This is a genomic window from Leptolyngbya sp. NK1-12, assembly GCF_032598965.1.
GTDB lineage: Bacteria > Cyanobacteriota > Cyanobacteriia > Elainellales > Elainellaceae > Elainella.
The window spans coordinates 862,145-977,487 of sequence record NZ_CP053587.1; the positions used below are offsets into that span (position 1 = coordinate 862,145).

The 115,343-nt window shown below is 49.2% G+C and carries 90 protein-coding genes (2 of these 90 running past the window's edge); 38 read left to right on the top strand and 52 right to left on the bottom strand.

Annotated features, from left to right (window positions below):
- The 4 genes from HJG54_RS31835 to HJG54_RS31850 all read left to right on the top strand — a co-directional run.
- On the top strand, positions 1-994 hold the 3' portion of the coding sequence (locus HJG54_RS31835) for a ShlB/FhaC/HecB family hemolysin secretion/activation protein (protein ID WP_316435776.1). Its footprint begins 737 nt before the window's first position; 994 of the gene's 1,731 nt are visible here — the last part of the coding sequence; the start codon falls outside the window, past its left edge; the stop codon is at positions 992-994.
- A gap of 71 nt (positions 995-1,065) precedes the next feature.
- Complete coding sequence (locus HJG54_RS31840; RefSeq protein WP_316435778.1) at positions 1,066-2,046, top strand: calcium-binding protein; 981 nt, start codon at positions 1,066-1,068, stop codon at positions 2,044-2,046.
- 14 nt (positions 2,047-2,060) lie between these two features.
- Positions 2,061-2,972: a calcium-binding protein gene (locus tag HJG54_RS31845; RefSeq protein WP_316435780.1), complete on the top strand. Its 912-nt coding sequence runs from the start codon at positions 2,061-2,063 to the stop codon at positions 2,970-2,972.
- 46 nt (positions 2,973-3,018) lie between these two features.
- Positions 3,019-6,156, top strand: a complete 3,138-nt coding sequence (locus HJG54_RS31850; protein WP_316435782.1) for a filamentous hemagglutinin N-terminal domain-containing protein — start codon at positions 3,019-3,021, stop codon at positions 6,154-6,156.
- A gap of 11 nt (positions 6,157-6,167) precedes the next feature.
- Here the strand turns inward: HJG54_RS31850 and HJG54_RS31855 are convergent, their stop codons facing one another.
- Both HJG54_RS31855 and HJG54_RS31860 read right to left on the bottom strand, forming a co-directional pair.
- Positions 6,168-6,797, bottom strand: coding sequence for a Uma2 family endonuclease (locus HJG54_RS31855; protein ID WP_316435784.1), 630 nt, complete (start codon positions 6,795-6,797; stop codon positions 6,168-6,170).
- Positions 6,798-7,065: 268 nt separating this feature from the next.
- Complete coding sequence (locus tag HJG54_RS31860) at positions 7,066-8,034, bottom strand: glycosyltransferase family 2 protein (RefSeq protein WP_316435786.1); 969 nt, start codon at positions 8,032-8,034, stop codon at positions 7,066-7,068.
- Positions 8,035-9,405: 1,371 nt separating this feature from the next.
- Here HJG54_RS31860 and HJG54_RS31865 point away from each other — a divergent pair.
- On the top strand, positions 9,406-10,617 hold the full coding sequence (locus HJG54_RS31865) for a PAS domain-containing protein (protein ID WP_316435788.1): 1,212 nt from the start codon (positions 9,406-9,408) through the stop codon (positions 10,615-10,617).
- A 187-nt stretch (positions 10,618-10,804) separates the two neighbouring features.
- Here HJG54_RS31865 and HJG54_RS31870 read toward each other — a convergent pair whose 3' ends face one another.
- Positions 10,805-11,635: an SDR family NAD(P)-dependent oxidoreductase gene (locus tag HJG54_RS31870; protein WP_316435790.1), complete on the bottom strand. Its 831-nt coding sequence runs from the start codon at positions 11,633-11,635 to the stop codon at positions 10,805-10,807.
- Between the two features lie 46 nt (positions 11,636-11,681).
- On the bottom strand, positions 11,682-12,401 hold the full coding sequence (locus tag HJG54_RS31875; RefSeq protein ID WP_316435792.1) for an NYN domain-containing protein: 720 nt from the start codon (positions 12,399-12,401) through the stop codon (positions 11,682-11,684).
- 806 nt (positions 12,402-13,207) lie between these two features.
- On the opposite strand from HJG54_RS31875, the gene nuoB reads away from it, so the two are divergent.
- From nuoB to HJG54_RS31890, 3 genes are all read left to right on the top strand, one after another.
- The gene (nuoB, locus tag HJG54_RS31880) at positions 13,208-13,999 is read left to right on the top strand and encodes an NADH-quinone oxidoreductase subunit NuoB (RefSeq protein WP_316435794.1); all 792 of its coding nucleotides are present in this window, start codon (positions 13,208-13,210) and stop codon (positions 13,997-13,999) included.
- A gap of 65 nt (positions 14,000-14,064) precedes the next feature.
- A complete protein-coding gene (locus HJG54_RS31885; protein ID WP_316435796.1) occupies positions 14,065-14,511 on the top strand; it encodes a DUF4383 domain-containing protein in 447 nt (148 codons plus the stop codon).
- Between the two features lie 78 nt (positions 14,512-14,589).
- On the top strand, positions 14,590-14,874 hold the full coding sequence (locus HJG54_RS31890; protein ID WP_420717411.1) for a hypothetical protein: 285 nt from the start codon (positions 14,590-14,592) through the stop codon (positions 14,872-14,874).
- A 123-nt stretch (positions 14,875-14,997) separates the two neighbouring features.
- Here HJG54_RS31890 and HJG54_RS31895 read toward each other — a convergent pair whose 3' ends face one another.
- The 13 genes from HJG54_RS31895 to HJG54_RS31955 form a co-directional block, all read right to left on the bottom strand.
- Positions 14,998-15,399, bottom strand: coding sequence for a response regulator (locus tag HJG54_RS31895; RefSeq protein WP_316435798.1), 402 nt, complete (start codon positions 15,397-15,399; stop codon positions 14,998-15,000).
- 476 nt (positions 15,400-15,875) lie between these two features.
- Complete coding sequence (locus HJG54_RS31900) at positions 15,876-17,813, bottom strand: hybrid sensor histidine kinase/response regulator (protein WP_316435800.1); 1,938 nt, start codon at positions 17,811-17,813, stop codon at positions 15,876-15,878.
- Positions 17,814-18,587: 774 nt separating this feature from the next.
- Entirely contained in the window at positions 18,588-18,914 is a 327-nt protein-coding gene (locus tag HJG54_RS31905; RefSeq protein WP_316435802.1) for a hypothetical protein, read from the bottom strand.
- Positions 18,915-19,102: 188 nt separating this feature from the next.
- Entirely contained in the window at positions 19,103-22,522 is a 3,420-nt protein-coding gene (locus HJG54_RS31910) for a response regulator (RefSeq protein ID WP_316435804.1), read from the bottom strand.
- A 27-nt stretch (positions 22,523-22,549) separates the two neighbouring features.
- Positions 22,550-23,278, bottom strand: coding sequence for a hypothetical protein (locus tag HJG54_RS31915; RefSeq protein ID WP_316435806.1), 729 nt, complete (start codon positions 23,276-23,278; stop codon positions 22,550-22,552).
- Between the two features lie 22 nt (positions 23,279-23,300).
- Positions 23,301-25,907, bottom strand: coding sequence for a methyl-accepting chemotaxis protein (locus HJG54_RS31920; protein WP_316435807.1), 2,607 nt, complete (start codon positions 25,905-25,907; stop codon positions 23,301-23,303).
- A gap of 240 nt (positions 25,908-26,147) precedes the next feature.
- A complete protein-coding gene (locus HJG54_RS31925) occupies positions 26,148-26,708 on the bottom strand; it encodes a chemotaxis protein CheW (RefSeq protein ID WP_316435808.1) in 561 nt (186 codons plus the stop codon).
- Between the two features lie 39 nt (positions 26,709-26,747).
- Positions 26,748-27,113 carry a response regulator transcription factor gene (locus tag HJG54_RS31930; protein WP_036011215.1) on the bottom strand — a complete coding sequence of 122 codons (366 nt, stop codon included), beginning with the start codon at positions 27,111-27,113 and terminating at the stop codon, positions 26,748-26,750.
- A 356-nt stretch (positions 27,114-27,469) separates the two neighbouring features.
- Positions 27,470-28,633, bottom strand: a complete 1,164-nt coding sequence (locus HJG54_RS31935) for a response regulator (RefSeq protein WP_316435810.1) — start codon at positions 28,631-28,633, stop codon at positions 27,470-27,472.
- Between the two features lie 576 nt (positions 28,634-29,209).
- Positions 29,210-29,872, bottom strand: a complete 663-nt coding sequence (locus HJG54_RS31940) for a hypothetical protein (RefSeq protein WP_316435811.1) — start codon at positions 29,870-29,872, stop codon at positions 29,210-29,212.
- Positions 29,873-30,615: 743 nt separating this feature from the next.
- Entirely contained in the window at positions 30,616-31,467 is an 852-nt protein-coding gene (locus HJG54_RS31945) for a GAF domain-containing protein (protein WP_316435812.1), read from the bottom strand.
- Between the two features lie 571 nt (positions 31,468-32,038).
- Positions 32,039-32,254, bottom strand: coding sequence for a hypothetical protein (locus HJG54_RS31950; protein ID WP_316435814.1), 216 nt, complete (start codon positions 32,252-32,254; stop codon positions 32,039-32,041).
- Between the two features lie 467 nt (positions 32,255-32,721).
- Positions 32,722-33,498, bottom strand: a complete 777-nt coding sequence (locus tag HJG54_RS31955; RefSeq protein ID WP_316435816.1) for a peptidylprolyl isomerase — start codon at positions 33,496-33,498, stop codon at positions 32,722-32,724.
- A 453-nt stretch (positions 33,499-33,951) separates the two neighbouring features.
- Between HJG54_RS31955 and HJG54_RS31960 the strand changes: the two genes are divergently transcribed.
- The gene (locus HJG54_RS31960; RefSeq protein ID WP_316435819.1) at positions 33,952-34,743 is read left to right on the top strand and encodes a hypothetical protein; all 792 of its coding nucleotides are present in this window, start codon (positions 33,952-33,954) and stop codon (positions 34,741-34,743) included.
- Positions 34,744-34,825: 82 nt separating this feature from the next.
- Here the strand turns inward: HJG54_RS31960 and HJG54_RS31965 are convergent, their stop codons facing one another.
- The 6 genes from HJG54_RS31965 to HJG54_RS31990 form a co-directional block, all read right to left on the bottom strand.
- Complete coding sequence (locus HJG54_RS31965; RefSeq protein WP_316435821.1) at positions 34,826-35,281, bottom strand: hypothetical protein; 456 nt, start codon at positions 35,279-35,281, stop codon at positions 34,826-34,828.
- A 495-nt stretch (positions 35,282-35,776) separates the two neighbouring features.
- On the bottom strand, positions 35,777-37,273 hold the full coding sequence (locus HJG54_RS31970; RefSeq protein WP_316435823.1) for an FHA domain-containing protein: 1,497 nt from the start codon (positions 37,271-37,273) through the stop codon (positions 35,777-35,779).
- Positions 37,274-37,339: 66 nt separating this feature from the next.
- A complete protein-coding gene (locus HJG54_RS31975; RefSeq protein ID WP_316435826.1) occupies positions 37,340-39,085 on the bottom strand; it encodes a hypothetical protein in 1,746 nt (581 codons plus the stop codon).
- Between the two features lie 237 nt (positions 39,086-39,322).
- A complete protein-coding gene (locus HJG54_RS31980; RefSeq protein ID WP_316435827.1) occupies positions 39,323-40,525 on the bottom strand; it encodes a serine/threonine-protein kinase in 1,203 nt (400 codons plus the stop codon).
- A gap of 324 nt (positions 40,526-40,849) precedes the next feature.
- Positions 40,850-41,434, bottom strand: a complete 585-nt coding sequence (locus HJG54_RS31985) for a DUF2808 domain-containing protein (RefSeq protein ID WP_316435829.1) — start codon at positions 41,432-41,434, stop codon at positions 40,850-40,852.
- Between the two features lie 334 nt (positions 41,435-41,768).
- Positions 41,769-43,157, bottom strand: coding sequence for a CHRD domain-containing protein (locus tag HJG54_RS31990; protein WP_316435831.1), 1,389 nt, complete (start codon positions 43,155-43,157; stop codon positions 41,769-41,771).
- Positions 43,158-44,425: 1,268 nt separating this feature from the next.
- Here HJG54_RS31990 and hetR point away from each other — a divergent pair.
- The 3 genes from hetR to HJG54_RS32005 all read left to right on the top strand — a co-directional run bounded on the left by hetR (position 44,426) and on the right by HJG54_RS32005 (position 47,996).
- Positions 44,426-45,481 (top strand): heterocyst differentiation control protein, encoded by a 1,056-nt coding sequence (gene hetR, locus HJG54_RS31995; RefSeq protein WP_316435833.1) that lies wholly within the window; start codon positions 44,426-44,428, stop codon positions 45,479-45,481.
- A 747-nt stretch (positions 45,482-46,228) separates the two neighbouring features.
- Positions 46,229-46,468: a hypothetical protein gene (locus HJG54_RS32000; RefSeq protein WP_316435835.1), complete on the top strand. Its 240-nt coding sequence runs from the start codon at positions 46,229-46,231 to the stop codon at positions 46,466-46,468.
- 835 nt (positions 46,469-47,303) lie between these two features.
- Complete coding sequence (locus HJG54_RS32005; RefSeq protein WP_316435836.1) at positions 47,304-47,996, top strand: 7-cyano-7-deazaguanine synthase; 693 nt, start codon at positions 47,304-47,306, stop codon at positions 47,994-47,996.
- Positions 47,997-48,115: 119 nt separating this feature from the next.
- Here the strand turns inward: HJG54_RS32005 and HJG54_RS32010 are convergent, their stop codons facing one another.
- The gene (locus tag HJG54_RS32010) at positions 48,116-49,975 is read right to left on the bottom strand and encodes a glycoside hydrolase family 15 protein (RefSeq protein ID WP_316435837.1); all 1,860 of its coding nucleotides are present in this window, start codon (positions 49,973-49,975) and stop codon (positions 48,116-48,118) included.
- A gap of 470 nt (positions 49,976-50,445) precedes the next feature.
- Here HJG54_RS32010 and HJG54_RS32015 point away from each other — a divergent pair, with 470 nt between their 5' ends.
- From HJG54_RS32015 to HJG54_RS32040, 6 genes are all read left to right on the top strand, one after another.
- Positions 50,446-51,174, top strand: a complete 729-nt coding sequence (locus tag HJG54_RS32015) for a calcium-binding protein (protein WP_316435838.1) — start codon at positions 50,446-50,448, stop codon at positions 51,172-51,174.
- 356 nt (positions 51,175-51,530) lie between these two features.
- A complete protein-coding gene (locus HJG54_RS32020) occupies positions 51,531-52,796 on the top strand; it encodes an AAA-like domain-containing protein (protein WP_316435840.1) in 1,266 nt (421 codons plus the stop codon).
- Positions 52,793-56,854 carry an AAA-like domain-containing protein gene (locus HJG54_RS32025; protein WP_316435842.1) on the top strand — a complete coding sequence of 1,354 codons (4,062 nt, stop codon included), beginning with the start codon at positions 52,793-52,795 and terminating at the stop codon, positions 56,852-56,854. Before HJG54_RS32020 ends, HJG54_RS32025 begins: the two co-directional genes overlap by 4 nt.
- A gap of 113 nt (positions 56,855-56,967) precedes the next feature.
- Positions 56,968-57,630: a hypothetical protein gene (locus HJG54_RS32030; RefSeq protein WP_316435843.1), complete on the top strand. Its 663-nt coding sequence runs from the start codon at positions 56,968-56,970 to the stop codon at positions 57,628-57,630.
- A gap of 305 nt (positions 57,631-57,935) precedes the next feature.
- On the top strand, positions 57,936-58,613 hold the full coding sequence (locus tag HJG54_RS32035) for a hypothetical protein (protein ID WP_316435845.1): 678 nt from the start codon (positions 57,936-57,938) through the stop codon (positions 58,611-58,613).
- 343 nt (positions 58,614-58,956) lie between these two features.
- Positions 58,957-59,133 carry a hypothetical protein gene (locus HJG54_RS32040; protein WP_316435846.1) on the top strand — a complete coding sequence of 59 codons (177 nt, stop codon included), beginning with the start codon at positions 58,957-58,959 and terminating at the stop codon, positions 59,131-59,133.
- Positions 59,134-59,193: 60 nt separating this feature from the next.
- Here the strand turns inward: HJG54_RS32040 and HJG54_RS32045 are convergent, their stop codons facing one another.
- The 7 genes from HJG54_RS32045 to HJG54_RS32075 all read right to left on the bottom strand — a co-directional run bounded on the left by HJG54_RS32045 (position 59,194) and on the right by HJG54_RS32075 (position 72,683).
- Complete coding sequence (locus tag HJG54_RS32045; RefSeq protein ID WP_316435847.1) at positions 59,194-59,454, bottom strand: FmdB family zinc ribbon protein; 261 nt, start codon at positions 59,452-59,454, stop codon at positions 59,194-59,196.
- A gap of 91 nt (positions 59,455-59,545) precedes the next feature.
- The gene (gene fmdA, locus HJG54_RS32050; RefSeq protein ID WP_316435849.1) at positions 59,546-60,751 is read right to left on the bottom strand and encodes a formamidase; all 1,206 of its coding nucleotides are present in this window, start codon (positions 60,749-60,751) and stop codon (positions 59,546-59,548) included.
- Between the two features lie 479 nt (positions 60,752-61,230).
- Positions 61,231-65,436 carry an FHA domain-containing protein gene (locus tag HJG54_RS32055; protein ID WP_316435850.1) on the bottom strand — a complete coding sequence of 1,402 codons (4,206 nt, stop codon included), beginning with the start codon at positions 65,434-65,436 and terminating at the stop codon, positions 61,231-61,233.
- Between the two features lie 194 nt (positions 65,437-65,630).
- Positions 65,631-69,110, bottom strand: a complete 3,480-nt coding sequence (locus tag HJG54_RS32060) for a PAS domain S-box protein (protein ID WP_316435852.1) — start codon at positions 69,108-69,110, stop codon at positions 65,631-65,633.
- Positions 69,111-69,477: 367 nt separating this feature from the next.
- Complete coding sequence (locus HJG54_RS32065; RefSeq protein ID WP_316435854.1) at positions 69,478-70,029, bottom strand: L,D-transpeptidase; 552 nt, start codon at positions 70,027-70,029, stop codon at positions 69,478-69,480.
- Positions 70,030-70,315: 286 nt separating this feature from the next.
- Complete coding sequence (locus HJG54_RS32070; RefSeq protein WP_316435855.1) at positions 70,316-70,663, bottom strand: hypothetical protein; 348 nt, start codon at positions 70,661-70,663, stop codon at positions 70,316-70,318.
- A gap of 88 nt (positions 70,664-70,751) precedes the next feature.
- Positions 70,752-72,683, bottom strand: a complete 1,932-nt coding sequence (locus tag HJG54_RS32075) for a protein kinase domain-containing protein (protein ID WP_316435857.1) — start codon at positions 72,681-72,683, stop codon at positions 70,752-70,754.
- A 450-nt stretch (positions 72,684-73,133) separates the two neighbouring features.
- Here HJG54_RS32075 and HJG54_RS32080 point away from each other — a divergent pair, with 450 nt between their 5' ends.
- Positions 73,134-73,487 carry an ATP-binding protein gene (locus HJG54_RS32080; protein ID WP_316437102.1) on the top strand — a complete coding sequence of 118 codons (354 nt, stop codon included), beginning with the start codon at positions 73,134-73,136 and terminating at the stop codon, positions 73,485-73,487.
- 312 nt (positions 73,488-73,799) lie between these two features.
- On the opposite strand, the gene HJG54_RS32085 is transcribed toward HJG54_RS32080, so the two are convergent.
- From HJG54_RS32085 to HJG54_RS32110, 6 genes are all read right to left on the bottom strand, one after another.
- Entirely contained in the window at positions 73,800-74,237 is a 438-nt protein-coding gene (locus tag HJG54_RS32085; RefSeq protein ID WP_316435858.1) for a hypothetical protein, read from the bottom strand.
- 182 nt (positions 74,238-74,419) lie between these two features.
- Positions 74,420-75,181 (bottom strand): DUF928 domain-containing protein, encoded by a 762-nt coding sequence (locus tag HJG54_RS32090; RefSeq protein WP_316435859.1) that lies wholly within the window; start codon positions 75,179-75,181, stop codon positions 74,420-74,422.
- 197 nt (positions 75,182-75,378) lie between these two features.
- Positions 75,379-75,906 (bottom strand): hypothetical protein, encoded by a 528-nt coding sequence (locus HJG54_RS32095; RefSeq protein ID WP_316435862.1) that lies wholly within the window; start codon positions 75,904-75,906, stop codon positions 75,379-75,381.
- Positions 75,907-76,531: 625 nt separating this feature from the next.
- Entirely contained in the window at positions 76,532-77,518 is a 987-nt protein-coding gene (locus tag HJG54_RS32100) for a WD40/YVTN/BNR-like repeat-containing protein (protein WP_316435863.1), read from the bottom strand.
- A 334-nt stretch (positions 77,519-77,852) separates the two neighbouring features.
- Complete coding sequence (locus tag HJG54_RS32105) at positions 77,853-79,385, bottom strand: ATP-binding protein (protein ID WP_316435864.1); 1,533 nt, start codon at positions 79,383-79,385, stop codon at positions 77,853-77,855.
- A gap of 106 nt (positions 79,386-79,491) precedes the next feature.
- Positions 79,492-80,169 (bottom strand): response regulator transcription factor, encoded by a 678-nt coding sequence (locus tag HJG54_RS32110; protein WP_316435865.1) that lies wholly within the window; start codon positions 80,167-80,169, stop codon positions 79,492-79,494.
- Between the two features lie 538 nt (positions 80,170-80,707).
- Between HJG54_RS32110 and HJG54_RS32115 the strand changes: the two genes are divergently transcribed.
- Positions 80,708-82,126, top strand: coding sequence for an efflux RND transporter periplasmic adaptor subunit (locus HJG54_RS32115; protein ID WP_316435866.1), 1,419 nt, complete (start codon positions 80,708-80,710; stop codon positions 82,124-82,126).
- A 105-nt stretch (positions 82,127-82,231) separates the two neighbouring features.
- The gene (locus HJG54_RS32120) at positions 82,232-85,525 is read left to right on the top strand and encodes an efflux RND transporter permease subunit (RefSeq protein ID WP_316435867.1); all 3,294 of its coding nucleotides are present in this window, start codon (positions 82,232-82,234) and stop codon (positions 85,523-85,525) included.
- Positions 85,526-85,552: 27 nt separating this feature from the next.
- Here HJG54_RS32120 and HJG54_RS32125 read toward each other — a convergent pair whose 3' ends face one another.
- Positions 85,553-86,068 carry a hypothetical protein gene (locus HJG54_RS32125; protein WP_316435868.1) on the bottom strand — a complete coding sequence of 172 codons (516 nt, stop codon included), beginning with the start codon at positions 86,066-86,068 and terminating at the stop codon, positions 85,553-85,555.
- 1,231 nt (positions 86,069-87,299) lie between these two features.
- Here HJG54_RS32125 and HJG54_RS32130 point away from each other — a divergent pair.
- A complete protein-coding gene (locus HJG54_RS32130; protein ID WP_316435869.1) occupies positions 87,300-87,932 on the top strand; it encodes a DUF6335 family protein in 633 nt (210 codons plus the stop codon).
- A gap of 24 nt (positions 87,933-87,956) precedes the next feature.
- Here the strand turns inward: HJG54_RS32130 and HJG54_RS32135 are convergent, their stop codons facing one another.
- Together HJG54_RS32135 and HJG54_RS32140 are read right to left on the bottom strand one after the other, a co-directional pair.
- Positions 87,957-88,760: a DUF4058 family protein gene (locus tag HJG54_RS32135; protein ID WP_316435870.1), complete on the bottom strand. Its 804-nt coding sequence runs from the start codon at positions 88,758-88,760 to the stop codon at positions 87,957-87,959.
- A 390-nt stretch (positions 88,761-89,150) separates the two neighbouring features.
- Positions 89,151-89,657, bottom strand: coding sequence for a hypothetical protein (locus HJG54_RS32140; protein WP_316435871.1), 507 nt, complete (start codon positions 89,655-89,657; stop codon positions 89,151-89,153).
- Positions 89,658-89,856: 199 nt separating this feature from the next.
- Here HJG54_RS32140 and HJG54_RS32145 point away from each other — a divergent pair, with 199 nt between their 5' ends.
- Both HJG54_RS32145 and HJG54_RS32150 read left to right on the top strand, forming a co-directional pair.
- Positions 89,857-90,579 (top strand): hypothetical protein, encoded by a 723-nt coding sequence (locus HJG54_RS32145; RefSeq protein WP_316435873.1) that lies wholly within the window; start codon positions 89,857-89,859, stop codon positions 90,577-90,579.
- A 129-nt stretch (positions 90,580-90,708) separates the two neighbouring features.
- The gene (locus tag HJG54_RS32150; RefSeq protein WP_316435874.1) at positions 90,709-90,897 is read left to right on the top strand and encodes a hypothetical protein; all 189 of its coding nucleotides are present in this window, start codon (positions 90,709-90,711) and stop codon (positions 90,895-90,897) included.
- 181 nt (positions 90,898-91,078) lie between these two features.
- On the opposite strand, the gene HJG54_RS32155 is transcribed toward HJG54_RS32150, so the two are convergent.
- The gene (locus tag HJG54_RS32155; RefSeq protein ID WP_316435875.1) at positions 91,079-92,110 is read right to left on the bottom strand and encodes a ParB/RepB/Spo0J family partition protein; all 1,032 of its coding nucleotides are present in this window, start codon (positions 92,108-92,110) and stop codon (positions 91,079-91,081) included.
- On the bottom strand, positions 92,103-92,891 hold the full coding sequence (locus HJG54_RS32160; RefSeq protein WP_316435876.1) for a ParA family protein: 789 nt from the start codon (positions 92,889-92,891) through the stop codon (positions 92,103-92,105). Before HJG54_RS32160 ends, HJG54_RS32155 begins: the two co-directional genes overlap by 8 nt.
- Positions 92,892-93,421: 530 nt before the next feature.
- Between HJG54_RS32160 and HJG54_RS32165 the strand changes: the two genes are divergently transcribed.
- Complete coding sequence (locus tag HJG54_RS32165) at positions 93,422-94,216, top strand: phytochelatin synthase family protein (protein ID WP_316435877.1); 795 nt, start codon at positions 93,422-93,424, stop codon at positions 94,214-94,216.
- A gap of 23 nt (positions 94,217-94,239) precedes the next feature.
- The gene (locus HJG54_RS32170) at positions 94,240-94,644 is read left to right on the top strand and encodes a hypothetical protein (RefSeq protein ID WP_316435879.1); all 405 of its coding nucleotides are present in this window, start codon (positions 94,240-94,242) and stop codon (positions 94,642-94,644) included.
- A 498-nt stretch (positions 94,645-95,142) separates the two neighbouring features.
- On the opposite strand, the gene HJG54_RS32175 is transcribed toward HJG54_RS32170, so the two are convergent.
- Complete coding sequence (locus HJG54_RS32175; RefSeq protein ID WP_316435880.1) at positions 95,143-95,994, bottom strand: ABC transporter permease; 852 nt, start codon at positions 95,992-95,994, stop codon at positions 95,143-95,145.
- The gene (locus tag HJG54_RS32180; RefSeq protein WP_316435882.1) at positions 95,951-96,838 is read right to left on the bottom strand and encodes an ABC transporter ATP-binding protein; all 888 of its coding nucleotides are present in this window, start codon (positions 96,836-96,838) and stop codon (positions 95,951-95,953) included. The genes HJG54_RS32175 and HJG54_RS32180 overlap by 44 nt, the downstream gene beginning before the upstream one ends.
- Positions 96,839-97,233: 395 nt before the next feature.
- Between HJG54_RS32180 and HJG54_RS32185 the strand changes: the two genes are divergently transcribed.
- A complete protein-coding gene (locus HJG54_RS32185; RefSeq protein ID WP_316435884.1) occupies positions 97,234-97,695 on the top strand; it encodes a MarR family winged helix-turn-helix transcriptional regulator in 462 nt (153 codons plus the stop codon).
- A gap of 48 nt (positions 97,696-97,743) precedes the next feature.
- Here the strand turns inward: HJG54_RS32185 and HJG54_RS32190 are convergent, their stop codons facing one another.
- Together HJG54_RS32190 and HJG54_RS32195 are read right to left on the bottom strand one after the other, a co-directional pair.
- Entirely contained in the window at positions 97,744-98,109 is a 366-nt protein-coding gene (locus HJG54_RS32190) for a hypothetical protein (protein WP_316435885.1), read from the bottom strand.
- Between the two features lie 117 nt (positions 98,110-98,226).
- Entirely contained in the window at positions 98,227-98,757 is a 531-nt protein-coding gene (locus HJG54_RS32195) for a hypothetical protein (protein ID WP_316435887.1), read from the bottom strand.
- Between the two features lie 333 nt (positions 98,758-99,090).
- Here HJG54_RS32195 and HJG54_RS32200 point away from each other — a divergent pair, with 333 nt between their 5' ends.
- From HJG54_RS32200 to glgX, 3 genes are all read left to right on the top strand, one after another.
- Positions 99,091-100,359: an ATP-grasp domain-containing protein gene (locus tag HJG54_RS32200; protein ID WP_316435888.1), complete on the top strand. Its 1,269-nt coding sequence runs from the start codon at positions 99,091-99,093 to the stop codon at positions 100,357-100,359.
- 202 nt (positions 100,360-100,561) lie between these two features.
- The gene (locus tag HJG54_RS32205) at positions 100,562-101,386 is read left to right on the top strand and encodes an MBL fold metallo-hydrolase (RefSeq protein WP_316435889.1); all 825 of its coding nucleotides are present in this window, start codon (positions 100,562-100,564) and stop codon (positions 101,384-101,386) included.
- 262 nt (positions 101,387-101,648) lie between these two features.
- Positions 101,649-103,775 (top strand): glycogen debranching protein GlgX, encoded by a 2,127-nt coding sequence (glgX, locus tag HJG54_RS32210; RefSeq protein ID WP_316435890.1) that lies wholly within the window; start codon positions 101,649-101,651, stop codon positions 103,773-103,775.
- Positions 103,776-103,799: 24 nt separating this feature from the next.
- Here the strand turns inward: glgX and HJG54_RS32215 are convergent, their stop codons facing one another.
- From HJG54_RS32215 to HJG54_RS32225, 3 genes are all read right to left on the bottom strand, one after another.
- Positions 103,800-104,228, bottom strand: a complete 429-nt coding sequence (locus HJG54_RS32215) for a response regulator (protein ID WP_316435891.1) — start codon at positions 104,226-104,228, stop codon at positions 103,800-103,802.
- A 641-nt stretch (positions 104,229-104,869) separates the two neighbouring features.
- Positions 104,870-105,106, bottom strand: coding sequence for a hypothetical protein (locus HJG54_RS32220; RefSeq protein WP_316435893.1), 237 nt, complete (start codon positions 105,104-105,106; stop codon positions 104,870-104,872).
- A gap of 120 nt (positions 105,107-105,226) precedes the next feature.
- Positions 105,227-105,583, bottom strand: a complete 357-nt coding sequence (locus tag HJG54_RS32225) for a DUF4345 family protein (protein ID WP_316435894.1) — start codon at positions 105,581-105,583, stop codon at positions 105,227-105,229.
- A 747-nt stretch (positions 105,584-106,330) separates the two neighbouring features.
- Between HJG54_RS32225 and HJG54_RS32230 the strand changes: the two genes are divergently transcribed.
- Positions 106,331-106,534 carry a hypothetical protein gene (locus tag HJG54_RS32230; protein WP_036011314.1) on the top strand — a complete coding sequence of 68 codons (204 nt, stop codon included), beginning with the start codon at positions 106,331-106,333 and terminating at the stop codon, positions 106,532-106,534.
- Positions 106,535-106,692: 158 nt separating this feature from the next.
- A complete protein-coding gene (locus tag HJG54_RS32235) occupies positions 106,693-106,899 on the top strand; it encodes a hypothetical protein (protein WP_036011316.1) in 207 nt (68 codons plus the stop codon).
- 164 nt (positions 106,900-107,063) lie between these two features.
- Here HJG54_RS32235 and HJG54_RS32240 read toward each other — a convergent pair whose 3' ends face one another.
- Positions 107,064-107,459, bottom strand: coding sequence for a DUF1622 domain-containing protein (locus tag HJG54_RS32240; RefSeq protein ID WP_316435897.1), 396 nt, complete (start codon positions 107,457-107,459; stop codon positions 107,064-107,066).
- 417 nt (positions 107,460-107,876) lie between these two features.
- Here HJG54_RS32240 and HJG54_RS32245 point away from each other — a divergent pair, with 417 nt between their 5' ends.
- Together HJG54_RS32245 and HJG54_RS32250 are read left to right on the top strand one after the other, a co-directional pair.
- On the top strand, positions 107,877-108,272 hold the full coding sequence (locus HJG54_RS32245) for a nuclear transport factor 2 family protein (RefSeq protein ID WP_316435898.1): 396 nt from the start codon (positions 107,877-107,879) through the stop codon (positions 108,270-108,272).
- A gap of 33 nt (positions 108,273-108,305) precedes the next feature.
- Positions 108,306-109,880 carry an amidohydrolase family protein gene (locus tag HJG54_RS32250; RefSeq protein ID WP_316435900.1) on the top strand — a complete coding sequence of 525 codons (1,575 nt, stop codon included), beginning with the start codon at positions 108,306-108,308 and terminating at the stop codon, positions 109,878-109,880.
- Position 109,881: 1 nt separating this feature from the next.
- On the opposite strand, the gene codB is transcribed toward HJG54_RS32250, so the two are convergent.
- A complete protein-coding gene (gene codB, locus HJG54_RS32255; protein WP_316435901.1) occupies positions 109,882-111,171 on the bottom strand; it encodes a cytosine permease in 1,290 nt (429 codons plus the stop codon).
- Positions 111,172-111,504: 333 nt separating this feature from the next.
- Between codB and HJG54_RS32260 the strand changes: the two genes are divergently transcribed.
- Positions 111,505-112,506: an aldo/keto reductase gene (locus HJG54_RS32260; protein ID WP_316435902.1), complete on the top strand. Its 1,002-nt coding sequence runs from the start codon at positions 111,505-111,507 to the stop codon at positions 112,504-112,506.
- Between the two features lie 22 nt (positions 112,507-112,528).
- Positions 112,529-113,128 (top strand): TetR/AcrR family transcriptional regulator, encoded by a 600-nt coding sequence (locus HJG54_RS32265; RefSeq protein WP_316435903.1) that lies wholly within the window; start codon positions 112,529-112,531, stop codon positions 113,126-113,128.
- Here the strand turns inward: HJG54_RS32265 and HJG54_RS32270 are convergent.
- Positions 113,118-113,540: a hypothetical protein gene (locus tag HJG54_RS32270; RefSeq protein ID WP_316435904.1), complete on the bottom strand. Its 423-nt coding sequence runs from the start codon at positions 113,538-113,540 to the stop codon at positions 113,118-113,120. The two genes, HJG54_RS32265 and HJG54_RS32270, sit on opposite strands and share 11 nt — an antisense overlap.
- Positions 113,541-113,682: 142 nt before the next feature.
- On the opposite strand from HJG54_RS32270, the gene rppA reads away from it, so the two are divergent.
- Both rppA and HJG54_RS32280 read left to right on the top strand, forming a co-directional pair.
- A complete protein-coding gene (rppA, locus tag HJG54_RS32275; protein ID WP_036011323.1) occupies positions 113,683-114,366 on the top strand; it encodes a two-component system response regulator RppA in 684 nt (227 codons plus the stop codon).
- Positions 114,367-115,343: the 5' portion of a sensor histidine kinase gene (locus HJG54_RS32280; RefSeq protein WP_316435906.1), read on the top strand. It continues 301 nt past the right edge of the window; only the first 977 of its 1,278 coding nucleotides appear in the window; its start codon is at positions 114,367-114,369; its stop codon lies off the right edge, out of view.

Here is a 115,343-nt window from a genome sequence, read left to right on the forward strand (position 1 = left end):
TGGTGGCGACAACTATCAGTCCCCCAGCATTGGTTCCGAGCAGTTCAGCATTCAAGCCAGCTATGCCAATTTGATTGGCCTCGGCGACCAGATTAGCGCGGGCTACGGCATTACCGAAGGGTTGGATAGTTTCGATGTCGGCTTTGCGCTTCCGGTCAACCCGATGGACGGCACGATCAGCGTGGGCTACAGCAACGATGATTCCCGCATCCTGGAAACCGATTTTGAAGAGCTGGATATCCGCAGTGAATCGGAAACCTTTTCCCTTAACTTCCGCCAGCCGATTGTCAGAACCCCCACCGAGGAATTTGCCCTAGGATTGGGAGTCGATTTGCGCCGCAGTACAACGTTTCTAGAAGATCAACCCTTCTCGTTTTCGGTTGGCCCCGAAGACGGTGAATCGAACGTCACCGTGGTACGGCTGTCGCAGGATTGGGTAAAGCGCGATGCCCGTTCGGTGTTGGCGGCCCGCTCTCAGTTCAGCATCGGCATTGATGCCTTTGACGCTACGATCAACGACACCGGCACCGACGGACGCTTTATCGCCTGGATTGGTCAGTTCCAATGGTTACAGCAGTTGTCGCCTCGGTTTGTGCTGGTGTCGCGGCTGAATACCCAACTGACGCCCGATTCGCTGTTGTCGCTGGAGCGCTTTGGCTTTGGTGGGGCCGATACGGTGCGGGGCTATCGCCAAAATCAACTCGTGACTGACAATGGCCTTCTAGCCGCCACCGAACTGCGGTTTTCGCTGTTGCCCAATACCAATCGCCTGCAAATCATTCCCTTTGTCGAAGCAGGCCACGGCTGGAACAATGACACCCCCGACCCCGACCCGGATACGCTGGTCAGTTTAGGTCTGGGTCTGCGCTGGCTGATTACACCTGATTTGTCGGTTCGGGTTGACTATGGTTTTCCTCTAGTCGATGTTGAGGATGAGGGTAGTTCATTGCAAGATAGTGGGCTGTATTTCTCGGTTCGTTACCAACCGTTTTGAGGACAGAAATTGATGCATATCCCACAACTGATAATTTCACATAATACAATTCATTACAGTGGAGTTCCCCTATGAGTAAACGAGCTGGTAAAAATCTTAAGTCTGCGCTCAAGGCGAATATCACTGGTCAATCTCGTCTGTTTCGAGATGCCGTAGGTGGCAAAGAGATGGCTGATTTCTATTCCTTCCAGCTTGGCCACAGCAGCAGTTTCAGCCTGAAGCTCAATCGCTTCAAAGCCGATATTAATGTGGCATTGATGGATGGGCAAGGTCAAATGCTAATGCAATCTGCTCGTGCTAAGCGACGACCAGAGGCAATTGATACAGTTTTGGGTGCAGGAACATACTATGTCAAAGTGTTTCCAGCTCGTCGCAGAGAACAATCTCGCTATCGGCTTCAGCTCTCGGCAACGGAGTTGCCTCGCATCGTAGAAGCTCCGCCTGTGAGCACTAACCCTGTGAGCACTAACCCTGTGACTAATAACAATGATGGTAGCAAGATTGTGACCGTGCCAAACAGTGGCGCTAATCCGTCTATAAGCAAGAGTGATGGTGGCAAGATTGTGGATGTACCAGGCAGTGGCGCATTATCGCCTCCAATTGATAGTGATGGTGGCAAATCATCAGAGGCTGGTAATAGCGGCAGTGCATTACCTGCGACGGGTAGGCTCATCACAGGCACGTTCGGTAACGAAACTTTAGTGGGTGGTGCAGGCGACGATCTAATTGCAGGCATCAACGGCTTTGATCTGCTAATTGGTGGGGGTGGAGCCGATCGCTTTTTGCTAGGAGATACCTCAACTCCCTACTACTTAGGTGTGGGCTATGCAGTAATTACTGACTTCAATGTGGCTCAGGGCGATCAAATTCTATTGACCAACAACGCATTCTTCCCATTAAGCAGCTATAGGCCCGTCTATAGGCGCTCTGTTATACTCGATGCGTTTGGGCAGCCTCGTGACGTGGGTACCGCCGGAATTGATACCGAAATCTATTGGGGCAATGACCTGCTAGCCATTGTCCAAGATGCAATTGTATCGTTTGTAAGATGAATGAGACTTCCTCTATGAGTCAACGAGCTGGTAACAATCTTAAGACTGCTCTTAAGGCTAACATCGTTGGTTCATCTCGTGTGTTTCGAGATGCTGTGAGCGGCAAACCTGATTTCTATTCCTTCCAGCTTGGCCACAGCAGCAGTTTCAGCCTGAAGCTCAATCGCTTCAAAGCCGATATTAATGTGGCATTGATGGATGGGCAAGGTCAAATGCTAATGCAATCTGCTCGTGCTAAGCGACGACCAGAGGCAATTGATACAGTTTTGGGTGCAGGAACATACTATGTCAAAGTGTTTCCAGCTCGTCGCAGAGAACAATCTCGCTATCGGCTTCAGCTCTCGGCAACGGAATTGCCTCGAATTGTGGAACCTCCGCCGGTTATTCCCATCCAAGATCCACCACCAGTTGCCCCCATCCAAGATCCACCGAATGACAACTCCGCACCACCGGAACCGCTTCAGAGCGATAGCGGTAAAAGCAAACAAATTGCCTTAACAGGAGATGTAGCATCCACTGGTCCCGTAAACCTTGTGGGAACAGTCAATAGAAGGGTAATAGGAACAATCGGTAACGAAACTTTAGTGGGTGGTGCAGGCGACGATCTAATTGCAGGCATCAACGGCTTTGATCTGCTAATTGGTGGGGGTGGAGCCGATCGCTTTTTGCTAGGAGATACCTCAACTCCCTACTACTTAGGTGTGGGCTATGCAGTAATTACTGACTTCAATGTGGCTCAGGGCGATCGAATTGAGGTAACCGACAATGCCCTCTTTCGGTTGGGTGATCATCGTTTAGTTTACGATCGCTTTTTCATCCCCAATGCGTTTGGGCAGTATCGCGACGTGGGTACCGCCGGAATCGATACCGCAATTTATTGGGGCAATGACCTGCTAGCCATTGTCCAAGATGCAGTTGTAACCTGAGGGTAGGTAGTTGGAACAGTTTTGTAAACAGAACCCATGAGCCAGCGTGGACAAGCAACATCCATCCAGTAATTTCAGCCGTGATGCCAGCACGAAAGCAGTCTTCGCAGGAAGGCAGGTCTCGGGGCTAATAAGCCTGTTAGTAGTTCACTGCTCTTTGTTATTGCCGCATGATGCTGCAGCTCAACTTGTACCTGACAATACCTTGGGAAACGAGCGATCGGTTGTCGTGCCGACTAATGCCACCGAAGACAGAATTACAGGTGGTGCCCAGCGTGGTCGAAATTTGTTTCATAGCTTTCGAGAATTTAACGTTGGAGAAAGCAGACAGCTCTATTTCGTCAATCCCAGTAATGTGGGCAGAATTTTCACCCGCGTGACAGGCAATAATCCATCCAACTTGCTTGGAACATTAGGCGTACAAGGTGGAGCCGATCTGATGTTGCTTAATCCGAACGGTGTGGTGATTGGCGAAAATGCTCGGTTGGATATCCAGGGTTCGCTTTTAATCACGACTGCCAATGCGATTCAATTGGGTGAGCAGGGGTTCTTTAGTGCCATTAATCCAGAGCTACCCTCGCCACTCCTAACGGTTAATCCTTCTGCGCTCTGGTTTAACCAACTGAACGCCGCTCCAATTGTGCATCGAGCAGACTCGCCCCTAAATATAGCCTCACCGGGGTTCTCAAGTGCTTTTGGTTTACAGATGCCAACAGGTCGCAGTTTGCTTTTGATTGGTGGCGATATCACCCTTGATGGGGGTGGTATTGTAGCTCCTGGAGGGCAAGTCCACCTTGTGGCAGCAGGTGGTCCAGGCGTTGTGGGGCTTTCTCCTGAAGACAGCTCGCTCAGTCTCCCAGAAGGTATGCCGCGAGCAGATATCTCAATTATCAATGGGTCCAGTATCATCAGCACAGGTAATGGCTCTGGTGCTATCACGGTTCAGGGCAGAACCATTAGCCTATTAAATAACAGCACTATCGAAACAGGGATTGCCCGCAATTCAGAAGCGGATAATCAACGAATTGGAGATATTGAACTCAATGCAACGGGTGTAATTGATATCGTCAATTCAAGCTACGTTGAGAACGCTGTCTTTCCAGAAGCTACCGGAATCAGTGGTGACATTAACGTACAAGCTCAGAAGATTACCTTAGTTGGGGATAATACCCGTCTCCGGGTTACAACCTTCGGTAATGGCAGTGCAGGCTCCTTAACCATCGACACCCGTCAACTCACTGTCGCTGGAGGTGCACAGATTTCTTCCAGCACCTTTGGCAACGGTAATGCTGGAACCCTTCATATTCAGGCATCTGATGCTGTTCTTCTCAGTGGAGAAAGTCTTGATCAACAAAGTCCTGGGGGCATATTCTCCCAGGTGGCTCCTTCTGCTTCAGGGCAAGGAGGCAGGATTTTGCTTGAGACCAATCGTTTAACAATTAATGACGGCAGTAGTATTCAAATTACGACGTTTGGCAGTGGGAATGCTGGCACGGTCCGAATCCGAGCCAACGAAATTGACATTTTTCGGGCAAATCAAGAAACCGAGTTTGCCACTGGCATTGTTGCAGGCATTGAGGGAAATATCCCGTCTGATCCTTCAAATCGCCGTTCAGGAGGACGTATTCGAATCAACGCCAATCGGCTTAGCCTCCGCAATGGTGGACAGGTTCGTGCCGAAACGAACGGAACTGGTGATTCAGGTAGTATTGGTATTGCTGCTCGTGCTATTGAATTAACTGGTAATAGTTTGATCATCGGTAGCGTTCGAGAAGGAGCAGTCGGAAATGGTAGCCCAATTCGGATAACAGCTCAATCGCTTTTTGCAGAAGGCGGATCCCAAATTGGCTCTTTTGTCACCCGGCAGTTCCGTAGAGACGGACAACTGATTCCAGGAGGGCGAGGTAACGGAGGCAATATTCGGATCCATGTATCGGACACAATCACTCTTTTTGGTACAAGCCGCGATGGATTTTCGAGCGGGATTTTTACTTCAACCGAGCGTGGCGCACGTGGAGAAGCAGGCAATATCCGGATTCGTGTAGGCAATCTCCAAATCACAGATGGAGCTGCTATTGTTGCTAACACTTCCAACGCTGGAGACGGTGGACAGATTGCAATTGATGCCAGGCAAATCACAGCTCAAAACGGCGGTCAAATTGCCACTGCATCTCGATCAAGGGGCCTAGCCGGCAATATTAGCCTCAGGGTAACAGGCGATATTACCCTGGCAGGACGCGATTTAGACTTTGCCAACCGTCGTGAGCGAGCTAGGGTAGGAATCAAAAATAGAAGCGAGGGTGAACTGCTCAGCGACATTATTGTCACTGAAGGGTCTGCTAGTGGAATTTTTGCAAATACATCTTCTAGCGGTGATGGCGGTAGGGTTAGCTTGAATGCGAGAAGTTTGTCACTGACAGACAGAGCTGCTATTTCTGCGCGTAGTCAAGGAGAAGGCGTTGCAGGTAACATTATCCTCAATGTTGATGAAACGCTAAACGTAATCAACAGCGACATCACGACCTCTGCGGCAAACTCCTCAGGTGGTTCAATCAACTTAACAAGTGAGCGAATTCGTTTGCGAGGTGATGGTGACATCAGAACCGAAGTGGCGAGTGATGTAGGGAATGGTGGTGACATCACTCTTACAGCCGATTCCGTTGTGGCCTTTGACGATAGCGATATTCTAGCCTTTGCGGGCAACCAGGGCGGCGATATTACCTTTAACACACCCGCTGGTTTCTTTGCGGGAGGCCGCCAAGCTGTAGCTGCATCCAGTACAGCTAACCTTGATCAAAATAATCAAGTGAATATAAACGCAGATGGAAGAGTTGCAGGCACCATTGCGCTACCGGACGTCAGTTTCATCGAAAACAGCCTCAGCGCTCTGACTGAAACAGCAATCAACACGGACCAACTCCTCGCCAATAGCTGCATTGCCCGCACCCAGCAGGGTGGTACCTTTCTGATCACCGGCACCGGCGGATTACCAGCAGCTCCAGGTAACGATGCAGCTTCGACTTATCCGACTGGGGAGGTGCGAACTATACCAACCGAAGCTGAAACTGACTCTAATTGGCAACCGGGCGATCCGATTGTAGAACCCCAGGGCGTGTATCGGCTACCGGATGGGCGATGGGTGATGAGCCGAGAGTGTACAAACCGAAGAACACAATCAGAGTAGTAATCCGAAAATTACCTCCAAAACCAATCTAGGTTGAGGATAAATCCGGGCAGGACAGGCTCTCCTGATAGCGTTTTGGGAGATTGCAAGATTTCAATTGATTGTTCAGGACGGTAAATCTCGACTTGTTGATCTTGAGGATTAAGCAGCCATCCTAGGCGCAGACCACTATCCAGGTATTCCTGCATTTTGGCTTGGATGCTACTGAGATTATCGCTAGGTGAGAGCAATTCCAGCACAAAGTCGGGACAGAGCGGTGGAAATCGGCGTTTTTGTTCTGGTGTGAGTGCATTCCGTCGCCCTCCGGGCGGTGCGGAGCACCAGCGAGATTTCTCAACCCAGGCAACATCTGGTGATCGATTGCCTCCGTTGGGCAGCCTAAAGCAAGTGGATGAATCAAAAACAACCCCTAGCCGGGTGCGTCGATTCCAAATCACAAAATCAGCAGCAATTTCGACGTTATCTTTCCCGGTTTCTCCACCCGTGGGCGACATAATCACTAATTCCCCAGTAGGAGTACGTTCAAACTTTATTTCAGGGTTGGCAGCGCAGAGTTGCTCAAACTGGTCATCGGTAAGGGTGGGACGAGCAGAACCACTCTGCTGGAGAATTGGGCTGAGGTCAATCGTGAAGGCGGTCATTGTTGTGCGTCCTCTGCCTATTGAATAGGCAATATTGTACGAGATTATTCGAGAAAGTAACTGTAACGACATCAACTTGATTCATTAACCTAAGTTTGGCGTGCACGAAGCTACCCTTAGGCTATACAGTGGCTATACAGTCACAGATCCTGTCCGAGCGATTGTCGTTATTCGCTAACTGCGGCCATAGCATCGCTACGCAAACGCAAGCTATGGCCGCAACCACTCAACTCCTGTCTCCTAGTTTCTAACTTCTGACTCCCAACATTCATCCCGGCTTCACCAATAGGCTCACCAATTGTTGCCAAGCGGGTGATTGCGTCAACTGCTGCACATCAAATTGCTTGCCATATTCGGCTTCGTATCGCTGAAACAGTTCGATCCACTGCATCAAGGCTTCGGTGCGGGTGCTCGGACGATAGGAGAGGGCTTTTTCCAGGTAGCGGCTCATTTCCGTCGGGTGTCCGGTGTGATAAAGTCGCCAAGCAATCCAGACTAAGGTGTAGTAGCGGCACTCGCGCTCAATTTGGCGAATCGTTGGGGGAATATCCGAGCGGGCAAAAAATTGTTCTTGCACAGTCCAAACCTCTTCGGCCTGCACGAGCGTATTCAGGGAATCATTCTGGTCATGCTGGCGGTATAGAACCGTGATTTCAGGCACCCAAGCCGTTTGGCAACCCAGCATAATCAGCCGCTGCACAATCTCCACATCACAGGCTTGCTTAAATTGTGAATCAAACTCACCGACCCGCTTCAGCCAACTGTGACGAAACATCATGGCGCTCAGCAGCACCGGCATCCGCTTCAGCCATCCCGCCAAATCAAGCTGAGGTGCTTCATGCCAGGGCTCAATATCGGCGAGTCGATTCCCCTCGGCATCAACAAGTCGCCAGCCGCTGTGGACAATGCCAATCTCTGGATGCTGGGCAAAGCACTCAACCTGAAGCGCCAGTTTGTTCGGCAGCAAAACATCGTCTTGATCTAAAAACGCAATCAACTCGCCTTGGGCCAGAGCCATACCCTGATTTCTGGCGGCGGCTACGCCTCGATTCGGCTGTTCCACATAGCGGATCTGATGATGGTAGGGCAGCAAAACGGCGGCGGTTTGATCCGTTGAGCCATCGTTGACCACGATAATTTCGCAGTCTGAATAGGTTTGAGCCAAAATGCTATCCAATGCCTTGGCAATGAAGCGCTCGCCGTTGTAGGCCGGAATAATGATACTGACTTGGGGCATTGGATGTTAGGGAAGGGGATGAACGATAGTAACGACGATAAACTCGTGAGTAGAGCCATTGCGGCCACTGGAATGATTCATATTCTACTGCAATCAAATCGGACTGCCATCTTCAGTCCCGTTTTTCTTTAGCGGCAGGACGCACATCTATACTACAGTGTTTTTCACTCATGTGAGGTATAGGGGGTGTGGGGGCGAAACCCCCACGCAGGGGCCTACCGTTCCATACAAGTCGAAGATCCCTCCTGACCCCCCTTAAATCAAGGGGGAAGAGGCGAAGCCTGTGCGCAGCACCTACCAATCAGGGATTGAAGTCAGGGATTGAAGTCCCCCTTATCAAGGGGGATTGAGGGGGATCCCCCTTGCATTGATTCGCGATTGAGATCTGTGTACACGGTAGCACGCAGGGACACTGCCCCTACACCTCGTTTTTCGTACTTCACTAGCCTGAAAAAGGCTGTATGTTGATGCTTTCGTCGGATTCTCATCGCCATAATTCATCTTTTGATTCGATAATTCCGATCTAAGAGTGCCTTATAACACGATCTAAGAATGCCTTATAACATACGCTGGCGACAGGTAAGGTGGCTGCACCCTGTCTACTTCATTAAGTCGCTTACGAGAGAGAAAAATTAATTTGTGATTCACATAACATTACAGAGTTAGCTTGTTTTATCTTTCCTGAGATAGATAGAAGAGAATCAGAGTTAATATGTAATTTAAGTACAGCCTACTTTTACAAAAGCTGGCTTTTGTAGAGAAAAATGGTTTTGCGTAAAAGTAGAAGGAATGGCTTTTGGTGAATCGATTAAAGCGTTCGCCAGAATTATTTTTCGCCAAGCCTTTAAGGGGGTATTGGGTTATTTAGAATTGAATTAGTTGAGAAATTGCCGAGTTTAGAATCCAATAATCTCGGTGGCTACTTTTGCCTACATTCAGTGTCTAAAAATGTCTAAAACTTAATGAAATGAATGGAGCGCTAACTTCAAATATTTCAGAAATTTGATTTCTGCTGGCGAATCCAAGTTATCTTCCCATAAAGAGGTGAGCATAGCAGTGCTTTGAAAAGGGGTACTTTGGCTGTTGTTAGTTATTCATCATCAATATTTTAGGGGTTACGCATAGATCCCCCAACCCCCTTAAAAAGGGGGCTTTCGGAGTTCCCCCCTTTTCAAGGGGGGTCAGGGGGGATCGAGCTTTCAATCATCAAGTGCGTAAGTCCTATATTCTTTATTTATGATTAGATGATCAATACTAATGACAATCGAGTACATTTTTACTATTGATTTAGAACTGCTATCATAACTCTGCATTAGCCAAACTAGACCATTTGTTCTGTCAACTTGTTCTATCAACAATTGTTGGAAACCAATGCTCAGTACCGACGTATTTAAACGGCAAATTGAATCGATGTACGAACGTCTGGTGAAATTATATACCAGCGTTGAGACTTCTCCGGTAGAACAGCTGATTCCGGATACGTGGAAAGAATTGGGCATTGCTGTGGAGGAATTGCAGGTTGCCAATGAAGAATTGAACCAGCAGAATGTGCAAATTGCCGAGACCCTAGAAGAAGCGACGGCAAAACACTATTACTACCGCGATCTGCTGGACCACATTCCGGAAGCGTATCTGGTCACGACAACCGAGGGAAAAATTTTGGAAGCGAACCTGATGGCGACACGGCTGCTGCGGGTTCCCCAGTCACATTTAGTTGGCAAACTGCTGGTCAATTTTGTACCGGCCACCTATCGTTCTACGTTTCGAACGGCCCTCTCCCATTTGTCAAAGGGTAAGCAGCCCCATGCTTGGTCGATTTGGCTGCAACCCCGAGATAGTGCGCCAGCCCATTTTGCGATTACCACGTCGGCTCGCTACAGTGCAGGCAGTGGGGAAATTTACTTGAACTGGATTTTGCGGGAAATGACTGAAACTTGGACTGCGATTACGCCTAATCCTCAAGAGATCCTGTCGTTTGATCCTACAGCTGTAGAGCCTGTAAGTACAAACTTAGAGAAACTGTTACACCAGCGCCCTCAGCAGACCTACGTCCGAGGCGATTCGATCCCGCTCCATCCTCAGGTGCTGTGGCAAGTTGAGCGAGGTTTGGTCAAATTACATACCTTCACCGAAGAAGGAGAGGAAGTGCTGTTGGGTCTGCTAGGAGCATCGATGGTGTTCGGGTCTGGCTCAGTTTTCCTGCCCGCCTATCAGGTAACCGCCCTGACCGATGTACAGTTAACCCAGTTTTCTCTGGCTGAAGTCAAAGCGTTTCCCGACTTGGCGCAGCAACTCCTGCCTCAACTGAACTGCCGGATTCAGCAAATGGAAGCCCTACTAGCGGTAGCTGGACAACGCCGAGTCAAACATCGGCTCTATCTGCTGCTGCGTTTCTTGCGACAAGAAATTGGCGAGCCTGTACCGGGCGGCATACGGCTGAACTTACGCTTGACCCACGGCGATCTTGCAAGTGCCTGCTGCACCACCCGTGTGACCATTACTCGCTTGATTGGTGAACTGCAACGACGGGGCAAAATCAGAATCGATTCCAAGTCTTACATTATTCTGGATGAAAATTTCTAGATGAAAATTTCTAAGAGAATTTCTAGAGCGTTTAAGTTATGACTTCGGCGGGAATGCCCAAGTCCTCGCTGCCCCCAAACCCTCAATATTGGGGGCTTTGAAGAGCTATTTGAAGAGTTACCAGCGGGTTCCCCCAAAAATTGGGGGCTAGGGGGCATGTTTTCACATTGCCGCAGTAATAAAGGGTTTAGGGCTGGTCATTGTAAGAATCCTGGTTCTTGAACGTTCTTCTGAATAACCACTGCATTAGACCCGGCAGCAAATTGTTGAGCGCAACCGACAAATTGGCTGTCCCTACAATCACTTCGGCTCGTTGCTGGGCTACTGCTTGCCAAATCGCCTGGGCCACATCCTCTGGTTTTTCGACTCCAGGAACCTGGAGGATCTGCTCAACCTGTTGGCGGCGCTGCTGTTGATCGTCTGCATCCTGTCCTACGAAAATGGCTCGTTCCAGGAATTCGCTTTTAATCAGGTTGGGATAGATACCGCAGACGTGAATTCCCTTGGGAGCCAGTTCGGTGTGCAGAGCTTGGGTGAGGCCGGCCACTGCAAATTTGCTGGTTGTGTAGGGGGTGAGATAGGGAATGGCTGCCTTGCCGCCGACAGAGCTGACATTGACAATAGTGCCTTTGCCCTGAGCTAGCAGGTGGGGGAGTAGGGCATGAATCGTATGAATGTATCCCCAGAGGTTGGTATCAATTGCTTGATGCCACTCGTCCAGCGAAAAATGTTCAACCGGACCAGAAATATAAATTCCAGCATTATTGATCAATACTTCGACCGAACCATAATGCTCGATGGCTCGATTAACCAAAGCATTGACATCAGAAAATAGGCGCACATCGGTGGGAACGGCCAAGGCCGAGTGACCAGCCTCGCGAAGTTCCTCAGCCACCGCGTTGAGTCGATCTGCCTGCCGAGCGGCCAGCACAATGTTGTACCCTTTCTGCGCGAACAATAAAGCCGTTGCCTTACCGATTCCTTGGGATGCGCCGGTGATCAATACGGTTGGAGCCATAAATTGGGTGCTTACTGCTGTTTGGGTGGGAGAAGGAAGGGGGCGATTAAAGCATAGGGTTGTCGGTCAAAGGACTGTTGGTAGAGACGGGGTTTGTCTCAAGGCTCAATTTGTCGAATCGCTGAATTGCACCCCTGAGGGCATTTAGATCGACATAGCAGTCGGCGGCATCAATCAAGCTATTGCTGGTCATTGAGCGTAAGCCAACGACTTCAACTCGCACGCCCTGATAGAGCAGATTTTTCACGGCATAGGCAAAATCGCCATCACCGCTGACTAAAACGATCGTGTCGCAGTACTGGGCTAACCGCATCATATCAACGGCAATCTCAACATCCAGGTTCGCTTTTTTGGAACCATCGGCTAATTGGATCATGTCCTTGGTCACGACGCGGTAACCATTGTGCCGCATCCAGCTCAAAAACCCCTGCTGTCTATCGTTACTGGGATCAACGCCTGTATAGAAGAAGGCATGCACCAGCTGATTGTTCAGCGTCAAGCATTGCAGCAGTTTAGCATAATCGATTTCGATGCCAAGCTGAAGCGCTGCATAAAATAAATTGGAACCGTCGATCAAAACAATCAGGCGACCGCGATCAAACCCTTTAGAAATGCAAACCAGATCAGGATCGGATTCACTAGCTGGCTGGGAGCTGGTCAAATCACTGGAAGGGCTAGGGCTAGGGGCGCTAGGCAGGGGATCAACTAAAGCGTGAGGCAAATTGTTTTTTACTGGAGCAATTTTTTTCAGAGGTAGTATATTCATAATCCTTCTCAAAGATGGATAGGAAGAGTGAAACCAAGGTTAGTGTTTTTAAGTTATTTCAGTGATGAAATCCAGTGAAGATGATTCTGTATCTTGTAACTTGTAAAACATATGCTCCACCTCAGTCGGAGGTGAGATCCGATAAATGTTCAAATTTTACTAGGCTAAAAAATCAAAAGAAGCCGCGATGGGGAAAGGAAGGGCTGTAGATCGGTCTGATTGACTGACAAATTGCTTGCCCATAGCAGTTAAAACTGCCGCTATACAAACCAAGTCGGCGACTCGGCTGGGCTTCGTCGAACGCCCTGCGCCGACTATGGGTTGGGCCGAGTAACCCGCGCAGGTGGGTTTTGTCTGTGTAGGCGTGGCTTCGAGCCGCCAGTGACTAGAGTTCTGTCGGTCAGGTAGATCAACATTAAATTAGAACTGGAACACAACAATAATCTTAAGCAATAGTATAGGGTATAACTAGTAAACTCTTCGAGCAATAGCCTGACGCTTTAGTGTTGTGTTTATCTACTAATTTACGGTCATAATTTGGTCATAGTTTATGGTCATATTGAGGTCATATTGATCTACTGGCTTAGTGATTTGGCTTAGTGATTGAACTTAGTGATTTAGCTTAGTGATTGAATTTAATGATTCACTGATGTAGTTTAGCTTTTAGTTTACTAAGGTTTTATTAAACACAAAATCGATGTGTTCTGCTGCACTTAAACTCTTAATATCGAATCTTGCCAGTGACAGACGGATGCTAGAGTGACAATCCCTAGGGTAAAGAAGGAACTGCAATAGGCTTTGTTTCTATGACTAGCCATCTTTCTTCTGCTGCAGGGCAACCGCTGGAACCGGAAAGCCCTATTATCAACAATCCAATTGGCCCACCTCAGATTACGAGGCAGCTTTCAGAGAATGTGATTTTAACCACAGTTGATGACCTCTACAACTGGGCGAAGATGTCTAGTCTGTGGCCGTTGCTTTATGGTACGGCCTGCTGCTTTATCGAGTTTGCGGCTCTAATTGGCTCTCGCTTCGATTTTGATCGATTTGGTTTGCTTCCCCGGGCCAGTCCGCGCCAAGCAGATTTGATCATACTGGCTGGTACATTGAACATGAAAATGGCTCAGCCAACCCTGCGTCTGTACGAGCAAATGCCCGATCCAAAATATGTGATCGCGATGGGTGCTTGTATGATTACAGGCGGTATGTTCAGCATGGATTCGCCCACGGCAATTCGGGGTGCAGACAAAATTCTGCCCATCGATGTGTACATTCCTGGCTGCCCACCGCGCCCGGAAGCTATTATCGATGGCATTACTAAACTGCGCAAAAAGATTGCCAATGAGTCGCTTCAGGAACGAGGCTTTAAGGGGCAAACCCATCGCTACTACACGATTAGTCACAATCTGAAGCCAGTTCCTGCCGTCCATACAGGAGCCTATCTGCGCTCGGCAGACCGATACAAGCCACCTGCGGCTGTCGCTGAGGCCATTGGCATGCCCATTCCTCCAGCGCTGGCAACCGAGCCTCAAAAGGAAATTTCTCTAGTCGATTCCCAAACTGAAGCTCGGCTTGAGAAGGAAGGCACGGTGGAATAGCAACTAGTAAAACTACAAACAAGGTTACAAAGAATCAAACCCATTCGGTTAGGAGGTTAAACGCAATGCAATCATCTGAAGCGATGACAATTCGCTACTGTTCGTTAGGACTTGGTATTCTGTTTTTGCTGCTTGGTATCGCTGGGTTCATCCCCAATCTCACCACTGGCCCCCTCAGTGCTTTTCCTGGTCCCGGATACGGATATGTGCTGGGATTATTCCCGACCAACTATTTCCACAATGCAATTGGCATCCTGGTTGGCTTGTGGGGAATTGCTGGTTTTACCAGTTTGGGTGGAGCAATTGCCTTTAACCAAGCCTTTGCTATCATCTATGCGATTCAGGCTATTTTCGGTTTGTTTCCCTTTACAAAAACCTTGTTTGGCATCATGCCGTTGTTTGGCAATAACATCTGGTTGAGTCTCTTAACGGCTGCCATTGCTTATTACTTTGGCTTTGTCAAACCAGGTCTGTTAACCAAAGAAACTGGATTTTCGGCCAATTTGCGCTAGAGATTCAGAATCCGTAAACTGAAAGTTCAAGACGTTGACCCGCAGTATATCTACGAGAATGTAATTGGAGAGTGAACTATGCAGGCTGATGCAGATAAAACCGCTGAGAACACAGTCGAACAAGTGGAGCAGGCGGCTACAGAAATCAATCAGGAAATTAATCAATCAATTGAGCAGGTCAGTGGAGCACTACCTCTAACACCAGCCTACAACGGAATTGACCGTAACGCTTGGATTTTTGGTTGGAATCCCCAACAGGAACTCTGGAACGGGCGTTTGGCAATGCTGGGTTTTATTGCCTATCTACTTTGGGACTTGGCTGGCTACAGTGTAGTTCGCGATGTGTTGCATCTGATGCGCTAATTGATGCTGATACAGCAATGCTAATACAGCGATGCTAATACAGTGGATGTGACTCATACGCACAAACGCGACGGCTCCCTCTTCCTCTAAGGGGGAGCTTTAATTGTGTATGTTGCATATGCGTCAGTTAGAGTTGCTATGATACTCAACCAAATTACTAATCACAGCTACAAAATCATCGAGGTCGAGCGGTTTAGCGAGACAGCGATCAAATCCAGCTATTAAGGCATCGCGGCTGCCACCTTCTTCCATAACAGCCGTCACAGCAACCGCAGGAATAGATTTTCGCCTCAAGGTTCTTACCTTACCAATCAGCGAGTATCCATCCTCTCCTGGCATGGCAATATCACTAACCAGCACATCTGGCTTAAATTGCTTCATCACTTCAAGGGCATGACGCACCGAAAATGCAGTTTTCACTTCTGCTGCATGGGATTCCAGCACAAGCGACATCAGTTCACAGGAGTCGTGGTCATCGTCTACAACTAATACTCTTAAGCCTTGGAGCCTTGGAGGAGTAACCATGCTTGCGGTTCATAAGTAAGCCTGCAAATGTTGAATTCGGTTCTTGGTTAAGAGAACGGTATGTAAATTAGGGAATCAGAAGATAGGAAGCGGAATCCATTGGCTAATCTGGTCATGAATGACCAGCAACGTCTAAGTCGCCACCCTATACAGCGTTTTCACTCTGTGAGGTATAGGGTGTGTGGGGCGTGTGGGGGCTTCACCCCCGCGCAGGGGCACTACCTCTGTACCCTGTTGTTCGTACTTCACTAGTTTGAGAAAGGCTGTATCTATAGAGATTTGTTGATTAAGGTTGACTTCTATATTGTTCTCAGAATTGGCTTTACAACTCAATCCGTCTTTGGGTAGAGAACTAGAGTTTTAACTTTGAGAACGAACAAGTGCGTTGATAGTTGTGACTTCTGGTGAGAGTTTTTGTAGAAATTTATACGGGTTGTATCTATGAAGGGTGTCGAACGGTAAATTCAAACCGCTTTTTATTTCAGCGGTAGATATACTTTAACTTGGGTTCCTATATCTTCTGCTGATTCGATGAAGAGTTCTCCCTGATGCGCTTCAACAATTCGTTTAACAATCGCTAGCCCCAGACCATTACCGTTAGCCTTAGTGGTAAAAAATGGCTTGGTTAATTTTGGCAACACATCTGCTGGAATCGGTTTACCTGCATTGTGCACCTGCATACAGAGGCGTTGGGGAGCGTTTCTTTCTAGCGTAAGTGTTACAGTTTCGCCTGGATTGGTTGCTTCAAAAGCATTGCTGATTAAATTGATCACAACCTGTTTTAGCTTATCTTTGTCAGCCATGACAATCGCAGGGGATAGGCTAGATTGAAATTGGAGTTGTTTCCCTTGAGCAGATGGCATTTCACGGAGAGCTGTCAGCATTTCGTTGATCATGCAGTTCAGCTCTAACTCGGAGGTTTCCAGAAGTTGTGGCTTAGCATAGAGGAGAATCTGATTCAGCAACCGTTGGAGCCGCTCGCCCTCTTCTAACGCTAGGTGCAGATAGTCTTGAAAGCGTTCGGTCAGGTTTAACCGCTGGAAGGCTTTTAACCCCATCAAAATAGTGGTAAGTGGGTTGCGGACCTCATGGACAATCATGGCTGCTAATTCGCCGATTTCGGCCAGTCGCTCCAAAGCCTGATCGGCCCGTTTTAGCACCGTAATATCGGTAGTAATAGCCAACAAACAGGGTTCGTCCCCCAGATCGACTACTTCTGCCGAAACCAATCCTAAAAATGTTTGACCTGACTTTTTGCGAAACTCAATCTCCAGATTAGAAACTGCTCGTTGAGTTTGCAGCAACTGGCTCATGGTAGCACGATCTTCGGCCTTTACCCAGATGCCTAGCTCTAGAGCGCTTTTGCCAATCAGTTCTGAGCGGTTGTATCCCAGCATGCGTAGGTAACTATCGTTCACTTCAATGTGGCGACCATTGTTCAACGTGCTGATCGAAATTCCGCTGGGTGAAGAGCGAAAGGCGGTAGAGAATTTCTCCTGGGAAATCCGCATTGCCTCCTCGGCTCGCAACCGTTCCATCTCAGCTGCAGCACGAGCCGCAAAAATTTCTAACAAGGCGGTGTTGCGGGGTTCCGTTTCCATTGGCTTGTCATCGAGCACGGCCAAATGGCCCATCAGTTCTCCGGCTGTATCGAGCAAGGCAATACCCGAATAGCTGACGGCTTCCATCATCACGAGATCGGCTTCTTCTGGAAACAGAGACTGCAGCCGGTTTGGATAACACTGACAGCCCCTACTGTTAATTACCTGTTCACAGGGTGTGCCATGCACATCATACTCAAAGCCTTCCCCAAACTCCTTGCCTTGCCAAAAAGCAATTGCCCGTAGATAGCCAGGACAATCCTCGACACATTCTGTAATGAATGCATAACGAGCTTCTAAAGCTTCGGCTAGAGAGCGAACCAATGAATGAAAAAAATCCTTGCCTGTGACTGAAGCGGTACCTTCCACAATCAAGCGCAAGGTTTGTTCGGAGCGCTGCCGTTCTTGCACCTCTGCCTGGAGTTGTTTGAGAATTTTGCCTCGCTCAATTGCATATCGTAATGCGCGTGACAGCAGTTCTGGAGTGAGCTGACCTTTGACTAGATAATCTTGTGCTCCCTGGGCCAAGGCTTGGAGCGCCAACTGTTTGTTGTCGGTTTCGGTTAAGACTACAATCGGCAGTGCTGGAACCAATCTGCGCAGACGAACCAACGCCGTCAACTCCTGGGCATCCTCCAGTGGCAGCGTCAGAAGTGCAACATCAAACTGAGTGCAGCTCAAATAGTCCATACCGGCTTCTAAACAGTTGACATGAGTAATCTGCCAGGACTGGCCATCTGCGCCCTCTAGCATTTTTACTAGCAGATTGGCATCCGCCAAACTCTCTTCCAAAATCAGCAGCGGTATGGACATATCCAGTACGCTAGGTTTTTTAAGGCTCCTACAGAATGCACGATAAATATATCACTAATGGATGTGTTCAACGGGCGAATTGACAAAATTTCATGTGTCTATGGTCAATTATTCCTGGGATTGGATGAAACCGAGCTTTTCTTTACTCTTTTTCAAGATTGTCTGCGATCAATTAGCTTTCTCAAATTCTAATACCCATTTCAATTGACTTAAATGAATCAAAAAATACAGAAGTAACACAATGTATGACTTTAATTATCTGGCAGTTGAAACCGCGACTACACAAACGATGTCTGCCAGCGCAGACTCCAGCCCACCCACTGGCATTGAACCTGCGCAGGTTTGGTCTGTGTAACTGCGCTTACCCTATGGAACGCTGCGCTAATGTCGCCAATTATCTTGCCTGGATTTAATGTTTATTGGTCTGTTTACATTATTATTTTATTTATTGTGATGAATATCAACTAAGTGTTACTCGTCTGATTTACGTGTGTTGTGCATTAGAAGATAAAATCTATGCTTCTGGTTTGGTAAATGTGTATTTTGAAAAATAGATATAAATGTCGCGGTTAAATAATAAACCTGTTCAGCTTTTTATTTGCTTGTGGTCGCAAAAACCTACCCGGAAACTGTTGAAGTTTTTGAATTCCAAATCTCCGAGGTTTCCAGATAGGTGATGAAGAATAAGGATGTAGGATGAGACTGTAAATCGGTAATGGTGCGTGTGCCTAACACCAATGTCCTACTTGTCACAAGATGCCTACATCCGGAAGATTATCGATTCAACCGCTGCTCACGAGCTTCTCGAAACCGTTCGTTTAGGATCCTAACCATCTCATCGTGCATTCGATCCATGCGCTCGTTAATTTCCGCCATCATTGCCTGGCGCTCTTGCTCGAACATCTGATTGAGTTCATTGAGTAGTTGCTGATAGCCCTGCTCATCGGTTGGGTCAACCTGTTTGTTGATTATGGCTTGGGCTTTTTGCTCCAGAGATTGTGCCAAGGGTTGCTCAATCGCGGCAGATGGTAGGGCAAAGGCCGAAGATAGAGCGAGAACCGATAAGCCAGCAAGCATAGCCTGTTTCACTGTACGTTTCACGATTGTGACTCCTTATTGAGGCAAATTGAGATGAACTGAGAGCATGAGTGATTGACTTCACTTGAACTCTTCACTTGGACTAATGTTCATCATCTGCTTCAATACTGAGTTGCCGCTAATTGCTATATAAAAATTCTCTGGAGATTTAATGAGAGGACGATTAATCTATTCGAGCGAATCAGGTTAGATCAGCTCATTTTGAGCAGGGTTTTGAGGGTGGACAGTAAATCTTGCTCTAAGTAAGGTTTGGTGAAGTAGGCCGTAGCACCCAACTGCATGGCTAGCCAGCGGTGCTTCTCGTTGCTGCGGGAAGTCAGGATGACAGTGGGGATATCTGTTAAATCAGGGGATTGACGGCGATGGTTGAGGAATTCAAAGCCGTTCATATTTGGCATTTCAATATCGCAGAGAATTAACTGTACAGATGGGTTTTGCTGCAGCTGACTCAGGGCTTCTTGTCCATCCTGGGCCTGCACCACTCGGAATCCTTCTCGTTCTAGGAATAGGGCTAGCGTTCGTCGCAGGGTCACTGCGTCATCGACTACCAGAATCGTAGGTGCTTGTATGGTTGGTAGCAGGCTGGGAGACTGATCATACGAGGCTTGACGAACTTCCAGTAAGGCATGCGTCGCGGCGGTGGGCAGGGAATCTGACGTTTGAAATGTGACTAGAGTTGCTACATCGATTACAGGAATGGGGCTACCGTCACCCAGGATTGTGCAGCCATAGACATAACTGGGAGGCGCGATCGCAGAACCAAACGGTTTGATGATTAGCTCCTGCTCGGTGAGAATCCGGTCAACGGCTAGGGCAACGACCTGCGGTCCTTGGCGGAGAACAATGATGGGTGAAGTCCAGTCTTTGGGAGCCGGAAACGCCGAGAGCACACGATTGGTGAAGGCAGTTGAAAGTGGGCAATTGTAGTGAATCAGTTCGGTCAGGGAGTATAGCGGCAGGGATTGCTCGCGCCAGGTTAGACAATGACCTGCCTCGACTTGCTGAATTTGCGTTGGTTGCGGAACTAGAATATCAACAATACCGTCAGCTGGTAAGGCAAGAGGAATGGAACCAGCCAAACAAATGATCAGCTGAGTGATAGTTAGCGTTAACGGTAATGACAATGTAAAGGTTGTGCCTTTGCTGGGGATCGAGCTGACACTGACTGTCCCTCGAATTGCTTGTAGCTGAGAGCGAACCACATCTAAGCCAAACCCACGGCCCGATAATTCACTCACCTGAGTAGCCGTTGAAAAACCAGGCTGAAAAATTAGCTCCAATAGTTGCGCCTCTGTCATGATCGCTAACTGTTCGGCTGATAGCCACTTTAGCTCTAAGACTCGCTGGCGAATCCGGTCCAAATTGAGTCCTTGTCCATCATCCTCGACTTCAATTACGGTTTGGTTCCCTTTATGAAAAGCGCGGATCTCAATCTGGCCCTGCTTTGGTTTTCCGTATTGTTGCCGCCGGTTCGTGGATTCAATCCCGTGATCGAAAGCGTTGCGGAGTAGATGCAGTAATGGGTCATAGAGCTTTTCTAAAATGGCCCGGTCAATTAGCACTTCTGCTCCCGTCAGTTTGAGGTTGACCGGCTTTTGGTAGGTAACCGAGAGATCGCGCAACACTCGAGGAAAGCGATTCAAAATTTCGCTCAGCGGCAACATGCGTGCCCAAACTAGCTCATCTCGCAGTTGAGTCAGCATGGTTTGCTGCTGATCTAAGGTCTGATTGGACTGACGAGCAAACAGGGCAATGTCATCAACTGATTCTTCGAGCTGTACTAAATCTTCCAAAATGGCTTGCAGCTCAGCATATCCGGTCCCATAGCGATCCATCTCCAGCGAATCAAACTCAATTGCTGCTGCATCTGAGATCATTGCTGAAGACAGCAACCGATCACCTGAGCTAAAGCGCTCTTGAGACCCAATCCGACGAGATCGTTCTGGAGCGATCAGCAACTGATCCGATACACCTTGCAGCCGACTGACTAGAGACTGGAAGCGAGCAAACCGACTGCGTAACTCCCGTAAAACTCGCTGCAACTGATCGTTTTGCAGCGCCAGACTGCTGCGGTTAATTCCCAACTCGCCCACCAGATTGTTCATGCGCTCTAGCCGTTCTGAATCAACCCGCACTGTGAGAGCGGAAGCGGATCGGGCCGATTGGATCGGGGTTAAGCGCCAGTTGGTGTTGGGTTGGGTTGCCTGATATGCCGAACGAGTGATAGATAACGTTGCCTCTTGCTGCTCAGTCAAGGTTGGCTGTGTCCAGTCAGGCGGACTGAATTCTAAATCAAACAAATTAGTATCGTATGCTGTATCAACGACTTCGGATGCTAATAGTTTTTCCTCTTCCAGTGCCGCTTCGATGAGCGTATTTGCCTCGATCAAAGTATCTTCTAGACTCTCTTCGACTGAGATCGGGATCTGAGCCTCTTCAGCTTCTTCTATAATTGACTCTAAAGCGGTTGAATCCTCTTCTCCAATGTTTGTATCAGCCTCTACTGCCTCGTCAGTAACATCTAAATCTACTTGAGAGCCTTCTTGTTCCTCAAAGTCAAACAGCGATACGCCAAAAATATTTTCTAGTAACGGCAATGCTGTTTTGATAGTTTCTTCTATTATTTCTTCTTCTGTATCATCGTCTATTTCTTCTTCCGTGTAATTATCTATTTCTTGATAAATTTCCTGATCAATCCCTCGCTCTATTTCTTGATCAGCCTCTTGCCCATAGACTGCTGGATCGAGTAATTCCGTTTCCTGTGGAGATGGGCTTAGAGAGGCCAGGAATGAGGGAGGAGCCGCAAACGGAGGATTGGCATCAGGGCTGGCTGTAAATTCGGTTAAGGCGGCAGAAGGACCTATTCCTCCCATCCGATCGCCTGCGAGTACTGCCTGTCGGCTAGCTTCCAATTCACTCAGAGCGAGCTGGGCAATTTCGAGGGCATGGTCAGGATAGTGGGCGAGGGCTTGCTGAATGGCTTGGGCAACTGCGCCAAAATTGGGCAAATTCAATAGCTCAGCAAATCCGGCAAACACTTCTACCTGGACCTGAAGTTCACTGGCCAGATCATACTCCTCAGGATGGTTAACGATTTGAGCTAGCTGTTCCAACCCTTGGGCTACATCTACCTCAAAAATGGAAAATACCAGATCCACACCCATCTCGCTAGAACTGGGAATATAGCTGTCAGCTTGGGTGAGTGCATCGCCACAGTAGGATTCAATTTGACTGAAGACGGGTTCTGCGGCGGCTAGTGCTTGCCCGTGATCAAAAGAGCCAGTTGTGATCTGAGCAATCAACGGCAACCGTAAGCAGTCATACGCCTGGAGCAGCCAGTTTTCCAACTCCTGGTTGGCAGCTAATGTTTCGTTATAGAGTGCCTTAAAAATGTTTTCTAAACGATGGGCTAAGGTAGCAATTGTGTCTAACCCAACGCTGGCAGCACCTCCCTTCAGGGAGTGGGCGGCTCGCATCAGGCTGTGAATTTTGGTGGTGCTATGGTCCTGGTGTAGGGTCAGTAACCCTGACTCAATCGCCTGTAATAGTTCAGGGGCCTCTTCAATAAAAAACTGATAGGCTTGATCACGAATGTCAGGGTTAATTGCCATAGCAGGTGATGAAGAACAATATACGACTTAGGCGAATACAGCACGTTTATCTAACGATGCAACGGAAATTCTGGCGTAAGCAGATATCCACTTAAATAATTCGGCTGCTTCGGGAGAAACCTTTGCTTTAGTAAATAGGATAATTGCAAACAGATTGCCTGTTGGTAACATGCCGCCGAATCCCAGTACGGATTTGATTTGATAGGGTAAGACAAACTCTGTTTGGGCAGGGATATGGCTACTTCCAGCAGCTTCCGGCACATAGAAGACATTGAACGTGGTTTTTTCTAGATCCATCAAGATTTCTGGATCGGGTTCTAGCAGCATGTTCACGTCCAGGCCAAACTGGTGAATCAGCTGAGATATCATCGGGGCGCGGCTAATAAAGTCTCGGTCGATCAGCGGGATGGCCTTATGCCCTGTAGAGGTTTGGCGAGAGTTCCATTGCGGTTCATCGCCAGCCGTTGCCATCAGCGTCAAGCATTTAGTTGTAGACATGACGCTGCGACCACCAACAATTTCCCGTGCGGCTGCTCGCAGTTCGTCGTTCAGCTCCATAAAGGGGCAGGTCATGAAAAAGCGTACTAAGGCACAAGCGCGCTGTCCGGTTTGCCGATCTACTAGATTGTCATACAGATAGCGCACCATGCGGCTGGCTACATCTTCTATGTTTTGAGCACCCTTATCCATGTTGCGCAGTGCTAGCGCGCATTCATACATTTCATCATCGCTAAATTTCGATAAGTCATAGACCATCCGATTATCTCCTTATACAGGCTTAGCTAATCTTGAATCGGCGTACACTGGCTTGCAGGGACTGAGCAACTTCTTGCAGATGGTCAAAGGAGGATGCGACCTGAGCCGCTTCTGCCGAAGTTTTATTAGCCGCCTCTGCCACATTTTTTACAGTTTGAGTTACGGTGTCGGTCGCTTCGGTTTGCACCACGGTGGCTTGAGCAATCGCTTCAACTAACTCGCTAATTTTGCGACTGGTGGCGGTGATTTGGTTCAAGCTTTGGCGCGTTTCGTCTACAAGCTTTGTACCAATGACCACCTGTTCGGTGCCCGATTCCATCGCCACAACCACTTCATTTGTCTCAGACTGAATCGCTGCTACCAACTGGCGAATTTCTTCGGTTGCCTCTGCCGAGCGTTGGGCTAGTGCCCGCACTTCACTTGCAACGACCGCAAAGCCTCGCCCTGCTTCTCCAGCTCGCGATGCCTCAATCGATGCGTTGAGAGCTAGCATGTTGGTCTGAGAGGCGAAGGCGCTGATCAGCTCCACAACCGCAGAAATCTTTTGAGACGATTCTCCCAGATGTTTGACCTTCTTGGCTGTCTCTGCTACTGTAGCCCGAATTGTTTGAATACCATCTACAGTTCGGTTCATTGCTGCATCTCCAGCCTGTACGGTTTCGGCAGCCTGTTGCACCATTGCCTCGGCTTGCTCTGCATTCACGCCAACGGTCCGCACTACTTCAGCCATATCTTCAATGCGGTGTAGAGCCGCTGCCATTTCCACTGCTTGTCGTGAAGCTTCTACCGATAGTGCTTGAATGTAGGCAGCACTGCCAGTTGTAGTTTCTGTTACCTGAGCTGCTGCATCCTGTACCTGAGTGACAATTTTGCGCAAGCTGGCAACGGTGGCGTTGTAGGAGTCGGCCAGGGTACCAATTTCATCGGGCGTAACCTTGGCGCGAATCGTCAGATCGCCTTTACTGATTGGGTCTACTTCCCGCAAAAGTTCTAGCGCGCGTCTTTGCAGCGTTTGCTTATCTTTCTCGGTGGCTGCCTGGGCCTGTTTCAATTCGAGTGTCCGTTCCTCAACCCGTTGTTCCAGTTCCTTGTTGGTTTCTTCGAGTGCCTTGAACGAATCATCGAGTCGAGTTGTGACCTGCTGGAATGACTTTGTCACAATTTCCAATTCATCAGCATTCTGGATCTCCATTTGCTCAAAGCCGATAGCCTCGTTCTCCAATCCCAGCCGTTTTAGCCGTTGAGCGTCAGTTTCAGCCAAGCGGTCGCACTGATCAAGCAGAGGCTGCAAGCGTTGATTGAGCCGACGAATAAACAGCAGCACCACCACTGCCAAAATGCCCCCTGCTCCTAAAGCACTCGCAAAGGTACTGGCGAGCACTGGATTGGTCACTACCGAGGTCGGAACTGCGGCCAGCATCACCCAGTTAGTGCCGTCAACTCGCTGAAAGGCCCAATAGTTGCCGCCCATTTGCACAAAGCCTGTTTTTTCTGCACCAATTTTCTGCCAAATGGCATCGAGTTGCGGTATGTCTTTGTGGTTGACTAACTCGTTGGCTTTCTGCGGGTCTGGTGGATAGGCTAGGACGTTTCCTTGCTCGCTCAGGATGGCATAATACCCCTTATCATTCAGAACCGGATCTTGTACCTGTTCTCGAATCGCAGTGACGTTCACGTCTAACGTCGCTAACCCCAGCAGATTGTTGCGGTCGTCTACAATTGGATGAGCATAAGTGGTAATTTTGATGCCGTACCACTTATAAGGCTCATACCACTGTGGTTGTTTCGTTTCGACTAACTGTTTGTAGTAATCCTGCTCTGGGTACCTGTCCTCCTGCCATAGTTCCGCATACCGAATATTCTGGTAAGGAGAAGGCAACAATTGCCCGATTTGCCCTTCCACTTTCTGATCCAGATAGAAATAGGGGTAGTACCATTGGCGGCTGGTGACAATTCGGTTAGGAGTTTGGCCGAGACCCAATCCCATTGTTAGCTCAGGCCGTTGCTTAAAGAAATCAAACGCCAGATCGCGATAGGCTTCTGGGTCGTCGATTTCCTGCCGCTGTAACGTTTGGACTGCCGACGCTAAACTGGCTACCGATTGTTCTGCTTTTGCCAATTGGGTTTGAATCGCCTCTACTTTGGTGCTCAGCTTGTCCTGAATTTTAGTCTCGGCTTGGTTTTCCAACGTTTGATAGAAAAAGTAAGACATGCCGCCCAGTCCCACTAAGGCTCCACCCAGCACGTAGAAGAATAGCTTGGAGCCAATCGAGTTTCTCAACCGCACCCGCAGTTTTCGCGACTGGGGGACGACTACATTCGGCAAAGATCCGGATAGCCATCCGTTGGGCACTTCTGTGGCTAGCGGTGCTGCCTGCGAATTAGCCTGCAAATTGGCCTGCGAATTAGCCTGCGAATTAGCCTGCGAATTGGCCTGTAAATCTGACGCCTGCCTATCTGCTGTCATCGGTTTTTGGGACGTAACTCGTTCAGATTCGGCCGCATCTACCCATCGCATGGCTTCATTTTCGGCAACAACGGCGGGTGTTGATTGGGGCGGTTCCAGATTTTTGGGCGAGGAATGATTATTAGTGTTGGTGGAAGTTGGTTCGGAAGGAAGCTGAGACATGACGTAAACCTTATCTTCGACAGAAGTGGATTTGAGCATTCACTGATTGAGGCACAATTCGTAATTTATATCCGGTAATTCGTAATTGTGGAGTCTATGGATTGTGCTGATTTGTGGGATTTAATCTGTATTTATTTCTGAGAAAGTTGGTATAGCTGCACGATTCACTGATTTGGATGAGGGGTTGACTTGCCAATATCGATCACGTTTACTGTGAGGAAATCACTCTAATCGCTTTGTTTATTGAGGCATCTGGTCCAAAATGGCTTTACCGTCTAGGATGACAAAGCTGTCATTTTCAGTTCGCTGCCAGTATCCTGCTGCCAATTGCGCTAACTCAGGTGAAATTGGCGTTTGTGATAAAGCTTGAATCGCGTCCAGTTGGCACCATTCAATATCTTCTACTTGGCTAACCACAAGGCCAAGGATGTTGCTTCTAGCAGGAGCAGTGGTTGAATGCTCAGTGATGTTCAAAACAACTGCCGAGTGCATTGACCGGCTAACCGATTGCTGATACCAAGGAGCTAGTCCGCACAGATGCCCTAGATCAATCATCCACAAAATTTCCCCTCTCCAGTTGTAAACGCCCATGACCCAAGCAGGCATGTGAGGAATGGGAATGATTTGCCCTTCAGAGACGGTCAGCACTTCTATTAGCTGCTGAATTGGCAGAAGAACCCTGGTAGTTGCGGCTAGCCGCAACTGTAAGAACTGTTCGGCGCTATGGCCGGTTGGTGAATCAACCGTAGATCCTCGTGAGTCAGATCGATGTGGGCTGGAAAGGGGCGAAAACTCAGACATGGGCTTAATTAATTTCCATCAATTTCCATCAATGTTTGATCAATGTTTGATCAATTGTTTTACTGTGCGCACAAATTCTTCTTGGTCAATAGGCTTAGCTAGATAGGCATCAGCCCCCTGCTTCATGCCCCAGTATTTATCCATATCACCCCCTTTGGTTGAACACATCACAATTGGAATATCGCTGGTCGCCTCGTTTGCCTTCAACTCTCGGCAGACTTCAAATCCGCTACAGCCTGGTAAAACAATGTCGAGAATAATTACGTCAGGTTTCTGTTTGGCAACCGCATCCATTGCTTCTTCTCCGGACTGAGCCATTGAAACGGTGATGCCACTCTGCTGTAAACAGCTCATGAGAATATGCATATCTGTGGTTGAATCTTCTACAACAAGTGCGGTACCCATAGTTATTCCCTCGTATCTAAGCAGCAGGTTAGAAAATGAACTTGAAAATCGCTACTGTCGTTGATTATTAGGCCATTAACTCGATCAACACATCAATTTGCAGATCCGTAGTGTCAGCGTCTGCTTGGTGCGGGCATCTCGCCCCTACTGCATCTACCGTTTAATCAGATTGACCTACTTAGCCATTGGTCGTTAGCAGTAAATTGGTTGTTCACCTGATTACAAATGGCAAATGACTAGTAGTTCAATGACGCATGACGAATGTTCGCCAAAGTAGTATTCTCCCACTTGATAAATTTTTCATGTATTTCATAGTAACCCTTGCTCCCTACCTCATCCACCCATCCACCCAATTTCTACAACTGCACCGAAGAAAGATCAGAAGCAGGTTGTAGGTGTTTATGAATAACCCCCAGCACCGCCTCAGCGTTGAGTGGTTTGCTAAGAAAGTCGGAGGCCCCCACAAAGTTTGATCGCAGCCGATTGGCGTAACCATCGCTTCCAGTCAAAATCACAATTGGCGTTTTACGGAAACAGGAAATCTTGCGTAACTTCTCACAGATTTCATATCCATTCACGTTTGGCATTATCAAATCTAAAAAAATCAAATCTGGTTTACGAGCCAGCAAAATTCCAATTGCCCGCAGCGGATCTTCTACCCCCAAAAACTGATACCCCGATGTAATCAGCAATTGCTCCATCATGTTGCGCACCGTTGAGCTATCGTCTACGCAGGCAATCAATGCTGAGGTCGGTGTGACCATAATCTGTGAGGCTCTGGGCGGCTCCCGCTGAAATACGAGACCGGGCAAGTCAGCAATACTTGTGAATTCTACGAGACCCATCTGATTAAAGTGCTGCAAGGCTGATGTGATCTCTACTACATCTCGTCGCATTTCTACAGCCACATCTCTTAAAGTCCGCTGGCCATCGAGCAAATGGATTAGGGTTTGATATAGTTGGGCTGATCCTAACTGCCGTAGTTGATCGGGCTGCTTGATGATCGGAGCTTGATTTGGGGAATAGCCTTCTAAACCGGCTTGGTGCCATCGTTGTTGCCACAAGTCAGCCTTGCCAACGGCCATGTCTACTTCAATTGGCTGGAATAGGGGTGAGAACGTTTTACTATACTGAATTTTTTCTGTTACCTCTGTAGCCTGCATCACATCAAATATGACTTCGGTGATAGCCGCATCAATGAACTTTTCGGCCTGTTCTAGCTTGATTCGCTGCTGCGTCACCCACAGGTTTAATAGGGCATACTCCCAGCTAAATTCATGTTTAGTCGGATCAACTTTAGCTAGGTCAGCTTGCCAAGCTAGCCGATAGGTTGGAATCCGAGGGCAAAACGTCAGCAAGTTTCGTCGCCATCGTCGCACAGGATGTGGGCCGCCTGTTGCGTATAGAAGACGACCTTGACAGAAATAGAAATTCCAACGCTGTCCTGCGGCATCAGTCTGCACCAACTGGCCGGTGAACCGAAGCTGCTCAAGATTTTTCAAGAATTCGATATGTCTCAAAGCGGTCACTCTTCTCGCCTCAAAACTAGCAGGCAATAGACTTTGATTTGATGCTGAATTTAGGCTAGAACTCCTCACATGGTGATCTAGCGATGGTGGATACGAAGGGGTTGCTCTACGAATAACTGTAGATCTCCGTAGGGTGAATCCTGGTTATTTTCGGCGTGCGCAGGTGCACTAGATAGGAATAGCCGCAGGTTTTACCCCAACGATAGTTGGTACAGGATTTGAGACTCGAACCCTAGAGCGGCAGATAATTGCAAACCCTGTTTGAAGCGGTAGATACTCAGAACTTAATCTGCACCCTACTTAAATCCTGCATGGGAATCCTGACTTCGATCTTTATGGAGTCCCTTCTTCGAGACAGCTGAGATGGAAACGTAGTCATAACAGCAAAACACTCAATCCATAATCTTGTGTTCGATTCAGATCTGGCAATGGTTGATGGCAAGATTAACTGAATCTTCAAATATCCTAGATAGAAACTGGATTGCCTGACGGTGAACTCGGCTGTCATGCAGCCTGATTCTTTATAATAGAGGCTTTGATTCAGCGCTTGATTCCGGGTGAAGTTGGTTATAAAGTTTCGTCGGCTGTTGGGCGAGCGGTATGACTAGACGGTAGAATTAGCGGTGAAACATTCCAGCGATAGCGATCGAGCGGACCGCCTCCATACATACAGAATGGGAAGGGATAAATCTCTTCTGATAGCAATTGATAGGATTCGGGATCAAGATACTCCAATCGCAGTTGAATCGCTGGAGTGTCATCCTGTTGTTTGGTGAAGGTATAGTCTGGCGGCGGTGGTTCTAAACAAACTAGTCTCACAGCCTGATGCAGCGAAGGATTTGTCACATCTGTGAGCACAAACAGATTATGGGGTGCGGTGAACACAATTCGCCCGTCGGCATCTGGGTAATAGGAAAGAGCTGCGCCTTGATCGATGTAAAACAAAGTACCAATGTACCGATCGAGTTTGGGCTTGCGCCGTCTCAGGTAAACGTAGTACTGCGTGGGTTGGTTTAACCCTCGTTTTTGATAGCTGTAATCTTTTTTGAGCAATAGGGTAGTTTGGCGAACCGCAGGTGTTGGAGAATGTTCTTGACGGGCAGCAAGCTCCTGTTGGCTGAATTCTAAAAGCGTCTGAATTTGAGATGTTTCAAGCTTAGCGATTAGCTGACAAATGAAAGAAATTTGCTCATTGACTGGTAGTTTGCTAGCTTCATCAAGCAATCCCATACATTGGATTGAGCAATGGTTCAAATTCAACTTATCTAGTGTCATAGAATATTATCAGCAGCACCCTTAACTAGATGACATTTTCATTGATGGGTAATTTAATACACACTGATATTAGATATAAATAAAAGGCTCTAGTGGCGGTTAGCTAGTAAGTAATCTAGTTCAATAAATATCAGATAGAGTGTGAGCAAGAGGCTCATTGTCAGTGAGACATTTGCAGACATCATAGAAGTTGAGAAAGGCTTGATTTAAGCTACCTAACTATAGATAGTTGACGACTGTTGTCGGTTTGAAAGAGCAGATTTCCAACTCAATGTCCTCTTTTCTACCAGAAGCTGTTTGAACAGGATCTTGTCGTCTGGAACCACCCCCTTTTCTGATGCCCGCAGGGCTATAATCCCCCAGCAGTAGGGAACTTTGAACAGCGACAGTTTAGGAAAGTCCTCCAGAATGGAGGATATAGGAAGCTTTTCAAACAGCTTCTCAGAGCAGTCAATTTGCTTCGTATTTCATTCATCTGTGATTCACATAGCTGGTTTTAATCATCATAATTACAAAATCTACAATTGAAGTATTAAATAGCACCTGCCTGTGTTCGTGCTCTATACTAATAATCATCTGAAGCAATCAAAGGATCTTGAAATATTATAAGCTGATCTGCTCTTATTTCCTACTGAGGTAGCAGCATCAGCATCAATTGTAATGAACTGAAGTGCAAGATGAACTGATGCTTAGCAGGACTAAGATTGGGCCGCGATTGCCAGAGAGATATAATCCCCCAAAATGATCGCTTGATTAAATTCTTGCTCGGTCCATAATGTGGCAGTATCACAGCGAATAATTAGGAGGCTGCCCCAAAAGTGATTGTTGATTTGAATTGGCAAAACCATCCATAATCCAAAAAATTGAGCGATAAACTCCGGTTCTGGATCAGTGCCCTGAAAGTCTTGACTGTTGAATTGGAGAGGCTGAGCTTGGCGGAGGGCATTAGAAATACAATTGTTCTGATTTGCAAACTCTACTCCAATGGCAGATGGCAGATCCGGACGCTGACGGTAATCGTAGATATTGCGCCAAATCTGTTGAGTGACTTCATATTGATAAATATGAACGCAGTCAGCTTGCAAAATACAGGTCAAAAATTCTGACACCGTTGTGTAAATAAAGGCCAACGGATAGCGGTAAACTAATGCACTAGTGATAGTAGAGATGGCTGCTCGCAGTGAAATCAAATCGGGGACTTCGTCTCCTTTTGGCTTGGGTTGAAAATTCGACAAGTTGAAAACAATTTCAATCAAATGAGTTAATTGCCCTTCTATTAGGCATGGGTTAAAGCAAGATCGTAGCTGCTGCTCTTGGAGGGGCATGATCCGATACTCAACCTGACCAGGTGTTGAAGTGCGTTTAACCTGCTCAATGAGTTTGTAAAGCTCAAGTCGATCGTGAGGATGAATCTGCGCTAAAAAATCCTCATAGAGGAAAGGCTTGGATTCTTTGTACCCGCACCATGCGCCCAAGCTGCCAGAGAAATAGACAATTTGATTCTGTAAATCCCAGTAGGCAATCCCGACACCAGCTTGCTCTATTGCCAAGAGAATAGAGCTTATGGGGCAAGAACTTAAGTCACTAACAACAAACTGGGAGATGTCGGAGTTAGAAGACATGAAACACTAGGAATCAGTGGATCAATAATCTGCTCGCCCGTTTTCGCTTCATAGCACTGAACTTGCACCACGCAGCTCCATGAATTCCATTCCAGCCTGCCCATCCACGGGAACAATGGCGATAGGCAATGGTACAGCTATAGCTAATGACAGACGTGACAATAGATACGGTAGCCCACGTGATAGTTGCTGATCGAAGCTGAACTGACGCTATAAGCCTTTCAAATATCTCACTTTGGGGTTTTGCTGTCTTCGGTTAAATCCCGTAAAACAGAATGATTACTAATACATCGTTGCCTATGCCCTCCGAAGTAGCGAGCTAGTTGACAGTTTGAGTAAAAGTACTGAGCTTGCCACTAGAGCAACGAAACGGTGAAGCGCTTTGATAAACTCCCCATCTGCAGTAGGGGCAGATTCAGCAGAACTGTGATTTGCTTGCAGCCGATATTACGACAAAATCTACCCCTACAGCTGGCAGAATAGGCGATTGGAACAACAGCTAACTAAATTGATAGCAGGCTGTTATTCTACCGCTGCCGCGTTCATCATCTTCGTCGCCACCCGCCGCGCAGCAAGCTGCAATTGCTAGAACCAATAGGTTGAGCAATCGAGAAGGCATAATGATGGCAAAAATCGAACAATTTGAACTATCCAACATGCGATGATAGGCTCCTTTCTCTTTTTCTAAATCGTCCGAATCTAGAGATGGATGCACCGCGCAATTCCTTATCTCAATCGTCACCCGATTCAGTAAAGGAATTTGAACTAGGAATATAGATTGGAACATTCTTTTAATGAATGATCACTGTAATCCTACTAGGAGAATGAAGTAAGTGGAGCTAGCTTTACTAAATCTTGTTGCTGATTCCATCTCAGCTTCATCTACTGTTTTGTCTGCTGCGTAAACTCGGCGCGTTCCTCTCAATATACTGGTAACATTTTTTACAGCTAGAGCTGGCGGCGGGTGGAGATAGAGTTACTGAAGTCAGGTATATGAACCTGGGTAAACATTGAGTAAATCTGAGAGTCTATTTTTGTATAATTGCTAACTATTCTTAATGAATGTAGCGAATGATGTTCTTGGAATGAGTATCCCATAGTGAGGTATTGATTCTAGCCGGATCGGCGTTAATGGTTCTAAGTCTCTGTTTGCTCTATTGATCTGCTGCCTGTGTGATTACCTCATTCCAGAATTGATACAACTGCATGAAAGTCTTCAAGTGCGATTGCTCCCGGTTGGGCAATTAGCTCCTTAACATGGGATTGCAGCCATCGATGGTACAAGCGTTCGATGAGCCGTTGACGAGTTGTTTCAGTTAGACGGGCCGGAGTGATTCGCTCCAGTCGGACTACCCAAAACAAACCATCGACGGGAATTGGACCATACACGGCTCCAATCTGACCAACTTTAAAGAAGTTTGCTACCTTAAACGGCAGATCGGCCAAGGATACCGGTCCGGCCCAACCTTCTGTATAGCGTTCATTGCCTAGAGAATACTCACGGGCAAGTTGGGCAAACTCCCTTCCGTCATCTCGAATTTGAAAATATAGCTCTTGAGCCAGAAAAAAATCGCTGACCTGAATGCGGGAATATTCAACTTGATCAAGCTCCAGCTTGGTCTGAAGAAATTCTGTCTCGACTCGCCGGTCGAAATAGAGGTACTTAAACTTTTCGACTCGTAAATCTCGAATAATCACTCTATCTAAATAGTCCCAAGTTACATGGTTTTGTTCACACCACTGAACTAAAAATTCTGCAAAATCCTCTGGTATAGGCACGTCGTTTTCGCCGACTAGGGCAGTGTAAACCTCTTGCTCTGTTAGAGAAACCTCATCGAGAAATTGATCGAGAATTACCTGACCGATCAACAGATCAAACAGCTTGTATTCAACTAAAGCTGCAATAATTTGATCACCACAGAGCAATTGTTCACCAATTCTTAAGCAACTATTATCCATTGTGAGTCTCCCTGATACGGCTGAATGACTGGCAATACATTTACAACTCAAAAACAGCTAATTTTTCTAACAATTCGCATCTGTAAATTTAGACGACATATACATTGAGGCGTTGCTGAATCAGGAATGATTGTTTAAGAGTTTCGTTTCCTCCCGGCTCCCTCTATTCCCCACCGGTGGGGAACTTGAAACAGCGACGGTTCGAGAAAGCCTCTCAGGATGGGGGATGTAGGGACTTTTCAAACAGCTTCTGATTACTCTCGCTAGTTAGACAGGATGTAAATCGGTATAAAAAAGTGAGCAAATCAAAAAAATCTCTGAAGTTTCCATGATGTTGAAATCTTTCCGCTTCCTATAGTCTGATAAGGGCAAATCTCGACTTTTTCAGTTCAAAACGATGGATCTGGAGAAGTCATCGTCTTAGGTCGTCATCCGTAAGGAGTTGATTCTCTAATGCAAACAGTAGAAAATGTTTCTGGTGCTACGCTGACCACGATCAAAGGTGAACCAGCCGTTCCTTTGCAACAGATGCCGGAGAGTTGGCAGCGTATCGCCACAGGAACTTGGATGAGTGAACCCCAGGTTTACACAGCAATGGCGCAAGTGTTTTTGGCAAAAAATTTGCATGGGCATATCCTGTTTCTAGAACGTTCTAATACTCGCCATCTGGCAAAGGCTTATCGGGAAGGAAATGGGCAGCTAGCATGGGAAGCTGTTCAGCATTACGGAGAGGCATTTCTGCCGGAAAGCTATCCAGATCTTGCGATGATTCGCAGCCAGGTTGAATCGCACCACCAGCATTCTGAGCGAACGGCACTCGTTGACATAGTTAGTGATTTGTTCGAGCAGTTAGGCTATGATGTGCCTGCTACATTCTATTGGACATTTCTGCATCCTTTACAGCGAGAAGATCTGTTCGAAGTGCGTTCGTTCCGGTTTAGCGAACAGGATTTAGCGGTAGCCAGACAGTTTGATGCAATTTTGCACGGCGGCTACGTTTCGATGCTGCGTCGATTGATTGATAGCGTGTCTAGTCGTCATGGATATTTTATTGAACATGGCTGTGGTTGCGAAAATCATTTAGCAAAGCTGAAACCCTGTGATTCTTCGTTTAACTACAGTATTCCAGAGGAGGCGAGGCGGAAAACCTTACGGGCATTTTTCTGGAGCGTGATGGAAGAGTATCTGCTGTTTGAACAGCGTTCGGCCACTCGGTTAGTCTATGCCAGTGATAGTGAAGTTTAGCCATTAGGATTTCTCCAAACATTGTTGGCTGAAACAGAATTGAGGGGTGGGGGATTTCTCCCCCATCTGAGGGTGCAGCCCCCTACACCCCCATTTTTGTAAAAGTTCTTATAGATGAATAGATAGGTGATTCGACAGGTAACTCTTTGTTAGCTCCGTCTGTGGGACAAATATCGCCTTGATTTTTGTAAGTCATCCAAGGAGTACTATTCCGATAGGCTAAGGAACCTTGATCAGTAACGCAAATTGCAACAGACGCATTTTCATCGGGTCCTCGAAACAGAGTTGCCATATCTTCATGGTTGCCTCCTAGATCATATTGATCGCATGTAATTGTTTCTTCAACGACTATGAATACCTTTCCTACCTGCTGACAGCGACGCTGTAGAGCTGAAAGCTCTGCTTTGATCAGATTGAAACACGCTTCAGGAGGTAGCTCTTTTGCAGATTGTAGTGCAGCCTGGATTCTTTGCCGTAGTTCTTGTTTAATTTGTTTTTGAGGATTCTGCTTTGGGGAGTTTTGTGAGTTGGTGTACATTGCTTTTGCACCATGAATAAACTTTAGCTCGATCGTCTGACATATTCTCAGGTGAATAGTATGAGTCTGGGGGTTCCTAGCTAAGCTCTCGCAACAAGATGATATTGGAAACATAGTCAAGATTGTCTAGAGCGCGCGAGAAAGTCGGTAGAAAGACTGTTGTTGTATCTTTGTGCAGCGTATTTCTAAAGTTCTCTCAGCTTTTACCGGTTCCATCTCTATTGCATAGCTCTATCTTACTACATAATCCAAATAATTGGAACCATTTTGAAAGAATTTTGGTTCTAATTAATTTTCGATTGGGGTGATTGCGGAAGAAGAGTGGCATTACCGCCCTCACCCCAGCCCTCTTCCCAAATGAACTACGGTGTACACACAACCCCTGACTGAAGTATCGCAACCCCAGGAAAGGGAACTGGGAAAACTTGTGTATACACAGCAGCCCAAAAGGAGCGGGAACGGATCTCCTGTTCCCCTCTCCCTCTGCTGAATTGCTTATGCTTCAACGGTCAAACCTTCTACGGGGCAAGCAATACACGCCAAAGCATAACCCGCTTCTTGATCCGCTTGGGAAAGGGCTGTAGGCTGTAAGTCATATCGAACCCCGCCTTTGCAGGTGAACACTTTGCAAACGCCACAGGCTCCCATCCGACAATGGTGGCGAATATCAACTCCGACTTGTTCTGCTAGTTCCAGAATTGAAGTATGACCGTCTATTGCCACCTTTTTGTTTGACTGTGAGAAATGTACAGTGGAATTATCAACTGCTTGAGGAGGCATCATGGTGAACTTCTCTAGCGCTTTATCTTTGGAGCCACCTGTGCTAACTTTACTGGCCTCTGGGCTTAACAATCCACCACCGAAGCTTTCTTCCCGATAGTTTTTCATAGGGAAGTTGATAGATTCTAGAATCCTTTTGATATTTTGGGTGAATGGTTCTGAGCCGCAAACATAGACAAATCGCTCTAGCAGATCAGGCACAACCAAATGCAGCATTGCTTTTGAGATTCGTCCTGTTAAGCCCATCCAGGGATTGCGGTTATTAGGACGAGTGATGGTGACTGCCAGATGAAAATTCGGCATTTGGGCCGCCATTGTCTCTAGTTCTGCCCGAAACGGAATGTTTTCTGGGGTCTGGGCGCTGTACAGAAACACAACGTCGCAGTCTACCATTGCATCATGAATCCATCTCGCCATCGACATCATAGGAGCAATGCCGCTGCCACCCGAAATCAACAGCAGTTTAGGGTGTAGTTCTGGAAAGCAGGTGAATTGACCGGTTGCTCCACCAATTAGCTTGAGCGAATCCCCCACCCCAAAGGAGTCATGGAGCCAATTAGAAACAAACCCAACTGGTAAATCAGGTCGTTCGGTTGGATGGGAAACTCGCTTGACTGTTAGTCCTAAGTAATAGGGCCGAGTTGGGGAAGTGGAAATGGAGTAAGAACGAATGACGGCCTTGCCGTTGATTTTGGCTTCTAAATTGACAAATTGCCCAGGCTTGTAATCAAACAGAATTGGTGGGTCTGCCAGAAAGTAGAAAGATTTAATATCTGGCGTTTCATCAACAATCCGGCAGCAGCGCACAGTCAGATCTTCACTGGTCCAATAGTGTTCCTGTGGCAGCACAATAATTTGAGGCACTGGCTCTAGCTCAGCAGGTGCGAGAAACGGAGGCGATAACTCTTCGATATGGAGAAATACATCTCCAATCTGTAACAGATCACCTAGCTTCAGCGGATACTTCTCATCTACAGCAACTTTCTCACCATTGAGTATAGAACCGCATGTGCTACCCATATCTGCGAAGTAATAGATATCGTCCTGGTAGGATATCCTGCCGTGTAAACGGCTGACTTCAGGGTTAACCAAAACCAGATCAGATGTGATATTACGTCCAATAATCCATTCTACTTGTCCAAGATAGCACTGGTCTAAAGTGTGGATCTGGAAGTCCTTCTGTTCAAAGTTGACTGAGCGGATTTTCAGCATGGTGGTTTGCTCCTCCAATGAAAGCATCTTGTGGGATATACCGTCGGCTCTTTGTTCAGTTGTGGTTTAATTGCGCCGTTTCCGCGAGTTTGGCGATGGCTTGGAATGGGCTGTGGTCGGGTGAGAAACTTGGGCATCGACCTGTTTGGCTGCTGTAATGGCTAGCGTCTTGGCATTATGAACTTGAGCGGGTGATTGCCGGGCATAGGCCGAAATTAAAACTTCTGGATGAGATGCTGCAATTGCTTCAATGGCTGTGAAGTGGTCAGCTTCCTTGACCTGTAACTCCTGGCGCAGTTTTCTACAGAAGTCGAGGCTACCTGAAACATCGGTCAGATTTTGTTCCAATATGTCCTGCACAATGCCCGCATAGACTTCTAGCCGCACTTTTTGGCTAAATTCTGGCAACACTTTAACTAGAGTGTAAACTTCATCAGCCGATAACTCTTCTAAGGAACGCCCATCTAGCAATGCGGAGTCAATGTTCAGTTTTTGCAACTGTTTGCGCAGACTGACTGCCATACTTTCACGATTGTACTGAGCGTGGGTCCGCCCAAACGTTCTGAACATCCACATTGCACCTACGGCAATAATCACGGCATTAACGCTAAGAACAAAGGCAGGTGGCATGCGATTAATCCAGGGTCGGGCACCGTAGGCAAAGAATGTCCAAAATGAGGTAATGGTAAATAGAGTAAAGATTACATGCTGCGCCTGCTGTGCTGAAGTCACATACCCGCGCCATATTCTGTGACGTCGATAGAGCTTTTCTAGCATTATGCCCAGGCTGAAAGTAATAGTAACTAGAACAGCAAAGGTGATGAATACAGCAATTAACTTGGGAATAGGGATAGCATGGCCGTAGATGAAGAAGCCGATGTCGAGAATGTTGGCTACTTGCTCAGCTTCGTGCGTCCATAGTCCTGTAAAGTAGTAATCCCAATTGCCAGCATAAAGAAAGTAGTAGAGGTAGAACGCAATCACCATGCCAAGGTAACCGTATTGGACAAGTCTGCGACCCGGTTTATTGAATTCTGCCCAGTAGGTTTTTTCGGCATCAATGTCGATGCAAGGCATTTTGCAACTGACACAGGCGCTTTGCTCTAAACCCGTAGCCGCATCTACAGTACGGCACATCGATTGGGTAATGGCTGGTTTTGGTGCTAGATGAGCTTGGCTCCCGAATAGTGCCCTCGGCCCCGTATAAACAGACTGAACAGGAGCCATCGGACAAAAGTAATTGCACCAGCTTTTGCCAGCATAGAGATAGCCAACTAGCACGGCACAAAAAATGCTGAAGACTAGAAAAATGAATAGGGCTACGCGATCCGAATTGATCAATAAAATGCGCACCCCCAGACCAATTATAAACAGAACCGCCTGAACATAGAGGTGATTCCTTCCTAACCAGGATCGTTCGCCAATTGTGACGAGTTCAGAGCGCACTTCCCCTGTCACAGGATCACTCACATAACGGCGGCGTTGAATACCAAGAGCACGAGGAATTTGAGATAAAAAAGATAGTGGGCAAATTCGCCGCCAAAATTCATGGCCGAACACTAATAGGATAAAGATTCCGGCTGGAACGATCATCGCCCACCAAATCAGGGCACCCATTGCATAGGGGTCTTGTATAATACAGGCTTCCCGGATCTTGACACACTGTTCTGGATCAAAATTAAGTTCTGGCTTCAGCCGAAATGGACTAGCTAGATTGCTGGGATCGGTGAAGTAGGGAGTAATCGGGTCGTAAAGCAAAGAGAAAATTAGCAGAAACCATCCGAGTACTAAGGTCCACCGAATCCAATGCATTGTTCTTTCTGAGACTTTGTGTAACATAGAGATACCCATTCTAATCAGGTCGATTTCGTATGGTCGCTTTGCGTTTTAGCGACGTTATTACTTGTGTTTATTCCTTTACACCACAAAAATATGCTGACTGCGCTATCGCTGTCATTTAGCTCTGTTCTTTTGTGTACATATGTACATCACTTTTAGCCGGAACTATATAGATATGAGTTATAAAAACTTTGCCACTGCAACCCTCTTTTATGGCCCTGTGATCGGCTCAGATGCCGTTTTCTCCACCAGTCGAGTCAATTCTATCCAGAGCTGATCATCATAAGCAGGTTGTGCTTCAACTATTGCTTGATTGCTGGATGGAATTTGCGCTTGATCAACCCTTTCTGTTGCTGATAAATCAGACAGTGACTGTAGTAATGCCTTGAGCTGCGAATTAGCAAGCCCGATTTGCAGCAGCAGTTCCGTATGCTCCCTTTGGGAGAGACAATAGCCTCCACCGATTGCGGTAGCTGATAGCAAGACTAGTGCAGGCTTCCAGATTTTCTGCCAAATATTTTTCGGCATTGCCTTTTGTGGTTTAGCATGCGTCTCGCTTGATCGCAATGAATATTTTTCTATCCAGGGCAACGACTCCAATGCGGCTGCTACCTCCGATGCTCTTTGATAACGTAATCGGTAATCCCTCCGCACCATCTGATTGAGGATTGCAACTAGTCCTGGATCGATTGACCGATGCCTCAGGTAAATTTGCCAGTCCAACTCCCCAGTGGCTGGATCAGTTTGGAACTGCTGCGGACGAACTCCAGTCAAGAGCTGGATGACTGAGACACCGAGGGCGTAAAGATCGCTATTGAACTGCGAATACCCAATTTGCTGTTCCTCAGGCATATATCCAGGTGTGCCAATTGCAATTATTTGAGTGACTTGAGGATCGCAACTCTCGTATATCTCAGCTAGATCACAGGCCGCTCCAAAATCGATTAAAGTAATGGCACCATCTTCCTGGCGAATTAGATTGCTGGGTTTGATATCCTGATGAATCACATCATGTCCGTGGATGTGGTCTAGAATTGGTAATGCCTTTCTCAACAGATCAATGGCTGCGTCTGGTGATAAACAGTGACCTTGGGTAAACCAACTGTCTAGATTTTCACCCCTAATGTATTCTTCCACTTGGTAAACTTGGTCTTGCTCATGGCAGTAAGCAAACAGGGTGGGAATCTGTGAATACTGTCGTCCTAGGCGATTCAATACCCGCGCTTCGGTTTCAAACAATTGCCGTGCTTTTTCAGGTGAAATGGTGCTACCTGCTGACATGCTCAGACGTTTAACGACGCATGTGGGTTGGTCTAACAGATATTTGTCAACTGCCAGATAGGTTTCGCTAAATCCACCTGCGCCTAGTTGCTTAAGAATCAGGTATCGTCCAGTTAATAATTGCCCAATCATGGTTAACCCCCTGGAGATTTGAGTGCAAGGTCGTGTGGGTGCAGCTTCTTCAGAGGAAGTAGCACCAGCACAACACTAAAGTTCGACGTTGCTGAATTGATCAATGCCAAAGTTCTACATTGAGAACGTTGAGAGCATTCAGTCGGATTTGAAGTTAGTAACTATTAGGGCTTGATTGTTTGAGGAACACGTTGTGTCAATTATGTTTGCGGAGTGGAATCACACGCTTGCCGAACAGAATTTGTTGTTCACCTAATGCAGTGCCACTTACCGTATTTTCATAGCACCCATTCACTATTGATCCATCCATCTATCTATTTAGTTCTAATCTGCTTCCTGTGGTGCTAGAAACTGGCAGAAGTTGTTGTTCGAGTTGATTTTCAAGGTTGTTTCGCCTAGAAATTGGGCAACCGGCTTGTCTGTGTCTAGATAAGCAGTAACGGCAAAGTCATAACGTTCCTCAGTGGACGGGCTAAGTTCTGGTTGGAGGCCGAGTGTAACGGTTGTTCCCGGAGCCAAGGAGGGATCAAATTCGACCCAGAGGGTGAGTGCCTCATCTAGCAAAGCATTGACACCAACTGGATGAACTGTCTCGTTTGGCGTACCCACGAAGGCGGTAGTTTTGGTTAGATCAAACGGTAGTGGAATTCGGTCTGCTTCTGGAAATTGCTGGGTGAACGATAGGCTTGCTAGGTGTTCATCAGCGTCGGAGGGAAATGGAACTGTTAGATAACAAGTTTTTTCTGCTTCCGTCAACGGCTGTTTTCCAGCAGAGCCGCTAGAAATAACAGTGCCGTCTATTCTCAACCAATCATTCTGTGACTGGATTAGATTTGAAATGGTGTTCGGGGTTGAAGCAAGTAAAACACCCATACCTGCTATGGTTAATCCTAGGCTGACCCATTGCATCGCTATACTCCTAGGTAATGTAGAGATTGAACTGTAGAAAAATCTATTCCGATCTTAGCAGTTGCAGTTAATTAGAACCTAAATTTTATATTTAGTTCTAATTTTTTGCTTGAAGATGACCTACACACTAATTCTCTAAGAACTAACCGCACATCAAATCTCGTCAAATTTTGCAACAACTCAGTTCCAATAAGTTCCAGAATGACGAATGATGACTCGAATTGCGAATTGACAGGAGGGGGCGAGTTGCCTTTGTGGGGTTTCACCCCCTCGATGCCTCTTTAATCGTCTTCAGCTAGCAATGATCCGTGTGGATCAGCCTCGCTGAGTCTGGCTATATAAACCGTACTGTTTTGAACTCGATACGATTCTCGCCAACCGGATGTTTGGTGGAATGTAAATTGCCATACAGGTTCTTCGCCAGTAGGGCTGCCTGGAGTTCGGGACTCAACTCAAATTCTGCCGAAACTTGTCCAGATTGAGCATCAGCGGTTTGGACGGTAAAATAGCGCTCTACCGTTGCATCCGCAAAATTCTCTCGACTGAAATGGAGGTGGAACCCGCTGATTGGGTTGCCTTCAGCATCATTGGGAACTTGCAAAAATCCTTCAATCAGGGCTTTGGGATCGGCTCCGTTGGGAATGACCGCATCTGGAGCGACATCCTGAACGCCATCACTAAACAGGGGTAAGCCTTCAAAATCCTTGTAGGTGCCGCTAACGCGCAGGACGCCTCCTTTCAGGTCAAGATTCATTTCGCTGGTGCCAGGGCTGTTGTTGGGGAAGGGAAACTCTCCAGGCCCCGATCCAGTAGCTGGATCGAATCTAAAGGAGTCATCACCTAGATAAAGGAAATCGTCTCCCTTGCCGCCAATCATCTTATCCCGCCCGCGGGTGCCCGTTAGCTGTTGGCCGGAGTCATTTGCCTTCAGCTGATTGAAGAAGTTTTTCTTCGCCAACCCATCCAGTGCTTCGGGTTTGATCCGCATAAAGTTCTTTTCGTTTAGCGTCTCAGCCTTCACAAAGGTGAGGGCAGCCAAGATGTGGCCGTTGTTTTTGTCAATGATCAGCGTGTTGTTTTCGCTGTCGAGGGGCTGATCGACGCCACCCTTACCGGGATTTTTCCCCTGAGCAATCATCAGATCGCTGATTTTGAGATCGCCAGATACAGCCAGTCGGTCTTTGGCCGGATCAAAATCGAAGATGCGATTTGTGGTTTCCTTACCCAGAACAATAATATCTTTCCCAGGACCGGTGGTGATGGTGTTGTTTCCCCCACCTCGACCTAAGATGATGTCGTTGCCAACTCCGCTAATCACTGTATTTTTGCCGGCTCCCGGATCGAGAAAATCGCCCCGCTTACCCATCATTCCGGCCAGCGATCGCTGTGGAACTTTTTTGGATTTGAGCGACCGTGCTCCTTCAACTGCATCCAGGGAAATATGCAGCGATTGCTCAGTAGACTCAGGTTTGGCATGGTTGTGTAAATCGGCAGAGCCAGAGCCAGAGCTAGAAGTCGATTGACGAACGTTGGTGTTTGTTTGCTCAGCATTAGATTTTGCTGAGCCGAAGCCGTATCCCAATGAGCTATCCAGGTCAGGCCCTTGCAGCAACGTATCCTTCGATTGGTGCATGATGTCACCTAGGTAGGGATTTTTACCAGAGAGGCTGCTGGCATCGACTGCACTGAGGTCTCCGTTTTCTCCGTGATGAAATAGTGCCATGATAGATTCCTTAAAGTGTAGTGAAGAGCGAAAAGCGTACTATCGTTAGCCATTCAGTTAGATAATGGCTGCTTACGCAAATGAATCAATTGCAGGTGAATATGGATGAAGTCTATAAGACTGAAAAGCAGAGGGTGAATGTAGGCTGCTCATCAAAGAGTCAGCGTCAGTAACGTTGAGAATCAAACAGTCTCACGTCACATCTATAAAACTCTTGAAGCGGTTGAATGATTTGAATCTTTGCGAAAACGAACGATAGTCGCCTTCCTTTTCCCTAGAGTATAGCAACTTAATTTGGCTGGCAACAACTGCAATACTCATAATTTGTTGCTTGAGGAACGTAAAATCGTTGTTTCGCTCGTTTATTTTTGCTTTTCTGCTATGTCTCTAAAAAGCAAAAGAAAGCAGCGATAGTCTAGCTAACTCGTTATTTGACCCGTTGAACTGCACAAATTTGGCTGATAGGTTTTCTATTTAATAAATTTTTTATGAAGTAGAGAACCCTGAGAATTGTTGACTATCTTTTGAGTCAGAAGTGTGGCTGAAGTTGAAGATTTAACTGTAATTCACACCATCGAGTAGCTAATCTCATCGGTTCTATGTGATCGTAGTCAATGACATTAACTAATAGCTCTGTATTTACGGTGGCATAGCTGCCTTTCTTTCCACTACGCTAACTCAACTGGCGGGTTAGCAGAATCTAGAGCTAATCCTGTAATATTAAATAAAACAAAAATATTGTTGCTGTTGATGTATCTGTTTCTATAGTTGTTTTGACTTTATCCGGTGGGTCGCATCGCCATTTCATTAGTCAATACGCTAGGAATAAATCTAATTCACCGCTTCAGTATTAGCCTAGTTGCTGAAATAGGGGGTTGCAGCCCCCTTCTTTGAGTGTTGATAACTCACTTATTTTTTTATAAGCGTTCTATGCACTATCTCATTTTGAACGAGAGAAGTTGCAGTTGATAAGTGACTGAAATTTATGCTGAAAAACCAGAGCGTTGCCAATTTGGAGGCTGAACTGTACCGGATAAACCGGGACGTTTACGATAGAGTGGCAAAACTTTTAACTTCAGCAAATGCCCTGCTTTGAGATGCTTCGCAGGGTGCTATATAGCTCTGTTAGCGGTAGGACAAGCATTAGACTCATTTCTTCAACCATCGACGTTGATAGGGGCTGATCACTTCGATTGCTTAGCTCGTACCCAACCCAATTGATCTGGTGAATTAGTAAATTTGCTGTTACTGAATTTAGGAATGAACTAATGGTTGAAAAACTCAAAGATCTATTCAAAGCTCGACAAAATCATTCTGCTGTTCAGCGATCTCAAGAGTCGTTTGATCAGGAGGGTGATGCCGGTAATTCTACTTCAAGGTCTCAAGACTCTACAGTAGGTTGTCCTTCGGTTTCCTCAACCATTAAACATGCATTAATTAAGCATTTTGGTCCCAGTGCGCTGGATCAGATCATGCTGCATCTTGCCTTCAGTGCCATGCACACCAGCGGACACCGGCATGGGGCCTTCCTAGATGCCGCCGCCACCGCTGCTAAATGTGCAATCTACACCACCTACATTGAAGAAGGGCAGAATCTGCGCTTGACCGGCCAACTGCATCACATCGAACCGAAGCGGGTGAAGGTGATTGTGGAAGAGGTGGAGCGTGCCCTCAGCGAAGGCAAGCTGTTGAAGATGTTGGGGTCACACGAGCCACGCTACCTGATTCAGTTTCCTTATCTATGGCTGGAACTGCATCCTTGGCAGCCGGGTCAGTCTCGTGTTTCTGGTAACAATTTAACTTCAGCAGATAAACGACAGCTGGAAGAAAAGCTCTCGGACAATTTGCCGCCGGCCCAATTGATCAACGGTATCCAGTTTATGGATTTGCTAGAGCTACTGCACAGCCGCTCTCAGGAGGATTTGCCGTCTGACCATCAAGTGCCTCTGAGTGAAGCCATGGCTGACCACATCAAGCGCCGCTTGATTCATTCTGGAACCGTAACTCGAATTGATTCCTCCTGGGGAGTGCCCTATTTTGCCCTAATGCGCACTTTCTATGCCCCTCTAGATGATCAGGAACGAGCTTACACTGCTGTAGAAGATACGGCGCAGTATTTTAGCCTGATGAGAAGCTGGGCTAGCCGGCAGCCACAAGTCATTCGTATTTTGGAGGAATTGAACATTCCAACCGAGCAGATTGATCAGGCCCTAGAAGAGCTAGATCAGCTGATCAGCACTTGGGCAAATCGCTATCATCGCCCTAACGGAAAGCCGGTTGTCTTGCAATCGGTAGCTGGGGTACGACCTGATGTTATTGTTTAGCGGTCAAAGTTTAGTAGTCAAAGTTTAGTAGTCAAAGTTTAGCGGTTGAGAGTCGCTTGGTAGATGGGCTGGAACTACCCCTTACGAGTGGGTTGTCTAATATCATGACTTCAATCAATGGGTAAATTCAGGGCAGCTATCTTGCCTGCTAACGAGTGACTGCCACTGTGCAATCTGGCTAATTATTCAAGCGCGCTACTTCGGTGTTGGTCGCAGGTGAAGAATCTGGTTGATCAATTTCTAGCTTAAATAGCTACTCTGACTTTGTCGGCTCGAAAAAGTGTGGAAAAGTCAGATAAAGTCGGATATTAGAGTGATTTAATCCCAGCTGTGAAGATAGTAGGAAACCCTCAGATGGCACAATCTCAAAATTCACTTTTTAATAGTTCTAAAATAGGGGGCTGGAACCCCCTTCTTGAACTCCTGTCAATTCAATTATGGTTTTAGTAGGTGCTCAACATACTTGTTAAATTAGCAAATGTAGCATCACTTGTATGAGCTTAGTTCAGGAAACTTCTGCTCATGCTTCGATAATAGTTATGTAGATCAAATGTTGTGTGCGTATTTCTTGGTTTGTTGCAGTAAAGGTCAATTAGTTTGAATTACTGCATGTATGAAACTAACTCACTTTTGTAGATTATGAATGCAGTAGAGACAGGATTTGCCCTGCCAAAGATGGATAAGTTTGCTCATTTTTCTCATTCGTAAGGCTGTCTGATTTGTTCGACCTAGTTGGTCTACAAGAGGATGTTTACTGCCCTCACAGTTGAATTTCAGTTAATTGAAAAACAAAGGAGCTATCTTCAGATGTTGGCAAAAAAGATTTCTTGGAGTTTTACTATGACTTCTGCTGCTTTTCGTTGTCGTGAAGCATTAGCGCTGAGCACTAAGCTCCTCCAAAATCTGGCTTGTTTGGTTGCCTTTGGCGGTGATGAAGATGATAGAGGCAGCGGTAGAATCACAGCAGCTACAGGTGTGCTTGGTTAGAAAGGACAGACCTTCCGAAGGGATTTGCTCAGCTCACTGTTCTGGATGCCGTTCTGGGTGCCGTTCTGAATGCCCGTAGAGCTATAGTCCCCTTTTCTCAAGCTGTATGGCTATTACTGGGGGATTTTGAGAAACTGCAATGCATCAGTACTCCGGTTTCAAGGGCAACGTGAATCGCTAGAGATGAGGCTGTCTTGATTGTAAATCTGATGGTCTAGAAAGATGAGATTTTCGGCGTTGCTGAATCAAAGTATGAAGGTGAAATTTGATGTCTTGCATCGTCCCAGAATTGGGGGGCTAGGGGAGCAATTCATACCCTAATTCAGCAACGCCAGATTTTCAAGGTACAACCTGAGAGTGTACAACCTGAGAATGCATAACGTAAGTATGTTATGTAATCAGACCTTACCTTTTGCCTGAAGAGTCTGAACTGCAAAATTGAACATTATCCAACATTATCGAACATCTCTGTAGGAGTAGTTTATCTATGCCGAAATCAAGAACTAACCTAAATTTGCAGAATACTGGCTCAATAGATTCTGAATCATCAACTTCTGAATCATCTCTTTTAGCAGCTGCCTGTTCTATCTACTGTGCCTATCACAATTCCTGTCCAGATCGGACACAGTATCCCTGTGGTGTTGCAGTTGATCGGCTGAGCTTGCGAGGTAAGTTGATTTTTGCAGCCAAGCCAATTCTACTGCCCAAAGAAGCATTTGTCCCCTTCAGCCAAATCGAACGGGCAATAGGACAACAGCTGCTTTTGGGCTAACTAAGATGAACTGAGACGAACTGGGATCAACTAACCGCAACAGCAGAATTAATTGGAGGTCGTATGAAACCAGAAAAAGTGATCGTTCTGCTTTCTGGAGGGCTAAATAGTGCTGTTACTACAGCGCTTGCCCTGAAACAAAACTATGAAGTGATTGCACTTTCGATCTACTACGGTCAGGGCCATGCTCGCGAACTGCGTGCGGCTCAGCTTCTAGTGGATCATTATGCAATTGAGCAATACTTTATTAGTTCAGTTGACATGCACCTGTGGACTGGCTCAACCTTAGCTCACTCTAACCATGCACCATCCATTTCTGCAATTGCTATGGACCAGCAGGCTTCGCCGCTCTATGTTCCTAATCGTAATATGATCTTTCTGTCGATTGCCCTGTCTCTAGCAGAAGCGAAAGGTGCTAAGCGGATCTACATCGGTCTGGATCAACGCGGTAACGCAGTACATGATTGTTACTATACGGCCCGCAGAGCTTTAGATAAAATGCTGGAATTATCAACCGGTTCGTGGTTTACGCAAGACTTCACGCCGTTGGTAGAGACTCCTCTGCTCAACCACAGCAAATTAGACATCGTCAAGCTGGCCGTTAACCTGGACGTGCCCATCGATCTAACTTGGTCCTGCTCACAGTGCCTCTCGACTCCCTGCGGTATTTGCTCGTCTTGCCGGAGCCGTAATGAAGCACTGAATGCCTTGGGTTTGTCCCATTTGGCAACACCGATGGCTAGATCCTATGTGTGAGAAGTCAGGAGTCAGGCTTCGTTCGTGGAACGCGCTCCGCGAGCGACGGTAAGCTCAGCCGAACCGGAGTCAGGAGGCAGGAGAAAAAACAGTTGGCATTTTGGATCAGTAAGAACTGATCAGTAAGAACTGCTTCCCAAAGCTCGGTCAAGGCTCCAGGCGGCACTGATTAGGGCTAAGTGGGTGAATGCCTGCGGGAAGTTGCCCAGGGCTTCACCACTCGGTCCCATTTCTTCGGCATAGAGTCCCAAATCGTTAGCGTATCCCAGCATTTCCTCGAAAATTAGCCGAGCTTGGTCTAAGCGAGCACGATCGACTCGGCCTGCCCGCGCCAGGGCTTCTACCAGCCAGAAGGTACACATGTTGAAGGTGCCTTCATGGCCTTTCAAGCCATCAGGTGATTGTTCGGTGTTGTATCGGTAGACCAAACTGTTGGAGACTAGGCCACCTTTTCGGGGTGAGCGATTAATTGCATCGAGGGTGGCCAACATGCGTGGATCGGTAGGCGACATAAAAAAGACCAGCGACATAATCAAGCTGCTGGCATCTAGGGATTCGGTGTCGTAGTGCTGCACAAACGCTTGCCGAGTTTCGCTCCAGCCTTTTTCCATAATCTCTTCGTAGATGCGGTTCCGCACCGTTAACCAGCGATTGCGATCTGCCGGAAAGGAACGTTTGTCGGCTAAGCGAATCGCCCGATCCAGGGCCACCCAGCACATCAGCTTGGAGTAGACAAAGTGTTCCTGCCCGCCCCGCACTTCCCAGACGCCCTCGTCTTGACGCTGCCAGTTATCACACACCCAATTGATCAACTTTTGCAGATGGGTCCACAACTCGTAGGAAATGGGTTGGCCGTACTTGTTGTAGAGATAAACCGAGTCCATCAATTCTCCGTAGATATCGAGCTGCAATTGGTTGTAGGCTCCGTTGCCAATCCGCACTGGTGATGAGCCTTGATAGCCTTCTAGATGGTCGAGAATTTCTTCGGTGAGTTGGTGGCGTCCGTCAATGCCGTACATAATTTGCAGAGAACCATCGGGATTTGGCTCGCGGCAGCGGCTCTCTAACCAAGTCATGAACTGAGCTGCTTCTTCGGTAAAGCCAATTCGCAGCAGGCCATAGACCGTAAAGGAGGCATCACGAATCCAGGTATAGCGATAGTCCCAGTTGCGTTCGCCGCCGATCAGTTCCGGTAAGCTACAGGTGGGAGCCGCCACAATTGCTCCGGTTGGCTCATAGGTCAGCAGTTTGAGCACCAGGGCTGACCGCTCGACAATCTCACGCCAACGGCCTTTGTAGGTACACTGAGACAGCCAGCGCTGCCAGTAGTCTACGGTCCGCTTGAATAGGGCTTTGGCCTGGGTTGGGGCAATCGGTAAACCACAGCCCGCTCCCGACTCGATGCCTTGCAGTACAAACACGGCCATTTCTTCTTCTTGCAGGCTGAACTTGGCGACTACGCCATTCTCATGCTCGTACAGGGGCACATCGGTGGCTAAGCCCAAACTGAGGTTTTCAGAATAAAAGCAAACGCCCTTGGGCGTGATCGAAAGTTTATGGGGATTGCGGCCATAGTTAAACGCCGGAAAGCATTCGACCTGGAAATCCATCGTGCCCCGCAGGACGCGCACTTGCCGGATCAGCGAACGATAGCCAATTTCGTCTTCGGTCAAACCCACCGGCATGAAGTCCACAATTTCTCCCACCCCATCCGCTGTGAGAAAGCGCGTGATCAGGATGTTGGTTCCAGGCCAGTAGAGCTGTTTGTGGGTGAGCCGTTGCTGATTGCGAGCTTCGTCACCATTGACTGGAGCAATTTTGAAGCGTCCGCCCTTGTTTTCATCTAGAATCGCCGCAAATAAACTAGGTGAGTCGTGGGTGGGAAAGCAGAACCAATCAATAGAGCCGTTCAGCCCAATCAGAGCTGTGGTGTGCATATTGCCGATAATGCCATAGTGTTCGATCGGTTGGTAGGGCATGATGAGTCTTTTTTAGCAGCGAACCAGTTTCCTTACTAGTTGGAGGGTAACATAAGTACGAACTTGATAGCTCAGTCTATGGTTGCGCTGCGGCAACAGTAGTGATTGACAGTAGTGATTGAAGGATTGCTAATTAACTCTTCTGTAATAATTTATACTAGAAAACTTTGAGACCAAAACTGCTCTGTTCAGCTAGAATCATCACCCTAGAAAAGGAACCGCAGTTTCAGTTACTACTGAATTTGTGTCTTTCTCTGTTACTCAAGACTCACAGATTCGATGCAATGAATTGAATTGTGGAAAGAATATTCATTGCAGCCTGAATTGAGTCCTTCAAAGCTACAAAATTATCACAAAAAATTAGCTTCGTCCTGAGTTGTGAGATATCACTCACAATTGCCTTCACAGGCTAAAAGAGCTGATAGAACAAGGGCTATAAGTCACATACTTCCAAATCAGGAGAGGAAATTATGGTTTATATTCCTGGCACATCTAATAATGACTACCTTGTAGGAACTAGCGATTCGGATTTGATTAATGCATTCACCGGTGATGATTTGGTTCGGGCCGGAGCTGGTAATGATATTGTTTATGGTGAAGATGGTAAAGACACGCTCTATGGTGATAGCGGTGATGATTCTTTGAGTGGGGGAAATGATAATGACAATCTGATTGGTGGAGATGGTAACGATATATTGGGTGGTGATTTTGGTAACGATAATTTGAATGGTGGCAATGGTGATGACATATTGGTTGGTGGAGATGGCAATGATGCGCTACTGGGTTGGACTGGCAGTGATCGATTGGGGGGTGGTAATGGAGATGACCTTTTGATAGCAGGAACAACTGGAACCCGTACAGCGGAGGTAGACTTTTTATCTGGGGGTTCTGGTAACGACAGGTTCTATTTAGGAATGCCAACTAACAAAACGGTACCAGCAGGTGTGTTTTACCGCAATAGCAATGGTGCGCTTGGAACTGACAGCTATGCTTTGATTCAAGCCTTTGAGATGGGAGCGGACAAAATTGCGCTCTATGGACCAACACAAGGGGTACGCAGTCAGTACCGGTTTAAGTTGATTGAGGCCTTTGGTGCTGTTAGCACTAAAGATTTAGAAGTTCTCTATGGCACCGATCGCATTGCTGTGCTTCAAGATGTCACTAGTCTAAGTAGCCGAAATATTACCTGGTTCAGCTAAGGTTCTGAAATCGGTAAGAGGGGGAACGTTTGGGCATCAGCAAGTTCAGACTTGTGAACATCGATTGCCTGAATGTTTCCCTCTTCTCAATCAGAAATCGTGATTGATAACCTCGATGACTTCATAAAGTTTGTGTAAAGTTACACGAGAATTTTATGTATATATCCTGAGTGATTGCACCGAATGCTTGCTAAGGGGACCCTGACTTCTGATATCTTGAACAGAAATATTAAAAGCCCTATTTCATGCATTTAATTGTGAGTGATTCAGTAGAATAGAAACTTATGTATAGTTCACGTAGAAGAAATTCTATTGCTCAAAATAAGGCTGAGTTTGATGCCATTTTTGATAAAAAGTTGACCTCTAAGCAAAAGGAGGTGTTAGAGCTATTTTTGCAGAACAAGAGTGATGACGAAATTGCGTCTAAATTGGGGGGAACCTCTTCTAATATCCGAAAACACCTAGCAAATTCTTGTAATACTTTTGGATTAAGGGACTTTGAAGGCGATCGCTGTCGAGATGATTTAGTTCACTTATTCATTGACTTTAAGCCAGAGTGGGTATGTCTGGAATTACAGACTCGCTTTCGCTTCCATCCACCCTTGGAAATTCCAGAGGGTTCAGTACCATTGAATTCTAAGTTTTATGTGGAACGTTCTCCTGTAGAATCGGTTGCTTGCAAAGAGATGACTCAACCAGGAGCGTTGATCCGGGTTAAGGCTCCTGGACAGATGGGAAAGTCTTCCCTGATCAACCGGATTAAAGCATATGCGGCTCAGAAAGGTTATGCGGCTATCACTGTCAATTTAGGATCTGCCAGTACATCTAATTTTTCTGATCTGGATCAATTTCTGTACTGGTTCTGCTCCACTATTACCGATGAGTTGGAGCGGGAAGATGGACTGGATACCTATTGGAAAGCGGCGACGGGAACTAGCAATCGTAAGTGCGAGAAGTATTTGAAACGATCGCTTTTGCGGGAACTAGAAGTTCCGCTGGTGCTGTGTTTAGATAATGTGGATCGAATTTTTCAGTATCGGGCAATCGCCACCGATTTCTTTGGTCTGCTGCGGTCCTGGCATGAGCAGGCAAAAACGGATGAAATCTGGGCCAGGCTGCGGATTGTCCTCAGCTACACTAAGGAAGTGTATGTGCCGCTGGACATCAACCGATCCCCCTTTAATGTCGGGGTCCAAATTGACCTTTCCCCTTTTAATCTGGCTCAAGTTACAGATCTGGTGCAGCGACATGGACTGCGCTGGTCGGAGATAGAATTACAGCGATTGCAATCCCTCTTGGGCGGGCATCCCTATCTGGTTCGAGTCGCACTGTACCAGATTGCACAGCGAAACATAACGCTAGCAGACTTACTAAGCAGTGCCCCAACTGAAGGAGGTATCTACGGCGAGTATCTGAAAGACCTGTTGCTGAACGTACAGGAAAGCCCCGTTTTAGCCGAGGCAGTGCGGCGGATTATTGCCAGTCCAGAATCTACCCGAATTGAGACAGAAACGGCATTCAAGCTAACCAGCCTGGGGGTTGCTCGGTATGTCGGTAACGAAGTGCAGATGCTTTGTGAATTATATCGGCAGTATTTGCGTGAGCGGTTGGAGAAGGCATGAATCGTAGCTTCAACGATACGTTCAACTATCGGGTGGGGGGCAGCTTACCGGGGGATGATCCCTCCTATGTGTGGCGGCAGGCGGATGAGCTGTTTTATCAGGCATTGAAAGCCAAGCAACTGTGCTATGTGTTTAACTCGCGGCAACAGGGCAAGTCGAGCTTGCGGGTGCGAACGATGCGGCGATTACAGCAGGAGGGCATTGCCTGCGCTGTGGTGGATATGACGGCAATCGGCACAACAGACGTGACTCCAGAAAAATGGTTTAGCAGCTTTGCCGATATCTTGGTTGATCAGCTAAATCTAGACGATTGGGTCGATCTGGATCACTGGTGGGCCAAGCGCAGCCGTTTAACAGAGGTGCGACGGTTCTCTGCTTTTATTCAGCAGGTTTTGCTGCAAGAAACAACTCAGAACATTGTCATTTTTCTGGATGAGATTGATACGGTGCTGAGTTTACCGTTCAGCATGGACGATTTTTTCGGCGTGATTCGGGAATGCCACGAGCGTCGGTCTACTCTTCCAGGGTACAACCGTTTGACCTTCGCTCTGATTGGGGTCGCGACTCCCTCTGCTCTGATGCAAGATCAGGCTCGCACTCCATTTAATGTCGGAGAGGCGATCGATCTAACGGGCTTTCGCTTAGAGGAATGCACGCCCCTGATGCAAGGGTTTGCCGGTCGGGTCGCAGATCCCAGGGCCGTAATGCGATCGATTCTCGGTTGGACAGGGGGACAACCTTTTTTGACACAGCGCGTGTGTCGATTGGTGGTTGAGGCATTAGATCAGCAGTTTGAGGCAGTGGGATCAGTCTTACCGACAGAGGATACGGAACAGTGGATTGAGACGTTGATACGAACACAGATAATTGAGAATTGGGAAGCGCAAGATGAAAAGGAACATCTACGAACCATTCGACAGCGAATTTTGAGCAGTGAGCAGCGCCGAATCCAATGGTTGGGACTATATCAGCAGATTTTGCAACAGGGTGAAATCGCTGCTGATAACAGTCAGGAACAAATGGAGTTGCGATTGTCGGGCTTGGTGGTGAAACAGAATGACCACTTGAGGAGCTATAACCGCATTTATCGAACGGTGTTTAATCTGGAGTGGGTGGAAAGAGAGTTAGCCAACCTGCGTCCCTATGCTCACAATCTGCAAGCGTGGCTAGAGTCTGGGGAACAGGATAACCTGCTTCTGTTGCGAGGTGAGGACTTACGCAAGGCGCAGGAATGGTCAGCCGGAAAGAATTTGAGCGTTGCCGATTATCGGTTTTTGGCAACGAGTCAGCAGTTTGATGCGGATCAGGTTTTTGCGACAGCACAGCGGAAATCAAAGCGGCGGATTCTGATTGGCTCCGGTATCTTAGTAGCGGCGTTGATCGCTGCCATTGCTACCAGTTTTGTTGCTGCTCAGCAAAGCATCAATGCTCAGCAAAGCCGTGACGCGGCGGATGAAGCAGAGCAAAGACGGCAAGCGGCAGAACTTCAAACCCAGGAAGCACGAAATCGCCTTGAGTTGGCGGAGCGGCAGCAAGCAGCAGCAGAACGCAAGCTTGGCGTTGCAAATCAAAATTTATTAGCCGCAGAAAAACGAGTTGAGAATGCCGTGCAAACTGTTAAACGAGCTGAAGCTCAGGCGGTAAGAGCGGGGCAGGATCGACAGCAAGCGCAACAGGCAGCAGCACAGGCAAGACAAGAACAACAAACAGCAGAAAGGGCACGGAGCCAAGCCGAACTGGAACAGCAGCAGGCGAAACAGGCAGCATTTTTGGCACGGGAAGGAACTAGACTGGAACGAGCTGGAAGTGAAGCATTGCGACAATTTGAATCCAATCCAGTAGGAGCGTTGCTGAGTGCGATGTCTGCTGGGAAGGACTTACAAAACTTGGCACAGGAATACAACCTGAAGTCACTGACCGATTATCCCGCTGCTAGCCCTCTCTTGGCACTGAAAACAATTCTCGATGAAATCTGGCAACCTCCAAAAACTTTGCAAGGGCATCAAGCTAATGTCTCGAGAATTACTTTTAGCCCCGATGGTCGTTGGATTGTCACCGCGTCTTGGGATGGGACTGCACGATTGTGGGATATTAACGGGCGGCAACTAGCCATCTTACAAGGTCATCAGGCTAGGGTCTGGAGTGCTAACTTTAGCCCTGATGGTCGTCGCATTGTTACTGCTTCTCAAGATGGGACTGCACGGTTGTGGAATATTAACGGGCAACAACTGGTTGTCTTGCAAGGTCATCAAGCTAGTGTTTGGAGTGCTAACTTTAGCCCTGATGGTCGTCGTATTGTTACTGCATCTGAGGACGGTACTGCACGCCTGTGGGATATTGACGGGCAACAACTGGTTGTCTTGCAAGGTCATCAGGATGAGGTCCGAAGTGCTAATTTCAGTCCTGATGGTCGTCGTATTGTCACTGCATCTGAGGACGGTACTGCACGCCTGTGGGATATTAACAGACGACCACTGATAGTTCTAAAGGGACATCAAGGTATTGTCGATAATGCCAACTTTAGTCCTGATGGTACCAAAATTCTCACAACATCTTATGACGGGACTGCACGCCTATGGGATGTCGATGGGCACTCTCTGGCAGTCCTACAAGAACAAATGCGCAATCGAAGTACTCTCTTCAGTGCTAGTTTTAGCCCTGATGGGACTCGAATTGTAACTGCATCTGGAAGCATTGTACGCCTATGGGATGCAGATGGAATTCCTCTAGTGCGTATGCAGAGTAATCAAAATGATTGGATTCAGAGCGTCAGCTTTAGTCCTGATGGCACTCACATTGTCACTGCATCTCAGGACAATACTTTTGTTGTGTGGGATCTCAATGGTCAACAATTGGAAGTTTTAAAAGAAAATAGAACTGGATCATATACATCGCACGCTAGTTTTAGTCCTGATGGCACTCACATTGTCACTCTCTCTGGGGACGGGACTGCACAGGTATGGAATCATAATCAACCACAAGCTGCATTGATTTTACAAGGGCATCAAGGTCCTCTTTACAGTGCTAGTTTTAGTCCCAATGGCACTCGCATTATCACTGCATCTGAGGACGGTACTGCACGGTTATGGAGTGTCAATGGACACTATTTATCAACCTTGCAAGGACATGGAGCTTCAGTAGAGAATGCTAGTTTTAGTCCCGATGGTACACGCATTATCACTGCATCTGAGGACAGTACTGCACGTCTGTGGAATATTAATGGGCAACAACTTGCTGTTCTACGTATAGGGCAGTTTGTCTGGCGTGCTAGCTTTAGTCCTGATGGCACTCGTATTATTACCACATCTTTAAGTAGCACACGCCTATGGCATGCCAATGGGCAACCTCTATTAACCTTAAAAGGACATCAAAGAGCTGCTGAAGGAGCCAGTTTTAGTCCTGATGGCATGCGCATTGTCACTGCATCTCGGGATGGGACTGCACGTCTATGGGATATTAATGGTCAGTTATTAGCAGTCCTACAGGGGCATCAAAGTAATGTCTGGAATGCTAACTTTAGTCCCGACGGCACTCGTATTATTACTAATTCCGAGGACGGTACTGCACGTCTGTGGGACACCAATGGTCAGTTATTAGCAGTCCTACAGGAGCATCAGGCTGCTGTTCGGAGTGCTAGCTTTGCTCCCAGTGGCACCCGTGTTATTACCAGTTCTGATGACAGAACTGCACGTCTATGGGATACCAATGGGCACCCTCTGGCAGTCTTACAAGGGCACCAAGGTTCTATTTGGAATGCCAGTTTTAGCCCTGATAGTAGCCGTATTGTGACTGCCTCCTCTGACAGCACTGCGCGGCTATGGGATGCCAATGGAAATCTGCTGGCAGTTTTACAAGGACATCAAAAGGGTGTTATAAATGCCAGTTTTAGTCCCAATGGTCGTTGGATTGTCACTGCGTCTTGGGATGGTACTGCGAGGCTATGGAAGGTGGAAACGCTGGATCAACTTTTGGCACGGGGTTGTACTTGGTTAAGCGATTATCTTCCCTATGCAAGGAGTGCAAGTGAATTAGATCGACAGCTTTGCAAGCGGAAATGAAGGATGAAAAAATGAGAACGCCAAAGGCTAGGCAATCGAAATATTGGACTAGCGGTGGTCTATGGTCTCCAAGATCTCTGTCCAGAATAATGGCTCACCGTACAGCAATACCTATGCTGATCCAAACCGTTTACATCAATTCACTACAGAACTTAGAACAAGAGGAAACCATGAAACTATTAAAGCACATAGAAACAAACGATATTCAGAAGCCCCCATCCATCAATCTCCTGAAAGCAGGATTGCAATCCCTCACACGATCGCTTCTTTCCCTATCGTTGATCGCTGGAGTTAGCCTATCTGCTGTTGAGTTATTAGCTGACACCAAGCCAGCCGTTGCCCTACCAGCACGCAGAACAGCAATCCAATGGATTGATTATTTCAACAACTTTTACGGTTACGAGGCGGTCTCTGTATTAAGGAATGATCCATATATCGTGGCCCGTAACAGCGAGACACTTGGTGGTTTTATTTTTGTAGATGAAAATGGCGAAACGATTCGATATCCAGGGCAAACCGTGTACCGAATTATATTTGCCGCCCTCATTTTGGATTTTTCTAAGCATGGAAAAGTAGCCCAAGATATTCTTGGTGAATCTGGCACAAGTGACACTTACAACGAAAGCTTAATACCCACTTGGTCAGATTTTATTGATTATGTGAATACTGATTGGCGCGGTGAAGCAACTTGTTCAGCTACAGTGCAGTTGAATCAATCACTTGGAGCATCTTTGTGTATTAATTCTGAAGGCTCCTACTACGCTACTTTTTTCTAGTTGGAATCTAATGAGATAACAAAATAACTGATTGGTAGAACGAGGTTAGAGAAAGGGTCGATCTCACTTCTAACAGCATGATGAATATTAGAAAGAATTAATGTCAATATTAGTAGAAGCTTTCAAAAACGAGCTGTTCCACCAATATTCAGAATCTGCAACAGCTGATTCGCGACTATGCGGAAGTTCCAGGAAAGCTCGATGCCTGTATACAGGAAGTACAGACAGCAGGCATTAGTCTTCACCTTGAACTCTTTTCAGATCCTTCTCTTTCAAGATTTAATTCACACAAAGGAGGAAATTGTATGTTTTTACAGCTCGAAAAACTGTTCTCTTTGTCTGTTGCTGCTGTATCTGCTGCCGTTGTCTTTGTTGGCAACTTAGCTGCTTACGCACTTACAGCAGATGAACTATTTAGGCTCAACGAACTTTGTGCAGGACGTAAGAACTGCCAGGATCTTGTTAACATTGCTAAACAGATCACAACTGCTCAAAGCGGCTCTCCAAGTGAGCAGCGAGAGCAGTACACTTTTTCAAGTGGCGGGGTAACCTTCGTCCTTAACAACACGATGGTAGAAGTTGTATCCGGATCTCAGGCTGATCCTGGATGGGAAATATTTAGGCTTTCTCCAGCTGAAGAATTTCCCGGAAGCGGCTACATTCGCTTTATGATACGAGGATTCTATGCACAGCCAAATGGTAACGCAGTTGGACAAACGCGCATCTACTATGGTGAGTGTCCCGATCGAGCAGCTCGAAGCTATACCGGGCGAGGCTTTAGCACAATTGAACTTGAATCTGCCTACGAGTTTGATGCTCAGGGACAACGCTTTAATGTCCGAGGGCGAGGCGATAGGCGACCCGCAAGCTATGATGAAGCCGCATGGTCGTACTACGCTTGTTATCTTGCGTATGATCTCCCATTTGTTCAGCACATTCTTGAAACAGAGCAGGTTCCCGTAGATAACAATCCCTTTGAATAGCCAAGGAATCCAACTATGGTGCCTGAGCTTTCTTCGTGGATGCAAATCAACTAAGCTCGACTGGATCCATTTAGAAGAGGAGGAAAGGTCGCAGGATCAAGAAAGAGTTGTTGGAGTTGCCCTGACAAACCTGCTACCGAAAGAATTCCTGCCCTTGATGGTAACGTTTACCTCATTGTTTTCTGAACGAGTTTGTTTTCTGAACGAGTTTGGCAATTCTCTGGAATAACGACTGATATGGTGAAAATACCGAAGCATTGCTGGATTACTGGTCTAATCTACTCCATGAGGCTGCCTGAATTAGATAAAGTCAAGCTTAGACAGTGCTTTGAATATTAGAACCGTGCAGAACAATCGACAAGCCGCTAAAAGCAATGCTCTAATCGTCTACAACACCCGCAATGGCAATCTGTTCTACAACGCCAATGGTAGTCGAGCGGGCTTTGGCGAAGGTGGAAATTTTGCCCTCCTGAGCGGCAAACCTGCCATGACCGCTGCCCACTTTTTAGTTCAGTTTTAATCAAACTTAGATGCCCAAATGGGTTGTACCATTTTTACTAAACCTACCTCGACCAATCATCTAATGACCAATCATCCAAGGCCGTCCTCCAGTGTGGCTTCTAGCTCTAGGAGGCTGTGGTTCCTGATCGCGTTTCACTAGCTGAGGCTCCGGGTTAGCCTGCTTTAAGCGCAGTGAACCAGAAAGAACGGCGGGCGGTGAAAAGATTCGTTTTGCGGGCTGTTGGCAGTTGGGACAATAGGCGGGCGCATCAAATTCGGCTAGCGTGCGCCATTGATCAAAAATGCCGCATGGGTCACAACGAAATTCGTAAAGGGGCATGGGGATCCTCTGTAGATGGGTGGAGGGGCTTTGCCGTGAGCGGTTCAGTCGAACGGTGGAGGGGTAGGGGTTTAATAACGAACTACGATGTTTAGACTGGTAAGATGTTTTGATCGAAAATTTCGGTTGGAATGGCTAGGGTGGCGCAGGCATTGGGAATATCGACAATACCGCTGATGCGGCCCTCAACGGGAGCACAGCTCAGCAGCAGATAGGCTTGTTCGCCGGTGTAGCCAAATTTTTTCAGGTATTCGATCGCGTTCAAACAGGCGCGGCGGTAGGCAATATGGACATCCATGTAGTACTGCTTGCCGGTGAACTCATCGACTGAAATGCCTTCAAAAACTAGATATTCCGAGTAGCGTGGTTCCACCGGGCCTGGCTTAAAGATAGGATTGATCATGCCATACTTTTCCATTCCGCCTTTGATAATGTCTACATGCAGATCAATGTAGCCAGACATTTCAATTGCACCACAGAATGAAATTTCTCCATCGCCTTGCGAGAAGTGAATATCACCCATTGATAATTTGGCTCCTTCCACGTACACCGGAAAATAAATTCGAGTGCCTCTGGAAAGGTTCTTGATGTCGCAGTTGCCGCCATGTTCACGCGGGGGAACGGTTCGGGCGGCTTCGGCGGCTACCCGTTCGTACTCAGATGCTGGCAAGGTGCCCAAAATGGCGTTGTTGGGATTGGGCAAAGCGGCCAATACCGGAGCTTCTCCCGACAGCCCAGCGCCATAGGTGCGTAAATCGGGAGCCGTTTGGACCAATTCTGCCTCGCGTTTATTCCATTTAGCGAGCAGTTCATGGGACGGGGCACAGCCAATTAAACCGGGATGGGTAATGCCCGCAAACCGGACGCCGGGAATATGGCGCGAGCTGGTGTAGATGCCCTGAAAATCCCAAATTGCCTTGGCTGGATCGGGAAAGTGATCGGTGAGGAAACCACCGCCGTTCTTTTTATCGAAAATGCCGGTGAAGCCCCACTCATCACCCTGGAGCGCACCAATATCGAGCAGATCGACGACCAAAATATCACCCGGTTGGGCACCATTGACCCAAATCGGCCCACTCAGCACATGTACAACCGTGAGATCGACATCGCGAATATCATCTGGACTGTCATTGTTCTTGATCTGTCCATCGGTCCAGTCTTTACATTCAATTCGAAATACATCACCAGGATTGACGGAAACTACCGCAGGGATATCCGGGTGCCAACGATTGTGGCCCGGTAATTCCTGTTCAGTCATTGGCTTCGTCAAATCAACTTTGAATAGCGTCTTAGGCATGAAGTTGCTCCTTGTGTACCAAACCAAATCTGGTGGATTCCGCCTCACCGGCTGCAGGCGATTGGCCCAATCTTGTTTTCAACTGACCTGCTTCAATTCGCCTTCAATTGGCTTACGTTGATTCGTCTGTAGTCTATCTCAGTAAGCTGTACGAGCTGATCATATGACGATATGTTCATATAAAACAGAACAAGTTTAGAAAGTTGAGGAGAAGGTTGAAATTAATCTGATTGAATAAACTTTATGGATAGCCAGGTTTATTTAGAAAGTATTGAACCGATGGATGGTTTATCCAATCTAAAATCAATCCCGACTACCAGGTGGAGTCAGGCCAGGTTTCCCGCTTTCAGCGAGACTTCTGTGCGGCAGGCACGCGATGCGTGCGGAATCCAAACGCTTAACTATAAAGACCACAACTACAAAACTAAAAAAGTTTCTTCTGATACAAATTGCTGGAGTGCTCTTCTGGCTGGCTGGCTTCACGAATGATGATCCGTGGTATTCGCAGCAGGATTCGCTGGAAAAATTGTTTGGTCAATCAAGCCAGTTTCATCAAAGCTAGTTTGGTTTGGATCCAGCTCGGCTCCTACAATGGTGACTCGTAATCCGACTTTGCCTAGCCGAATTTCATCGCCGTCTGCGAGGGCATAGTCAGGCAGGCTTTCTGGAGAAGGCTGCGGTTGGTTTTGGGATGGATTAATGGCGCGGCGTCCAATCATTTGACCATTGACGTAAGTGCCGTGCAAACTGCCCAAATCGCGGATGCGGATCATGGGCGGATTAATTTCCAGAGCGCAGTGATAGCGAGAGACGGTGTTGTGCTGTTCGTCGTTGGGTAACTGAAGCTGACAGTCTTTGGCCCGCCCGATAATGCAGGTGGTTGGTTCCTGAAACACAAATTCCTCACCAGTGAGGCTGCCCGATGTGACGGTGAGGGTAACTCTGGCGGTAGGTGAGTCACCAAAAACCGTGGTGAATTCCTTGAAAGCGGTGGCAAATACGGTCGAGTCGGGCTGTTTTAGGACGGGTTGGGCGGTTGCCGCTTGGGCCATTCGCATCAGCTGCTGTCGGACTCCTTCGACCTGAAGCCAGCCATAGCCCGCCTGTCGTAGCGTTCGGAGCAAGCGCGAAAAGTCGGTTTCAGTCCAGGTGGGGTTGGGTTTCAGTGCGGCCAGCACGGCTTTGGGATCATCTGAGTTGGCGGGTGTGACGGCGGTTTGCAGAGCCAGGAAGGTCTCTAGATAGGGTTTGGCAGCCTCATCCCAAGCGGTGGCTGACTGATCGGTCAACTCCCAATCCAAAATCCACAGTTTGGAACTGTGGTCGTCACTGCCCGACAGCAGGTAGCGACCCTCTGGGCTCCAGGCCACGGCTCGCACAACGTCTGGATGGCCGGTGAGGGTGCGCAGGCATTCGCCGCTGTTCAGGTTCCACAGCTTCAGAGTTTTATCATCGCTGCCCGATACCGCGTAGTTGCCATCACCGCTGATCGCCACTGCCCGTACCGCCGCCTGATGCCCAGTCAACGTCCGTAGACAATTGCCATTGCGGTTCCATAGCTTCAGCGTGTTGTCAGCACTGCCAGAAAGTAGATGACGCCCATCGGCACTAAAAGCAACAGCACTGATGCTCGCACTGTGACCTGTCAGGGTTTGCAGAGTTTGCCCAGCCATATCCCACAGTTTCAGCGTCCGATCAGCACTGCCGGTCAGCACCGCTCGCCCATCGGGGCTAAAAGCCACGGCGGTGATTGAGGCAGGTTGGGCGTCGAAGGTGCGGAGACAATAGCCAGCTGCGGTATCCCAGAGTTTGCAGGTGCGATCGGTACTCCCCGACAGCAAGAAGCGACCATCTGGGCTAAAGGCGACCGCATTCACGGCATCGGTGTGGCCTTCTAGGGTCCAAACACATTCTCCGGACTGAATATGCCAGATTTTGAGGCAGCCATCGGCGCTAGCGGAGACGGCATAGGTACCATCGGGGTGAAACTGCACGGCGTAGACCGCACCCCGATGCCCTTCAAAACTAAGCAGACAGCGGCCTGTGGTTAAATCCCACAGCTTCACGGTTTGATCGGCGCTGCCGGTGAGGGCGCGACCGTTGGTTTGCACCGCCACGCTATAGATGCGGCTGGTATGGCGCTGGAGGGAAGGCTGCTCCCACACCTGATTCAGGGCTTGGCGCGGCAGATAGAGGTAGAGATCGAACCAGGCTTGATCGGCTTCGGGAGGCACATGGCCCGACTGGGAACGAACTTGGCGCAACTGTTGAGCTGCCGTGGCATACTGCCCCTGCTGAACTGCGGTTTGAGCCTGCATCAGGGCTTGCCGAGTCTGGTGCTCTTGGGTTGATAGGGTCTCCAGCGAGCGGCTGCGCACCAAATAGAGCGGAGCAACCGGCGATGCATCTCGACTCACGGCCCAGAGATTGAGGCTGGTGGCGTCGGCAGAAAGGGCATAGTGGCTGCCAGCCTTAATACCAGACTGGAAGTCCGACAAATCAGAGCTGACGCGGAGTGCTTGAACTCCCAGCCCATGCCGTTCAAAGGTTCGCAAACAGCGTCCCGTTTCGATCTCCCACAGCCGCAGTAGCCGATCCTCGCCGCCGGTCAACACCCAGTTGGCATCGAGAAAAGCGACCGACGTGACACGAGCTGAGTGACCTGCCAGGGTTTTGGCTACATCTCCACTCTCTGCATCCCACAGCCGCACTACCGAACCTGCCGTTAGAATTTGCTCGCCATCTGGACTGAACACGGCTGCGGTCAGGTCATGGAAACCTTGCAGGGTCTGCACTGTTGCTCCGGTTGCCAAATCCCACATCCGCACAGTCTGATCCTCACTCACTGATAAACAGTGCCGCCGATCAGGACTGAATTGCACAGCAAAGACGGGTTGCTTGTGGCCTCGGAACGTCTGGAGGCAGCGGCCCGTTTCCACATCCCACAGTTTGACCGTCTTGTCGGCACCGCCGGAGAGGAGGTACTGGCGATCGGCGCTAAAATCAACTGCCAACACCGGAGCCTGATGTCCACTGGCCCGATTAGCATTAGAGCCGATCAGTTTCTTGGTTGATACAGACAGTCGCTCTAGCAGCTTGTCTACCGGACTCTGGTAGGTGAGCCTGCGCAGCCTGAGGCCATCGAAAGTGTGTACCAAACTGGTAGAAGTGAGATTCCATAGCTTGAGCGTGTTGTCGGCACTGCCCGAAACGACATAGGAACCATCGGGGCTAAAGGCTAGGGCCGTTACCTCGGCTTGGTGGCCTCGAAAGACATAGAGACACTGGCCCGTTTCCACCTGCCACAGCTTCACCTGTCCATCTGCTCCACCCGAGAGCGCATAGCGACCATCGGCACTGAGGGCGATGGCTTGAGAGGGCTGGCTACTGGGGGTAGGGTTACTGCGGTCAGGGCTGTTTCGGTTAGGGCTATTTCGATCATTCAACTGCCGCAGCCATTGGCGGCTGGGCGGTTGGGTTAGGGCAAAGCTGCGGACAGCTTCCAGCTCGGAGGCGAGATCGTCCGGTAGGCCCTGGGCAGCGTCTAAGCTGGCCAAGGCGGCTTGATAGTCGCCTCGCTCTAGCTGCACCACCCCAATCAAGTAGTCTACGATGGGTGCTTCGGTTGATGCCCCAATCGTGCGGCAGGATTCTAGCTGGCGTAGCAGCGCCCAGTCGTCGATTGCCCCTAGTCGCCAATTCAGCAGGCCCCGGTTATAGGTCGAGGTGGCATGGTCAGGCTGCAGGGAGACGGCTCGTTCCCATAGGGCAGCGGCGGCCTCTGGCGCGTCTAAATCCAATTGGCAGAGGGCCTGATTGTTGAGCCGGTCGGCAAGTGAGCTGGCAGGTGAAGCTTGGCGGGGATAGGTACTGGCGGTCAGGAGTTGGTAAATGGTTTGTAGCCGCTGGGCCACCTGTTGCATATCCACCGTGGTGGGGGTGGTCAAACAAGTTTGCAGCAGGTCCAGCAGCGGTTCGGGTAAGGCTGGAATCTGGGGAAAGGAATCTGTCCCGCTTGCGCGATCGGGCGAGCCAGTTTTGAGATAGGTGGCCAATACCTCTGCCGCAGAGCCAGATTCTACCCGTTCACCTAAAAACATTTCTAGTACAGTCAAGCCCCAGCCCTCGACATCGCTGAGTGCCGGATGCAGACCACCACCCGCGGCCCGATGGGCATTGGTGAGGCCAAAATCGCCCAGCTTGGCAACGGTTTTAGGAGTTAAATAGACCGTATCTGGGCTGACATTGTGGTGAACAACGCCCTGCTGATGGGCGAAATCTAGCCCCCAGGCTAGCTGAATGGCAATATCGAGAATCCGCCGCAGAGAGGTTCCGCCCCGATAGAGATCGCGATTACGAATCCAGGTGCGCAGGTTGCTGCCGGAGCTGTATTCAGTGAACAGCAGCAGCAGGCCGTCAATCTGACGCAGGTAATAACAGCTGAGGATATGAGGATGCAAACCGAGGTTAATCCAGGCAGCCACATCTGTCTGTAAAGCTTCTACCCCTCCCATGGACGTGATCAAGTCGGGTTTGAAGCTGCGGATGATCAGGTCGGTTTTCCAGGTCAGATGGGTGGCTTTGTAGATCTCCCCCAATTCGTCTTGACCCAGAATCGCTACGATTTTGTACCGCTTCAGCAGAATATCACCCGCTTGCCACTGGGTGCTGATTTGATTGGACATAGGCAGCCAAACCTCTCCCCATCTTTTGAGGTGCCGTTTGCTAAGGGTATTCGACTACCCCCAGCTTAAACTGTGTTCCCTATTTCGTCAGGGTTTTTCCGGAGATTTTGTCAGCAATCGCATCGTCCACTAGCAAAATTCGCGATGCTGCCAAAACCTTTTCGTGACTAGCATTCCAGTTTTGGTTACTCATATCATGACTTTGGTCCGACTAAATGGGCAATTGCTTCAACCAGTTTAGTGGGTTCAAGGGGCTTAGGAATATGCTGTTGAAAGCCTGCGGCCATAGCTTGCTGATAGTCAATTTCTCCGGCATAGGCCGTCAGCGCAATTGCGGGAATCGTGCCGCCCTGTTCTGGTGGCAATGTTCTAATCTGTCGCACCAACATGTACCCATCCACATCCGGCATGCCAATATCGCTCAGGAGGATATCTGGTTGGAACTGCGTCAGTGTTGTGAGTGCCTCGCTGGCGGTCGCTGTAGCGAGCACATTGGCTCCATGCAGCTCTAGCAAAAAGGCCAGAAACTCGCGGGTATTAGCATCATCATCGACCACCAGGATGCGAATGTCCTGCAAATTCAGCGATGGTTCAGCCGCGTCTGTATTTGGACCTGTCGCTAATTGATGGGGCATCAGCGGCAGCCTGACGGTAAAGGTCGCGCCCTGCCCTTCACCCGCACTGTCGGCCTGCACCGTGCCCCCATGCAGTTCTACCAGATAGCGGACAATCGCCAGCCCCAACCCCAGCCCACCAAAGCGGCGGGTGGTAGCCGAACTCTCCTGGCGAAAGTGGTCAAACACATAGGGCAGGAAGTCTGGTGCAATCCCCTTGCCGGTGTCGGTGATGGTGATGCGGGCGTAGGGGGAGGCAGATGCGGCTCGTGAGCCTTGCTGAACGAGGGAAGGTGGGGAAGGTGGGGAAGGTGGGGAAGATGGGGAAGATGGGGAAGATGGGGAAGAGCTTGCTTCCCTATCCCCCCTCGTTCGATGACGCTCACGAGTTGCATTCCCCCTCGTTCGGCGAGGCTCACCAGCTGCATCTGCCTCCTCTCCCTCTCGCTCCAGCCGTACCTCCACTCGCCCTCCTTCTGGAGTGAACTTGACGGCATTGGAGAGCAGGTTCCACACGACCTGCTGCAAGCGACCGGCATCACCCGAGACTGCTCCGACATCGGGGGCAAACTGGGTATGAAGCTGAATCGCCTTGGCCTCTGCGGCTAGTCGTACCGTTTCCATCGCCGCTTGAATGGTGGCGACCAGGTCAACCGGCTGGGGGTCTAAACTCAACTTGCCGCGCAGGATGCGGGAGATATCGAGCAGGTCGTTGATCAGTTGGGCCTGCATCTGGGCGTTGCGTTCGATCACCTCGATGGCCCGCTCGCTCTTGTGGGCATCCAACTGACCAGAGCGGAGCAGCTTGGCCCAGCCGACGATGGGGTTGAGGGGAGCGCGCAGTTCGTGGGAGACGACGGCAAGGAACTCGTCCTTGATGCGGTTGGCAGCTTCGGCAGCTTCACGGGCGGCTTGTGCTTGCTGTAGAATGCGTTCACGATCGCGTTCAGACTGAACGCGATCAGTGACATTCAGCACCAGCGATAGCACCGAGATCATGCGTCCTGCTTCATCCCGCAAGCTGGAGTTATACCACTCACAGTGAATGACATCGCCCTGCTTGGTGTAGTTGCGGTTGTAGGAGAAGACATAGGGTTCTGCTTCCATCAATCGCTTGGATACTTGTGCAACCTGGTCGATATCGTCCTCAAACACGAGCTGGAGGTCGAAGAGGAATCGGCCCAGTACTTCATGGGCAGACCAGCCAAAGATCTGTTCGGCTGCGCCAGACCAGCGGGTGATCCGCAGTGCTCCATCCCACTCAATCACGGCCATCGGGGTATTTTCTACATGGAAGTTGAGTTTTTGCAGCGCTTGCCGCAGAGCCTCTTCGGACTGCTTGCGCTCGGTAATATCTTGAAAGACAGTTACTGCGGAAATCAGTTGTCCCTGACTGTTGAAGACCGGCGCTGAACTGGTGCTAATGAAGATGCGGCTGCCGTCGGAGTAGCGGAGTTCCATTTCTTCATGGATAACCACCTCGCCGGTCCGCAGCGATCGCACGAGAGGATACTCGTCAGCGGCGTAGAGTTGTCCGTCTAAATCATAGGCTTGGAATGGTACCTGCGGCTCATACTGCTCCAGCTCATGATTCAGCTCATAGGCATGCTGCAAAATTTGATTGGCCTGCTCATTCGACAGTACTAGCTGACCAGATACTGCATCGGCAATCATCACGCCCTCTGGCATCTGACGCAGCACCGCTTCAAACTGAGCACGTTCATCTGCCAGGGTTTGTAACAGGCGCTCTCTTTCAGCTTCAACCTGTTTGCGCTCAGTGATATCCAGGGATGTGATCCCAACGCCGATCACCTCTCCGTCAGGCAGACATACCGGAAAATAATTGATTAGGCCATACCGCGTCAGATCAACAGGATGAGTAACTCCGACTACTTCCTGATTCAGCAACGGAGTTTTAGTCTGCATCACCTGTTGCAGAATTGGCTCAATCGTAGGTGCCCACTGGGGCAATACTTCTCTAAGGGTGCGGCCCAGATGGTCGCTTAAGGGAATACCGTTAGTAGCTGCTAAGGCATCATTGGCATAAACATAGCGCCAGTTGCGATCGAAAAACGCCATGCCAACGGGTGAACTGGCAATAAAAGCATTGAGAATAGTTTCACTCTGGCGTAGTGCCGTTTCGATCTGTTTGCGTTCAGTAATGTCTCGAATCAGCCAACGCGCGCCAATCCACTGGCCTTGAGCATCATGGATCGCAGTGGTAGTAATGGCAACTGGAATCAGGCTGCGTTCAGGCGATTCTAAGCCAAGTTCAATAGTGTGTAGCTGAGGCGGCTGTCCCAACTCATTCAGTAGCTTTTGGAAAGCTCGATAGTCTGACTCAGCAATGTAAATTCCCAATGGGGCACCGATCAGCTGGCTGGGATTACAACCCATCAACGCGGCGGCGGCCCAATTTGCCTCTTGAATAACGCCCGCTATATCCGTGATCACATAGCCGTCGGGAGCGAAATTGAACAGGTCCTGATAGCGCTGGCGCTCTGCTGCAACTGCTTCCTGGGCGATTGCCAACTGCTCGTTCTGTTGGCGCAGCTCCTCTTCAGTAATTTGAATCTCTTCCAGAGCGGCTTTCAAGTCTTCGTTGGCCTGTTCTAACTGGATCGCTAGCTCTTCCAATTCGTTTTGGGTTTGCTGCAACGCTTGCTCCGTCTGTTGGCGTTCGCGGTGTGCTTCAGATTCCCGCAAGGCTCGCTGCACGCAGGGCACCAACCGCTCTAATCGCTGCTTGAGCACATAGTCTGCCGCGCCCCGTTTGATGGTTTCAATCGCCAATTCTTCCCCCAAACTGCCGGAGAGGACAATCAAAGGCACATTAGGACATAACCTAGAGGCAAGGTCTAGGGCAGCAAGCCCACCAAAGTTAGGCTGCAGGTAATCTGCCAGAATCAGGTCAAATGCGTTGGCTTCTAGGGCTGAAACAAACTGAGAGTGAGTGGTTACCCACAGCAGTTTACAGTCAATGCCGCCATTTTTTAACGTGGACTGAACTATTTCTGCATCTGATGAATCCTCTGCGAGCAAGAGAAACTGGAGTGTCATTGACGTTCCTCCTACCGAGATTTAGGCGGAGATTCAGGTGAACAAGCTCGTCGCAGCCTCATTGGTTTCAAAAGTACTTCGCCAATAGGTCTTCACCGTGCCTATCTGGTGCAATAGCCATTCGATCTGCTTCAAGGCGACTGGTAGAGGAGTGGTGTGACCGTTCTCCCACCGATTCACACTCTGAAACAAAACCCCCAGCTGCTTATTCAAACGGTTTTGCCCAGTGTAGTAGCGGTTAAACTATACCAGATGTTACAAGTAGCCCTCTATCCGCCGAAAGAGGTACTTAGCAAGGTGTGTGGGCAGGGATGCGGGGATAAAGCAGGTCTTGCAGATTGGGCCGGCCAACCTAACCTGAGCCTATCTAAGGCTCTACCGTCACCAGGGTTCCTGGTTCTACCCACTCAAACATTTCGCGGATATGCTCATTTAGCATTCGCACACAGCCATGAGAAGCCGCCTGCCCTACCGACTCTCGGTTAGGAGTGCCGTGGAAGCCAATATCGTTTTGGCCATCGGTCCAAAACGCAATCCAGCGCTCCCCCAGAGGATTATTGGCCCCTGGAGGCAGCACTTCACCTGTAAATGGATTCGTCCAGCCCGGATTGCGCAGCATCGCAATCACCCGAAACTGACCGGTTGGAGTCTCCCAACCAGCTCTGCCTACCGCTACCGGATAGCTAGTCTTGAGATCGTCCCCTTTATAGACATAGACGCGACGCTCGTTCAGCTTCAGCAACAGGCGGACTTCACTGACTTCAGGCCACAGGGGACGCAGGGGTGGTAACTCAGGTTGGAGTAGGCTTCGGGCCGGCAGAGATAGGGATTGAGTTTTGATTTCTGCTTCAGCCGTGGCAGGCATTGTGCTCAGATGAAACAGAAGCAGGCCAAAGCCAGCATGCCAGAATCGCCTCATGCAAGGGTTACTCCACGATTACTGCATGGTTAAGTAATTCAACTGAATTAAAACCAAGGTCAGAGTGTCGCCGCCCTTCGGGCGACAACACCTCCTTTGGGTTTCATGTTGAATTTAGGGCTTACGCATAGATCCCCCAACCCCCTTAAAAAGGGGGCTTTCGGAGTTCCCCCCTTTTTAAGGGGGGCTAGGGGGGATCGGGCTTTCAATCATCAAGTGCGTAAGTCCTATAATTATGTTGTTCTACTTATTCCACGGTCATTTTACATGGACTTGCGATAGAACCCTACCAAAGAGCACGGGGTGCCGCATTGGGCGAAGGGGTGGGAGCGGGTGCCGGAGTTGGCGTAGGAGCGGGTGCCGGAGCTGGAGTCGGTGTGGGGGTTGGAGCCGGAGTTGGGGTCGGGGCTGGCGTGGTAGGGCTGGGCGATGGCAGGGGCGAAGGGGCGGGGGTCGGAGTGGGGGTTGGCGAAGGGGTGGGGGTCGGAGTTGGAGCAGTAGGCGTGGGATCGGGAGCTGTTTGAGCAATGGCTCTTTGTAAACCGGCAGCGCTCAGCTCAGCAACTGTCATCAGAACCAATAGCAGCACAGACGCCTTTAGCGTGTTAACCATCCGCATGTTGAACATCCGCATAAATCACTCCTTCAAGTACAGGTGTCAAATAGGCTCAACTGAATCTGGGCAGGGTTTGCCATCGCAGCATCTGGCTATGGAATTGGTCCTAGCGGTCGCAGGATAGGTCGGTGCCTTCGAGCTGACCGTTACGCCAAGTGCCGTGTTTGGTATCGCCGTTGCTGAAGATAAACGTTCCTTCTCCGTGACAGCGGTTCGCCTGGAATTCTCCCACGTAGCGGTCTCCATTTTCTAGCAGCCACAACCCTCGCCCCTGGAAAACATCATCCTGAAATTGTCCAACATAGCGCCGCCCGTTGGCAAACGTGTAGGTGCCACAGCCATTGCGCTTACCTGACCTAAATTCGCCGTCGTAACGGTTGCCGCTGGGGAACATCATGCTGCCTCGACCGTTAGCGGGTAAACCGTTGGTCACAGAGCCGTAGTAGCGTGTGCCATTGGCATACACCAAGTCGGGGGATCCGGACGGCAAAGCTGACGGAGAAGGTTCCTGACAAGGAGATTCGACCAACAAGGATTTACTCACCGGGGGCTGTAACCGGATCTGCACAACATTAGTCACAACCACCACTGCAATCGTCAGACCACCCGCTCCCAGCCAGATCCGCCAAGGAACAGAACGAGCCGGACGCTGCAATGGCTGTCGATGCGAGAACTGCTGCAGCAAAGTTCTGGTGTGGTCCTGAAGCGCAACGAATCTCTGAGTCACCGAAGTACTGAGAGCGGTGAGTTGCGTCAACGGTGCCAGCTCAGGTTTGGTGACGGGAAGGGGTGCGGGGATTGGTGCGGGGCCTAATTGCGGGATTGGTTCTGAGATTGGTTCTGAGATTGGTTCTGAGATTGGCTCCGAAGTATCTGGATCTGATTCTGAGTCGGATACTGGGATGCTAGCTGGGTCAAGTACCGGTTGGGAGGCCGAATTGGTAGGGGAATGGCTGGCATCTGAGGTGAGAGGAGCGGTTAGCCCGATTGCAGAATCGCTGAGGGGTAAGGATGAGGGGTCTGGCAAATTGGAGCTGCTAGCCTGACTAGATTCGTCCAACCAGGCTGGCAGTGCGGTTCCCGGAGCAACAGTTGCTGGATCGGTGGCTAGAGCCGCTAATTCGGCGTCTAAGTTAATCTCGCAGCGCTGGCTCAACCATACTTCGATGGCTTGTAGAACCTCCTGCACCGTTTGATAACGCTCTTTGAAGTGGCAGCGCACCATGCCATCCAGAATATCTGCGAGATCTGGACTGACCGGAATCGCAGCATCTGATCGGTTCTGCTGCCATGCCTGACGCCAGAGCAGTTCTCCAGTTTGACTATCTCGCTGAAACTGACTAGAGCGCATGCCAGTTAGGGCTTCGATGCCAATCATGCCAACCGCATAGATGTCGCTATTGAACCGTGGCATCCCGTTCGCCTGCTCCATCGGCATATAGCCATGCGTGCCAATCGAGATGGTGACAGAATGGTCTGGATGAGGCAGATGATTCACCTCAGTCCGAAGGCTGACCTGTTTCACGGCCCCAAAGTCGATGAGCACGATGCGGCCATCGCTAGCTCGGCAGATCAGATTAGAAGGCTTGATGTCTCGATGAATCACATTCTGAGCATGGACATAGACCAAAATTTGCAGAATGTCTTGCATCAAAGCCACAACCCGAGCTTCTGGCCAAGGTTGGCCTGGGTGCAGCTTTTGGCGCAGGGATGCTCCAGCGATGAATTCCTGCACCAGATAAAAGTTTTGGTGGTCTTCAAAGTGGGCTAGCAGACGCGGAATGCGCTCGTGGTTGCCGAGCTGATACAGCACATCTGCTTCGGCATCAAATAACCGTTTTGCCACCTGCCAGCTATTCAGGTTGCGGCTGCGAGGCTTGAGCTGCTTGATCACGCAGTAGGGATGCCGGGGCAACTGGGTGTCTTTGGCCAGGAAGGTTTCGCTGAATCCTCCCACACCCAAGCGGCGAACCACTTGGTAGCGCCCGCCTAATCGCAAATTGGGAATTAGGAGTTGGAATGATCGAGCAATATTCAAGACGTTCCAGTCCTCAGCGTGAGGGCAACAGCAACCTAGAGCCTATCCGAACACTCGTCAGAGTTTTTGAATCTCAAAACCCCTGCCGGATGGGAAGTAAAAGGGACTTAAAAGACGTATAGAATCCGGCTTTCAGGATTCAAATGCAGAAACACCCTACACCATTGTCTCAATACTGTCTCAATACTGTTGCTTTAAACCTAGCGCACAGCAGGAAGCTCCCGCTATAGTTTCAGCTTACGATAGCAAGAGAAAATGGCTAGTTTCAAAGCATAACACAACCAGACGAATTTTCTATCCCCTACGAGAGCTAATTCCTGGGCTGCTCTAGATTGAATTCTTAACATTCGTCATGCCCACCTCTACTCTGACCACACCATTTTTACAGACACAGTTAACGGCTACTTTAATCTCACATTTGCATCACTTAGCGTTGTCTGAATTTAAATAATTGCTAATGCAATTCAGTACACTCCTGCCAAAGGGTATGTGATGGTGAGTTTAAAGTTTCACGATCGCAGCGCATTCGTTACCGTAAAACAGACTGGAATTGGCATTGCACCCAGTGAACAAACCCGGATTTTTGATCGGTTCTACCGTGTGGATGGCGATCGCTCTCGTAAAACGGGCGGCACAGGTTTAGGATTGGCGATTGTCCAAGCGATCGCGCAAGTTCATCAAGGTAGCATTCAAGTGCAGAGTGAACCTGGAAAAGGCGCTGAATTTACGGTGCGATTATCTATTTTCTGTAACCTATTTTCTGTAGTAGCGAAAGGTGAGATCCTCGCCAGAGGGTGGGGGTAACTCCCTCAGGCACGATTTCCAGTATCAGGATGAAGATCACAATCGTCACACTACCATTCGATACAGTTAACCGACAGAACCCACAGTTCTAGATTGACCATCAGGGCAAAAACTCAGCTCGATTGGCACAAAATTTCGGACAGACTCGTATATAAGTTTATTGCAGCTATTTGCAATTAACGCGCAGGCTTTCAACTATAACTTTGGAGTAGATTGCGGGACTAGGAAGCGTCGAGTAATGCAGTTGAATTCATTCACGCAACCTAGTCCAATGCTCATCTACTAATTTGGATCACAAATAGAGCGATATCATTAGCTGCCGAAGGCATCCTTGATATTATCAACTGCGCTTTCAACTGCGTTCTTGCTTTTGTCTACAGCCCTTTGAGTCCGAGCGGCATCTTCTTCAGCGCGTTTCTGAATCAGAGCGGCATCTTTTCTAGCTCTACGTTCAAAGAAACCACCTTCTTCATCGGCTTGATCCACACGCCGAGCGTTTTGCTTGGCAGTTCGTTCAACCTTGTCGGCAGTATCGCGGATAAAGCCTTTGGCTCGTCCAGCATCTTCTCTGGCTTTGCTCTGCACTTGATCGCCCGCGTTTGCTGCAATTAAGGTTGCTGATGGTGCAGCGATTGCGGCAGGGGTGAAAGCCCCCTGCCAAACAAAACCTAGCATAATTACAAATAGCATGGAGGTTGCCATCCACCGTCCTACAACCGCAAGCCGCTTTCTAAAGTGATTCAGTTTCATAGAATACAATCTCCATCAGATTTAACATCCTATTTCTACTTCATCTGATACAACGGCTAAATCGTACCTGGGACGGAGGTTTGTCCTGGTTATCACATCAGTCGAATTCTGACCCAAGGCAGATTACGCATGAGGCATTAGTTGCTGAATGGGTATATTTCTGGATGAACAAAGGCTAGAAATTATTGGGAGCGCTGTTGAGCATCAACTACCTGTTGGAGGCGATCACTATGCTCACGATTGGTAGCAGCTTCTGCCTGAATCAAATCGTTTAATAGCGCTTGCTGGAGTTCTTGTGCGGCGGATGTGTTGATATTGATGGCTGTGCTGATGGCGTCGTACCATAGCCCTGCTGCGGCATAGAGCCTGGCTTGCGCTAGTGGATCGGCAGTACCGGTGAGAGCTGGATTGGGGGTAGGAGCAGCATCGGCAACTTTCAGAAAAGCACTGGTAACGATGGCACTAGAAGGATGATTGGGGTCGCATAGCAGAGCCACAATCCAGTTGTAGGTCTGTCCTGGTCGCAGCCCTGGCTGATCGGCTGGTAAGGACAAGGACATCATTCCAGGCTGGCTTTCCAGAACGGTGCTGTAAACTAAACGAGGATTGTTACTAGTACCGTATTCGTATAGATAAAACTCGATGGGTCGCGGTTCAGAATTGGGAACGAACCAGGATACAGTTGGATGAGTAGATTGGGTTTGACCTACATGACCCTGAGGTGCAAGGGCCGTTAGAGTGACAGTTTCGTCTCCGCTACAGCCGCCTCGATGGCCTGTAGTTGTGGTGTTGTCGGGCGGTCGTTCATCTTGAGGAGGTGTGTATTGCGCCAAGGTAGGAGAGGCCAGCAGCAACGATAAACCAATCAGTACAAGCTGACCCGTTCCTACTTTGAAAAACTGAGTAGGGCAAACTCTAACCGAACAGAATTTGGCAAGATGCATGATTACCTTTTAGATTGGGGGATATTCTCTATTTTCTAGCCTACCGGAAGGACAGTGCCAAGCTTCTAGAGAGCCTGCAGGCTTATCCTTGTCTCAATCTAAGGCATCTACTGGTGCATGGGTTTGCTAAATTCTGCTGATTGGCTTGCCGAAATCAGCTCGATCGATTGCAGAATCCTGCAACTTGGCCGCAGGTGCTATGCTGAGGTTACTTTTGTTTCACGCGGTTCAGCATAGCCTTGCAGGTTCTCTGGCTCAAACTGACGCAGCACGCGAGTTGCGCGATCAGTTAATTCTTCGCTGCCTTTCACCACAATCAAATACTTGCCAGCATTGAGTCGATTGCGATAGGACAATGCATCACCACTGCCGACGAGCAGCCCGGTGCCCCCGCCAACAAAGTAGGCTCCCAGACCACCTGCAATTGCTCCTAGCATGCCGCCGAGCAAATGATTGCCAAAAGCACCAATCGCTGGCAACAATTCGATACCCGTTAAAACATTAAAGGCATATCCCGCCACAAATCCAAATGGGATGAGCCAGGAAAAGCGAGCTTGACCAGTTTTGATCTGTTGGTTGGGGTTGATCAGGCCATATTCATCAGCACTTTTGTAGCCATTACCTAGAATGTCAACTTGATTGTTTGGCAAACCTTCGTTCTCTAAGGCTGAGTAAGCAGCTTCCGCCTGGATGCGATCGGGTAAAACAGCGACTAGATAATGCATTATTTCACCTCAGTTAATAATTGGGATTGATAATTGCGATTAGTGAATTAGAATCGAGTGAGGGTTGCAGGAGGAGCATGATCACTCCAACAACGATGAACGATAAAGTGACCCAAACTAGAACCAAACTTAATTGCATGTGTATCCTCTGTTGATGGCTAATGGCGTTTTCCCAAGCGAATTGGGAGAGACTATGAAACCTACTAAAACGGGTTTTCCTCTTGACCTTAGATTGGCTATCTCTATCTGTCCTCTTGCTAAAGACAGCTTTTGAATGCAATTAAGCGGTTAATCTGATTAAACGGTAGATGCAGTGCGAGCATCTTGCCCGCGCCAGCGAGACGCTTGCCCTACGGATCTTCAAATGAATGATCTTGATCGACTTAGTAATTTCAGTAGATCGCAAATTTTGTTGAGATCCCCCCTAGCCCCCCTTACCCAAGGGGGGAAACCGGACCAACCGTAGTTTGAAGTCCCCCTTATTCTACGCCGAAGGCTCATTCCCGCTGGGGTCTAGGGGGATTGGGCGATGCACATGCTGCGCGAACGAACCTAAGTCTAATCATCAAAACAAATTCATTTTCGATCGACTGAATCTTTTTAATCCGGTAAAAAACTGTTGGCACTAACCAAGTCCTAAACCCAGGTTTAAGCAGTGGATTGGCGTCAAATCTGCTGCTGTTTGTTGCCAGGTCAATCCAGCATCATCTGAAAGAAAAATTTGACCGTCACGGGTGCCAAAGACTGTTAATTTTCCTAAAGCGGATAAGGTTCCCGTGTTGATGTTATCTGAGAACCAGGCTGGTAGTCCCTGGGTACATTTCTCAAATGCGCCGGGTTGATCAAGCGGACGGCGGTAGATCGCAGCCCTGCCCCCGCGAGGACCGATCGAAACTGTCATCAAAAGGGTTGTTCCACTCACTGCAACAGCGCGGGCGTAGGTAGCATGAAGATTGGCTTGATCGAAGCTCCAAGAGTTTCCCTGATCTGAACTCACTGCTAACCCTTCAGCCGTTGCTGCTACCACCCAGCCAGGACGATCGGGAACGGTCCGTACTTCGTGAACATCCGCATGAAAGTCGATCGTAGGCTGCCAAGATTTTCCTTGATCCAAGGAGCGCAGAATTCCACCAACATGCACATTCACGTAGAGTTCCCCTGCTGGCCCTGCGGCCATCGAGCGCACGTCAGGAGGACCGCCCCAGGGTGTGTACCACTGCTCGCGTTCCTTCACCTGGTCAAAACAGTTGATGCGGTCAATACTGCCGTTTGCGATCCGCAGTAAATGAGCCTCGGAGGTGCCAACCAAAACCGCTCCAGGAATGGGCAGAATGCAGTTGAGTTGCAGATCATCCACCGAAGTGACTTGATGCCATTGCCCAGCTGCGTCACGATGCCATATCGATTGATGATCGCCAATCGCCCAGATCTCACCGGCGGTTGCCGCCAGCGCAGTAATGGATTTGTCTGCAAGTTCGACCTGTGGCTTGGAAGGTTGCTGAGGATCAAGAAACAGCAAGCCATTCGATGTGCCTGCAATCACCGTCGCATCTGCTTGTTTATGTTCAATTGGCTCAACCTGATTTGTGATTTGCTGTGCAGTAGTTTTCATAGTTGCATCTCCTTTTTCATCGATGCTTCCTCTTTAGGCTAACATCTGAGCTAACATCAGAGGGTAGAAGACTTGCAGCACTTGGAGAAAGACCGATGTTTCTACCTCCTGGCTTTGGCGAACGCTCCATCCAAACCAAGTTGGGCAGAATGGTTTACACGAGAACCCCGAGGTTAGAGAGTCTGAGGACTAGCGTTGAGCCGTAGAAACGCTGGCTTGTAGGCTATGTCTTCACCCCGTTTGCGAGCAATGTAACTCAGAATGGCTCTGTAGATGACATACATTGTTGTAGATGTCAGTTGTAGATGTCAGTTGTAGATGCTCAGTTGTAAATTCAAAGATTTTTGCTTGGGGTGATTGTGTCTGAAGCTTCCACCCGTCCGGGCAACACAAGGGTAAAGCTCGTTTGGCCGGGAGGAGTTGGATCCAGGGTGAGATCGCCGCTGTGGGCACGGGCAATTTCCCGCGATAGGCTGAGACCCAGGCCAATGCCTTCCACCTTACGGGTACGGGCCGGATCGCCGCGATAGAAGCGATCAAAAATGCGCTTGCGATCGGGTAGGGGAATCGGCTTTGAAGCATTCGTGATCGTGATCTGGACATTAGTTCCCTGCTGATGGCCTGCAATCCGAATCCAGCCGTTGGCGAGATTGTATTTAATCGCGTTGCTAATCAGGTTTTGCAGCAGTTGCGTCAATAAATCCAGATCGCCCCAAACAGCTAGGTCGGCGGGCAGGTGGGTTTGAACTTCGAGATGGGGCGCTGACAGTTCGATGTCTTCCACGATCACTGTCAGCAGAGTAGATAAATTGACTTCAACTTTGTGTAGACTGATTTGGCCCGCATCGGCTAGCGATAGCAACAGCAGTTTGCGCACAATGCTATTCAAACGGCTGACTTCATCCAGCAGCGTACTAAGGCTTTGCTGCATGGGTGATCCGGGTTCGGTATGTTGCAGCGTATGCTCTAATTCTCCTTGCAAAATTGCCAACGGCGTTTTCAGTTCATGGGCGGCATCGGCGCTGAAGCGAGACGCTTGCTTAAAACTGCGGCTTAGGCGCTCTAGCATTTGGTTGAATACTTGAATTAATTCAACAAATTCGAGATCGCCAGTACCAATCGGCACCCGTTGATCGAGGCCAGTGACTGTCACCTGTTGAATGGCGCTGGTGAGTTTGCGAATTGGATGCAGTGCATTACCAGATAATCCCCAAGCCCCGCCTGCAATCAGTAACAGAATACCGGAAATCACCAGCACAAAAATATTCCGAATCGCCGCCATTTCCTGATCAATGGCTTGAAGGTTAATGGCAAGCACCGCCTGGGCTGGAGGAAAATCCACTGCTGCCACTCGCCAACTTCCGGTGGCCGTGCGCTGCGTCATGACCTGTGGATCGGGCAATGTGCCGTCGGGTAAACGGTCTGCAGAAGGAGATGTGTCTAACTTGCGGTTAGGTTGGGAAGACGAAAATTTTTCTGGATCGTAGGACAAGTGACCAGGTGAGTTGAACTGGACAGCGGAAAAAAATGGAGAGTAGGACGGTAACAACAAGTTGATGTTAAAGTCATCAGTCCAATTATCAGACTGATACAATCGTCTGCCTTGTTGATCCAACACCAGCAAAGCAATCGGCGTATCCGTATCGGCTCCTAGTTCACTGGGCAGCGAGGCAATAAAGGACCCCCAGCGGCCTTGCAGCCGAGGGCGAGTAGCGCGGATCACCTGGCTTTCAAGTCTGGCATCGAGACGATTCACCTTAGCAGCATAAATCAACCGCCAAGCTACCAAACCAAAGCTGACCAAAGCCGTTCCGGCTAAAATAGCCGATAACAGAGCAATGCGCAGTCGAAACGAACGAAGTCTCACGGTTAGGTTTTACGATTAGGTTTTACGGTTAGTAGGGGCCAAGCATTTGCTCATGATCGGTCTGATCGCGCTCTAACCTCCTTGGTAGACGCTTTGCTCTTACCAGTCACGATTCCGGTTTGCGAAACCGATAGCCCACGCCGCGCACGCTTTCGATCCAGCTGGGTTCGTTGGCCAAATCGACCTTTTTGCGCAGTCGCTGAATGCAGACATCCACAACGTTTGTATTGGGATTAAAATCATAGCCCCAAACATGCTCTAGAATTTGGGTGCGGGTAAACACTCGCCCAGGAGCACGCATCAAATACTCCAACAAATTGAATTCGCGGGTTGTCAACTCAATCACCTGCTCAGTGCGGCTGACTTCGCGAGTCAGCCGATCCAGCTTAATCGGACCAACGGCCAGGACATTCTGGCGCTCGCCGGTAGTTCGTCGCACAACTGCATGAATCCGGGCTACGAGTTCCTCAACAAAAAACGGTTTGGCAATGTAATCATCGGCTCCCAGGTTTAATCCCTCTAAACGGTCGTCTAATTCATTGCGAGCTGTCAACAAAATTACCGGCACATTGCGTCCGGCCCGACGCAGGTGTTTCAGAATCGAAAGGCCGTCCTTTCCCGGCACCATAATATCCAGCACGATCACATCGTAGGCATTGTTCATGGCTCGCCCATAGCCCTCGTCTCCGTGATCGCAATAGTCCACGACAAAGCCTTGCTCTTTTAACCCAGCCTGAACAAAGTTAGCAATTTTTGCCTCATCTTCTACAAACAGGATGTGCATAATGGCTTAATCCCATCCCTGGCTCTGGCTCTGGCTATGAGGATTCTTGCGTCTTCTCCAGGATAGCTCCACCGCCACTCTAGCGATTTTCTTACAGTTCATTGAGAAAGATTACAAAATTGTAATCCAATTAGCAGGCCCGCGATCATTCTAGACTGTTTCAATCAACAGCAGGGGCTTCTAGAAATTACTTGGTATTCTATGTAACACAAAATAAGCTGAGCGATGTTGGCAGAGCAGTAGCAACGAATTTAAAAATAAAGTTCAACACTAAAGTAAAAGCAAAAAGTAAGAGCAAAGTAAAAGCGGCAATTTATCTATCTTTCTAGGCATTTACCCAATTGCTTGCAGTTGCCAAACTATTAAAGCGAGTCAGTTAAAGCGAGTCAGTAACAATTCGCACGGTTCCCAACCATTGTCACCTTGTTTGTAACCGTATCTACAGCCATTTATAACCGCGGCCAACCATCACTTGTAACGCTAACTGTTCCGAACTTCAGGGGTAAACCAGAGCATGAAACTCGATTCCTATGGTTCTATGTGTAGTAATGTTGCGAGGCTACGCCTAGTCTTGGGGTCGCTGGGCCTAGCTGGGCTGTTGCTCTTTCCTAGCGGATGTAGCCTGATTCCACCGGGAGAAGCCCAGACCCAATCCTCCGAACAGCGTCAACCAGGGCCTGTAGCGGTAGATGTGGCCGTAGCTCAAACTGGGCAGATTGAAGCTGAACTAGCCTACACCGGTACCACTTTGCCCTACCGGGAAATTTCGGTGCGTTCGCAGGTGGAGGGGCAGGTGCTGGATGTGGCTGTGGATGTAGGCAACCCGGTGCGGCAAGGGCAGATTGTGGCCCAGCTGGATGACGCCATTCTGACGGCAGCCGTGGTAGAAGCTGATGCGGAAGTAGCAGCCCGACAGTCAGAGGTCGCTAGTTTGCAAGCCGAGGTGAACGATGCTCAAACCCAGGTCGAGCAAGCTCAGCTAGAACTGCAACAGGCCCAATCAGACGCTACTCGTCTAGAAGAGTTGTTTCGCTCTGGAGCCGTTTCTGAACAGGCGGTGGAACAGGCCCGCACGACAGCAGCCACAGCAGAACAAGCGGTGCGGTCAGCTCAGCAGCAGGTGCGAAATCGGCAACGAGCTGTAGAAGCAGCCCAGCGACGAGTCACTTCCCAAACCGCGCTGGTGACCCAAGCTCAACGGCGGCAGTCCTACACCACACTCACGGCTCCGGTGAATGGCGCTGTTCTGGAACGAACTTTAGAGCCAGGAGATTTAGCCCAACCTGGCAGCGAAATTCTGCGGCTGGGCGATCTGAGCCAGGTGAAAGTAGAAGTGCAGCTCTCAGAGCTAGAACTCGCTAACGTGCGCGTTGGCCAACCAGCCCAAGTGCGGCTCGATGCCTTTCCTGATCAGGTATTCCAGGGGCGTGTGACGCAAGTATCGCCAGCCGCCGATCCTACAGCCCGTCTAGTGCCTATCGAAGTCACCATTCCCAATCCAGACAGACGTATTGGCAGCGGCCTATTAGCTCGCGTCAGCTTTGAGCAACCGCAGGCTCAGCGGGTTGTTGTGCCAGAAACCGCCGTGCAGATTAGAACCAGTTCGGAGAACCAGGGCAATCAAGGCGATCAGGGCAACCAGGGCAATGCCTCTCCAGCCCAATCTTCAGCACCGCAAACTTTAGCTAACCCAACTGCGGCTAACCCGCCTTCAGCTAACGATCCAGCCGCTTCTGAGCGCGAGTCATCAGCAACTCTGTTTGTGGTACGGCGTCAGAATGAGGGAGCCACAGTTACCAGCCGCCAGGTCAAGCTAGGCAACCGCGCCGATGGGCAAGTCGAAATTTTAGCCGGACTGAATCCCGGAGAAGAATTTGTAGTACGCAGCAGCGGAGCCTTGCAGAACGGTGCTCCTGTGCGCCTCAGCATCCTCTCCCAAACCGCTCCAGCCAATTAACTTCAGCCAATTAAACAGCCGATTAGACAGCCAATTAAACAGCCAATTAAAAAGAATCAAAACAGTAAATCAAAACGACCCACTACCCAGCCACCCAACACAACCATGCAGACTCCCAAATCCTCCTTCAGCATCAGCAGGACGGCGATTCGTCAGCATATCGGGACTTTGATGCTGACCTTAGCCACAATCGTTGTCGGAGTCTTCTTTATTTTTAATCTGCAAGTTGATCTGTTACCTTCTATCACCTATCCCCGCATCGGTGTCCGGGTCGATATTCCAGGAATTTCACCAGAAGTGGCCATAGATGAAGTTACGAGGCCGCTAGAAGAAGCACTGTCGGCAACCGAAGGCGTAGTGCAGGTCTATTCCCAAACCCGCGAAGGCCAGTCCAGCATCGATTTGTACTTCCGACCCGGTGGCAATATTGATCAGGCTCTCAACGATGCCACTGCCGCCTTTAACCGAGCTAGAGCCAACCTACCCGATACCGTACAAGCGCCGCGAATTTTCAAGGTGGACCCCTCCCAGTTGCCGGTCTACGAACTGGCGCTGGCGTCCCCATCTATGCAGTCTGTTGATTTGCGCGTGTTTGCCGACGAAGAACTGGCGCGCGAGCTAGGCGTAGTGGAAGGTGTAGCCGCGGTGGATGTGTCGGGAGGCGTTACCGAAGAGGTGCGGGTGATTCTCGACCTCAATCGATTGCAGTCGCTGGGAGTAGGACTCAACGATGTGCTGACCGAGCTAGAAGAAGCCAACCAAGACGTGTCAGGCGGTCGGATTTTGGGAGAGCAATCTGAACCCTTGACGCGAGCCGTGGGGCGCTTTCGTGAAGCCGCAGAAATCCAGAATCTATCGTTTCCAGTCGCCAGCGGCCAAAATCAGACAGAACCCGGCTCCGCTAGCGCAGCAGCCAGCACTACTTCGGCCAATTCGGCCAGTCGGGTGCGGCGTGTTTACTTGCGAGACTTTGCTGAAGTGATTGATGGGACCGAACAACAGCGGATTTTTGTCTCTCTCAATCAGGAGCCAGCTGTCAAAGTCAGCGTTCAAAAGCAGCCGGATGCCAACACGATCGAAGTGGTACAGGAAGTAAAACGGCGGATCGAGGAATTGCGCCAAGCTGGGGTGATTCCAGCAGACATGCAGCTGATTCCCACTCTAGACGAGTCAGTATTCATTCAAAATGCCATTTCTAACGTGACTAGTGCAGGGCTGGTGGGGGCTGGTTTGGCTGGCGTTGCGGTGCTGTTGTTCCTGGGTTCGCTGCGGCAAACGCTGATTATTATCGTCGCTATTCCCCTAGCAACGCTGACCGCCATCATTTTGATGAGACTGTTTGGCTTATCGCTGAACGTGTTTAGCTTGGGAGGGTTGGCCCTAGGCGTTGGCATCGTGGTAGACAACTCGATTGTGATGCTGGAAACCATTGCAGAAGATGCCGGCATGACACCTGGTCAAGATACGCGCACTCGACTATCCCAAAAACAGCTGATTGAACAAGCCGCCCGCAGCGGACAATCTGTAGAATCGGCGCTGGTGGCCTCGACTGCTACCAATCTCGTGGCGGTACTGCCGTTTTTACTGATTGGCGGCTTCATTGCCCTGCTGTTTAATGAGCTGATCCTAACCATTAGCTTTGCCGTTGCTGCCTCCATTCTCGTTGCCGTTACCGTGGTGCCAATGCTGGCCTCTCGCTTACTGGCGATTCGAAAAACTAGCGGTATCGATCAATTCTGGTTTCTACGGGAGTTCAACCGCCGGTTCACAGCGGCCACACGCGGTTACACCCGCTTGCTCATGCGAATTCTGCGGCAGCGAGTACTTGTGATTGTCTTCACCTTTCTGCTCCTGGGTGGCAGCAGTTTGCTAATGCTAGGACGAATTCCCCAGGAGATTTTGCCACGCATTAACACCGGACAGGCCCGCTTAGTCGCTCAGTTTCCGCCCGGAACTCCCCTCGACGCCAATCGCAGAGTCATGAATACGGTGGATCAGATTTTGCTGGCCCAACCCGAAACTGAATACGTGTTCACTACCGTGGGTGGGTTTCTGTTTGGCAGCAACACCAGCGAAAACGCTCTGCGTAGCTCTAGCACGATCACGCTGAAACCGGGCACAGATGTGGAGGAATACATTGCCAAGGTCAATCGGGAATTTAATCAGCTCAATCTGGTCGATATTCGCCTGCGGCTCAGCCCGGGTGAAGTGCGCGGCTTGATTCTCAATAACTCGCCGGTCCGCGGTGCAGAAATTGACGTGATTCTGCAAGGCAATGATGCCAGGACCCTAGAAGAGGCAGGACTGCAGGTGCTTAGAGCCTTGGAACAGCAGGCCACCCTCTCCAGCTTTCGCCCCGATGCCGACCGGCGACAGCCAGAAGTTCAAATTCGCCTCGATCGCGAACGAGCTGCCGATCTGAATATCAATATTCAGGATGTAGGCGATGTGTTGACTACCGCGATTGAGGGTTCCATACCGACCCAACTTCAGCGAGGCAACCGACTGGTGGATGTGCGGGTAGAGTTCAACGAAGATGCGATTCGACGCCCTTCTCAACTGCGTGCCCTGCCCCTCTTCACCGAAGATAATCAGCTGATCAGGCTAGGCGATGTCGCCCAGATCCAGCCCGGCGAAGCTCCTGGAGAAATTCAGCGGATCAACCAGCGGCAGGTATTTCTGCTGGCCGGCAGCCTGAATGAATCTGCCAGTTTAGGAGAAGCGTTGCAGGAAGTGGATCAGGTGATCAGCAGCCTCGATCTCCCTGATGGCGTCAGCCGTTTGCCCAGTGCTGCGGCCCAAAGCAACCGGGAGATTCAGTCGGCCCTGCCAGTGTTGGGTGGGTTAGCTGCTTTCCTGGTGTTTGTGGTGATGGCCGTACAGTACAACTCGTTGATTGATCCGTTCGTGATTATGTTCACGCTACCGTTGGCATTAGCAGGCGGCATCTGGGGATTGTTCATTACCCAAACAGCAGTGGGAGCCACAGTGATTGTGGGAGCCGTTCTGTTGGTAGGCATTGTGGTCAATAATGCCATCATCATGGTGGAGCTAGCGAATCAGATCTATGAAGGAGAGCGGGTGAGCCGACGCACTGCCATCTTAAAAGCAGCGCCGCAACGCTTGCGCCCTATCTTGATGACTACCATCACGACTGTGGTAGGCATGTTTCCGCTAGCGCTTGGCTTGGGACAGGGCGGAGAATTTCTTCAGCCCTTGGGAATCGTCGTATTCTCCGGTCTCGCCCTAGCTACCCTACTGACGCTGTTCATCATCCCCTGCTTTTACCTGCTGCTGCACGACTGGTTTGATCGCTTTTCTGAAGCAGCCGAAGCGGATTCTCCTCCCCAGACCCAGCCAACTAACACCAAAATCATCTCCCTGCCTCGCCGTAAGTAAAGCCAAAGCTACAAGTGAGGACTCGATTTACCTCATGGCGCTGCGTTCCAGTTCCAAAATTTTCTCCAGTTTGGTTTGTGACTGTTCGGCATTGGCGCGCACATCACCAAACGCAGCTTTATTCTCGGCGTAGCTGATCAGCAGCTTTGATTTTTTCTTCAGCTCAGCCACCATTTCCTCGGTTAGCTCAAGTTTGGGATCGAAAATTGCTTCTAGTTCTTTCAACACCGCCTGCGCCTCTTGCCGGTCTTGCTCTAGCCTCACCCGCATAAAACCATAGCTGACGATCGCCTGCACCAGCGTTTTGACATCTTCAACCGTGGTGTCATCTGGATCCGGCTCTTTAGTAACAGTAGGTACCTGTTCAGTCACCACAATCAAATCGTCATGCCCTGCCCCATCAGCCAACTTGGCTCGCAACGCCTCATCTTCGTTGGCCCGATCAACCAGCTGATCCAGGGCCTGCTGGCGCTGCTTGCGCGAGTCCCGCCCCGGAACTTCCAAAATAATCTCCGGAGCCTGCTTGAGTGCATAAGAAACCATACTACTTACCTTTTACTTTCCCTTTAGTCTTTACAACTTACTGCTTACTTTCCACCCTTTATAGGCGCTTTCACCGCTGCCGCTAAAAGCTTATCTGAAAATGCCGAAGGGATTTTGGAACTCCAAAACTCTGACAAGTCCCCATAGGTAGTAAGCCGCAGCCTAACCGGCCACAAGCTTATTGTTACAGTTCAATATCGTTACAGTTCAATCGTGTTGCTTAATTTTTACAAATTAGAAACTTTAATCCTATCGATATCACTCCATAGGCCTTATTATCTTAACAATAAAAACAGGTTTTGTAGTACACCAGAGTAAAATGCAGCCGTGGCAGCCTCATCTAAATACCCCCTAGAGGTTGTTCTACCAAATTATAAAAAAGGGTATAAATATCTGAATTACCTGCTCTAATCTTTGTCATTATTAGTCTTGGTTTCTGTATACCTCGATGACAACATTGGCACTTAAGATAAATTTAAAAACGTGTATTTTAATAATTCGCAGTTCACACAATTCATTCGCTGTGACTGTTTCAATCACGGGGATTTAAGAGTGAACTGGTCTTGTTGTGACTGAAGCCTCTCAGGCAACAGCAACTGGATTGACCTTCAGATAAAAATCAGCAACAGCATCGTCAATTCTGACCTTTAGTGGTACAGGCGCTAACATCAACGCAGCACGCAATAGCTTAGTATATCCTAGCAACGCTAACTATAACGGCAAAGATACGCTGGTAATGACAACTTGCGATTGCGATAATACAGCAGTAGTGAAGTTCATCAAGCAATAGTTCGGACAGTTTTTAGTTAAGGTTTCTACAATCATTGTAGAAACACCGAAACTTAGCATTAATGAGGAGTTTTTGTAGGAATTCATTTCATTTACTCAAACTGTTGATAGCAGTGTGCTGACCCTGGTTGACTGACAAAACTCTAGTCGCTGGCGGCTTCAAGCCTCGCCTACACAGACCTCTTCCGCCTTCGCAGATTACTTACCCAAACGAGTAGCCGGCGCAGGGTGTTCGACTGAGCGCTCCCGACCCGCTATCTCCCCGCTCGGCTGTTTTTCTGGCTCCGGGGCAGTGTGGGCTTCGAGTGAGCCTCAGCTGAATGCCTCGTGCCGAAACCCATCTCCCTCATTCGAAATACATCACTTCTACCTGCATGGGGATTCTGCTGCAAGCAAAATCCAGTATCTTCAGTTACAAAGACGCGCTCGCAGGCTAAAGGCTATGGTGGATAAAGCAAATCGAGTTAATCAAGCCAATCAAAAAAGCTATGAAGCTGCCCGACGGGATGTGGAAGCAGAGGCCAACCAAGAACTCGGCGATGATCCGACCAATTTAGACGAATTAGAAAGCCTGGAAAGTGACTTAGGCTTAAAGGAAGTCGAGCTGGATCGGGCCGTGATTGATACGGTGGCTGCTGACACTAGTGACGATAACCTAGACGCCGACGATGATGGCATCGAGGATGACGAGGACACCGAAGAGCTGATTGATGACCGGCCTCAAGCGCTCACCGAATCCTATGGAACTGGCCTCCAGGGTCAACCTACTGACCGAGCAGGCCGCTACTCCCGCCGCAGTGATCACCACCTCTACAACGACCCTGAACCTGTCCTCACCGGGGGGGATATCGACGCTAATTATGAGCAGGCCAGCGTAGTGGGAGATGAAGCCGTAGGCGGTACGGTGGCTACTCCAGATCAGGATGTAGTTGATGAACTGGGAGCTGCTGTAGGTATAGAGATGGATGATCGCTCGTTTTTACGCACGGGCGATATGCTAGAACAGCGAGACGATAGACGCTGGGAACTGGACCCTAAATCCGCTGAGGATTATCAAGAGCGGCGAGAAGATTAGCTGAACTGACAAGCCCCCTTAACATTACGGCTCAGTTCTCAACGGTGCAAGTAATGCGTTCATCCAAGCTGAATCAGCTTCTGTTAAGGCGGGCTTAGGAGGAGGCTGGCGGTAATCAATTGATAAATCGTAAGCTGCCTCATCATAAATTACTGCCACTGCCTCGCTCAACGCTAGTGGCACATCTGCGTCAGGCGATCTCAAGGGCACTGGAACCGTTGGTAGTGAATCTTGTAAGTTAATGGGCCAAATCTCTATCACTCCTAACTGAGCACGAGTGACCGTAACCAGGTAAGCTGTATCCGGCAATCGCGGATGATTAAACGATCTTGTTCCGCGTCGTAGGAGGTCAATTTCCACCAAATGCACATTAGACTGATACAGTCGTTGACGTTTTTGGCGATAGGCTGTCAACCCTGGTTCTCGCTTGTTGAGAGATAGGATTTCAATACAGGTAACTAGTGTGTTGTTTACCGTATCACGGATCTCCACTGTTGCGATTCGCACTTCAATTGGCGAAAGCACAGGCAGCGTCAGGGGAGCAGGAGTGAGTTGCACTGCTCTGCCGTCAGTTGCAGTGACTTCTGCGATTGGTAAACTAGATTGCTTTGATGATCCCCGTTTCAGCAGTTCAACATCTGGATAAAGAATGCCAACTTCCTCTTCAGGAGCGGTATCTTCGACCAGATAGATTTCTAAACGCGCTGTGTAACGGGGACGGAGCAATGGAACCAACTGCTGGCGAATCTTATTAGCCAAAGCATTGTGAACGTCGGGCCACAAATAGCCTTCCAGATAGGGGTCCATTCCCGGAAACGGCGACGGCATCACAACCTCCAGATGGGCAGCATAACAGCATTATAGTCTCTAGCCCTAGATTCGAATTTTCAACTGGTCCCAGAGTTGCTTTATCCTAAATGTTCCTAAATGTTCCTAAATGTTCCTGAAAATGCCCTCAGCTTTTCACTCCTAAATGCTCATTCATATAATAAACGGAAGCACTCGTTTATCACCAACAGTTAATCGTGAAATCGTGAAAAAGTACACTGGTGACCAGCTAGCTTAACCCTAGTTTGGCCCCTAGGCTAGATCTAGGCCTAGAGAAGCTTAGATACGCTATAAGAACCAGTTTATGTAAAGCCTAATTGAAGTTCTACAGCTCAGAAGTTGGATCCAAATCCGGCTTCTGAATTTTTTGGTTGAGTTATATGTTGATTACTACAGAGATTTGAGAGGACAAGGTTCGATTGGGCAGAAACTGGGGTCATAGCGAATTTCTGGCTCAAAGGTCTTGATGCCATAGGTTTGATTTAAGTCTTGCAAAACGGTTTGTAGGTATTGCCTTACCTGGCTGTTGGTCATCCCCATACAGTGGGTTGGTGGAAACTCCTTGAGCTTTTGGTCTCCCTGCCAGATGGTAATCGCTAACGCATGTAAGTGAGCATCTCTACGTGGCTCTCGATATAGGTAGAGCAATGCGACCGGGGGCGCAGCCGGTTTAACAGCATCTCGATCCCGCAGTGCTTCTCTATGGCTTGCCTTCACCGAGATGTACTGCCCTTTCCGCTTCTGGTTATTGTCGGCTCGGTTGCGGTAGTGGGACCGCCGCCGATGGCAGATCCGATCATCCCAGCAGCCATCTCCGGTCTCTCCATGCAGTGCTTTAGCCGTTTTACTATCGAGCAGGCTGCATTCCCAGCATTTTGGATTGATCGGACGCGCCATTGCCGTTGCCTCAACTTAAGATAATTGCGGTACTAGGGTGATAGCCAATTATAGTGTAAGAATTAGTGTAATAACAGCTCGACGGAGGAAGAGTGAATGGAACGTGAAAAGTGATGTAATCTTGGCAGTACTGTAGAATTGACTGGCAAGGATTGGAACTGAATCATTAGAATGGCTTGAGTTCAACTTGAATTTCGTCATGGAAGCGCCATTGGGTTCGCAGTTTGTAGAAGCGTATCGACATGCGTTGACTTGTCCAGAAGTAGCAAATATCGTAGCGCTCTGGCAGTTGGTAGAACGCATGCTGCCTGGTCTGTCTGAGGCAGAACAGCTCCAAATCGCCGGTACCGTTCTAGTGCAGCTTGCCGAACTCCATGCCAGCAAAGCGGATCGATTGTTGGGTGACTGGCAGGATCAGCACAATGATGATGGCCCCGTCCTGGAAGAAGATTTGCTAGCTGGGTTGATCCAGCGCACGATGTATCTCGATCTGGCAGAACTAGTCAAAACTCGGCAGCGAAGCCGTCCTGCTGCACCTAATTCCACGGTTTCACGGCCAGATAAATCGGTGGCTGGCGTAGTAGACAAACAGAAAGTGCTGGAGATGGTGACTGCGCTTGAAGCGACGGAAGTAGAAAAACAGCAGGCACTAGGTGTAGCCCACGATGAGAACGTCACGGCCTGGAGCCAAGCCATCGCCGATTGGATGAGCCAGCAGGAGCAGCCAATTGCATTTCTGGAATTAATTCGTGCCTTGAAGATGCCTTTAGTAAAAGTTTGGCTGGCGCTTTTGCTGGGCAACTTTGCCCTGGAGTCAAGGGGAGAATTCTATGCCGCAGATCAGATCTGGGTCCGCTGTTTAGCCAATAGCTTAACTGAAGGAGGATCTAAAATAGCCGCTCAGAGTGGCGATCCAGAATGATGATTCAAATCCTGCAGTGCCTTCACATCGCGTGTGCGTCGATAGATACCTCGCTTCATCCAGATACCCGCACTCCAATCAGCTTTATGGGTTAGGAGGCTGTGAATTTTGGCGTTGCTGAATCAAAGTATGAAGGTGAAATTTGATGTCTTGCACCGCCCCCGTTCGGCTGAGCGTTCGACTGATTTTTCTGGCCCCATAGGGGCAGTGCTCACGCCGAACGGGGCGAATCATCCGCCCATTCGGCAACGCCTGAATTTTTTTGTGTTCGTTTCTGGCGTCGTCTATCCGTTGCTGAAGCATGGGCTAATCCAGTAAGCCTACTCATATGCTTGCCTTCCCGCAGGGTAGTGAACTAAACCCCTTGTCGAGTCTGCTACTCTGCGAGAAGGCTGCGCCTAAAGCAGCCTTCCCCAACTAGCCTGCTGTTGAGGCGTAGGTGGGCAATGGCTCGATTTTGGCTCTCGGACTAAGTTGAACTCCTGCCTCCTGCCTTCGCCTATTGCTCCTTCTCCGGTGAGATAATCTCCCAGAGCTGATCCAGCAGCTTCTCGACTTTAGCCTGGTCGCGTTTGGAGAGGGAGGCGAGGACTTGAGATTTCTTAAGGGTTTTGGCAATGCCGGTGGCGCGAGTTTGGATCTGATGCAACTGAGCTGGCGTCTTTGACCTAGATTGCTGATCTAGCTGCTGATTTAGCTGTTGGATGGTTTGCTGAATCTGAGCCTGGCTCAATCCTTCGTCAATGGCCTGTTGCAGCAGGCGGCCCTGTATCGACTCATCCTTGACTCGCGCAATTAGCCGAGCTTTGGAGTACTCCAACTGTCCCTGACTAACGGCAACTAAAATCGGCTCTGGCAGATTCAAGAGCGGCAGGCGGTTGACGCGGAAGCTATCGGGGGTGAACTTACCGATGACCTCAAACAACTGTTCGATGGTTTGCCAATGCTGGCCAAACTCAGCATCAGTGTTCTGAATATCGATATTCTGTTGCAGGTAGGCATGGCGTTGAAACAGCGCAATTACTTGAGTTTCCTCTAGTTGCAGCCGTTTGGACAACAGTTGTAGGATCCCCTTGGTTTCTTCAATCGGGTTGAGATCCTCGCGTTGTAGATTTTCAATTAGCTCAAATTCTAGGGCTTGCTCTTCGGTTAAATCGGCTACGATTGCCCGCAGGGTTTCTAGCCCTGCTAGCTTCGCTGCTGCATAGCGTCTGCCTCCTGCCACTAGTACGTAGGGTTGACTTAGGGCTTGGGTTTCGTTGGGATTGGGGCGTACAACGATGGTGCCAATGAAGCCATGGGTCTGCATCGAATTGGCGAGGGAACTCAAAGCGTTTGAATCAAAGTACTTGCGCACCCGATTTGGCTTGATGTAGATGTCGCGCAAGCGCAGGGTAAGCACGTCGGTTTCGTGGGGTGGGGTGTCGCTAGAGGTGGCCTCGCTGCTGGTCTCGTAAAGGGAAAGAATGTTGCTGGTATTGCGCAAGCGGCGATAGGGCTGCTCGGTTTTTTTCGATGTTGATCTAGGCATGGAGTACCTCCACTTGGCCGGTCGTTGCAATAGAGAGAATCTGCTTGGCCAGATTGCGTAACGGCTCGACGGCTCGATGTCGGCGATCGTAAAGGGAGAGGGGCAGGCAGCGCTCTGAGGCATCGGCGAAGGCAATCGCGTCGGGGATGGGAGAAGCAATCGGCGCGATTTGGGCAAGTTGTGAGTCGATGGCAGCTAGCACCCGCTGGTGTTGAGATTTTTGTAGCGATACCTTCACGGGTACAAAGGCGGCAATCTTCAGCTCTGGATTGGCTTCCTGCTGAATTTTACCAATGGTTTGCAGTAACAGATCGGTACCTTGATAGGATTTGTACTCGCATTCCAGCGGCACAATTACATAATCTGCTGTCACCAAAGCTAAATAGCTAATGACCCCGAGACTGGGGGGACAGTCAATGATCACCAGATCATAAGCCTCGCTGAGTGGCTCCAGCACGCGGTGCAGTTTTTGTTCCCGCATCGGAGCATGGTACAGCTCTAGTTCTGCTTTGCCTAAGGCTAAATTAGCGGGCAGAATATCGATACCGTGGGCTGAATGAATCACGTCAGTGGCAGGCCGATTGGCAATCAGGCAATCGTAAATCGTAGCAGGCAGATCCCACCCTTCGATTCCCATAAAAATGGTGAGCGTGCCCTGCGGATCGAAATCTACCAAAAGCACTCGTTGCCCCAATTGGGCTAATTCATAGCCAAGATTCATGGCGAGAGTCGTTTTGGCCACGCCTCCGGCCTGGTTAAAAACTGAAAAAATGTGGCTCATGCGATAAATCCTCTCTGTGACTATGGGAAAACAGACTAGAAACTGGGTTGGAGGTTTGGAGTTCAAGCTTTATGCGATATTCGGCTGCTCTCTAATTACTAACTGGAGCGCTTTATAGTCAACACCCACACCCCACACCCCACACCCCACACCGAAACACTATTCATCATTCACTGCTCTCCTTAGTAAGAGCGGTAATTAAGAGCAGTTACCTGCTGACTGAATAGCTATGGCCAACATCTGCCCTGAGCTGAATGGCTCATATTCTACCCAGAAATAGTCAGAGCAAATCACAAAATTCTAGAAAATCCCAAGCTTCGAAGCACTGAATATAGCACTGAATATCGATATTCAGCTCGAAACTGGGTCCAAATTGGCTTGAACTTGTCTGGCCAGAATTATGAGCAAAATTAAAGTTGAGTTGAACAGGTGGAAATCTAACCTAGGCCAGGTTATGATTTGTCCGGCTAGTTTTACGTGTTGAGTTTTGAGTAGTTCCTAAAACCCAAAATCATTTAGGGGAGCTAACTATGGAAATCCATCCTGCCCGCCAGTGGGTCAAGTTTGTCCAGAGGAATTTGATCTTGCATGTGTCACAAGGAGTCATGCTGGCTCTGGGGCTGGCGGGTGGAGTAGTGACTGCCCAGACGCTGCCGTTGCCTGCTCATTTGATTGGCTTTGATTCGGCCCAGGGGGAAGAGTTGCTGTTGGAGAGCCAGTCAAGAGACGATTTTTGGACTCTCAGTACCCAATTTGTTACTCAGATCAATCAGGCTTATTGCGGCGTTGCCAGCATGGTAATGGTGCTCAATGGTCTGGCTATTCCTGCTCCAGCCGCGCCCCAGTATGCCCCCTATCATGTGTTTACCCAAGAAAACTTTTTTGAGAATCCAACGACCCGCCAAGTATTGAGTCCGGATGTGGTGTCTCGACAGGGCATCACGCTCGACCAATTGGGCCAACTGCTCGCCAGCTATTCGGTTGAGGCCACGGTTTATCATGCGGCGGATACCACATTGGATGAGTTTCGCCAGTTAGCAGCAGCCAACTTGAAACAGCCCAAAAATTTTATTTTGATTAACTATCTGCGAGCCGAAATGGGTCAGGAGCGAGGCGGCCATATCTCTCCTCTGGCGGCCTATCACGAAGAAACCGACCGCTTTTTGATCCTGGATGTAGCTCGCTACAAATATCCGCCGGTTTGGGTTGAGGCCGCTACCCTGTGGCAGGCTATGAATACGATGGATACTACAGCCGGGAAAACGCGGGGATTTGTGACTGTGCAATTGCCGGAAGCGGCTTCCACTCGCCTTTTAGATAGATAGTCGATAGATAATCAGAGCAAATCATGGCACCTTTTTTTCATCGTAAATCTACCCCCTCGTTGCTGTTAGCTGTCCTGAATGTACTTGCCGATTTTGATGGTGAAATTTCAGGGGAAGCGGCAAAAATGCTCTCGGCCCTGCGGCATCGAACAGATCGACTTCCCCCGCTCTACTCTGATGTGTTTGGCTTGCCTGCCTCTGCGACCTGCGCTGATTTTGTGCGTCGAGTCGAGTCCCTATCTCAGCAGCAAGTAGCCATTGCCAGCTATGCCTTTCAAATCTTTCGTTCCTATGAGCAGCTCCTGAGTGTCAGCGCGGCTGATGTATCTCCCCACCAGCAGGCCGCCTACGAATCTCAGCTTGAACGAGTCCGGCTGTTAGTAGCTCGCACTAGAGTTGCTTTAGCCGAAGCAATTAGCCGAGAGTAACCTGCTAATCACTCAATCCTGGTTGACTGATAAAACTCGAGTCGCCGGCGGCTCGAAGTCGTGCCTACAAAGACCAAACCCGCCTTCGCGGGTTACTGAACCAAACGAATAGGCGGCGCAGGACGTTCCGACTCGGCTCAACCGAGTAGCCGACTTGGCTTGTATAGCAGCGGATACTCTACGAGAAAGCCGCTATGCCTGCCATTAGGCTATCGCCAGTGTGTTTAGAGCTGCCATGAGTAAGTGCTTGGTCAGTCAATCACCACTCAATCACTCAATCACTCAATCACTGAGTACTGATCACTCACCAATGGCTAATCTTTGTTTGCAATGACTTCTGGCTCCTGTCGGCTGACGGCTCAACTGATGTTTCTGACCTCGTAGGGGCAGTGCGTTCGCTGAATGTCGTTCTGGGAAGCCGCCTCCTACCTCCTACCTCTTGACAACCAAAACTCCCAAAACAATATCTTTTGTCTAGTTAAATATCTCGTATTCTCTTCACATTACGATACGGGGATAAAGCCGAGCGCACAGTAGCGTTAGCCCGGTTGCCGTTACTAGCAGGATGACTATGTCGAGTCCCAAACCGTAGGTTGTTGTGCCGCCAATCAGCATTAGATTCCGCAAGGCATCAACTTGATAGGTGAGTGGATTCAAACGAGAGGCCAACTGCAACCAAACAGGCATGAGGGCAATTGGATAAATGGCATTGCTGGCAAAGAACAGCGGCATCGTCATCAGTTGTCCGATTCCCATAAACCGCTCTCGCGTTTTTACCAAACAGGCCACTGTGAGCGAAAACAGGGAAAAACAGGCGGCTCCAAGCAACACCACTATCAGCACTCCCAACAGGGCGAGGGGATTGAAGTTTAAATTCACCCCCAAAATCCAGGTGATTAGATAGACGATGCCGACCTGCACAAGACTGCGGACACCTGCCGATAGCGCTTTACCCAGTACCAGCGAAATGCGGGGAGTTGGGCTAGCTAGAAACTTGTGAACAATCCCCAGATCCCGTTCCCAGATAATGGTCATAGCGCTGAAAATTGCGACAAACAGAACGCTTTGAGCGAGAATTCCAGGAGCCAAAAAATCTAGATAACGAAGATTGCCTGTGGGGATGGCCCGCACGCGGGTAAAGACTTGGCCAAAGATCAGCAGCCATAGCGCCGGTTGCACAGCTCGCAGCAGCAAATCGCTTGGATCATGGCGCAGTTTGCGGACTTCCAGTTCGGCTACCACAAGTGTTTTATGAACCAGCCCTTTCAGTTGCTGGGGACTTGTTGCAAACTGGGGCAGGTGCGGCCTATCCCAACCGCTGCGTGGTGCGTCGAAGTCTGGACGTGTCACGGTAGCTTCCTCCTGATTCAAGTTGATTACCGGTGTAGTGGATAAAAACGTCATCGAGTCTGGGGTTTGGCTGGTGCAGTGACGCTTTGAGAGCTGTTGGCGTACCTGTGACGATCACCTGACCGTGGTGCATGATGGCGACCCGATCACACAAGCTGTCGGCTTCTTCCATAAAATGCGTAGTCAGCACCACTGTTGTGCCGTAGTCGGCGCGGAGTTGCTTTACCAAATCCCAAACAGCGCTCCGGGCCAACGGATCAAGCCCCACCGTTGGCTCATCCAGAAATAGCACAGCGGGTTGGTGCAAAATCGACTGAGCAATTTCTAGCCGCCGAATCATTCCGCCCGAATAGGTTCGCACTAGACGATTGGCGGCCTCTTCTAATCCCATCAAAGCCAACGCCTCTCGGATACGATAACGTCTGGTTGGACGTGGTAGGTCATAGAGTTTGGCAAAAATGAGCAGATTCTCGTACCCGGTGAGGCTACCATCGGCAGATAGAGCTTGGGGAACATAGCCAATCTGGCGACGCACTTGAGCGGCCTGTCGAACAAGCTCATAGCCAGCTATCTCAGCTCGTCCGCTACTGGGCGACAGGAGGGTAGTCAGCATTTTAATCGCCGTGCTTTTACCGGCCCCATTTGGACCTAGTAACCCAAAAATTTCTCCTGCTTGCACCGCGAGGTCGAGGCGATGCACTGCCACAAAATCTCCAAACTGGCGTGTTAATGCCTGAGTGCTCAGAACCGTAGCTTGGCTGCTCCACGAGGATCGAGCGGCATCGCCTGTAGGTATATCTGTAGGTATATCTGTAGGTATATCTGTAGGTACTTGGGCAGACATCTGAACCGAATCTGCTGAATCGATTGGGCTGGCTGATGGTTGGCTGAATATCGATATTCTGTTGGTTTTCGTTGGTTTTTTCGCCGCTTCTTCCATGAGTAGAATTTCTCACCAGCTAGATCAAATAGAGCAATCTAACAGCCTCAATCAGGATTCGATAGCTTGGGCTGAGCGTCTTAGTCACTTGCTCTAGTCCTGTAGGGCTATTAGTTAGTTATGCTAACTGTTAGTGTGGCATATTAAGCTCGAATTGCCTACTCTGAAGCGATAAAATTTGGTAGAGCAGTAGAATAAAACCTGCAATCGTCCCAAAGAAACCGTTCAACCCAAAGTGTCTGCCGTCCGAGGTTGGCTGACACCCTCCTAAGCTTTGAGAACCAGTTGAGGATCAATTCATGAACGCCAAATTAGCCGCTGGAAAACGACCTGCCGATAGCACTGCGGCTGAACTGATGGAAACCATGCCGATCATCATGCAGTTTATTCGCACGGAAATGCGCAGTCAGCGAGGTGCTGAACTGTCGGTACCGCAGTTTCGCCTAATGGCATATCTGAGCCGCAATCCCGATTCATCTCTCTCGGAGGTAGCAGAGCATTTGGGCGTGACGCGAGCAACTGCCTCCACGATGACCGATCGCTTAGTGCAGCGGGGATTGGTCGATCGCGCAGATGATCCACAGGCGCGACGGCAGATTATGCTGAGGTTAACGCCAACGGGTAGCAGTCAGCTAGAAGCAATGCGCAGCACTACCCGGCAACGCATTGCTGAGTTGCTAAGCCAACTGAGTCCAGAGGAACTGGCCCAAATCTCTACTGGCCTAACCCTGCTCGGTCAAGCCTTTCAGATTGCTAAATAGCCTTGCCAATCTAAGACTGGAATCCTTTCAGTCAACGAATTGGATCAGCTAGCGAATTGGAATCGTCAATTGCTGATTCGGAGTTAATTCTGCCGGAGTTTGACCGCCCGGTGGCGGACCAATCAACTCGTCTGAAAGCACGCCAGGTACGGGTTGCGGTTGAATTATCTGGGAATTCTGGGGGACAAAAAACTGATCAGCCTGCTGTTGATTCACCTCTAAAGGCGCGGTTAAATCAGGCGGCAATGTTTCTACGCCGCTATCTAATTCGGCGGGGTCAGATGCTAGCAGTGATGCTGGGGCAGCATCGGTCTGGGTTGGGTCAGACTGGGCCTGAACTGGAGCAGCGACAGATAGGCCGATTATTGCTGCCAATCCAAGCATGAATAGTTGAGAGAATGGTTGAGTCATCATTGTCAAACTCACTTGTTAACACCAAGTTGGCAATACCGAACCGACACCATCGCCTGAAATGGCACTATTTTGAACTGACACTACTTTGGGTGAGGAGTCCTGCCTCACCCAACTAATTTACTGATTGAGCGTAGCACTATTAGCAGGACACCCCTGGGGCACGATTCGCGTGCTGTTGAAAGGTTCTTCGTAATAAATACCAGGACAGGGATTCAAATAGGGTGATGCGGCGGTTGAAACTGAAACCGGGCGCTCTGTCGAGGTAGCGCTAGGGGCTGACAGAGGTGTGCCTGAGTTGATCGGCTGCATGGGTGCCTGCTGATTGATGGGTGCTTGATTCATTGGCTGCATCGATCCTGGTTGATTGATCGGCTGCACTTGTCCCTGTTGGTTCAATGTTGCAGCATTGGCAGGACACCCTGGAGGCACAATTCGCGTGCTGTTGAAAGGTTCTTCGTAATAAATACCAGGGCAAGGATTCAAATAGGGTGATGCCTGCGTGGATTGGGACAGGGGCGATTGCTGAGGCATTGAATTCATGCCTTGAGCATTAGAAATTCCAGCAGAAACTAGAGGTAGACCAATACAGGCTCCACCCGCTAAGGCAAAGGCAATTTTACGTGTATTCAAAAACAATTGATTCATCATGACCATTCCTCTGACTAATTCCAAGTAACTAGATTGTGCAAACCTAGATTGTGCAAACCCGTTGGCTGTTATGTCTCCAATTGGCTGTTATGTCTCCAATCTAGTGAGCAGTTTTAGGGGCAGGCGTCTTACTAACGAGGGAAATTTGTTAGAAGTTCAGTAGATTGCGAATCATCTTGAGATCCCCCCTAGCCCTCCTTACCCAAGCTACTAGGACGAGTGGGTTGGGCCTATAATTCGCAGCATATGGCAGTAGCATATATGACTCCTGAGCTATCAGAACCTGCTATAGTCCTTGGTAAGAATTAACACTGGCGAGTGTGTAACTTTTCTATGGCTTCCCACTGCTTTCAGTTTTTCCAGGGAAATTCGTTTTCTGACCTATTTGCTCAAGATGTTGGCAGTCCAGACCACGTGCTGATTTTGAATTATCCAGCCACGGCGAGTTGGGCTACCTATACCAATACCCAGAAATACTTTCTGCAAGACGGCAGTAGCGAATCGACAAAAACCTCGTTTGATAAGATTTGCCAAAAAGAACCGTGGAAAAATTTGGCGGTGTTGGGAAATAGGCTGCCGGGTGTGGTGATTTCTACGCCGCCTGAGTCACTGTTGCAGTACTGGCGCGAGCATTTTGATTTTACTGGCACCCAGATAGAGCTGATGGATGGTTCAACCTATCTAGACGATTTGAACCAAAGTATTTCCATCAATAGCGCGATTACCCTATTTCCGTTTGACCATCTACAGCCCGCGAAACACGCAGTCAATCCTGATACCCATTACCGTTTGTTGAGTAAAGCCACTCTAGCCGAGTTGGGAGTACTGTGTCCAAGCTATCAAACCTTTAACCTGAAGCAAGTCAAGCTTGATCAGATTCCGTTGCCTTCCCAGTTTCCTTATTTGATTAAAACTTCCCACGGCCTTTCTGGTGAGGGGACTTACATCATCCGCAACACCAGTGACCTCAACTATTGCCTGGAGGAACTGAACAAGTATCTCAAAATCGATTTATTGGAAACTATTGTTGTCTCTGAATTTGTCAAACATGTAACTCATAACTACTGCGTGCAGTTCTATGTCAATAAACAGGGAAAAATTTTGCTGATTGGTGTAACTCAGCAGCTTGTAGATGCAGAAGGTAACTATCTGGGAGGCGTGATTGATTACACGAATGATATGAGTCAGTTCTTCGAGATGATTGCAGCAGTAGGGCAATATGCTCACGAGCAAGGATATTTTGGTGTAATTGGTTTTGACGTATTAGAAACTGAAGGTGGAGAACTGTACGCGATCGATGCTAATTTTCGCATCAATGGCTCTACGCCCCTCTGTTTGCAACGGCACAAACTGCTGAAATTCAACAAGGCAATCGCAAAGTACTCTAGTGACTACCGGATGGAGGGGACACTCGATTCTATTCGAGCTACTTTGAAACCACAGCTGGAGCGGAAAGAGTTTCTGATTCTTTCCGCTTTGGAGCGAGTAAAATATGGCAAAATCTACACTGAAATCTACGGCATTGTGGCTGGAGAAACCTTAGAAGAGATGCAACAAATTGAGCAGACATTACAGCATCAAGGACTGCATTTAACTGGTTGAGAATTAGCAGATTGAATTGGCTGTTGAATTGCATGGGCTTTTCCAACAAACTGTCAATTCACGCATTAGTCAATTCACGTATTAGATGTACCTACAGAAGATATTCAAGCTCTTTCCAAAGCAAGAGAATACTTCTATGCTTGCAGTAGAACGCAGATCGAGGTGGAATGTTTAGGTTGATGGAAGAGCTTAGGTTAAATCTATGCGTATTCATCATCTCAATTGCGGCTGCATGTGTCCTGTAGGGGGAGCACTGTTTGATGGTTTTAGCCGCGGTTTGACCGCCCATCTAGTTTGCCACTGTCTGCTCATTGAGACTAATCAAGAGCTAGTTCTGATCGATACGGGTTTTGGGTTGCGCGATGTTCAGACTCCCTATTCACGGCTGAGTCCATTTTTTGTTCATTTCAACAATATCCAGTTTGAGCGGAAATATACCGCCGTTGAGCAGATCAAACAGCTTGGCTTTTCGCCACAAGATATACGCCATATTATCTTGACCCATCTCGATTTTGATCATGCAGGTGGGCTGGAGGATTTCCCCGAAGCAACGGTTCATGTAATGCAAAGTGAGATGGCAGCAGCTCGCGCTCGGCGTGGCTTCATTGCCAGTCGGCGTTATCGTCCTCACCAGTGGGATGAGGTGAAGCAGTGGCAATATTATGGGGCAGGAGGTGAACCCTGGTTTGGGTTTGAGGCGGTTCGTGATCTGGACAAGCTACCCCCAGAGATTCTGCTGATCCCCCTTGTAGGCCATACTCCAGGCCATGCCGGAGTTGCGATCAACACAGCAGAGGGTTGGTTGTTGCACGCTGGTGATGCCTACTTTTATCGTCAGGAAATGGATCCAGCTAATCCTCGCTGCACCCCAGGATTGCGAGCTTATCAATGGATGATGGATGTTGATCGCCCAGCTCGCTTATTGAATCAACAGCGCCTTCGTCGGTTATCCCTAGATCACCGCAACGATGTGCAGCTTTTCTGTAGTCATGATGCGGTTGAATTAGAAGCATTTGTTGATCACTAGCCCACAATTTCAACTCTAGATTTCAACTCAACTATATCTGAATGCTCGCTCACAGAGCCTAAGTTCTACCTTAGGTAGATACGCTGGCCTGGAGAATCCGGTACTTTCTGATAAAAACTTTCCCACTGCTGCCGCGACTCAAGCCCGACTGAATTGTTTGACAATAGTCGGTTTGCAACAGGTGGCAATAGTCGGCTGCTCAGTTTGAGTAATTTGATTGTTTAAGGGCTGTTTGATTTAGAAGTATCTAGGAGTATCGGTCATGCACGTTGCACTCTGGCCTGGTGATGTCTACCCGCTCGGTGCCCACTGGGATGGCAAAGGCACCAACTTTGCCCTATTTTCGGAAAATGCAACCGGAGTGGACTTGTGCCTGTTTGATGACGACGATCAGGAAACCTGTATTTCCCTTACTGAAGTCAGCAATTTTGTCTGGCATGGCTATTTACCCGGCATTGGCCCAGGCCAGCGCTATGGTTTCCGCGTCCACGGCCCCTATGCGCCTGAGCAAGGCCATCGGTTTAACCCCCACAAGCTGTTGATTGACCCCTATGCAAAGGCGATTGATGGCGAAGTCGCCAGCGGTCCCGAAATTTTTGGTTATAGCTGGAACGATCCGCATCAGGATCTGTCGTTTTCGGACCTTGACAGCGCACCCCTCGTGCCCAAATCGGTTGTGGTTGATGAGACCTTTGATTGGGAAGACGATGCCCTGTTGCGTACTCCCTGGCACGAAACCGTCATTTACGAAACCCATGTACGCGGCTTTACCAAACAGCATCCCGATATTCCCGAAGAGCTGCGCGGCACCTATGCGGGCTTAGCGCATCCGGCAGCAATTGAGCATCTGCAACGGTTAGGGATAACGGCAGTAGAACTGATGCCGATTCACCATTACCTGTCGCTGCCGGGTTATTTGACCGACAAGGGCTTGAAGAACTATTGGGGTTATGATTCAATTAATTTCTTTGCCCCGTTTGCCGGATATAGTTCTGCCGGTACCGCTGGACAGCAGGTAGCCGAATTTAAGCAAATGGTGAAAGCCCTGCATCGCGCCGGTATCGAAGTGATTCTCGATGTGGTTTACAACCATACGGGCGAAGGCAATCATTTGGGGCCAACCCTGTCGTTGCGAGGGGTAGATAACGCGGCCTATTACCGCTTAGTCGAGGACAATCCCCGCTACTATATGGACTTTACGGGCTGCGGCAACTCGCTCTACATGCGCCACCCGCAAGTGCTGAAGCTGATCATGGATAGCCTGCGCTATTGGGTGCTGGAAATGCATGTAGATGGCTTCCGATTTGATTTAGCCTCAGCCCTGGCCAGAGAGCTATACGAAGTCAACAGCTTGGCAGCCTTCTTCGATATTATTCACCAAGATCCAATCATTGCTGATGTGAAGCTGATCGCCGAACCCTGGGATGTGGGTGAGGGTGGTTATCAGGTGGGCAACTTTCCGGTGTTGTGGTCCGAGTGGAATGGCCGCTATCGGGACACGGTGCGAGACTTCTGGCGCGGAGAAGAGCGGACCCTGGGTGAGTTTGCCTACCGACTTACCGGCAGCCCCGATGTCTATTTCCAAATGAATGGCCGCCGTCCCAATGCCAGTATTAACTTCATCACAGCTCACGATGGTTTCACCTTAAATGATCTGGTCAGCTATAACGAAAAGCACAATGAAATGAACGGGGAAGACAACCGGGATGGCGATAATCATAATCGCGCCTGGAACTGTGGTGTCGAAGGCGAAACTGACGATCCGGGAGTTTTACAGCTGCGGGAACGCCAGCGCCGCAATTTTCTCGTTACCCTGATGCTTTCCCAGGGCATTCCTATGCTGTTAGGCGGCGACGAAATTGGCCGCACTCAGGGTGGAAACAACAACGCCTACTGCCAGGACAATGAAATCTCTTGGTTTGATTGGGATCTAAAAGAAGCCAACGAAGACTTACTCAACTTTGTGCGAGAGCTGATCTACTTCCGGCGACAGCATCCTGTGTTCCGGCGACGCAAATGGTTTCAAGGGCAGGCGATCCACGGCTCAGGAGTTACCGATATTGGCTGGTACAACCCCGACGGTAGCGAAATGACTCAAGAGCAATGGGAAATCGGCTATGCCAAGTCGGTTGCCCTCTTCCTGAACGGCAACAAAATTCCTAGCCCCGGTCCCCAAGGCCAAAAAATTAGCGACGATAGTTTCCTGATCTGCTTCAATGCCCACTACGAACTGATCGAGTATGCACTTCCCTCGGAGTTTCAGGACGAAACTTGGAGCCTAATCATCGATACTAAAGAGCCGCGTTTTGTGAAAGCAGGCAAAACCTTTACTGGTCAGCAAACTATTCCAGTCATTGACCGTTCGATTGTCGTACTCTGTCTTCAGTAAAGCCCTAAACTCTCCATCCCAAATTCAATTCATTCGATTTGATGGCCCATCTACTGAGCAGTCACCTTCAAAACAGTGTTTGGGTTGCAGGATCGCCCGGATTCGATGCAGTAATTCATCAAAATCAATCGGCTTACGAATAAAGCCATCGGCTCCCACATCAAATCCTTCAGCTGGGGTCGGCTCGGTGTAGCCCGTGACTAACAAAATTGGAATAAATGGTAAAGAGGGATCTTGTCGAACCCGCTGGGTCACCTCAAAGCCGTTCATGTCAGGCATCATGACATCGAGCAGCATCAAATCGGGAGGTGCAGTTTTGATCCTATCCAGAGCTGCTGGACCGCTGTCAGCCAATTCCACCTGATATCCTTCGCTTTCCAAAATTGCTTGTAACAGCAGAAGGTTATCAGCGATATCATCAACGACTAAAATTCGGTCGATTTCACAGTTCATCTTAGAGAACACAATATCGGGAACAACAGGCGTTTGGTCTAGGATATTCGCTACTGGTATCCATTGTCTTGATCCAAATCACGCAGCTAACTCCTGCTAAAGTTAGATTCCACTTAACCTCTACCAGTTGCGTTCGACACCTAATGACAGAACTATAACACCAACTGTGCACCTCATCTATAGAGCGAACTAGAACAAGCAAACCAGAGAACCTGAACAGCTCAAGCCTATGGCAGCAATTCTGGGAAAGGTATGGGAAATAATGCTCTTAGATGAGCACTTACAATAGTATGAAAAATTCTGCCGAAGCCTAGAAGGAATTTATTTGGAGAATACCCTTTCACTTCGCGCATTAGTTTATCGATTTCGGTCCAAATATCTATATGGGAATATGGAGAAAAGGCTGTTGATCCCAGTCAGTTAACTAACAAGAGTTAAAGGTTCAACAGCACTATGAGCACTTTATTTGAAGCGACGCAAGCTCCCAGAGAGCGTTTCTCGAGTCTGTACAAAATTTTGTATCAATTTAGCTTGCACTTAAGTCATGAGCGACTTAGGCAGCAAGACAACACATCAGGATTGACAGACTCGCAAGGGAGACCAAACCCAATGTCAGAACTAATAAATGCCTAATAAACGAGCTACATCTTGCCCTTCTGCATTACCTCTTGCAGATGTCTGCGCACTTCTTGAGCATGCTCTTTGTCTGCCTGCTGAAGTTTTTGCAAGAGTTCAACACAGGGTTGGGAATCGGCACTGCGAGCATCTTGCATATAGGTCTCATAAAGCTGAACTGCTTCTGACTTATTCTTCAGTACCGCAAGGAGATCGTATTCGAGATCGCTAATTGCTTTGGAGTTACCGTTGGTTTGAGCCATACCACATTCCTCGATGAAAATTGTGTTAACCTGTATATTCACGTTGGCTCATATTTCTTATTCAGCCATCGCTCCTAATGCATAGAGATCTTGTGTATTGATTGAAACAGTTTGTATTCATTAATTTTGACTTAACAAAAATAGAACGCCGAGTAAGGCTTCCACCGCCACGCCGCCCCAGTTTTTAATCGAAATGCTGCGGTCAAACCAGCTGGAGAGAAATCGCGCCACTGCCGCAGTCAACGAAGCAACGCCTAGCACTGTAAATGCATCGAGGGACTGGAGCCAAAGACAAGCCACACACAAACCCAGGAAAAAGCTGCCGAGGGTCGAACGAATTTCAGACATCCCCAAGGGTTCGATCGGCGCAAGCCCTACAAAACCGGCCATCGTTTTGGGAAAACAGAGTGCAGCGATGCCAAGCAGCCCCAGCAGTAAAGCAGCGCCGTTGGGTGCCAGGTAATTAATTGTGTCCACGCTTGTTAGTCAACCTATGAATCATCGACATGAAAAATGCCTTCCTGAGAGTTAGCGTAGGAAGGCGATTGGCCCACGGAGACAGATAATACGGTCCGAGTCAGTACACCACAACTTGATTGAAACAACTAGACAGACAAGCCAGAAACCAGAAAATAAATCAAAGAAACAAACTTAAAGATATAAAAAGTTAAGCTAAGTTTTGAAAGAATTAAAAACTTATAAATTTACATTAGCTAACTTCAAGCAATCCGTCTTCTACCAACCGATAGATCTCCGTCTTATCGACCAAAAGATAGATGGTATGTTGCTTCATTTTGTAAGCATGCCAACAATTCCCTGTTGCTTAAGGCGGTGCAATAGACGCTATGCAGATTTTGGCTTGGCATCCGTTCCTGAAATACTGCAAGAATATGCAAACGTAATGTCATATGAGTTAATGAAAATTGACCTAATGCTATAGGAGTTTTACCAGTTGCAATAATTAGTTTCTGGATTGATTCTGGTTGACTTGGTTTAAATAGATAGGAGCGTGCGTTTGACTGAACTTTAGGAAAATACCTCAGCAACGTTGCTCATTGCACAACTTAATATATAGCCATAGCCGATTATACTATCAAGATCTGTAGCTCTAGTCAGAGACTGAAAACAACACCTTCTCACCTGTGATGGAGATGCAGAACTGCGACGACAGCGTATAACTGTACTCAGGCACGAATTATTCGATGTAATAGAGGAGATGTAAGAATGCTTGCTACCCTGGCAGAACCGCGATTCCGACAAGCACAAAAAGTATCTTTCTTAGGTGGAGAGGGAGTGATTCAGAGCTATCGACCGAGTAACGGAACCTGGACTTATCTGGTTGAAATGTTCAAGGGGCCAGAACCAGCCTTCGGTCGTCTAGGGCAAGAAACAATGGTGTTGCTATATGAAACGGAACTGAATGGTTGAGTATAGCGCTAAGTATGGTTTGGGCAGTAGAATTTGGGCAGTGTGGCTTGTCCTATATCGCTCGCCTATAGCTCGTACATTGGTTTCTGCTCAAAGGGTTCATGCTTGATGGCTTGAGTTAGACGTTTAGGGACGGTGAATATTTACGGAAGGTGAATATGAACGATCTATCAGGTTTAGTTGTTTACACGTTGTTATCTCAGCTCTTGCTGGCAGGTTTGATTGGCTCCCTATTCCAAATCCGCAATGCGATGGAAAACGCAGATGTAGCTGATTTTTCCTTCTGGACTTTGGTTGCTAGCATTATTAGCATCATTCCCTTTACTCTTCACAGAACTCTCTACGGCGCGGTGCTGATGCATTAGTTAGCATGAGTGCTTCACTAGTGCTGTAGCTATTAGAACACTCGTATCTATTAGAACTTCAATCTATTTGAGGTTAGATTCCCCGACTCTTAGGGCATTTGTATTCGGCCATGTGAACCGAAATACCCCGCCGCAGGCGGGGTGAGTTTATTTAGCTACATTGCTTAGCTAGATTGATCGGTCATTCGCTTCTGCTGTGCTCGTTCCTGTAACTCCATTTGCTTCTCGAGTTCTTTGTTCAAAAAGTAGTTGAGGAATGTCCGAATCAGAGCAATCGAACCGAGCTGGATCAACGTGTTTTCAGACGGAGCAATGGTTGTGGCTAGAATGTCCGCTCCGAGCTGAAATTCCAGCGCTAACGCCAACCAGGTCCCGAAACTAGTGCGCAGTTGAATAAACGGAAAATCAACATAGTGATGCCGGTTGAGTTTGATTGCCAGCTGAATGGTTTTAACGACTCCAAACAAAACACAGCCGACGGCAATTGCTTCCAGCAAAAACTCTCCCAGGGTAGCAACCCCAACTAGTGCGTCTTCAAGGCGTTCAAAAAGCCATTTCATTGTCCCCACTCCCTACTCCCCACTCCCTACTCCCCACTCCCTACTCCCCACTCCCCACTCCCCACCCCAGTTTGGCGGCCATTCACGTCCAGCATAAGAGCATTTACTCCATAGAAAAACTCCGGCGAGCTTTCGGTAGACGCTGAACTTCAACTGATGCCAGCGGCGGCTCAGGCGACCATAATAACTCTGAAATAGCTCTGAAATAGTTCTAAATCCAGTTCGATAAGGTCTACGTATAGGTTTTTGATCACGGCGGCACAGATTGAGCATGGTTAGGATCCGTTTAGCTCAGGGGCCAATTAGGGCCAGGCAGAATAGCTCGTCTATGCTCTGCCCCTAACCGGCTAATCTTGAAGTCCACCTCTCACTTCACAATGCCTTATGTCGAACTCTACTAGCTCTATTAACCCTACTGTGTCGGCTGAACTCATCCATTCTGTGGTGCAGCAATACTTTGCCGCTAGTCGCAGCAGCAATCAGGCTGAAGCAATGGTGGCCTGTTTTGCGGCAGATAGTGTCACTCACGATCCGGCAGAGCGACCGGGATTGCGCGGCCATCAAGAATTGCAACAGTTTTTTCAAGGTGTGATCAGCTTATTTGAAACTGTGAGTCTGCAAGCAGACTTTATCTCGATCAACGGCAATGAAGCGGCTGTAAAATGGACAGGGTATGGCGTTGGCCGTAATGGCAAGTCCGTAACGTTTGAAGGTATTGATCTATTTCAATTCAATTCCGCAGGCAAAATCCAAACGATGCGGGCGTACTGGGATCCAGCCGCAATGCTGGCAAAACTTCAGGAAGACGCTTGACCGGGTATTCTACAGAGCGACAACACAACTACCATGAGCGACACTCAGAGCAACACTCAGGGCGATAATCCGAGCCGCAATCCGAGCAATCATCCAGGCAATATCCAACTGATACGAGGTCGCTGGATCTTCACAGGAGATGAACTGATCGACGATGGGGCCGTTGCCATTCAAGCTGACCGAATTGTGGAGCTAGGTCGCTGGACCGATTTACAGGCCAAATATCCCAACTCAGAGGTGGTGGGTTCTAGCCAGCATGCAGTTTTACCAGGGCTGATCAACGCCCATCACCATAGCAATGGCGTTCCGAATTCGTTGCAGGGAGTAGACGACGATTTCTTGGAGCTGTGGCTGTTTGCCAATATTGCCTTGCAGCCCCAAGACCCGACCCTCAAAACTCTGCTGAGCGCAGCTGCCCTGTTGCAGAGTGGTGTGACAGCGGTTGTGGATGTGACGACGATCTCCGATAGCCCAGAGGCCGGTTTGACCGACCTAGAGGGACGGCTGCATGCCTATGAGCAAGCCGGTTTGCGAGTTGCTCTGACTCCGGGGGCTACCTACACCAGCGTTTTGGTGCATGGCGAAGATGAGGCGTTTCTAGCCAGCTTACCGGCAGCCTTGCGTCAGCAACTCCAAGCGCTAGTGCCGCTGCAGCAATCCCTCTCACCCGCCACTTACTTGGAGCTGGTCAGCGATTTGGTGCGCCGCTATCAGTCCCATCCCCATATCAAAATTTGGTTTGGGCCACCGGGGCCGCAGTGGGTAGAGGAGGGTCTGCTGCTCAAAATTGTGGCCGCCGCTGAGGATCTGAATACCGGCGTGCAGACTCATGCGGTTGAGTCGTTCTACGAAAAGCTGATTGGGCCGCGATTTCACGGCAAATCGGTGGTGGCCCGTCTGCATGAACTGGGTGTCCTCAGTCCCCGCTTCTCGATTGCCCACGGCGTCTGGCTGAGCGAGGACGATATCCAGATTCTGGCGGCAACGGGCGCTTCGGTGAGCCACAATCCCAGTTCTAACCTGCGGCTACGGGCAGGAGTGGCACCGCTGAATCAAATGCTGACGGCTGGCGTGACGGTAGGCTTGGGCATGGATGGAACGGCGATTGGCGATGACGAAGATATGTGGGCCGAAATCCGCCTTGCGGCTAGACTGCATCGGACGCCCCAGTTGCATACCCCAGCGCCTAGCTTCAGCGATATTTTAGGTATGGCAACTGTCGGCGGGGCCAAACTATTGATGCAGCCCGATCTGGGCAAATTGGCTCCTGGCTACAAGGCCGATCTGGTGCTGGTGAACTGCGAGCGGTTGACCTGGCCCTGGATTGCCCCGGAGGCAAACCCGCTGCATGTCGTGCTGATGCGTGCCCGCGCTGCCGATGTGGATACGGTTTTGGTGAACGGCAAGGTCGTACTTCACAACGGCCAACCCACCGGCTTCGATCTGGCCGCCGTCGGTGCAGAACTTGCGGCCCAGCTCAAAGCGGCTCCCAAGCGAGAGGAGTACCGCGCCCTCGCTCAGAACCTACGACCCCATCTCGCCAACTGGTATGCCAACTGGGAATTCTCTCCCCCCGAACCCTACGCTGCCTTCAATTCCCGCATGTGATTCACACGACTTCTCGCTGCTGGATTGGCTGCGGGATCACCTTCAGCAGCACTGCATAGAGTACCGCCGCCACAATCACCCCATTGATGGGGCCGATGCCCAGGTTTGCTTGTCCCGTAATGTAGGCTACAACCGACGCAACCACATAGGCGATTACTCCGGCCCAGTTAAAGGCTGGCAATCGACTCGCCAAAGACGGAAACTGACCGCGATGCCGCAGCCAAAAGTCGGTCATGATGATGCCGCCTACCGGAGGAATCACCGCACCCAGGAAAATCAGGTAGTTGATCAGCCCTTCATAAATGCCAGTGAGGGCAAATACAAGTGCTAGTGTGGCTCCCCCTAAGACAAAGGCATGACGCTTGGTGGTGCGGAAGAAGTTTGTTCCGGCAACCGAAAAGGCGTAGATGGTGTTGTCCTGGGTGGTCCAGACGTTCAGAATTAGCAAAACCAGGCCGAGGAATAGCAAACCTTGCTGTGCCATCGCCTGAATCAGGTCATTGGTGCCGTAGACCAGGGTGCAAAATGCGCCAGTAAAAACCAGCAGACCGTTGATAAAGAAAAAGGCCAGCAGCGTACTCCAAACGGCATTCTTGCCCGAATCAGCAAAGCGGCTCCAGTTGGTCGATTGGGTGCCGCCGGAGATAAATGTCCCGATCACAATTGCCAAAGCCGCACCAAAGGACAGCTCTTGAGTGGGTTGAAGCGCAGTCAAATCGCCCGCATCTCGGAACCCTATTGACAGACTAATCACAATCAGCACCAGCATCGCTGGGACGGCCAAACGGCTGAGCCAATCCATTGCGGCGTAGCCAATATAGGCCGTGACGCAAAACCCATAGGTAGCCAGCACAATCAGCAGCCATGACCAGTTTTGGGGCAGGCCCAACAGATTGATCAAGGCATCGGCTACAAAGGCATTGGTCACCGCATACCAGCCAATTTGGGTAAAGCCCAAGATAAAGTCCACCCAGCGCGAGCCGATGTTGCCGAAGCTAAACCGCGACATCAGTACCGTTGTCAGGCCACTCTTGTAGGCGATGTAGCCCAGCATGGCGCAATAGGCACCCAGTAGACCATTACCAATCAAAACGATCCAAAGCAGATTGGTGAAACTAAAGGCTGGACCGATTTTGCCGCCCGCGATCAGTGTAGTCGAAACTAGCGCGAACCCCATCAGCAAAGGAGCCAGCGACCAGATCGGCTTACGAGCTGTCAAGGGAACGGCAGAAAGGGGAAAGTCTTGAGACGCTTGGGTAGAATCTATCGTCTCCAGCTTTGTCACGCTCATAGGGGATTTGCCCTCACCACACTAGTTAAGTAAATGGATAAATAACGCAGATAGGTAACGAAACCAGTCAGATTTAGGTTTCATTCTTGAACGTTTTGGGGGAGCAAATTGTATCTGGCACAACACTATCTCAACAGTTGATAACTGACAGATATTGATTTTTGTCATTTGTTCTGCTACTTTAATGATCAAGACGGTAGCCTCAGTAGATTGCGCTCTTGGTGCTGCCCTGCCCGTCTGGTTTTGAGCCATTGAATACCTGATTACCTGATTGAGTATCTAGTTGAGATCTAGTTGAGATCTAGTTGAGTATCTAGTTGAATACCTGGAGGCATGGCTATGTTAATGCGTCAGCTTGGCATCAATGGACCTGCTGTCTCAGCCTTGGGGTTGGGCTGCATGGGCATGTCTGATTTTTATGGACCCGCCGACCGAGCCGAGAGCATTGCCACGATTCATGCAGCCCTGGATGCCGGCATTACCCTGCTCGACACCGGCGACTTCTACGGCATGGGCCATAACGAACTGCTGCTGCACGAAGTGTTGAGTAGTCGCAACCGAGACGAGGTGTTTATTGCCGTCAAATTTGGGGCGCTGCGCACGCCGGGTGGCAGTTTTGTTGGCTTTGATGGTCGGCCTGCGGCGGTGAAAACCTTCCTGGCCTATACGTTACAGCGGTTGGGGACCGATTACATCGACCTCTACCAGCCGGCCCGCCTCGATCCCACCGTGCCGATTGAAGACACGATCGGGGCGATCAGTGAAATGGTGCAAGCTGGCTATGTGCGACACATTGGCCTCTCGGAAGTGGGAGCGGAGACGATTCGCCGTGCCCATGCTGTGCACCCGATTGCTTGGCTGCAAATCGAATACTCGTTGCTGAGTCGGGGCATCGAGGCCGAAATCTTGCCTACAGTGCGCCAATTGGGAATTGCGGTGTCAGCCTATGGGGTCCTGTCGCGGGGGTTGCTGAGCGGCCACTGGTCTACCGAACGCTCACAGGAAGCGCAGGATTTTCGCAGTCATTTGCCCCGCTTCCTGGGCGAAAATTTGCAGCGCAATCTATCGCTGGTGGAGGCTCTGCGCCACATTGCCCATACCCACAATGCCACCGTGGCCCAAGTTGCGATTGCCTGGGTGCTGTCGCGCGGCACCGATCTGATTCCGTTGATTGGAGCGAGACGCCGCGAGCGGTTGACCGAAGCCCTGGGTGCCCTAGAGCTACACTTGAGTCAGGCCGATCTGGCCCAGATCGAGGCGGCCATTCCCCCAGAGGCGGTAGCAGGCGATCGCTATGATGCTGGACAGATGGCGATGCTGGATAGTGAGAGGTAATGAGAGGTAATAGAACGATTGCATGAATGACTCGACGCTGACCCCAGAGCGGATCCTCGATGCAGCGGAAGAAGTGTTGCGACGGTATGGCCCCACCAAGGCAACGGTAGTAGATGTGGCCCGCTTCTTGGATATCAGTCACGGCTCGATCTACCGCCATTTCTCCAGTAAGGCGGCCCTGCGGGATGCGGTAGCTGAACGCTGGCTGCATCGGGTTTCCGCTCCTTTAGCCCAGATTGCGGCAGCCGAAGGGCCTGCGGTGGCCCGTCTGCATGCTTGGTTCAAGCAACTCATGACTCTGAAACGACAGAAAGTGCTGGAGGATCCGGAGCTATTTGCCACCTATTCCGCCATTGCCGAAGCAGCGCGGGACGTCGTTCAGGCCCATGTAGATGAACTGGTCAACCAGGTAGCCCAAATTATTCGCAGTGGGATCGCCAGTCAGGAGTTTCGGGTTGCAGCTGCTGATCAGGCTGCCAGAGCGGTGTTCAACGCCACGATTCGGTTTCATCATCCAGCCCATGCTGGAACATGGAGTGAGCCGGAGATCGACGCAGACTTTGACCAGGTTTGGCAGTTGCTGCTTACGGGTTTGGTGATGGGAGACTCGGCTAGTCCATAATTTGGTAGCGCACTAGTTTGCGAACATCGGCACGAGAGAGGCCCAACTCTTGCGCAATCGTGGCTTCTAGCTGATTTGGCTCAGTCACAGGAAATTCAAACTCTAGTTTTCTCAATGTGGAGTCGCTGGTTTGGACCTCGACCTGAGTGATGCCTTCAGCCCGGTTGATCAGAGCCTTAATCGTGGCTACGTTGGCCGCTACCCGCACCTCTAGCTGAGTGTCAGCTTCTAATTTCTCTTTCGTATCGTAGGGCCGACTCAGCACCTGAGCCGTCATCCAACTACAGCCGAACCAAAACAAGATGGCTAAGACGGGTAAAGTCAGCCAAAAGTCTGTGCCCAGCCCCTGCCACCATGGCTGATGGTTTTGCTGATGGTTTTGCTGATGGTTTTGCTGAGTGTTTCGCGCCATCTGATTTTTCATCGGTCAAGATGGAATTGTGGTATCTCCGCATCCTATTCTGTTACCAATCGCTGGAAATCCCACTCGTGGTGGACGTGAGATCAGAGACGATTTCATTAATCTAATGGATGCAGCCCTGTCGATTTAGCCTATGAAGATCTTACTCGTGGAGGACGACCCTAAACAACTGATGCCGCTGCAAACCGTTCTTGCTCAGGCCGGCCACAATGTCGATGGAGTCAGGGATGGAGAAACGGCCCAATGGCTGCTGTCGGAAAAAGACTATGACCTGCTGATTTTAGACTGGATGTTGCCTCGTGTCAGTGGTGTGAACTTATGCCAGCACTACCGCTCGCTAGGTAAAGCGGCTCCGGTGCTCCTGATTACTGCTAAAGATACCACAGCAGATAAGGTGATTGGCTTAGATGCGGGCGCGGACGATTATTTGGTTAAACCGATCGACATTATCGAATTCATGGCGCGGGTACGGGCCTTGCGACGCCGTTCTCCGCTGTGGCAGGGCGATGTTTTGCTTGTGAACGATTTGCAACTGCACCTCGATACCCTTACCGTAGAGCGGCAGGGAGCAACTACCTCGCTTTCGAGCCGCGAATTTCAGCTGTTAGAATATTTCATGCGCCATCCTCGCCAGGTGCTGACCCGCAACCAAATCGAGCAGGCCGTTTGGGAATGGGGCACCGAGCCAGAAAGCAATGCCATCACGGTGCTGGTGCGCAAACTGCGGCAACGCCTGCAGGAAGTGGGGGCTAGCGACTGGATTGAAACCATTTATGGCATGGGCTACCGTCTCAGCTCACCAGAAAACGCAGAGTAGATGTTTAACCGCAGTCGTCGCAATTTGGCTCGTTGGTTTACGCTTTCGATGGGAAGCATTCTGGTCCTGTTTGCGGCTACTATTTATTACCTGCGCCTAGAAGACAAACTGGATGCATTAGACCGACTGCTCTACAAGAAAACTAGGGTGATAGCAGCCAGTATTCAATATGAGGTGCAGCAAGGAAACCCTAGTGTTGATCTAAATAGCGTGCCGCTTTTAGGCACTGGCTCTCAGCCGCTTGATACAGAATTAGTCTATGTGCGTTGGTACGATGCCCAAAATCAGCTCAAGCGATTTTTTGGTGCTCCGCCGTTAGCTAAGTTAGATGCTGTGCCCGGTTTTCGCACGATTAAAATGGAGCAGCCGCCCGATGCAGGCGTATGGCTGCGGCAAGTCACTCTGCCGGTTCAAGAAGGTGAAGTGCTGATTGGCTACCTGCAGGTAGCAGTTCCTCTGACGGCTCTCCAGTCTGATTTGCAGCAATTTCGGCTGCTATTAACGCTAGCAGTGCCAATCACGCTGATTTTGATCGGGGTGACTGGCTGGCGATTGGGCGGAGTGGCCATGCAGCCGATTCAACAGTCCTACCATCAACTGCAGCGCTTTACAGCAGATGCTTCCCATGAACTGCGCTCGCCGCTCAGCGCGATTCTCTCTAATGCTCAGGTGGGATTGCTCATGTCTGGGAATCAACCCCAGCTTCAGCCCTGCTTGGAAAACATTGTCGATAGTACCAAGTCGATGAATACCCTGGTGAGCAATCTGCTGTTGCTGGCTCGTCATCAGGGTCGTTTGGCTCCCCATTTGCTGCAACGAGTCAATCTCCATACGTTGCTCAAGGATTTAGCGGTAGAGTATGCAACCCAAGCAGAGTCCCGAACCATCAAGCTCATCTGTCATTTGCCAGACCAGGATCTGGAAATGTGGGCAGAACCCGATTTACTGCGACAGGCGATCGAAAATCTACTCAACAA

Excerpts from the sequence above, each read along its gene's own strand:
- HJG54_RS32005 (WP_316435836.1), top strand. The coding sequence starts at position 47,304 with ATGAAACCAGAAAAAGTGATCGTTCTGCTTTCTGGAGGGCTAAATAGT.
- fmdA (WP_316435849.1), bottom strand. The coding sequence starts at position 60,751 with ATGCCTAAGACGCTATTCAAAGTTGATTTGACGAAGCCAATGACTGAA.
- HJG54_RS31930 (WP_036011215.1), bottom strand. The coding sequence starts at position 27,113 with ATGGGTACCGCACTTGTTGTAGAAGATTCAACCACAGATATGCATATT.
- codB (WP_316435901.1), bottom strand. The coding sequence starts at position 111,171 with ATGAGCGTGACAAAGCTGGAGACGATAGATTCTACCCAAGCGTCTCAA.
- HJG54_RS31975 (WP_316435826.1), bottom strand. The coding sequence starts at position 39,085 with ATGCATTGGATTCGGTGGACCTTAGTACTCGGATGGTTTCTGCTAATT.
- HJG54_RS31890 (WP_420717411.1), top strand. The coding sequence starts at position 14,590 with ATGCAGGCTGATGCAGATAAAACCGCTGAGAACACAGTCGAACAAGTG.
- HJG54_RS32265 (WP_316435903.1), top strand. The coding sequence starts at position 112,529 with ATGAATGACTCGACGCTGACCCCAGAGCGGATCCTCGATGCAGCGGAA.
- HJG54_RS32270 (WP_316435904.1), bottom strand. The coding sequence starts at position 113,540 with ATGGCGCGAAACACTCAGCAAAACCATCAGCAAAACCATCAGCAAAAC.
- HJG54_RS32195 (WP_316435887.1), bottom strand. The coding sequence starts at position 98,757 with ATGATGAATCAATTGTTTTTGAATACACGTAAAATTGCCTTTGCCTTA.
- glgX (WP_316435890.1), top strand. The coding sequence starts at position 101,649 with ATGCACGTTGCACTCTGGCCTGGTGATGTCTACCCGCTCGGTGCCCAC.
- HJG54_RS31875 (WP_316435792.1), bottom strand. The coding sequence starts at position 12,401 with ATGAATATACTACCTCTGAAAAAAATTGCTCCAGTAAAAAACAATTTG.
- HJG54_RS32010 (WP_316435837.1), bottom strand. The coding sequence starts at position 49,975 with ATGCCCTACCAACCGATCGAACACTATGGCATTATCGGCAATATGCAC.
- HJG54_RS31940 (WP_316435811.1), bottom strand. The coding sequence starts at position 29,872 with ATGGGATTGCTTGATGAAGCTAGCAAACTACCAGTCAATGAGCAAATT.
- HJG54_RS32205 (WP_316435889.1), top strand. The coding sequence starts at position 100,562 with ATGCGTATTCATCATCTCAATTGCGGCTGCATGTGTCCTGTAGGGGGA.
- HJG54_RS31955 (WP_316435816.1), bottom strand. The coding sequence starts at position 33,498 with ATGGATAATAGTTGCTTAAGAATTGGTGAACAATTGCTCTGTGGTGAT.
- HJG54_RS31925 (WP_316435808.1), bottom strand. The coding sequence starts at position 26,708 with ATGTCTGAGTTTTCGCCCCTTTCCAGCCCACATCGATCTGACTCACGA.
- HJG54_RS31855 (WP_316435784.1), bottom strand. The coding sequence starts at position 6,797 with ATGACCGCCTTCACGATTGACCTCAGCCCAATTCTCCAGCAGAGTGGT.
- HJG54_RS32095 (WP_316435862.1), bottom strand. The coding sequence starts at position 75,906 with ATGCATTATCTAGTCGCTGTTTTACCCGATCGCATCCAGGCGGAAGCT.
- HJG54_RS31970 (WP_316435823.1), bottom strand. The coding sequence starts at position 37,273 with ATGCTGAAAATCCGCTCAGTCAACTTTGAACAGAAGGACTTCCAGATC.
- nuoB (WP_316435794.1), top strand. The coding sequence starts at position 13,208 with ATGACTAGCCATCTTTCTTCTGCTGCAGGGCAACCGCTGGAACCGGAA.
- HJG54_RS31840 (WP_316435778.1), top strand. The coding sequence starts at position 1,066 with ATGAGTAAACGAGCTGGTAAAAATCTTAAGTCTGCGCTCAAGGCGAAT.
- HJG54_RS32115 (WP_316435866.1), top strand. The coding sequence starts at position 80,708 with ATGTGTAGTAATGTTGCGAGGCTACGCCTAGTCTTGGGGTCGCTGGGC.
- HJG54_RS31865 (WP_316435788.1), top strand. The coding sequence starts at position 9,406 with ATGCTCAGTACCGACGTATTTAAACGGCAAATTGAATCGATGTACGAA.
- HJG54_RS32260 (WP_316435902.1), top strand. The coding sequence starts at position 111,505 with ATGGCTATGTTAATGCGTCAGCTTGGCATCAATGGACCTGCTGTCTCA.
- HJG54_RS32120 (WP_316435867.1), top strand. The coding sequence starts at position 82,232 with ATGCAGACTCCCAAATCCTCCTTCAGCATCAGCAGGACGGCGATTCGT.
- HJG54_RS31910 (WP_316435804.1), bottom strand. The coding sequence starts at position 22,522 with ATGGCAATTAACCCTGACATTCGTGATCAAGCCTATCAGTTTTTTATT.
- HJG54_RS32200 (WP_316435888.1), top strand. The coding sequence starts at position 99,091 with ATGGCTTCCCACTGCTTTCAGTTTTTCCAGGGAAATTCGTTTTCTGAC.
- HJG54_RS32085 (WP_316435858.1), bottom strand. The coding sequence starts at position 74,237 with ATGAAACTGAATCACTTTAGAAAGCGGCTTGCGGTTGTAGGACGGTGG.
- HJG54_RS32165 (WP_316435877.1), top strand. The coding sequence starts at position 93,422 with ATGGAAATCCATCCTGCCCGCCAGTGGGTCAAGTTTGTCCAGAGGAAT.
- HJG54_RS32135 (WP_316435870.1), bottom strand. The coding sequence starts at position 88,760 with ATGCCGTCGCCGTTTCCGGGAATGGACCCCTATCTGGAAGGCTATTTG.
- HJG54_RS31965 (WP_316435821.1), bottom strand. The coding sequence starts at position 35,281 with ATGTACACCAACTCACAAAACTCCCCAAAGCAGAATCCTCAAAAACAA.
- HJG54_RS32125 (WP_316435868.1), bottom strand. The coding sequence starts at position 86,068 with ATGGTTTCTTATGCACTCAAGCAGGCTCCGGAGATTATTTTGGAAGTT.
- HJG54_RS32215 (WP_316435891.1), bottom strand. The coding sequence starts at position 104,228 with ATGAACTGTGAAATCGACCGAATTTTAGTCGTTGATGATATCGCTGAT.
- HJG54_RS32220 (WP_316435893.1), bottom strand. The coding sequence starts at position 105,106 with ATGGCTCAAACCAACGGTAACTCCAAAGCAATTAGCGATCTCGAATAC.
- HJG54_RS32240 (WP_316435897.1), bottom strand. The coding sequence starts at position 107,459 with ATGAAATGGCTTTTTGAACGCCTTGAAGACGCACTAGTTGGGGTTGCT.
- HJG54_RS31895 (WP_316435798.1), bottom strand. The coding sequence starts at position 15,399 with ATGGTTACTCCTCCAAGGCTCCAAGGCTTAAGAGTATTAGTTGTAGAC.
- HJG54_RS32110 (WP_316435865.1), bottom strand. The coding sequence starts at position 80,169 with ATGCACATCCTGTTTGTAGAAGATGAGGCAAAAATTGCTAACTTTGTT.
- HJG54_RS32055 (WP_316435850.1), bottom strand. The coding sequence starts at position 65,436 with ATGTCCAATCAAATCAGCACCCAGTGGCAAGCGGGTGATATTCTGCTG.
- HJG54_RS32100 (WP_316435863.1), bottom strand. The coding sequence starts at position 77,518 with ATGAAAACTACTGCACAGCAAATCACAAATCAGGTTGAGCCAATTGAA.
- hetR (WP_316435833.1), top strand. The coding sequence starts at position 44,426 with ATGGTTGAAAAACTCAAAGATCTATTCAAAGCTCGACAAAATCATTCT.
- HJG54_RS31860 (WP_316435786.1), bottom strand. The coding sequence starts at position 8,034 with ATGCCCCAAGTCAGTATCATTATTCCGGCCTACAACGGCGAGCGCTTC.
- HJG54_RS31985 (WP_316435829.1), bottom strand. The coding sequence starts at position 41,434 with ATGCAATGGGTCAGCCTAGGATTAACCATAGCAGGTATGGGTGTTTTA.
- HJG54_RS32000 (WP_316435835.1), top strand. The coding sequence starts at position 46,229 with ATGTTTACTGCCCTCACAGTTGAATTTCAGTTAATTGAAAAACAAAGG.
- HJG54_RS32140 (WP_316435871.1), bottom strand. The coding sequence starts at position 89,657 with ATGGCGCGTCCGATCAATCCAAAATGCTGGGAATGCAGCCTGCTCGAT.
- HJG54_RS31990 (WP_316435831.1), bottom strand. The coding sequence starts at position 43,157 with ATGGCACTATTTCATCACGGAGAAAACGGAGACCTCAGTGCAGTCGAT.
- HJG54_RS31845 (WP_316435780.1), top strand. The coding sequence starts at position 2,061 with ATGAGTCAACGAGCTGGTAACAATCTTAAGACTGCTCTTAAGGCTAAC.
- HJG54_RS31960 (WP_316435819.1), top strand. The coding sequence starts at position 33,952 with ATGCAAACAGTAGAAAATGTTTCTGGTGCTACGCTGACCACGATCAAA.
- HJG54_RS31870 (WP_316435790.1), bottom strand. The coding sequence starts at position 11,635 with ATGGCTCCAACCGTATTGATCACCGGCGCATCCCAAGGAATCGGTAAG.
- HJG54_RS32230 (WP_036011314.1), top strand. The coding sequence starts at position 106,331 with ATGCTTGCTACCCTGGCAGAACCGCGATTCCGACAAGCACAAAAAGTA.
- HJG54_RS32150 (WP_316435874.1), top strand. The coding sequence starts at position 90,709 with ATGAAGGTGAAATTTGATGTCTTGCACCGCCCCCGTTCGGCTGAGCGT.
- HJG54_RS32060 (WP_316435852.1), bottom strand. The coding sequence starts at position 69,110 with ATGACACTCCAGTTTCTCTTGCTCGCAGAGGATTCATCAGATGCAGAA.
- HJG54_RS32160 (WP_316435876.1), bottom strand. The coding sequence starts at position 92,891 with ATGAGCCACATTTTTTCAGTTTTTAACCAGGCCGGAGGCGTGGCCAAA.
- HJG54_RS32190 (WP_316435885.1), bottom strand. The coding sequence starts at position 98,109 with ATGATGACTCAACCATTCTCTCAACTATTCATGCTTGGATTGGCAGCA.
- HJG54_RS32155 (WP_316435875.1), bottom strand. The coding sequence starts at position 92,110 with ATGCCTAGATCAACATCGAAAAAAACCGAGCAGCCCTATCGCCGCTTG.
- HJG54_RS31920 (WP_316435807.1), bottom strand. The coding sequence starts at position 25,907 with ATGTCTCAGCTTCCTTCCGAACCAACTTCCACCAACACTAATAATCAT.
- HJG54_RS32065 (WP_316435854.1), bottom strand. The coding sequence starts at position 70,029 with ATGAGGCGATTCTGGCATGCTGGCTTTGGCCTGCTTCTGTTTCATCTG.
- HJG54_RS31900 (WP_316435800.1), bottom strand. The coding sequence starts at position 17,813 with ATGTCCATACCGCTGCTGATTTTGGAAGAGAGTTTGGCGGATGCCAAT.
- HJG54_RS32130 (WP_316435869.1), top strand. The coding sequence starts at position 87,300 with ATGGTGGATAAAGCAAATCGAGTTAATCAAGCCAATCAAAAAAGCTAT.
- HJG54_RS32035 (WP_316435845.1), top strand. The coding sequence starts at position 57,936 with ATGTTTTTACAGCTCGAAAAACTGTTCTCTTTGTCTGTTGCTGCTGTA.
- HJG54_RS32045 (WP_316435847.1), bottom strand. The coding sequence starts at position 59,454 with ATGCCCCTTTACGAATTTCGTTGTGACCCATGCGGCATTTTTGATCAA.
- rppA (WP_036011323.1), top strand. The coding sequence starts at position 113,683 with ATGAAGATCTTACTCGTGGAGGACGACCCTAAACAACTGATGCCGCTG.
- HJG54_RS32070 (WP_316435855.1), bottom strand. The coding sequence starts at position 70,663 with ATGCGGATGTTCAACATGCGGATGGTTAACACGCTAAAGGCGTCTGTG.
- HJG54_RS32015 (WP_316435838.1), top strand. The coding sequence starts at position 50,446 with ATGGTTTATATTCCTGGCACATCTAATAATGACTACCTTGTAGGAACT.
- HJG54_RS32090 (WP_316435859.1), bottom strand. The coding sequence starts at position 75,181 with ATGCATCTTGCCAAATTCTGTTCGGTTAGAGTTTGCCCTACTCAGTTT.
- HJG54_RS31885 (WP_316435796.1), top strand. The coding sequence starts at position 14,065 with ATGCAATCATCTGAAGCGATGACAATTCGCTACTGTTCGTTAGGACTT.
- HJG54_RS32180 (WP_316435882.1), bottom strand. The coding sequence starts at position 96,838 with ATGTCTGCCCAAGTACCTACAGATATACCTACAGATATACCTACAGAT.
- HJG54_RS32185 (WP_316435884.1), top strand. The coding sequence starts at position 97,234 with ATGAACGCCAAATTAGCCGCTGGAAAACGACCTGCCGATAGCACTGCG.
- HJG54_RS32170 (WP_316435879.1), top strand. The coding sequence starts at position 94,240 with ATGGCACCTTTTTTTCATCGTAAATCTACCCCCTCGTTGCTGTTAGCT.
- HJG54_RS32030 (WP_316435843.1), top strand. The coding sequence starts at position 56,968 with ATGCTGATCCAAACCGTTTACATCAATTCACTACAGAACTTAGAACAA.
- HJG54_RS32025 (WP_316435842.1), top strand. The coding sequence starts at position 52,793 with ATGAATCGTAGCTTCAACGATACGTTCAACTATCGGGTGGGGGGCAGC.
- HJG54_RS31980 (WP_316435827.1), bottom strand. The coding sequence starts at position 40,525 with ATGATTGGGCAATTATTAACTGGACGATACCTGATTCTTAAGCAACTA.
- HJG54_RS32250 (WP_316435900.1), top strand. The coding sequence starts at position 108,306 with ATGAGCGACACTCAGAGCAACACTCAGGGCGATAATCCGAGCCGCAAT.
- HJG54_RS32235 (WP_036011316.1), top strand. The coding sequence starts at position 106,693 with ATGAACGATCTATCAGGTTTAGTTGTTTACACGTTGTTATCTCAGCTC.
- HJG54_RS32145 (WP_316435873.1), top strand. The coding sequence starts at position 89,857 with ATGGAAGCGCCATTGGGTTCGCAGTTTGTAGAAGCGTATCGACATGCG.
- HJG54_RS31915 (WP_316435806.1), bottom strand. The coding sequence starts at position 23,278 with ATGGTCTATGACTTATCGAAATTTAGCGATGATGAAATGTATGAATGC.